Raw genomic sequence first — 115,343 nt, 5'->3', positions numbered from 1 at the left:
TAGAGATCTCATATAAGCAGCAGGAGAAAAATCTTGAGGAACTTAGAAGAATTTCTCATGATTTTAAAAAACATCTGATATGTTTGTCTGGTTTAATCCAATCTGATGCTGAAATTGATGATTATATCTCTAATCTAATACATGAAATTGATCATTCAAAAATCCAAAATCTGAATAGAAGTGATAATAATGCTCTAAACATAATATTATACGAAAAAGAACAACAGTGTCTAAAGTTAAATATAAAATTTGAAATAGAGATGGAATACAATTTATTATCTTTTATCTCTTATAAGGTTACTTGTACTATTTTTGCGAATGCTTTGGATAATGCCATTCATGCATGTATTCTTTCTTTAGACTTTAATCTGGAGGCGTATATCAAACTTCGGATATTCAGAGTGAACTCTATGCTTTTCATTGAGATTTATAACACAAAAGTAAATAGTATAGTTTTTAAAGGTAATCGTATTGGCTCTACAAAAAAGGCACCTGAAACCCATGGTTATGGTTTGATGAATATAAAAGAAGCAGTCAGTAATTATGATGGAACAATGGACTTTTCATTTACCGATAATATTTTTCGGTTAAGTATCTGTATGCCAATAGTAGAAGACTATAACAACAGCCCAGTCTGAGTTTGAAACAATAATATCTGCATTTGCAACGAAGAACTGACTTTAGAATACCATAGATAGTATAATCTTACTTGTTACTGGTAAATTAGTTCGTGCGCCGGGGCGCACAGATTGGAGTTATTATGAGTATTAAAAACAAAGTCTTGACATCAGTAATGAAGATTGTTTCAATTGAGGCGAAGAGTATCGCCAAACTCAATGTCAATTCAGTATGCGCAGGTCCCCTTCATCAACCCAAAGTGCCTGAGTGTGCCAATAAACTTCGTAAGGTTATATAAAGTTTATGAACCGATTGGCTGAGTTTCTATGTAATAAAGCCCTTGCAGTTAAAGCAATCGAGTCAGAAGAAAAAGACCTGTATAGGTATGCATTTAGTCTGTTAATTTCATCTGTCTATACCTGGGGAACATTTATATTGTTAGGTCTTTTTTTCGACTCCTTGCTGGCCGCAATTTGCTTTATGATATTATTTATTCCTCTAAGAATTTTTTGCGGTGGATTTCACAGGGAAAATTACTCAAAGTGTTATACCAGTTCATTATTTCTATTTTTTTCTATATTTATTATATCCAAGGTACCATTCCTGGATATATTAAACCTGGGTTTATTTGTTTCCTTACCTATAGTAATCTGGTGTATTTGGAAATTTGCCCCCATAGAAGATAATAATAAACCCTTGAGCAGCAGCGAGATCATAAAGTATTCAAGAATATCAAAAAATATTTTAGTTCTTGAGGTTACTATTGTATCTTTATTTTTTTTAAATCAGTTAGAGCCGTTAATCATTTATTTTTCATTAACAGCCTTACATATGATTGGTTTTCTTTTAGGGTTAAGAGTAATTCAAAACTTGATAAATAGGAAGCATATCAATTTTAAGTCTAAACCCTAACAGGATTATAACAACCCGAAGGAATGCAATGTCATTTGCAAAGTTTGGTTTCTAGCTATCATCTCTTACTTGATATTCGATCAGGTTCGTGATATACTTAAAGAACGAATAGTTCGTTTTACGAAAGGGATAATAGGAATGAGAGATAATAGATTTCAAAAAATATATGAAGAAGGAAGTAAGCTTTTTATTAATCAAGGTTATTCAAGAACACAGATAAGGGATATTGTGAAAGTTACCGGTATCTCAACCGGTGCCTTGTATTCCTTGTTCGTAAGTAAAAAAGCTGTCTTATCATTTATTTTAAAATGTACAATCGAACCTGATTCAATCGAACATGACTATAAGCTGCCAATTGATGAGAATACCTTTCCAGAACTTGAAAAAGAGATAATAAAGGCATTCGATGACAGTAATATAAAGTTTAGCTTCCATTTGGAGAATAATGCAAAAGATTATTCTTATGAAACAATGCTATCAGATGCCTTTGACATTTTGTCCAGGTATGGTGTGGGTTGTTTATTTATAGAAAATAATCCAAAAGAAAGCGAATTATTATGGAAGCATTATATTGAATACAGACAAAAGTTTTTTGACACTTTTTCAAAATATATTGAGATTTTTATGGAACGTGGTACCGTACGCCAATTAGTAGATCAGAGACACTGCATCCGGTTAATGATTGAAACCCTTTCCTGGTGGGGGATGCATGTTCACTTGAATGCTTTTGAGGTAAAAGAAAAAATATCAGTTGAAGTTGCAAAAAAGGTTAGCATAGATTGCCTAATTCATTCATATAAAAGAGAAGAATAAAGTTTTACGGGGCTTGATAGCTCCGTAAAAAAATAATCCGAAACAGAACGAATGGTTCGTTCTAAAAAATCTAATAATAAGAAAATCTCGTTTTAACTGGCTATGAAATGAAATCGTAATCAAAAAAGTTCAGATTTGGAGTACCAGACATGAAATTCACAGAAAAAAATAGAAGTATCATTACCGTTTTTCTTACCTTCAGTGTTTTTGCAGTATTATTGATACTATCGCTGTTTGTCATGCTTCCCTTTATTGAAAAACTGTCAGAACCCGAAAATCAGATTCGCTTTAAAGAATGGGTAAATGACATTGGTATTAGAGGATGGTTAATTGTATTAGGAATACAAATCTTACAAATCGTTATTGCATTTATACCTGGTGAACCGGTAGAATTGCTGGCAGGTGTTATATATGGAACCTTTGGTGGTTTAATCGTATGCCTGGCGGGAGCATCTATGGCATCAGCAATTACCTTTACTCTATCAAAGAAATATGGGAAACCGTTACTTAACAGGTTTTTCGGAAAGGAAAAAGTGAAAGTGTGGAGATGGATACAGGACAATAGAAAAATAGAAACAGTCACTTTCGTGCTCTTTTTTATACCCGGAACACCAAAGGATATGCTGACTTATGTGGTTGGACTTAGCAATATCAGACTTTCGAGATTCATACTAATATCATCTTTTGCTAGAATTCCCTCTATACTGTCCTCTGCAATGGTAGGTTCTTTTATGAGGAAAGGTAAATGGGAGATATCAATCACTGTATTTGCAATCACTGGTATCATCGGTATTATGGGGATTTTATACAAAGATAAATTTATAGATTTTTGCAGAACGATAGGAAAGCACGATGGTAGGAATACCAAAGGGCAATGTTTGGATTTTATCCAAACCATTAATTTAGAAACGCTTCAGCCTTTTGTATTCTGTCATTTACAACTTGATGGGAAAATAGATCTCAAACGGCTAAAACATGCGGTACAGCAGACTCTTAAAACGTTACCCCAAATCCTATATTCCTATGATTTGAAAAAAGGTAAATGGGTGGAGAAGGGTCATACATTGGAAGAGGTGTTCTTAGAAAGCAGGGTTGATTTTGGCGACAATTGGTGCTGGAACTTAATGACTGAAACACAACTTAAAATCCATGTCTGCCATAAAGAATCAGGAGATGTTCTTACAATCGGCATAAGCCATATCTTATGTGACGGGTCAGGATTCCTGCAATATTTATATCTTTTGGCGAATTGTTATAACGATGATGATACTAAAATAACACTGAGGAATCAACGGGATTTAAAGCCAATTCTAGACATAATTAAAGTCAATGCACCAGTTAGAAAGGTTTTATCTTATGGCGAAATCAGAGAACTGCCATTTGACACCTCGGGTGATATACCTTTTTGTCTCATAAAGACCATAGGAGCACAGGATTTTTTGGAGTTACAGCGAAAAACCAAAGTGCTAAACTGTACAATTAACGATCTGCTTATAACTGCATATGCTCGTACTGTGGTAAATTTTCTTAAAACGGAATTTATTACAATAAATTGTCCGGTTAATTTACGTAGATTTGGAAACCGGAAGCTGCAGGAAGAAACGCTTACGATAGCAAATATGACAGGAATATATAAGCTTCATATAGCCATAAAGCCTGGTGAAAGTTTTGAAACAACTTTGCTTCATATACACAATCAGATCGTACAATTAAAGTCAAATTACAGCTGTTTTAATGGGATACCCCTATTACATTTTCTATATAATAAAGTACCCCTATCCATCTTAAATAAATTCGGTAAAAAATTATATAAGATTTTCCCCATCTCTTATACAAATTTTGGTTTAATTGATGGTGATAAATTAGCGTTTCAGGGTATTACTATAAAGCACTGCTTCTTAACGGGTACCTACAGGACCAGTCCGGATTTTCAGCTTTCTGTAAGTACTTTCCGCAATACCTGTACCTTGAATTGTACACTGATTGGTTCACAAAAGCGAGGGAGTATGGCACTTGAATTGCTGGAAAAGATAAAACTTGAAATGATTGAATGGCTAAAAGGTTAGACAGATAGGAAAACAGGAGGTGAGGATATGTCTATTACAAAGGCAAAGATACGGTGCTATTTGTATAAAGGAATATGGATATTTATTATAGGAGGTATCGTTGGCTATTTTATTGAAGTTCTCTACGGCATTATGAAGAAAGGAGCCCTGGAAAGCCGCCAAGGAATGCTTTATGGACCCTTTAGCCAGATTTATGGATTAGGTGCATTGATAATCGTAATTATTACAATCCCATTAATAAGAAAAAGTAATAAATGGATTTTTAGTATATGCGCTATCTTTGGTGGTCTATTTGAATTTATCTGCAGTTGGATACAAGAATTTTTTTGGGGTGTACAATCATGGGATTACTCGCCTTTTGCCATTTCACTTACTGGAAGGACCTCTCTGATTTATATGGTATTCTGGGGGGTATTAGGTGTGTTCTTTATCAGATATGTTTATCCTAAGATATCATTATTTATTGATAGGATAATAGATAAAGTAGGGGGGATTATAACGTGGATTTTAGTAATATTTCTTATATTTGATGCAGTATTAACTACACTTACGGTTAATCGCTGGGCAGAAAGGCAAAATGGTGTATTAGCCCAAACTTTTTGTGATAAGTTAGTGGATATTTATTATCCAGATGACCTGCTAAGGGATATTTTTCCCCAAATGGAACTTGTGAATAAATGATATAAGGGAGTGGCAATGTATAATATGGATTTCAGACAATTAATATATAAAGCTTTTATAAAAGATAATCATATGTTTGTTAAGGGGGAACATCTTCCCTGCGCAGTATCCCATTTATTCGGTGTGTTTGTTACGGGGCTGGTTACAGCCAAATTAATTACTAATAATGTTTTCGAAGGAGTTAACCCTTGGAAGGTAGTAGCCTATAGTTTGTTTTGTGGATGCGTGTGTATCTATTATATATGCTCCGTATTTGTCCATATCTTCTATAGTTCAGAAAGAGTACACAAAGTGCTTGAAAGAATTGAATTTTGTACGCTGCCTCTGCTAATTACAAGTATCTTTATGCCGGTTTGCTTTATTATTCTGTGGGGACCAGTGGGTTTTACTTTGTTTGGAATCGTATGTGGATATACGTTTTTAAGCATCTTTCTAAAAGTGTTACCATATAATCCGCGCTGGCTCTTGTATAGTTGCCAAGTCTTATTATGCAGTGTAGTGTTATACTCTATTATAGCCCTGACTCACACGATCCATCACAATGGTCTTTTTTGGTTAACTGGAGGCGGTTTACTATATGCAGTTGGCATTATGGTATATCCTTACAAAATATTGGAGATAAAAGATAAACCATTTCAAAATCATGTACTGTCTCATTATTTAATTTTACTGGGCACTGGATGCCATCTTGTTTTCTTAATTACCATGTAAGCAAATGCCGTAGTTTAAAGCTAAAAATACCTGATAAAATAAGTTTACTACATAGATTGAAAATGCACACGGGTTTCGTTCCTAGCAGAGGAACTTGTGCATTTTCAATCTTGTCTTGCCACACGATAAAAATTAGCAAATCAGGACTAATAACTCCTTAACGAGGTATTAGATTACATGGTATTCTTTTAACAGCTTCTCAATATCGGTACCGGCGATCTTTTTAAAACCTTCTAGTAGAGCCAGCTTTTCACTATTTCCCAAATTCAGTTGGGTAAGCTTTTTGCCATCGTTTAATTTAACCGTTGCCTCCAGCAGGTTTCGGATATCAAAAGTGCTGCCCCAAACCTCTGGCACCCCCCGGTCCAGATTCAGGAGAGTATAAACCGCCTCCATACCCGTGCGGACAGAGTATTCTGTTGTGAAGATGGTATCCCGTACCGTTTCAGCAAACTGGCCAAGGAATGCAAAATTTACACTGCCCGCTGGAACAACAGCAGGACGGTCTCCGGCTTTTCGCGGCATAAAGAAGGCAGTGATATAGGGCATCATACATGGTACGGTGGAAGCACTGAACTCCGCCATATCTTCAATTTGGTTTTTTGGTACACCCAGGTGATAAAGCCATTCCATACAGATTTCCTTGCCGGTGCATTCGCGCATAGGTTTATCTATGTAATTGCCTGGCTTGTCACTGAATAACCCATATATCCAGCCTACTAACTGATCTTTTGGCTGACCACGAAACTGGGGCTGGCGGTTAAACGTCCAGCTGAGGAGCCAATTAGAATCCTTAACGGTTACAATACCGCCGGTTACTACTTTTCCACTGAAGGGATCTCGTTTGCAAATCTTTTGGACATAAGGCGGTATCTGGTTATCCAGGGTTGTTACGGTTGCGGACATCCAATTAGTCTGCCGGGGATTATTCAGGAATTTGTCAGGATGTCCAAAAGACTCATCCTGGGCTGCAATTTTACGCCACATATCCCAACCACCGCCTTCCTTAATTTCTGTGTCAAAGGCTGCCGGATGATTTTGGTCTCCAAGGCTTGAGTTTTCAACACAGCCTCCATTGGTGATAAAAATCAGGTCATTTTCGGTAAGTTCCAGGTTTTCTTGCTTATTTTCCTGCATAATCAGTATGCGTTTTGCCATTTTTCTTTCTTTTTGTATGTCGAATTCAACATTTAGTACACGGACACCATAATGAAACTGTACATTATGAGATTCCAGATAGTTAAGAATCGGCAGGATTAAAGACTCATACTGATTATACTTTGTAAATCGGAGTGCTGAAAAATCAGGAAGCCCTCCGATATGGTGGATGAAGCGTTTTAAATAGAGTTTCATTTCTAATGCACTATGCCAGTTCTCAAAAGCGAACATGGTTCTCCAATACATCCAGAAATTTGAATGAAGTACATCCTCTTGAAACACGTCGGTAATGCATTTGTCATACAGTGCTTCGTCAGGTGTGAAAAACAGTTTCAGGATTTCCATGGCACCCTTTTCGGAAAGACCGAATTTACCATTAGTCTGAGCGTCCTCACCGCGGTTTATCGTGGCCCGCAAAAGGGAATAGTTCGGATCTTTTTTATTGAGCCAATAGTATTCGTCAAGAACACTGACGCCTTCGGTCTCTATAGACGGAATGGAGCGCAGTAAATCCCACATACATTCAAAATGGTTATCCATCTCTCTGCCGCCGCGCATAACATATCCAACCGTATCATATTGGTATCCGTCACAGGCTCCGCCAGCCAGGGGTTCTTTTTCAAAGATGTGTATTCTATCCCCTTTCATCTGTCCGTCACGTACAAGAAAACAGGCGGCAGTAAGTGCTGCAAGTCCGGACCCGACAATATAGGCAGATTTTTCATCAATCCCTTCTGGCTTTTCAGGCCGTGCAAATGCTTCATAGTTTCCACTGGAATAATACATAATAAAACCTCCTTTTACTTAGTAATGGTATCAGTCTCCTTTAATCGCCGACATACATAATTTGAAAAGACAATGTCTTAATCATCCTATCACCTTTTGCTTTTAAATTGACGGAGATAGTCTGTAAGGCAAGTTTTTCCGTCCATATGACAATTGGAGGGGACAAGCAGCTCCGTGTCAGGCAAGTGAGGGGGTAAATGGCTACGAAATTGTAATATGGACACATAAACTTGTCTTATAGACTATTCATGAGTGAATCGTTTCTTTCTAGGTGTATAGTCTGTTAATAACCGATCATTACAAATTTTAAGACAAATTAATATATGTTTCATTCACAATAATTATGAAAAGGAGACTGTCATGGATCTGGATTTAAAAAATATGGATTATGCAAACATAAAAACCCTAAAAGATGTAATTTCCTTTGGAGCTGAAACTTATGGTCAAAAGCCAGCGGTTAAATGGCAGAACGGCAGAGCCCTGGAAGAACGGTCATATTTCCAGCTTCGCTCAGATAGTTACAAAGTGGCGGCATATCTGAGGGAGCTGGAATTAAAGAAAGACCATATCGCGATTATAGGAGATATGAGTTATGAATGGCTGGTTTCTTTTTATGGTATCTCATGTTCCAATGCTGTTATCATACCAATTGATAAACAACTCTCAAAGGAAGATATTACGGATTTGTTAAAAAAATCAGAGGCGGCTTGTCTTATCTATGAGGTAGCACCTAAATCGGAAATAGTTGAATATATTCAGAAGAATATAGAAGCATTAAAAATCATTTCCTTACGAGAAAGCAATGAATTTCCCTATATAGCGGATATTATACTGAAAAGTCCAAAGAAGGTAGTTACTCATTTACCGGAGCCAGAGCCGGATTCCTTAGCGGCAATTGTTTTTACCTCCGGCACTACTGGTACCAGTAAAGGGGTTATGCTTACCCATAAGAATATGTGTTCCGGTGTAATTGTTGCCTGCCATTTTGTAGGAAAAGAGGATTTTAAAACAACAATTCCGGTTTTACCAACCTATCATATGTACGAAATTACCACGGGTATTCAATGTGCAATCGTAATAGGATGTACAATCTGCATTGGGAGAGGAATAAAATATCTGACGCAAAGCATGAAACAATATAAGCCTTCAATCTTAATTCTGGTACCAATGATTGTTGAAATGATACATAAACTAATTTGGGCAGAGGCAAAAAAATCAGGGAAAGACAAAAAACTAAAAAGGCTTATGGCAGTGGCAAAAATTTTAACCAGGCTAGGTATTGATATCAGGCGGAAGTTATTTAAGAGTGTTTTAGAGGTATTTGGGGGTGAATTACTTACAATTGTTTGCGGAGGTGCACCCTTAAGTGCTGATTTAATGGAAGAATTTCAGTGTTTTGGGATTCAGGTTAATTATGGTTACGGAATTACCGAGTGTTCTCCCGTAGTAGCAAGCAATATGCCGGGACATAATAAGCCAGGTTCCGTAGGACCAATTGTTCCGTTTCCCTACGGTATGGTCAAAATCTTAAATAATGAGATTCTGGTAAAAGGTCCCATTGTAACGAGCGGATATTACAACGATCCACAAGCTACCGAAGAGTCTTATGTGGATGGCTGGTACCGAACTGGAGATTTGGGATACCTGGATAAGAACAATTATTTATATATTACGGGACGCATCAAGAACCTCATAATTTTAGACAATGGTGAGAATGTGTCGTCAGAGGAATTAGAAACTGTGTTTGGAGAAGTTCCCCTTGTAAAGGAAATTGTAATCCATACCTCAAAAAATAAGGAAAGGCTTTTATTAACAGCTACGGTTTTTCCAGACGAGCTGTACCTTAAGGAAAACGGTATTATGGATGTACAAGGAGAATTAGAGAAGGAATTCTTTCAAATCAATAGCAACCTGCCGCCATACAAACGAGTGCAGTTAATTAAGCTGCGTAGTACGGAGTTTGAAAAAACAGGTTCAGGTAAAATAAAAAGGCATTTAATATGCAGCGAGTAATAAGAGAAAAGAGGTGATTCTATTGGAGGAAAAAATTAAAAGCATACTATGCGAAATGCAAAATATTGAACCAGAAAATATTACATTAAAAACAAATTTAATTCGGGATATTGAAATGTCTTCTGTTGAAGTCATGAATCTATGTGGGGTCCTTGAAGAAGAATATGCAATTGAAATTTTGGATGAGGATCTGATTACCATCCAAACCGTGGAAGACTTAATCAACTATGTTGGTCAAAAGATGGAGGAAAAGGTCTGATAAACTATGCTGTACTTATTTGATCGTATATCTGATTTTACAGAGGAAGAATACAATAGATATATTTCATATCTGCCCTCAGACCGGTTAGCCAGGGCGAAAGGGTATCGGAGTATGACTGACCGGAAAGCGTGTGTTATTGCATATCTTTTATTTCGACTTGGTATCTTATCAGAATATGAGATCCGTGATGCACCTTCACTTATCCTTGGGCGGTATGGAAAACCATATTTACAAGAATATCCCCATATACATATGAACCTGAGTCATTGCGGACAAGGCATCGTCTGTGCCATTTCAGACTGTGAGGTGGGCGTGGATATTCAGGACTGGATTGCACCGGATAACCGATTAGTATCAAGGGTTTGCAGTAGTGAAGAAATAGAGCGGGTAAGAGAATCCCAGGATAAAGATAGACTTTTTACTGCTTACTGGGCTTTAAAAGAAGCTTATATAAAAAATATAGGGATAGGAATGTCTTTATCAATGAAGACCTGTGATTTTTCCTCTGTAAAACAGAATAAATTTGAGTTATTTGGTAAAGTATTTTCACTGCAATTCGACAGAGCTTATTGTCTGGCAGTTTGTGATAACAGCAAATATATAAATATCAGGTATATCTTAAAACAGGAGTTTGAACAGTTACTATAAAGTAAGGATATTGAAAATAGGATAGATTGGAGGGAGAGTATGTTACCTGTAAAACTAATATGTCTTCCATATGCCGGCGGTTCCGTTTCCATGTACCGGGATTGGCCTAGAAGGACCGGACAAAGCATTGAAGTTGAATTGATTGAGTTAGCCGGCAGGGGAAGCCGTTATAAAGAACCAGTTTATAAAACCTTTGACGAAATGATAGAAGATCTCTTTCATAAATGTAAATCGGCAATCGGTGATTCAGAATTCTCATTTTTTGGCTACAGTCTGGGTTCCATCGTAGCCTTTGAATTGTCCCGTCTATTTAAAATCCGTCTTGGTAAAGAACCAAGGCATTTATTTGTTGCTGCAAGTAATGCTCCGCATATTTCATATGAAATATCCCAAAAGCAATTTGGAAATCTCTCAGATGAAGAACTTGATAAGAAAATTATAAAGATGGGTGGAATTCCAGAGGAAATCAAATCGAATCAAAATTATTTTAAGCTTTGTATGTCACTTATCCGGCACGATCTGAAAATAGCCTGTAATTATCATTACCGGAATAAACCAAATCAATTGGGATGCGACGTAACCGTATTGAGTGGAAAAGAAGATCCGCAAATAGATTTAAAAAGAATTACAGAATGGGATAATACGACTTCAGAGAAATGTTCTTACTACTTTTTTGAAGGAAACCATTTTTTCATTCGGGACTTTGATGAGGAGATTATTAAATTAGTAGGGCATCAGCTGAAAGCACTAACGGTTTAATAGACTTAGTTGCCGCTTTTGCGGCGTTAGCATCACAAACTTGGTATGCGCAAAGAGCGTGCGCAAGAATAGAGGTTAATATGGAATTATGTAAAGTTAATACGTTAACGGAGGCTTTGGCTGTCATAAAAGACCAAGAAACTGGAATTCATTTTATATATTCACAAAACCGGGAAGTATATCTGCCATATTCAGAACTTTATCATCAGGCAAAAGTATCTTTGTACCAGTTTTTGAAGCGGGGCTTGGTAAAAGGGGATGAGCTGGTGTTTCAGATTGTAGATAATCAGGATTTTATCCGTACACTCTGGGCATGCCTTTTAGGGGGAATAATCCCCATACCGGTCACGACAGGAAACAGTAAAGAAAATGGCAATAAAGTAGCAAAAATCTGGGTACAGCTAACCAATCCCCATTTAATTATTTCGCCGGAAATACAGGATAGTTTTTTAGCGTTACTGGACGAGGTGGTTGAGAATGAAAAAATCATAACAGATATAAAAGACAGAATTTTTATGCTAGAACAAGTGGGTGATTTAGAAGATGATTTAGAGGGTATTGTAGTAAAAGCCCTGGAAGAGGAAATTGCTTATGTTCAGTTTTCTTCCGGTTCAACCGGGGACCCTAAGGGAGTTACCTTATCCCATAAAAATATTATGACGAATGTAAAGGCCATTCTAAAGGGCTGTCATGCAGAACATACGGATGTTTCAATATCCTGGATGCCCTTAACTCACGATATGGGTTTAATTGGAATGCATTTCACCCCCTTGGTTTTAGGTGCCCATCAATATATTATGACACCTACTATGTTCGTAAAACACCCACAGCTTTTTCTGGAGAAGATTACGGAACACAGAGCTACAATAACATCAATTCCGAATTTTGGCTACGATCATATGCTGCAGAAGATAGAACCTGATAAGGAGTATAAATGGGAGTTGTCTTCCCTGAAAGTTATTTTCAACGGTGCAGAAATGATTTCCTATCATCTTGTAAAAGACTTTATGAGTTGTATGAAACAATACGGTTTAAAAGAGCAGGCTATGTTTCCGGTATATGGAATGGCAGAAGCGAGTCTGGCAATTACTTTTTCGATTCTGTCAGAGGGTATTAAGGGAATCATCGTAGACCGCAGTACCACCTCTGTTGGTCAGCAAGTACTTGAAGTTTCAGAGGAATTGGAAAAAGATACAGTATTTGTTGATTTGGGATACCCGGTTGATAATTGTCAGGTAAGAATTGTTGATGAGAAGGGAACTCTTGCAGCAGATCATATGGTGGGGACTATCCAGATTCGTGGAGATAATGTTACAAAAGGTTACTATCACAGGGAGGATCTAAATGACATTCTTTGGAAGAAAGATGGATGGCTTGATACCGGAGATCTTGGATTCTTTCGTAATAATAGTCTCGTGGTATTAGGAAGAACTAAGGAAGTCATTATTGTAAATGGTCAGAATTACTATGCCACAGATTTAGAACGGATAGCAAAAAGGCTTTCACCTATTAAGTTTTCTGATATTGCAGTTGCAGGTTATTTTGATGGAACTATGGAGCAAATTTTAGTGTTTGTGACTTATAGAGGCGAGTTAAAAGAGTTTGAGCTTGCCGCAGAAGAAATACGATTGGGTATTTTCCATGAGCTATTATTAAGTGTAACTCATGTCCTTCCCATTAAAAAAATGCCTAAAACTACAAGCGGGAAAACTCAGCGCTATAAATTATTAGAGGATTATAGAAACGGAATATTAAGTGAAACCATTCTTATGCTTGATCATATTAGGAAAGACCGATTGTCAAGGACAACAAAGGAAGCTCCGTTAACCCAGACCGAAGAAAAAGTGCTGGAAATAGTAAAAGCTGTTGTTGGTGCGGACAATATTGGTATAACCGAGGATTTATTCTATTATTCTTTGCAATCGGTATCTGCTATGCAGATTTATGACCAGATAGAAACCTTATATCCAGGTATCTTAAAGGTTACGGATATTTATCGCCTTAGGACTATAAAGGAAATTGCAGATGCAATAACTGTAAAAGCAACCCGCCAATTCCCCTCTAACAAATTGCCGGAAAAAAATGACGAGAAAAATATAGAATCCGATGCACATAAAGAGATCGCTGTCATCGGACTGGCAGTTAAATTACCTATGGCAGATACAACAGAGGAGTTTTGGACAAATTTAAAATTTGGCATTGAATCCATTGTAGATCTTCCGGATTCCAGAGTGAATAATATTCAGCCGTATTTGAACCTGAAATATGGCGAATCAAAACAAAAGTTTATGCAGTGCGGTTATATAAATTCCATAGATCAATTTGATTATGATTACTTTGGATTATCTCCTAAGGAAGCAGAATTAACCGATCCCCTGCATCGATTGTTTTTTGAGACTGCAATAACTGCTCTGGATACCGCAGGTTACAATAGTGAGACCATTGAGGGCACCAATACCGGAATTTTTATTGGTGCATTTGGTGATTTGAATATCCATAGTTATAAGGAAATGGTTCGTGATGTAAAACCCTCTGAGCTGCCACTAGCAATTACTGGAACGACCCTTTCGATGATGGGCGGAAGACTTGCCAATTATCTGAATTTTAATGGTCCAGTAGAAATAGTTGATACTGCCTGTTCCTCCTCCCTTGTAGCGGTATATGAAGCATGCCAGGCACTAAAAAATAACAAGTGTGATATGGCACTTGCCTGCGGTGCCAGAATCCAAATAATGCCTTTGGATGATAGCTGCTATAAAATAGGAATTGAATCCTCTGATGGAGCCACCAGAACCTTTGACAGTGCAGCCGATGGCTCTGGTTATGGAGAGGGCTTTGTAGTCCTGTTATTAAAACCTCTTGATAAGGCCCTGAGTGATGGTGATTATATTCATGGAGTCATTAAAGGTGGTGCAGTCAATCATGACGGCAGATCCTTAAGACTAACTGCCCCCAATCCCGAAGCCCAGGAGAAAGTGCTTCTTGCTGCCTGGGCAGATGCAGGTATCAATCCGGAAAAACTCTCCTATATAGAATGCCATGGAACCGGGACAAAAGTGGGGGATCCCATTGAGATTGATTCCCTGGTAAGAGCATTTTCTCATTATACCGATAAAAAGCAGTTCTGCGCAATTGGTTCTGTAAAATCTAATTTGGGACATCTCTTGGATTGTTCGGGAATAACAGGTTTGGCGAAAGTAATCCTATCCCTTAAGCATGCCAAACTTCCACCCACTATCAATTTTTTGCAGCCGAATGCGTTCATTAACTTTATTGATTCACCATTATATGTAAACAATGTGCTAAAAGACTGGGAATTACCGGACAGGAAAAGATACTGCGGTATCAGTTCCTTCGGGATTAGTGGTGTGAATTGTCATATGGTTTTGGAAGAAGCACCGGAACAAACTGCTCTGTATTGTAATAAGAAAGAAACTGGTATTGATCTATTTACGCTTTCAGCGAAATCAGAAACAGCACTCCTTCATACCATGAAGGCATATGTTTTATATCTGGAATCAAGTAATGATCTGGATTTTCACCGTATCTGCTATACAACAAACACAGGAAAACGTGCATATACCTACCGGGTAGCATTGCTTTCTGAGTCTTGTAAGGAATTACAAAGTAAGCTGATAAAACTATGTGAAGGCGGTCTTGAAGCAGTAAATGGTTTAAAGGATGTATGGTATGAAAAGGTAAGTGATGCAAAAAAAGACAATACCGGGTTTCGCTTCAAACCCGTACAAAATGATAAAAGGGATCTTCTAACTGCCATAGGTGAAGCTTATGTGAAAGGGTTACCAATTGACTGGAAAGCATTATATGAGGAAGGGTCAATCACTCGGATCGAAGTACCTGCCTATCAATTTGATCGGAAAACTTGCTGGCTTAAATATCCTGTTACCGTCTTAAAAGAACCATCGGAGGATGTTTTTTATCAAGTGCGTTATGTAGAAGTACAAGTACCCCAGCTTCCTCAGAAACAATTAAATGCAGAGGAAGGTATCTTGGTGATTTTGGAGAATAGTAAAGTAATGACCGAGGTAATAAAGGACTTAGAAGACCGCAAGTATAAGGTAGTAACCCTTACTGCCGGCGGGCATTTTGAGAAAACGGACCCTTATTCCTATACAGGACAGCTTAACAGCACGGATTTTGGCAGGCTCTTTGATGAGATTGACTTGGCAGACTATAAGACAATACTATATGCTCCTGGGGCCCAGATAGAGAAAGAGATAGCTTCCATTGAGGAATTAAACAATGGATTGGAGAAAGGCTTCTTTGGATTATTTGATTTCATACAAGCTTTTTCTGATAGAAAAATAAGCAATAAAATTAATATCCTTGTTATTACGGATTCTGCCTATGAGGTAACGGGAAGAGAAAACCGGATCAATCCCCAAAATGCAGCGTTAGCAGGTTTTGCTAAAACCGTAAATCAGGAATTTTCTGCAATATCCTGCAAGGTAATTGATATTACAGATAAAACACCGGCGGAGAGTATCGTAAAGGAAATTGAATACAAAGATAGTGATTTTTATGTGGCCTTGCGGGAGGATAAAAGATTTGTAGAAGAGTTTGCCCCCATAAAGCCAGTGAGCCTGCCGGATAAGGAGGTTAAAATTAAGGATAAGGGTGTTTATTTAATTACCGGTGGTTTGGGTAATATGGGATTATATTTTGCTGAATATTTGGCTTCTCTGGCAGAGGGGATAAAACTGATACTTGTATCCAGAAGTAGTTTTCCTCCCAAAGACCAATGGGAGAAGTTAGCCCTTGAAGAAAAGGATAAGCTGCTTACGAAACGATTGGACACAATACAGAAATTGACTGCAAGGGGTCATGAGGTTTTAGTTTACCAGGCAGATATTGCTAATGAGCGGGAGGTGGATAATCTTATGAAGCACCTAAAGAAAACCTATGGCAATATAGCCGGGATTATACATTGTGCCGGAGTAACGGGCAATGGACTTATCGTTTTAAGGAAAAAAGAAGATATGAATCCGGTTCTTGCCCCTAAAATCTTTGGAACCTGGCTGCTGGATAAATACACGAAAGATCAGGAGCTTGACTTTTTCGTCCTATGTTCCTCTGGGGTTGGTATATCAGGCGAGATAGGCTTAGCAGATTATGCAGCCGCAAATTCCTTTTTAGATTCCTTTGCACAACACAGAGCCCGGACGAAATCCACCCTGTCAATTGACTGGGTCGTATGGAAAAACGCCAGAATGATGGAAGGATTCTCTAAAAATGTGGATGGTCTCTTTTTACAGTTAACGCCCCAAAAAGCAATTAAGAGCCTGGATATTGTTCTAAAGAAGCAAGTGAGCAGGGTCCTTATCGGTGAGATTAATTATGAAAGTCCCTTCTTAAAGCATACGGAGAGTATTCTGATACGTCTTGCAGAGGAAATCATTAGAAAGCTGCCAGGCAGTCACCCTGAAACCGAAAGTTTATCGATACAAACCCATGGAAATCAGGAGGTAGTATTAGTCGGAAAAGAGGACTATACCGAAGTTGAAAAGAACTTATCTAAAATAGTAGGTGAAGTATTAGGGTATTCGGAAATTAATATTTTTGATAACTTTTTTGAAATGGGCGGCAACTCAATTCTTCTTAATTACATCTGGAAGGAGATTGATCATTTATATCCGAACCGGGTAATGATATCCGATTTGTTTGCTTATCCTACAATCCAGGCATTAGCAGTATTCATTATGAAGGGAGCGCAGCCAATCAGTTCAAGGCAAATGGATGATAAAAATATGGAGGAGGAAATTGATAACCTGCTTTTAAATCTTCAAAATACAAATGATATCGACCGTATTCTCGCTGAGCTGAAATCACTATAGGAGGGATTGGAAATGGATAACATATATAGATATATACTTGAGAAGACAAGTTCAGGAAGTATAGATAAAACTTTGGCAGCGGAATTGATTAAGATGATTAAAAAAAGTTCCACACTCCATAAAGATATGGCCATTATCGGTATAGGGGTTAACCTGCCTTTGGCTGATTCCATGGATGAGTATTGGGATATCCTATCTAACTCAGTGAACTGCATCAGAGAATTTCCAGCCGCCAGGAAAGAAGATATAGACAAGTATTTAAGCTATTCCGGTATGGCCAGAGATGCAATACAGTATGTAAACGGAGCATATCTTGAACATATTGATTATTTTGATTATAAATTTTTTAGAATAACACCTTCAGAAGCAAATTTAATGGCTCCAAGCCAACGAATATTTTTACAGACCGCCTATTCGGCTCTTGAAGATGCCGGGTATGGGGGAGGAGTACTTAAGGGTAGTAATACAGGTGTTTATGCTGGATTTGCAGATACGATGAAGGATTCTTATCAAAAGATGATTTATGATACCGACCCGACCCTGGTATCACAATCCATTGCCTCAAACCTTGGTGCAATAATACCAAGCCGGTTATCTTATTATTTGGATTTAAACGGACCATCAATGGTTGTAGATACGGCTTGTTCCTCGTCCCTGGTTTCCGTACATTTAGCCTGCAAGGCAATCCAGAATGGAGAATGTGACCAGGCCATAGCAGGGGGGATAAAACTACATACAGTACCAATTGATGCAGAATTTGCAAGGCTTGGGATTGAATCTTTAGACGGCTTAACCCGTGCCTTTGATGATACCTCAGATGGTGCTGGAATTGGAGAAGGCGCAGTCGCGATCCTGATTAAACCTTTGGATAAAGCCGTTGCGGCAAGAGACCATATCTACGGGGTAATAAGGGGAAGTGCGGTGAACCAGGATGGAAGTTCAATGGGGATTACTGCGCCAAATCCGGCAGCACAGACAAAGGTAATTCTAAAAGCCTGGAAGGATGCCGGAGTAAATCCAGAAAAAATTCAATATATTGAGACTCATGGGACCGGGACTCCACTTGGAGATCCAATTGAAATAGAAGGCTTGACAAAGGCCTTTCATCAGCACACGAACCGAAAACAATTTTGCGCGATTGGCTCCGTCAAGTCTAATATTGGACATCTCTACGAGTGCTCAGGACTAGCAAGCTTAGTAAAAGTCATATTATCTTTAAACCATCACAAGATGCTTCCCTCTGTTTATTTCGAGAAGCCAAACCGGAAGATAGACTTCTGCAATTCGGCTGTTTTTATCAACAGTATTTTACGATCCTGGGAACCACAAGACGATAAGAGGTTATGCGGCATCAGCTCCTTTGGCTTTAGCGGCACAAACAGTCATATTGTATTAGAAGAAGGACCGGTATACCCTAGTGAGGATAACAATGGGATCTTTCAGGTTTTGACTATTTCGGCGGAAAGTAAAAGTTCATTGTATGCTTTAGTGTTAAAGTATCAGGAATTCTTAGAATTAGAGCCGGATCTACATAATATGTGCTACACCGCCAATACCGGAAGAGGGCATTACTCCTATCGTATAGCGATTCTATTTCGGCAAAAAGAGGAACTAAAGAGCAAAATCAAACAAATACTCCTGGAAGATACTTCAATGGATCTGGAGCTATTTATGGGGGAACATAAAATTGTTAATTCAAATTATGTAGATGTTAACAAAGGGATGATTTCAGAAGAAATAAAACATAAGTTAACCCAAAAAGCCAAGGAAATCACGGAGAAGCAAAGTCAGGAGAAGCAGCTTGGTGCAGAGGAATTAAAACAACTGTGTTCCTTATATATAAAAGGAGCAGTGGTAGAGTGGGACGGGTTATATTCCAATACAAAAAACTATAGAATCAGTATTCCGACGTATCAATTTGATAAACACCGATGCTGGCTGTCAATACCAGAAACCCAGAATAATTTGAACCAGGAGCAGGAAGGTTACTTTAAATTGTATTGGAAACCAGAGGCTCGAACCAGTGTCACTAACAGCAGAGCAGAAGAATGGGAGTTAATACTAATTATAAAGAATAATTTAAATTTACCGGCCAAAAACCTTTTTGAGCTTTTAAAAACCAAGCACCTAAATGTAGAGGTGATGGAAGAAGCAGATTGGTTAAGGGGAGCTGTTTCAAATAATAATGCAGAAGAATTCTTTATTAATTCCTGGCGTACATTTAGCAATTATAACAAAGTGAAGCTTATATATATGATGGATTCCAATGAGGAGGAAAATAATTATGAGAAGGAATATCTGAGGCTGATGAATTTTTATAGTTTTTTGCGTTCTTTAAAAGAATTGAGTGCCGCAGATATTAGTATTGATGTCATTTTAAACCACATGAATGAAGTTACCGACAAGGATTGCTGCATACCCGTAAATGCAGCAATACAAGGGGCATTTAAGGTAGTAAGCCTTGAATTTCCGGAATGGAGCTGCCATGCAATCGATATAGATCGTAGTATAGATGAAAGCAACTTATACAGTGAAATCGTTTCATTAAATAATAAGTTTATGATTGCATACAGGAAGAATCAGAGGTATGAGGCGTATTTGGGACAAATCCAGCTGGACAGGCAAAACCCGTTAGAACCCTTCACCTTTAAAGCAGACGGATGTTATGTAGTGTCGGGTTTAAGTGATATTACCCTTGAAATCCTTAAGAATAATTGTACCAGTAAAGCAAACTTTGCCGTGTTATGCCGAACAGAATTGCCGCCTCGGAACGAATGGACTGATTTTTGTAAAGAGCCTGCACAGCAGGATGAAAAAACGGTCAATCGAATCAAAAGAATCTTAGAAATTGAAGCATATGGTGGAAGCGTTACGCTGATACCTTGTGATATCACCAATTACGGGGAGGTAAAAACTGCAATTGATGCCATCAGAGAAAAATACCAAAAAATAGTCGGCGTTATCCATGGGGCTGGTGTTCCGGGCAATACCTTGTTTGCTGCCGAAAAACATGAGAATTTTACCGCCGTGTTAAAGCCCAAAATCTATGGGACCTGGTATTTAGATGAGTGTACGAAGGAAGATGATTTGGAATTCTTTGTTTTGTTTTCATCCGTTGCTACTCTGTTTCCAGCACCTGGGCAATGCTCTTATGTTGCTGCAAATTCATTTATTGATGCCTTTGCAGCAGCCCGTAATAGAATACGCCAAAACACCTTTTCTATTAATTGGTGCACCTGGCGGGAGGCTGGTATGGCAAAACGGGCGGGTATAAATATTGATACAATCTTTAAAACCCTTACGAATGAACAGGGTATAAGAGGGTTTAGGACAGTGATCGGACACAAGATTTCCAGTGCTCTTATAGGTGTCATTAATGATGACAAGAGATATGTAAGGCTGTGGGATAAAATTGGATTTGATTTAGCGGATAATATCAATCGTATCATAAAAAGTTACCGTGCAAAAGCTGCTTTATCAGATGGTGAGAATAAAAAACTTAATCTGAATTTAACACAAGCATTACAGCTTAAGGGAAGAGAAAATGACCAATATACGGAAACTGAAAAAAGGGTAGGAGATCTGTTGGCTAAATATCTTGGTTATTCCGAATTGTATATCTATGATAATCTGTTTGATTTAGGTGTTGACTCCATTATTATGATAAGGGCCGCACATGAGATACATAAAATATGGGGAGTTAACCTTGAATTATCAAAATTCATAGATGGCTCATCCATTGAGAAAATAGCGGAAGAAATTGATCACATTACCCGTAATAAAAAGCACATTGCTGTTATCAATCAGTAGTAATTGGAGGTATATAGAGATGGAAAATATAGATAAAGTCAAGAAATTCATCAAAAGATTTACTGGAGATAACATATATTCCGATACCGAAGATATCTTTGCGAAGGGTCTGGTTAATTCCTTATTTCTTGCTCAGTTAGCGGTATTTATAGAAATGGAGTTTGATATAGAACTTCAAAAAGCTGATTTGGAAATAAGCAATATCTGCTGTGTGGATGCCATAGTTTCATTGATTGAGTCTAAAAACGCTATTTAAAGGTGCGCTAAAGCGCACAGAGGGGAGAGGAGTATACATGAAAAATTTTGCTGCTTTGTTTCCTGGTCAGGGAAGCCAGTTTGTCGGGATGTATCAATTGCTTTACGAGGAAAGTTCTATTGTACGGGATACCATAGCAGAAGCGGAAGCTGTGACGGGAATTCGTTTAAAGGAACTGTGTTTTTGTGGTTCTCCATCGAAACTGGCAAAGACAGAACATGCCCATATTGCTATTAATGCGTTCTCAGTAGCGGTGTTCAGAGAATTTGTAGAAAGCACCGGATTTATTCCAAAGTTTTGTGCTGGTCACAGTTTAGGCGAGTATGCGGCACTGGTATGTGCCGGAGCTATAAAATTCGCGGATGCGTTAAAGCTGGTGCAGCTAAGGAGCAGCCTAAGTAAAGAGATCCAAAAGACGTGTGATGGCGGTATGACAATTATAGATGGTATTGATATTGAGACGATCGCTTATGCATGTCAAAAGCAGCAGGCACAAGGGAAACAAGTATATGTATCCTGCTATAATTCTGCCCTGCAAGGGGCTATCTCAGGTACAAACAAAGACTTGGAGGATACAGAAAGGCTTTTGCTAAGAAGCGGTAAGGGTACTATGGCTCCTCTTATAGGAAGTGCACCTTTTCATAGTCCCCTTATGGAAACCGCAGTAGAACCATTTCGCCAACTGCTTAAGAATATAGAAACCAGTGAGTTCAGGTATCCGGTATTATCAAACTATACCGGCAGACCATATGAAAATAAGGAAGAGTTAGAAAACAATTTGATTAACCACCTGATAAGACCTGTAAAATGGGTAAATATAATGTCCTACTTAGCTTATAGAAATATCAACCTGATAATTGACTTTAGTGCCAATAAGGTGTTTCAAAATATGGTGGCTGGAAATGCACCGATAGAAACACTGTGTTATGGGAGTCGGAGAGAGAGAAGCACAATTCAGGAATTATTCCAAGGTGATTTATACCTGAAACATAAATCCAGTTTTCTATCAAAATGTATTCTTGCAGCAATCTCTACTCCAAATCATAATTTTGACCAGGAGTCATATCAGCTGAATGTTGTTGCGAATTACCGTGAACTAATCCAGTTGGGTGATAAGGTCAACAACAAAGAAACCAAGGAGACGATTGGGGTAAAAAGTAAAGGCTTGGAGCTGTTAATAAAAATATTGGAGGGAAAGAAAGTATCAGACCAGGAGAAAACCCGGTGGATACGGCAAATCGCAGACGAAACGGCGGCTACCTATGAGGAATTTAAGTTCTTTTCAGCATAGCTTCTCACAGAAAATGGGGTATGGTATGTCAATTGTACTATTTAGCCAAGTGGAAAAAAATATAGATTTCAGAGTATTGTTTCGTCTGGTATCCAAAGAACGTAAGGAACGGTTACTAGGTTATAACGATGAAGTGGCACAGCATGTCGGGCTATTAGCTGAGGTTCTTATAAGGTATTGTTTATTTGCTGCAACTAACTATTGCAATGGGGTACCAATCGAAGGTAAAAACCAATATGGAAAACCCCAATATATCAATTATAAGGAGTTCGAGTTTAATATATCCCATTCAGATAACGCGCTGGTCTGTTGTATTTCAGAGAATAGTAAAGCAGTGGGCATAGATATTGAAACCATCACTGAAATAAAAGAACACTTGGATATAGCAAGACATTTTTTTACGATTAAGGAGCAAAATTATTTAAATCAACAAAGTGAGAATTCAAATTCCAGCTTTTTAGAAATATGGACCAGAAAGGAAGCCTATAGCAAGCAAATAGGAAAAGGCTTATTAATGCCTTATAATTCCTTCGAAGTCTATGGGAATGAATCAGTAAGGATGAACACAGTAAGATTGCCCGGATATATAATCTCGGAATGCGCGGAGCCAAAAGAACCAGATACTAAACTATTTATGCTGTCAAAAGAGTTTACCTGGAACCATATTATACCTTGTATGCAAAAAAACTACTAATACCTTATAGGTATTCTTGTGTGGAAGCAACGGTTAAGAGATAGTTGTTTAGACGTACATAATTGTAAGACCGACAAACAGGACACGCTTTTTCATTTATGTCGTATACAATGATTTTAAGAGTTATCTTGTATGGTGCGCTAAAGCGCACAGAGGGGAGTAAGTTGAAAAAACGGAGACAGTTTTTTTCAACCTCCTGATTAGAAGGTGCGCTAAAGCGCACAGAGGGGAGTAAGTTGAAAAAACGGAGACAGTTTTTTCAACCTCCTGATTAGAAGGTGCGCTAAAGCGCACAGAGGGGAAAAAACGGAGACAGTTTTTTCAACCTCCTGATTAAAAGGTGCGCTAAAGCGCACAGAGGGGAGTTATTATGGACTTTGAATTAACAAGTGATCAGATTCAATTAAAACAAGAGATAATTAATTTTGCCAGAGAAAACTTAAATGAGGAAGAAACCTTAGAGGAATTTTCTTATGAAGTGTGGAAAAAAATATCTGAATTTGGCTTATTCGGACTTACGGTTCCAGAAGAGTATGGAGGATTAAATGAGAGCTTCCTAACAGCTGCGGTAGCAATAGAAGCCTTGGGCTACGCCTGCAAAAATAATGGCTTGGTCTTTGTAATTAACAATCATATCTGGGTGGCACTAAACCTTATAAACTTATATGGTACCAAGGAACTGAAAGAAAAATATCTGGCGGACATGGTTTGCGGGAATCGAATCGGAGCGATCTCTCTTACGGAAGCGGATGCCGGTTCTGACGCCATGAATATGTCAAGCAGTGTTTCGGAGGAAAAGGACTATTATGTGCTAAATGGCAGTAAGATGTTCATTTCTAATGGGCCAATCGCAGATCTGTTTATTGTATTTGCAGTAACTGCTGTAAAACCCTTTAAGCAGATTACCGCTTTTGTTGTAGAGAAACAATTTCCAGGAGTAGTCATTGGAAAAAACATTGAAAAAATGGGCTTAAATGCCTGCCCTACAAGTGAAATTACATTTAACAATGTAAAAATACCAAAAGAAAACATACTTGGCAGAAAGAATATGGGTTCCACACTGATGACAAATGCACTGGAATGGGAGCGCTGCTATGAATTCGCACCTCATGTAGGCGCAATGCAGCGGATCATGGAAACCAGTTTAAAATATGCGGAAGATAGAATGCAATTCGGTCAGCCTATCAGTCGATTTCAGGCAGTATCTCATAAAATTTCAGAAATGAAGATAGCAATTGAGCTGTCAAGACTGATGCTTTATAAGATTGCCTGGCTAAAAGATCAGGGTAAAAGTGCATTTTTAGAGGTGTCGATCTTCAAGACCTATGTAAGTGAACAATACATAAAAACCTGTAAAAATGCTCTGCAGATACATGGTGCTTACGGATATACAAAAGAATATGGTATCGAGCGGGAACTTCGTGATGCGATTGCCTGTGATATCTATTCTGGTACCGCAGAAATGCAGAAGAACACAATTTTCACAATGATACCAAGTGTGGATAATTATTAATCAAGGATAAAAGTTATAACGTAAACTAGTATGTCTATTTGAAAGGAGGGTATATATGAATATCGTAGTCTGTGTGAAAGCAATTGCCGCCAATATTGCATATCCAAATCTTGTCACCGGCGAAAGTCATTGCTTAAACCCATATGATATGTTTGCACTTGAAGAAGTAGTTGCACTGAAAAAAAGTTATCCCGATATTTTTATTACCTGCTTATGTATGGGACCACCGGCTGCGCTTGAAACCTTGACCCGCTGTATTGCTATGGGTGCAGATGAAGCGATTCTCCTGAGTGATACAGCCTTTGCAGGTTCTGACACCTTTGCTACTTCGCTGATAATATCGGCAGCCTTTAGAAAGCTTCCAGAAATCGATTTAATTGTCTGTGGCTCCAGGACTTCTGACGGTGAAACCGGACAGATTGTATATCAGTTGGCAGAACGGCTGTCCTTATCCTGTGTGGCAAATGTAAAAAACATTAATTCTATTGTTAACAACATCATAGAATTGGAAAAAGTGAAGGACAATGCAATTATTACCTATCAGGCAGAGCTTCCAATTGTCATTTCCTACAATGATTTTTGTTCAGCCATACCTTCGGTGGGTCTATTAAAGCTAAAAAGTGCCAGGAAGAAAACGATTCCGGTCTGGAAGAAGGAGGACTTAACCCTTAATAAAGCTGACTGTGGACTTATAGGTTCCAAGACAAAGGTATTAAAAACAACTGCAACTATAAAAGAGAAGGATGCGATTGTATTAACTGGTACAGATCGGGAAAATGCAGATAAAATCAATTCTTTAGTAAGAGAGAGGTTAGGGTGATTATATGGGGAATGGTATTTGGGTTTATTTTGACGATACAGATCTTAATAATACCCAAAATACATATGGGATACTTGGAAAAGCACGGGTATTAAGTGAAAGTTTGGATTCGTCTGTTATAGCATTTGGCATTGGAAACTTCAATGAAGAGGAAATCTCAGCCCTTTACAGGTATGGCGCCGATGAGGTATTTCTCAATGGTTTTTCGGTTACTCCAAGTGGCGAGGAATATGCGTTTATTGCTGATCAGGTGGTTAGTCAGTATAAACCGGATTTAATGATTTTTCCCTCCACCGAAATGGGAAAAGAAGTTTCTGCAAGATTATCCATAACCCAGAGAGCTGGTCTTACGGCAGATTGCATTGATATTACCCGTACCCAGACGGGAAACAGCTTTATTTATTCCCGGGCAGCAATCAATTCCAGTATTATAGCTCAAATTGAGTGTGTTAACTCTAATACCGGATTATGTACGGTAAAGGAAAATATATTTAATTCACTAATTTCAATTTATAAAAGTAAATCAGAAGTTAAGTATTATGAGCGGCCCATGACCTGGAAGCCTGCTTGTAAGGGTAAGGTGGAATTGATTTCAAAACGTGAAGCCCAAGGCATTGAAACCATTGATTTTACTACTTCAAAAGTAATTATGGGGGCAGGACGCGGCTTACAAAAACCGGAAGAATTCGAGCTTTTTATTGAAGTAGCAAAAAAATATAATTGTGAATACGGCGGAACCAGAGCATTGGTAGAGAGCGGAGTTTTGAAAAAGAACCGGCAGATTGGCCAATCCGGTATATCGATTTGTCCGGATATCTATGTTGCATTTGGTATTTCAGGTGCAACCCAGCATATTGCAGGAATGAAAGAGTCCAAACTGGTAATTGCGGTTAATATAAAGCCGGATGCACCGATTTTTCGGTATGCCAATTATGCGATTGTCTCTGACGCAGTAAGTATATTACAGCAAATGGCCGGTAATTATTAGATCTTTACGAAGAAAGATTGTTTTTTTGATAACTTTTAACAGTGATGAAAGAAAGGAAAAAAAAATATGAACGTCGGAGTAATTGGTGCAGGTACCATGGGACGTGGGATTGCCCAAACGGTAGCACAATATAATGAGAAGGTAGTTTTAGTTGACATCAGTACAGATATCCTAGAGAGTGCAAAAAAAGAAATACGTAACTCAGTGAGAATGCAGGCCTTCTATAATAAAGCTCTCAAGGGGATTAAACCGGATGAGGTAATAGAACGTATTATTTTTACAACAGATTATGCCTTACTGGCTGAGTGTGATTTTATTATTGAGAATGTACCTGAGAAATTAGAGATTAAGATAGGGGTTTATGAGCAATTAGAAAAGGTCAGTAATCCGAGTGCATATTATGCAGTGAATACCTCTTGTATACCGGTGACAGAAATTGCTGCTTTAACAAACCGTCCGGATAAAGTTATTGGTATGCATTTTATGAATCCGGTTCCCATGATTGAGGCGGTTGAGATTATGAAGGGATTCCATACTTCAAAGGAGACAATAGAAGCGGCACTTAAACTACTTAAGGCGATTAACAAACATGGTATTATTGTCAATGATTATCCGGGATTTGTGTCTAACCGAATAAGCCATCTTATGATGAATGAAGCTGCATTTATTGTGCAAGAAGGTGAAGCCTCCATTGAGAATGTAGATGATATCTTTAAAAAATGCTATGGACATAAGATGGGACCATTAGAAACCGCAGATCTTATCGGCTTAGATACGGTGGTAGACTCTTTGGATGTATTATTTGGTCAATACAAAGATACAAAATTCCGTTGTTGTCCACTGCTGAGGCGAATGGTAGCAGCAGGACACTGCGGCAGAAAATCAGGACAAGGGTTTTATGGCTATAACGGATGAGTAATATGGTAACTATTATTTTAACCAATATTGAATAGAAAAGGAAGGGTGTTTCATTATGTCAGATTTTAATCAAGAAAGCATTAGAGCGAAAGTTAGAAAGTTTATCCAAAAGTACTCAAAAAAAGATGATATTGAGGATAGTCAGAATTTATTTGAAATGAGCTTTGCCAATTCACTTTTTGCCATGCAGTTAATTTTATTCATTGAAAATGAGTTCGAGCTGGCGGTAGCAAGTGAAGATATCGGAATGGATAATTTTGATACAGTGGATAAAATCTGCAGCTTTATCCAAAGTAAAATGCAGGTTGCATAACCTGACTTCTGGTATAGATGCATGGGTCAGTTATAAAATTATATGCAAATAAGAGGTGATACATATGGAAAGGATTGCGGTTATGTTCCCTGGTCAAGGAACCCAATTTGTTGGTATGGGAGAAAAATTCCATGAGCAGTACAAAATTTGCAGACAAACGTATGAAGAAGCAAGCGATGCTTTTGGAAGAGATGTTTCAAAGCTATGTTTTTCAGGCAGAACAGCAGATTTATGGGATTTTACAAATATGCAGGCAGCAGTTGTAACGACCTCCGTTGCAATATATCGGGCATATATGCACGAAATCGGAATTCTTCCCTCCTTTGGGCTGGGACACAGCATGGGGGAATTTTCTGCATTGACCTGTGCCGGTCCGTTAAAACTGTTTGATGCAATTAAACTATTAATGGTCAGAGGCAATTTAGTGAAACGCATTATTAAGAGTAATATCGGAAATATGACAATTGTAGATAATTTTCCAGAATCCAAACTGCTTGAGGCGGTTAAAAAGTATGAAGGCAAAGTCTATATTTCCTGCTATAATTCACAGCACCAACATGCTTTAAGCGGATATGAGGAACCATTACAGGAGTTAGAAGAGGAACTTAGTAATATGGGGGCGGTAGTTTCGCCTCTCATGTCAAGCCCGCCCATGCATTCCCCATTGCTGCAGGAAATCCGAAGTGAGTTTTTGGAATTCATGGATACAATAAAATTATATTCCTTTCATTATCCTGTAATTATGAATACGACGGGTCAAATGTTAAATAAGGAAGCTCTGCTTCCAAGCATTATGTCCGATCAGCTTGTGTCGCCGGTTTTATGGGAGCAAAGTGTGAAGGTCTTGGATAAATTTGGTTCAACAAGAGTGGTTGAGATGAGCCCCAAGCAATTACTTTCAAATTTCCTGCCTGACATTTTACCAAAGAGTAAAGTTAAGAGTGCAGTATATGGGGTAAAAGAAGAACGTGAACAACTGATGAAAGAACTTAATTCAAATAAAATTACTGATAGCCAAAAAGCAAATTTTGCCGGTATCTGTTTAGGTATCTTAGCAGCTACCCCCAATAATGCAAGGACCTATGAATCCTTTGCTGCGGTAAAACAGAATTATGATAAGATCGAAACATTAAAAAAACAGGATTCAGAAAATGTTTCAAAAGCATTTGAGTATTTATTAACTGCACTTAGAGCAAAGCAAGTTGATTCTATTGATAATATAATCAAAAAACTTATGGATACCACCAATACCATGTATGAAATAGCTGGCTTTTAATTCGTTATCATCGTTTGGTTTATAACGGTAAGATCTTCTGATAAAAGGAGTGTGATTTTATGAAAAATAGGAAAATTAAGTTATTAATATGGGATCTTGATAATACAATATGGAATGGTACATTAACCGAAGATAAGGTTACCGAACTCAATGAAAAGGTAAAGGATACCATTCTTGAGATGGATAGACGTGGGATATTAATGTCTATAGCAAGTAAAAACAATTTCGACCAAGCCCTCCAAAAGCTTGAAGAATTCCAGCTTGCAGAATATTTTATCTATCCGGCAATTAATTGGAATTCTAAATCAGTCAATATAAAGGAGATTATCAAATCAGTAAATATCGGTGTTGATACGGTAGCTTTTGTAGATGACCAGGCTTTTGAGAGGGAGGAAGTAAAATCCGAGCTGCCGGAAATTCTGTGTTTGGACTGGAAGGATATTCCTCTGATTCTTGATATGCCGGAATTTATGCCTAATTTTATTACAGAGGATTCCAAACTCAGAAGGCAGATGTACCAAAGTGATATTAAGAGGAATAAGGAAGAGGATCAGTATATTGGTCCCAAAGAAGAATTCCTGGCTTCCCTTAATATGGAGCTTACTTTAAATCCTGCAAAAGTGACGGATTTACAACGTGCAGAAGAGCTGACAGTTCGAACTCATCAGCTGAATTCAACTGGGTATACCTATAGTTATGAGGAGTTAAAGTCTTTTGTGGGCTCAGATAATCACAAACTGCTGATTGGAGGATTAGTTGATAAATACGGCACCTATGGAAAAATTGCCTTAGCCTTATTAACCTGTACAGAGGAAAGATGGACACTGGATCTTTTATTAACCTCATGTCGGGTAATGAGCAGAGGTATTGGTACAATTATACTAAATTTGATAGTTGAACAAGCAATGATGTCAGGGGTTGATCTTTTCGCTGAGTTTGTTCCTACGGATAAAAATAGGATTATGCTGGTAACGTATAAACTTGCCGGCTTTATGGAAGCCGGTAAGAAGGGTGAAGTAATAATTCTTCAATATGATAAAAAAAGAGAAATACCGAGGAGACCAGAGCATATGAAGCTGACAGTTAAAATCTAAGAAATTAGGGTTAAGGTACAAAAGAAGCTTATTATCAAAAGCTCAGATAACAAGAAGGAGGGTATAAGGCATGAAAGAATTCCAGGGGAAAACGGCGGTAATAACAGGTGCCGGTAATGGTATAGGATTGGAACTTGCCAAAGAAGCTGCAAAACGGAAAATGCAGCTTGTCTTAGTCGATATTGAGAAAAACGATATCGAGAGAACACTTCATATAATAGAAGGTCTAGGTGCAAAAGGAATTGCGTTAGCCCTGGATGTTTCCCTGTATGACAATGCAAAGGAAATGATTAAAACTGCCAAGGAAGTATATAGCTCTATTGATTTATTAGTTAATAATGCAGGAATTGCCGTCGGCGGTCTTATCTGGGAAATGCCGGTCTGTGATTATGAGTGGTCCTTTAGCATCAATGCAATGTCACAGGTTTATGCCATGCACGAAGCAATACCCATTATGTTACAGCAAGGCACAGAATGCCATATCGTCAATGTGGCCTCTGTGGCAGGACTAGCTACTACTTTGAATATGTCTGCCTATCATATGTCCAAACATGCCAGTGTAGCGTTAAGCGAAGGAGTGCATTATGACCTTGCAAAATTAAATTCTTCCATAGGAGTTTCGGTTTACTGTCCCGCATATATGAAAACGGATTTGCATCACTATGAACGCCATAGACCAGACCGCTTTAAAGATACTGATAATCCTTATTATAAAAGCGAATCCTATATAAGAACCCTGCAAAGGGCTGAAAAACTTATCACCAATGGATATCCAGTGGATTATGTTGGTCCTGATGTATTTAAAGCAATTGAGGAAAAACAGTTTTATATCATCCCACATCATGAATTTGACCCGATCATGAAAGCAAGGTTTAAAAATATTATGGATAACCAGGTTCCAGATTTCAAGATTTTACCTGGTTCTGCAGCCGTATAAATAAGACGTGAATTTATGCCAGGTAATTTACTCTATGAATTATGGGGCAGCGCCACACAGGAAAGGAGCATAAAAATAGTGAATGGATTTAAAATCCTGGAAGTCAAACAAAGTGTTTTGGCAGACAATAACAATCAGGCAGATGAACTCAGAAATTTATTAAAACAGCGCAGGGTATTCCTGCTTAACTTAATGTCAAGTCCTGGTGCAGGTAAAACGACCCTCTTGTCCCGGACGATAGAGGCACTTAGAGGAAAGTTAAGACTCGGTGTAATGGAAGCAGACATTGATTCAGATGTAGACGCCTGTATTATTGAAAGTTTGGGTGCCAGGGTGATTCAGTTACATACCGGCGGCATGTGTCACCTTGATGCAGCTATGACCAGGCAGGGCCTCTTCGCACTTGGAACCGAGGATATAGATGCCGCAATTCTTGAAAATGTAGGAAACCTTGTCTGTCCGGCGGAATTTGACACCGGTGCTGTTAAAAATGTTATGATTCTCTCAGTGCCGGAGGGCGATGATAAACCGCTAAAATACCCTCTGATGTTCTCAAAGTGTGAGGTAGTACTAATCAATAAAACCGATGTACTTCCTTACTTTGATTTTAACCTGGAAAAATGTATCTCAAATATCTTGTTACGTAATCCTGACACCAAGATTATTCCAATCTGTGCAAAGAGTGGTGAGGGTGTTGACCAATGGACTGATTGGTTAGCAGGTGAGGTAGCCGCGTGGCAGGAACGGTAAGCTGGCTTTCTAAAAATGATAGGGGAGTGAAGATATGGCGGAATTAAGGTCCAAGATTGTAAAACTTGCAAAGATGGTAGGCGGTATTGCAGGCGCTATGAATAAGATTGATGAGAATGCACCGGAATACTATGCACTTAACCGTATTGTCTCCGATGAAATGGCGGATGTAGCTCTGGCAATTGGATTACGCCAGCCCCGGACGTTAGACTATATTGTACATAAATGTGGTAAATCCCGTGAGGAAACACATAGGATACTTATGAAATTGGCAGAAGCAGGTGTTTGTAAGGTATGGATAGATAAAACGGATGGAGAGGACCGTTTCTTTATAAATATTTTTGCCCCAGGTATGCTTGAGATGATGGTTAACAACCGGGAACAGCTCGCCGCTTATCCTGAACTTGGTAAAGCCTTTGAGGAATATACCCGTCTGCGTCTTGCGCCGATAGCACCGCTTTTCCCGGAAGGGTTAGCTATGATGCGTGTGATTCCGGTAGAAAGTGCAATCAAAGACCTTCCCGGCACAAAACCCTGGGAGCGTCTTTCTTATTATCTGGATAAATATGATACCTTCAGTGTGTCGGATTGTTCCTGCCGTCAGTCCCGACGTGTAATAGAGGAAGGCTGTGGTCATCTGGAAAAGGATATCTGTATACAAATGGGCACTGGCGCAGAGTATTATATACGTACTGGCCGTGGACGGCAAGTCAGCCGTGAGGAAGCAGAAAACATACTAAAATTTGCGGAGGACAATGGTCTGATGCACGAAATGCCTCATACAGATGGTCTCGGAGAATCCGCGGCTATATGCAATTGCTGCGGTTGTTCCTGTTTCTCCATGCGCATAGCCACACTTTTTAAAACTCCCGATGCCATCCGCTCCAATTTTACTGCTGAGGTTGAAACGAATAAGTGCACTGCCTGCGGACAATGTGTCCAAAACTGTCCCACCAATGCTTTAAAGCTTGGTCAGCAGCTATGCGCGAAACAACCCTTACCCAGGGAAGGAGAACCTACAGCCAGAGACCATGTCTGGGGCGAAAAAAACTGGGATAAGAATTACCGTGAAAACCGCAAGGATGTTGCCAGAGAGGGAACCGCCCCTTGCAAGAGTGCCTGTCCGGCACACATCGCTGTTCAAGGATATATAAAACTGGCGGCACAAGGCCGTTATCAAGAAGCACTTGCCCTTATAAAAGCGGAAAATCCATTTCCCGCCGTCTGCGGACGCATCTGCCCTCATGAATGTGAAAGCGAATGTACCCGCGGGGAGATTGACGAACCAATTGCGATTGATGAAATTAAAAAATTTATAGCTGACAAAGAACTCGATGAAGCAACCAGGTATATTCCTCCTATGCGTTACCATCTGGGGAATCGAATTGCTATTATCGGGGCAGGTCCGGCAGGGTTATCCTGTGCTTATTACCTTGCCATTGATGGCTATCGGGTAACTGTTTTTGAAAAGCAGAAGGTATTAGGCGGAATGTTAGCCTCTGGCATCCCAGCTTTTCGGCTTGAGAAAGCGGTACTTCATGCTGAGATAGATGTGCTGCGTAAAATGGGTGTTGAATTTAAAACAGGAATAGAAGTAGGTAAAGATATTACTCTTCCTGCACTGCGCAGCCAAGGATACGAGGCTTTTTACCTTGCTATAGGTGCCCAAGGCGGGCGTGTGCTTAATATGGAAGGAGAAGACGCAAGAGGTGTCGTTACCGGTGTGGATTTTCTGCGGAAGGTCAATTTAGATCCGGAGACAGAGGTTGTTGGTAAGGTTATCGTGATTGGCGGCGGTAATGTTGCGATTGATGCAGCCCGCTCAGCAGTACGAAAAGGTGCTGCGTCTGTCTCACTTTATTGTCTTGAGAGCCAGGAGGAGATGCCAGCCCTGGAGGAGGAGATTAGAGAAGCAAAAATGGATGCCGTCGATTTTGCCAATGGCTGGGGACCAAAACGTATCCTGACAGAGAATGGAAAAGCTGTTGGAGTAGAATTCAAACGTTGTAGTTCGGTTTTTGATGAGGAACATCATTTTGCACCCCAATACGACGAAACGGATACGATAACCATGAAAGCAGACACAGTAATTCTATCAATCGGTCAGTCTATACAGTGGGGAAATCTGCTGGAAGGCAGCCTTATAAAGCTTGGACCTGGTAATACTGTATTGGCGGATAACCTGACTTATCAGACCGGAGAGCCGGATATTTTTGTAGGCGGAGATTGCTATACTGGTCCCAAATTCGCCATTCATGCCATAGCTGCCGGCAAAGAAGGCGCTGATTCCATCCATCGTTTCGTACAACCCGGGCAAACACTTACTTTAGGGAGAAACCGACGGGAGTATCATACGTTTGACAAGGAGAATATCGTTCTTCCAGATATGGGCTTTGACAATGCGAAACGCCAGCATCCTATTTATTCCCAGGAGAAAAAGGACAGCTTTGCAGATGCCAGACAGACTTTTACAGAAGAACAGCTGAAAAAAGAAACCGAGCGTTGTTTAGGCTGCGGAGCGGTTTTCGTTGACAGTTATATGTGTATCGGCTGTGGTATGTGTACAACAAAGTGCAGATTTGATGCAATCCACCTTAAGCGCACCTATAATTCAGTCCCTGATACCTACGAAAAGTTACCGGTTAAGATTGCGGCGAATGCGATACAGCGCAGTGGAAAGATAGCCGCAGCGACGGTAAAAGGATGGCTGGGAAAGGACTGATACCATGCATGAACTAGGTATTCTTAGTGCCCTCGTTAATACGATTGAAGGAATTATAAAAAAAGAGGGGCTGACTGAGGTAGAAAAAATTGTGATAGAAGTAGGCGAACTATCCGGTATTGTCCCAAGGTATGTAGAACAGTGCTATCCGGCTGCGGTCTATCATACCTTTATGGAAAAAACAGTTCTTGAACTAATTGTTGTGGAGGGTATTGTAAAATGCCGCGGCTGTGGATTGGTCTTTCATGCTGTGAAACATGATTTTAGTTGTCCTGACTGTACCGGACAGGATTTAGAGATTCTTATGGGTAATGACATAATCGTAAAAGAACTAGTATGCCGTTAAAGGCAGGATCATTTTGAAAGGAGTAGGGTAGCATGTTCGTATTTTATGAGGGTATACCTAAACTATTGGTATTACTGGTGTGTTTTTGCGTTTTTGCAAGTCTTTTTCTGTTAAATGAGCTGGGACGCCGCTTTAAATGGGTTGGTTTTAGTTTCTTTGTAGTATTACCGGTTATATTGACCATTCTATGGCTGACTATCTTTAAGAAAAGTGCTTATATGGATTGGTTCCATCTTGCAAAGGTTTATTCATCAACTGCAGGCTGCATCGGCTTTTGGTGTATCCGTTATGTAAAGGGGCTTTCCAAAAACAAGATTGCCTTGTGTTTTCCTCCATTTATCCTGGCAATTAATATTTTAGAGGCTGTATTGCGGGATTTTGAAGTTGGAAGTTACACCATACCAGTTATTGAGTATGCAAACAATCAGCTTCAGTATTACATAGGCGGAGTATGGAATTACATGAACGGTATTGCCGGTATCCTTAATATCATTACCATTACCGGATGGTTTGGAATCTGTATCCGAAGGGTAACGAAAAAGGATAGGAGCCAGGATATGCTTTGGCCCGATATGCTCTGGTTTTGGATTATTGCCTATGACCTCTGGAACTTTGCCTATACCTACAATTGCCTGCCTGCACATGCCTGGTATTGCGGAGTAGCGCTGCTGCTGGCACCAACCCTTTGCGCTTTCACCCTGGGAAAGGGAGCATGGCTCCAGCACAGAGCCCAGACATTAGCCATATGGTGTATGTTTGCTCAGACGTTTCCTGCTTTTTTAGACGCCAGTCAGTGGAGGGTTCTCTCGGCTGCAAGCCATGGGATTTTAAAAGCCGCTATAAAACAGGGGCTTATATCAGAAAATGGTTACTCCCTTAATATAGAGCCTGGTATTTACAAGGTAACGTCGGCAGCTCCCGATACGACTGCTTTATTTATTGTTAGTTTTCTGGCACTGCTAGCGAACTTAATGGTCTTTATTTATATGGTTATACATATTAGGAAGACAAAACGCAACCCCTATACCGCTGAACTCTATACAGATCTTGCTGCTTATAGCAGGATTAAAGCCTTGCAGAGCCTTGATGATAATTAATAAGGCATTGATTAGGCAATGTAACATAAGCTTAATTCTTCGTCAGAAATATACGAATGATTTTTATGTGATTGAAAAGATTACACAAACTCCTAACTATGTTCCTGAACAATGTACATGTTCAATCTAGGATGATGGCTGAATTTTTCAAGTTTTTTTAGTTTTAACTGGAAGTTTGAGTTTGTTTAATTAGAGTGTAATCTCATACTCAAATAAAAGCTTTCTGTGATAATCCAGTTCCACAAAATCGGAGGGTTTCACATGTGCAGCATAATTCTCAAAGTAATTTAAACCTGCAAGTTTCAGCATTGTGTATACAAACTGGGAACAAAACATAATATTAGGCCGAAATGAAAACTTCAACACTAAACCCAGAAGATTGTAAGCACTGCCCTCCCGATTGATTTTTTGTATTTCGTCTATAATGATCCTTTTTTGACTGCTGGTTGCAGGAAGCTTATATACCAGGACGGCAGAGCCATTATTGTGGGTAAGCCGTTCTAATAATTCTGGATTCAGACCCGGGGGAAGTAATTTTTCCCCGCCGTTATAACTAATGGCGGTATGTAATTTTGAATCGAATGAAATTGAAACATGATTGTATTGTTTATTGGTGAAAAGACCGATTACCTCACTGGGTGCAGTTTTTGTTTTTGTAATAACCAGGTAAAGGTAACCATCATCTAATGTGGAGTAGGCTTTTTTAAAATATTCCTCGGTAAGAGAGCCGTTGTTAACGTAAGAAAATGAACTATGCCTGGGTAGATTTTGAATCATCGTATCCAGGCTTACTTTTGATAATACCTCACCTGCCTTTTTAAATCTTTCTATGTCAGAAATAATTGTATCCCGGTCATGGAGTAATAAGGAATAGGATAAAACAGATTGGCTGCCTTCCTTGGGAACAGCAGGTTTTTCAATACTATGGTAAATAAAACACCGTTCCACCAAAAAGGGGATAAACACAATAAGCAGCCCCAACAGGCGACATAGGTAATAGAGGAACAGGCTTTCCTCAAAGGGACGGATCAGATAGGTGTTAATTAGAATCTGGGCGGTCATGATAAGGGAATATATGACCACCTTTACTGCTTTTTGCCAGATGGTGGAGGAAGAAAACACTGCATAAAAAAGCAGAAAGATAAAGCAGAAAATATATACAAGATTATAGCTGGCATAACCGCCGCCCAAAAACAGGGCAGCGCAAGCCAGAAGAATTATTGCGAATAAAGTAAAGTGTATAGTACGCAGTTTCATTGGGTTACCTCTATACTTCCGTTGTTTGTCTCTACTTTAACAGTTACGGTGGGATTATTACCTACAATACCGCTGGTCGTGTGGCCATTTACAGTTATGTCTTGCTGGAAGTCAGTAGATACAGAGCCATTTTTTGTTGTAGCCTCAAATTTAAATTCCAAAGCTTTAGGCAGAGTAAGCATAATATTGTCGTTCTTGTTAAAAAAGGAAAGGTCACCGTTTACCTCAGTATAAACCACTTCCAGTTTACCGGAATTGTTAGCCTTATAACTGCCAGAGCCGATGGCAGATTTTATGTCTACATCACCTTTTGTAGAGGTGTAGGTAACCTTGCCGTTTAATTCCTTACAGACTACGCTGCCACTGGTGGTATCCAGTTTGATTTGATTCGCCTTAAGACTTCCTAAATCCAAAGTTCCTCTGGTAGAGGATAAATAGATTTCAGAAGCAGCAGCAAGGTCTAGTGTGACAGTACCGGAGGTGTTATCAACCCGCAGCAGGGATAAGTCCAAATTCATGCCGGAAAAATCAATGTTACCGTTAGTGGAAGTAACCGTAAGGCTTTCATGGTAGGATTTTGGCAGATAAACCTCAATATAGCGGGAAAATCCATTCTTAAAAAAAGGTTTGCCGCCTTCGCTTATATGAATACTGTTACTGCGCTGGTCTACTTTAGCATAATAACTGGGTCTGTTTTTTGTCATGTATTCTTTGACTATGAGATTATCGTCATCAGCATTTTCAAAGAAAGTGATGTTTTCTTCATCATAGGAAATAGTCAGGGATGATATTCCATTAAGGGAGAAGCGAAGTTCATTTGCCATCTGGGTAGATTTGGTGTTAGAGCAGCCGGCAAATGCTAATAAACACAAGATAAGAGCTATGCTCAAGGTAATAGGTTTTTTCATAATAAATGCCCCACTTTCAATATATTGTTCAATTATTTTAATTTAGAAATCAAAGGTACAAACCCCTGTTTATCAAATTTTGTAGGCAGATAAAATATTGTCCAGGCAGATTTTCTTTGCCAGGTCCAACGGCAGGTCGGAGGTTTCAAAAGAAGTATATTGTCGATCCATAGCCCACCAGGTTAAAATTTCAATAATCAGGGTAGTGGATAGTTCCAAATGCTCCATTGACCGTACAGTTCCTTTTTGGATGAAACTAGTTAAGTATTTTGACATTGTATCAAGAAATTTCCTGCGGTGAGTTTTATAATGGTCCGCCAGAAATTTAAACTCAAATTGATTTTTTTCAATAAATAAACAACCCACAGCATATCTGGCAAGAAGATCAAAGGCGTCCGAAATTAAGTCTTCAAAGTCATAGCTGTCGGTATCCTTTATAAGGTGTTTTTCAAAATCTGTAATCGTATCTTCAAGCAGAGCTGCAATTTCATTTTCCACACCTATAAATAAATCATCTGTAACAGGTCGTTCAAAAGTCTGGTTATAGAATTCCGAGTCAATTGTACCTTTTAAAACAAAGTGCATAATTTCTTTTTTTCCTGCAAAGTCATGGTATATAGTTCCAACGGAAACATCAATTGCTTTTGCTATATGACTGATTTGTGTTCTTGCATAACCTTGACGCAGAAATAATAATGTTGCAGCCTCAGTAATTGCTTTCATGCGTGTAGTCAAAATAATCCTCCTTTAATAGAATGAATCGTTCGTTCATATATATGATATGTTTATTTCAAATTTTTGTCAATTCATTTTTTGAATTATTTGTAAAAAACAAAGAGTTACCATTGGTCAATCCTAAGATAAGCTTAATTGGAACATTTTTTATTCTGAAAAATGTTTAAGGTAGAATTATTGAGATGATTGGTGATATCATATGGATGTTTATGACAAAATTATGTATTAAAGGAGGTTCCAAAATGTGTACAAGTTTTGCAGTATATAGTAAAGAAAAAGCTATGTATGGTATGAATTTCGATGCGGAAGATATTGATATAAAACTAAAAGTCAATAGTTATAATAATATGAACTTATTTTACTTTTCAGGCTTAGCAGATAATAAATACAGGAATATCGCCGGTTTTAATAGTGAGGGTCTTTTTATCTGTACTCAAGCAGTAGAATATGGTCCAGGTTTTAAATCAAGTTGTGACGAAAATGATTGGTTTGCTTTTGATATTTTTGAGGAGGTGCTAAAGAAAACAAGAAAAGCATCTGAATTTTTTGAAATTCTTAATAATAGAGTAATCTCGTATCCTAGAAATCCACTATTTCCAGATTTAGGACTACATACTATTATCGCTGATAAAACTGGTGATGCATTTATACTGGAAGAAGGGCATGATACAAATATAGTAAGTCCTATTCATAAGGATTTTATTATTATGACTAATTTTCCTAATGGGGATTTTAAGGAAGCAAACTATAATAAAGTATATGGTTTAGGTGCCGATAGATTTATTTGTGCTCATGAATATATTCATAATAATATTCATAGCTTTGGAATAAATGATGCCTTTGAAGTTTTAAGTAAAACTAGTCGGGAGGATACTCTGTGTTCCATCGTATATGAACCATTACAAAATGAAATTTATATTAGTTTTAAAAAAGATTTAAGCAAAAAATGGAAAATCTCTATTACCGAAAAAACAATTCAATCATTGGATGGATTTTTAAGCAATAATAAAATACAATTTACAAATGAAGAAATACTTGTAAAGGATCTTATTCGCTTATATAAGTGAAAACCATTTAAAGAAAGAAGCAATTGAAACATTAGAAACCGCCAGCCTAAATACGAAAAAATAACGTGGCATATTATGGAATGAGTTGTATTACTTGCAATTCATTATGAGTAATTTAATTAAGTACATAGCGACTTTCTTACAAGGATAGAATAATACTTTTGAGAACATGCTAGTGGTGCCAATTTCGATACTAATCGTAAATTAGTCTTTAAGAAAGCCGCTTATTTCCATAAAAAGAAATAAGCGGTTTTACGTTATTTGTTATAATGCTGCCATTCAGGGTACAGCAATTCCAAACATATCTGTTTACAATCATCTGTATATCTGCGATGAACGCATTCTTTAAACCCAAACTTTTTGACGGTTGCCTGTGATGCTTGATTGTTAGGATGCGTAAGGATATAAATACAATCAACGCCAAGCTGTGTAAAGCAAATATTAAGGAGCATTGGCAATGCCTCTGTCATATAACCCTGTTTCCAATGATTTTTCCAAATATCATAGCCAATTTCAACTTGTTTCAGTTCTGCATCCCAGTAATGGTAACCGCATGTTCCGATAAATGTATGATTCAGTTTATCAAACATGCCATAACGAAGATACGTTTTTCCCTCTGGATTCTGATAATGTTTAATTATTTCTTTCGCTTCCTCCATAGTGCAGGGAGGTTCACTAAAGTATCTGCACATATCCGTATCGGAAAATTGCCTGTAAATCACCTCTATATCTTTTAAATCTAACAAACGAAATTTCATTCGTTTCGTTTCAAAGGGTTCTGATAAATTCATATATAGCACCTCATGCCTGAGCTGGAAAGCAAATCAGTCTTAGGTAAATCGGCCAATATTTTATTAATACTTTCTCACCTCAATAATTTTATTAACCATAGAATCACTCCCTTCTTTATTATTTTACCATTTTCATTCTAACATGCAGGGTACCATATGTCAAAAATCAATACATTTTTCATATTTTGTATAATTACATAGAGACTTTCTTATTAGGTTATAATAATTATGAAAACTTTATATAGAAAGGAGATGATGCCCATGACAACCAATAAAAGAATACCCAATAGATTGATAGACGAAAAAAGTCCTTATCTTTTGCAGCATGCATATAATCCAGTTCATTGGTATGCTTGGGGTGAAGAAGCATTCACCAAAGCCAAAAAAGAAGACAAACCTATTTTTCTATCTATTGGGTATAGCTGACGTGGCTGCTTTAAAGAACATGTCACTGGTGCCACGTAATGGCCCATGAATCCTTTGAGGATCAGGAAGTAGCAGATTATTTGAATAATCATTTTGTAGCGATAAAAGTGGACAAGGAAGAACGTCCCGATGTTGACAGTATCTATATGACAGTGTGTCAGAACCTAACCGGAAGCGGTGGCTGGCCGCTTACTATATTTATGTTTCCAGATCAAAAACCTTTTTTTGCTGGTACTTACTACCCGAAAAGATCCAGATATAATATGCCTGGAATCCTAGACTTACTTGAAGCGGTCCACGAAAAATGGGAAACCGAACGGGAAGAATTACTCCGTACCAGTGAGGGGATTACCAGTTCACTGAAAGAGCATAGAAACAGAGAGGTTTCAGAAGGTCAGATTACGGAAGAGCTATTTGTAAACGGGGCACACAGTCTGATCAGTCATTTTGACAGTCAGTATGGAGGATTTGGGAGAGCACCGAAATTTCCTACGCCCCATAATCTGATGTTCTTATTAAGGAGTTATTATTACAAAAGGGAGGACAAGGCTCTTAAGGTTGTGGAGAAAACCCTTAATTCCATGTACAAAGGTGGAATTTTTGACCATATCGGATATGGCTTTTCCAGATATTCAACAGACTCAAAGTGGCTGGTTCCCCATTTTGAAAAAATGCTCTATGATAACGGTCTTCTGGTGCTAACCTACCTGGAAACATACCAGATTACAAAAAAAGAACATTATAAGCAGATCGCGGAAATGACCATGGAATATGTGTTAAGGGAATTAACTTCAAATGAGGGCGGCTTTTATTGTGCTCAGGACGCTGACAGCGAAGGGGTAGAAGGAAAATACTATGTATTTACACCGGAGGAAATTATTGATTTGCTGGGTAAGGACGATGGAATTTACTTCAATGAGTATTATGGCATCACTTCAAAAGGTAACTTCGAAGGGAAAAGTATTCCGAACAGACTTCATGGGGATATTATAAACAGTACAAGTGCTAAATCAAGGGATAAACTATTTGGAAACCCATTATTTTACCAGTTGGGAATTCCGGTTACACCAGAGCAGAATAATAGGACAAATCTTGAAGAGGAGAGAATTGGGGGACTGAGGATAAAAGTCTTAAATTATCGAGCCCACAGAACCTCCCTCCATAAGGATGATAAGATACTAACCTCCTGGAATGGTATTATGATTGGAGCATTTGCAAAAGCTTATAAGATTTTAAGAGATAAACGGTATTTACAGGCGGCTGTTAAGGCAGAAGAGTTTATAGGTGAACATTTAATCAAGGGGGATGATTTATATGTCCTTTACAGGGAAGGTAGCGCTAAGGGTACCGGACATATTGATGATTATGCGTTTTACTGTTTGGCCCTTATTGAACTGTATGAAGCAACTCTGGATATACAATATTTAAGTAAGGCATTCAGGTTTTCTCAGATCCTGATACGAAAGTTTTTTGATAAAGACAGCGGTGGGTTCTATCTGTATGCAGAGGATGCAGAAACTCTTATTCACCGTCCAAAAGAAATTTATGACGATGCCATTCCCTCAGGCAATTCGGTGGCTGCCTATGTGTTGCTAAAGCTTTCTGCGTATACAGCAAAGGCAGAACTTATACAGGCAGCGGATAAGCAGAATGCTTATATAGCCGGCATTATTGAGGATTATCCCAGTGCTTACTGCTTTGCTTTGATGGCGCTTGGGATGGAGGTATATAAAACCAGGGAACTAATCTGCGTACTACCGGATGCCTCTTTTATAGAGGGAGTTCAGGAGTTACTGTCAAGACATTTTCTGCCGGATGTAACAGTACTTGTAAAGACGAAGGAAAATCAGGAACAATTAAAGGAGTTAGCAGTGTTTACCGAAGACTACAAAATAGATGAGAAAACTCCTGCCTACTATCTATGTGAAAATTATGCCTGCAGGGCTCCTGTTAATAATTTAAAAGAATTGGAAAATTTACTAATAAAAACAGTAGTACTTGTTTAAACTAAAAACAGCCGGCAGTGTTAAGTACAGCTCCTTCATCCTAATTGTTGTGAAGAGAAGTTTTTGATGCTACGGCTCTTTTCATTAAATTGTAAAGTGCCGTAGTATAGTTGCATAATTATATATTTGTTAAATAGCTTATTTTAAGAATTGCCAATAAGCTCTAAAATCACTAATATACTAAAAAGTATCGATACTCCAAATCCACAACTGTGGAATTAACCCCCACAGATGTGGATTTGTCTATATCGGAAAGAGGCTGTTGCAAAACTATAGGATATAGAACTTGGGCATAGAATAGGGATTATATTTTGTGAAAATTTTGTTCTAAGTTTGCGCGAATAAGCGGCTGCATTCTCTTTTTTGCAGCTATTCGCGCATACTTTCCACAAAATTTTTACAAAATATAATCCTTAATCTCTCCCAGGTAAGTTATGTTTTGAATTTTGCGACAACCCTTGGTTTTTTTAACTGTAATAATAAAATTAAGCCATAACAAAAACTTTGTGAACGAATAAGTCTAATTTTTGACATAGCAGCCTTCCTTATATATAATAAAAACTATATAAAAAAACAATATAATAAAACCATGGAAGATTCTATTATTATAATTCGACTTTCTAAAAGGTCTCTATCTAACTTCTCTGAATTCCAGTGTATAGATATTTTATTTTGTGTCGACTACCTGGGGTACTGCTTATTTTGGGTCAAAACCTTAAGATGTCTGTGGTTTGAATAAACCCTGTAATCTGGAAGAAGTAAGATGTGGTAAGAAGTAAGGTAAGGAACTATTTAACAAGGAGTAATACTATGAAAATAACAAGGGAATTTTATGAACGGGATGCCGTAACCGTAGCCAGGGATCTATTAGGACTTACCCTGGTACATAAGACAATGGAAGGTATCACAAAGGGTATCATTGTAGAGACAGAAGCCTACATGGGTACAATAGATGCGGCGGCACATTCCTATAAAAGCAATCCTTCCGGCAGAACTAATGTCCAGTATGGGGAAGGGGGACATGCTTATATCTATCTGATTTACGGTATGTATTACTGTATGAATATTGTTACCAATCAGGTGGAGGTACCGGAAGTAGTGCTTTTGCGTGCCCTGGAACCAGTGGAAGGTATTGAATTAATGAAAAAACGCCGGAATACAGAGAAAATTCTTAACCTGTGCAGCGGACCTGGAAAGCTCTGTGCCGCCATGGGAATTGACAAAGAGAATTACGGAATGGACTTATGCCAGAATCAGTTGTATCTTGAACAGGAGGCTGGATATAAGCAAAGTGAAATGATTGCTTCTAAACGGATTAACATAGATTATGCCGGAGAAGCAAAGGATTACTTGTGGAGGTTTACCATAAAAGATAATAAGTATGTATCAGTTAAAGTGAAATAACAGCCTTATCGTGTTAAAAAGCTCGATCGGAAAGCAGTACGGTAGCCATAAACTGGCATTATAAATTTTAAGAATTTTTTATAAAAACTATAGACTAATTTGTTTTTTTATGAGAGAATAAGTGCGTATGCGATGTTAAAATAATAACATACCGCTGTTAGCAGTATATTTATGTACATTGAAAGGAGTCTAAACATGATTTATTCACATGAAGTAGAAATGATGTGTCCAGTTGCGCAGGGCGTTAACCATGGGGCAGCACCTATCCCGGAAGAAGCAAAATGGGTACAAGCAAAAGAAGTAAAGGATATTTCCGGTTTAACACATGGTGTTGGCTGGTGCGCTCCACAGCAAGGTGCTTGTAAATTAACTTTAAATGTAAAAGATGGTATTATACAGGAAGCCTTAGTTGAAACAATCGGATGTTCCGGTATGACTCACTCTGCAGCTATGGCAGCAGAAATCCTCCCAGGAAGAACCGTTTTAGAAGCTTTAAATACTGACTTAGTTTGTGATGCTATTAATACAGCCATGAGAGAACTGTTCTTACAGATTGCTTATGGTAGAACACAAAGTGCTTTTTCCGAAGAAGGTTTGCCTATCGGTGCAGGTCTTGAAGATTTAGGAAAAGGCTTAAGAAGCCAGGTTGGTACAATGTACGGTACATTAAAGAAAGGTCCTCGTTATCTTGAAATGGCAGAAGGATATGTAACTGGTCTTGCACTTGATGAAGAAGACTTAATCATTGGTTATCAGTATGTTAACTTAGGAAAAATGACTGACTTTATCAAAAAGGGTGATGACCCGACTACTGCTTATGAGAAATCTAAGGGACAATACGGCCGTGTTGCTGATGCTGTTAAGATCATTGACCCTAGAAAAGAATAATAGAGGAGGATACATAAAATGGCTTTATTTGAATCATATGAAAGAAGAATAGATAAAATTAATGCAGTATTAAACAGCTATGGAATCGCTTCCATTGAAGAAGCAGAACAGATTACAAAGTCAGCCGGACTTGATGTATATAATCAAGTTAAAGGCATTCAGAATATTTGTTTTGAAAATGCTTGCTGGGCTTATTTAGTAGGTGCTGCTATCGCAATTAAAAAAGACTGCAGAAAAGCTGCTGATGCCGCTGCTGCAATCGGTGAAGGTCTTCAGGCTTTTTGTATTCCAGGTTCTGTTGCTGACCAGAGAAAAGTTGGTTTAGGACATGGTAACTTAGGAAAGATGTTATTAGAAGAAGAAACCAAATGTTTCGCATTCTTAGCAGGTCACGAATCTTTCGCAGCTGCCGAAGGTGCAATTGGTATCGCATTATCCGCTAATAAAGTAAGAAAAGAACCATTAAGAGTAATCTTAAATGGTCTTGGTAAAGATGCTGCTCAGATCATTTCCAGAATCAACGGATTTACATTCGTTGAAACTCAGATGGATTATTATACAGGAGAAGTTAAGGAAGTATTCAGAAAATCCTACTCCACCGGTGACAGAGCAAAGGTTAACTGCTATGGAGCCAACGATGTAACAGAAGGTGTTGCTATCATGCATAGAGAAGGCGTTGACGTTTCCATTACCGGTAACTCAACGAACCCTACCAGATTCCAGCATCCTGTTGCAGGTACTTACAAAAAAGAATGTGTAGAACAAGGCAAGAAGTATTTCTCCGTAGCCTCCGGTGGCGGTACAGGAAGAACACTTCATCCTGATAACATGGCAGCAGGTCCTGCTTCCTACGGTATGACAGATACTATGGGTAGAATGCACTCCGACGCACAATTCGCCGGATCTTCTTCCGTTCCTGCTCACGTAGAAATGATGGGTCTTATCGGTATGGGTAACAACCCTATGGTTGGTGCTACCGTTGCAGTTGCAGTTGCTATTCAGGAAGCGGCTGACGCAGGTAAATTCTAATAATATGCTTTAATATAGGGGGACTTCTCAAGTCGTAGGACGGTCTGGGAAGTCCTCTTTTTTTTGCTTTGGGTCAAAATCATGAAGTGTATGGGAATGGAGCATCATCCTCAGGAGACATACCTTTATAACAAGGCTAAAAAGTGTAGCTGAATAGTATATTTTGATGTATAATTTAGTAACGGATAATTCGTAATTGATGGCAAGTGCTAACGGGCTTAAGACAAATATTAGTTTATGCTTTTAAGAAAGAGGAGGAATAGATGTGCTATTTATCATTCAGAGTATTATTTTATGTGGGTTATTTTCAATTATAATATTAGTACCACTGGCTAAAAATCCTGTTGGGCAGATAATGTCATTTCCAGTAGAAATTAGAAAAAGAACGGAGTCTTTGCCGCAATATAAAGATAGTATTAAGAAAAAAGAGACAAGACATATTTGGATTAAGATTCTGGGAGCATTTGCATTTGTTCTAATACTTGCAGTAATTGCATATTTTTCAGGGGCAACAACATTTAAAAAAGCCTTTCTTTATGTTTTTTTCCTGTTCTTTGTTGTCAATATTTATGATTTATTTATTATGGATATTGGTATTTTTATGCATTGCAAAAAGCTTTGGATTCCTGGAACTGAAGATATGGTTCAAGAATATCATAATCCACGCCACCATATTATAGGTGCAGGAAAGGGCACTATCATTGGACTGTTAGTAGCATTTCTTTCTGCGGTACTAATTCAATTAATACATATCATACAATTAGGATAACTTTCATCAAAAGTGTTTCTGATTTTAAAGAAGTAAATTTGATTTGAGAGTCAAAAGCCTAATTTAGATTGTAAAATGAATAACCCGGTATATATATTCATTTTGTCTACCTTACCTTCCTGCGGCATGTCCTTAGTAGAGCCTCATAGATGCAAAAAGCATTGTACTGCTTAGCTTTTTGCTGAGTCTCTAGTCGGACATAAACAGCCTTGTCAGTCGGACTACGACAAAATGAATATATATACCGGGTTATTCATTAATTAAGTTTTTTGAGGCTTTTGACTCTCAAATCAAATTTTGGTCATCAAGAATTAAAATAAAAAAAGCAAGGTTTGAGATACCTTGCCCTTATTTTTATTTTAGGTTCTTTTCAGATTTACTTGATAATTTATCATCTTGAAAGGTAATAGTCGCAGAAGAATCATTTTCACCGTACCAGATATAAGTAACTATTTGCTGGCCATTATCAGAAGAAGTGGATACTATGGATCCATTTATACCTATAATGTCAACTGCATTATCGTATGTAATATCGTTATTAAGCTTATCATACGCGGTCTTTGTGATATAAGTATCGGTATCCGGAGAACTAGGATTTTCAGGATTCGTTGGCGTATCTCCAGGCGTATCAGTATAAACTACGATAGCAACAGCCGGTTTTTTAACACTAATATGAAATTTACGAGTTTTTTTTCCATATTTTGCGGTAATTGTTGTTTCCCCTAAAGATATAGCTTTAATATTTCCTCGCTTATCCACAGTTGCAATTTTCTTATTACTGCTTTTCCAGGTAACGGACTTCTGAGTATCGACTGTAATTGTAATAGTCTCCTTAGGCATCAACGAATAACTGGATATCTTTGCTGCATCAGCTGCATTGACATTAGAAAATAATAATAATAAGGATATCATTAATAAAAACATCTTTTTGTATCGTTTCATAATATCACCCCAATGTAAATTTATATATATTATACCATATAATTACAGCTTGTATAGATTAATTTAAAACTAATTAGTTAAAACAATATAGTTCATGTAGGAATTGCTAATTGGCTACTGTTTATAAAACAGGTGTGGAAAACCAATAAAATATGATGTAATATATAGTTAGTTGTAATACATAATCAAAGAATGTGTAGTAAGATTTAAAGAGGGTAGTTATAGAAGATACTAAAATATGGAGGGTGTTTATGAAAGATGATATCTTAATTAGGAATGAAAGCAGTTTGATTGGAAAACATAAATCAGAGCACGAACCTTATGAGTATACAAAATACGAAGTTACGACACAGGGTGAGTTCAGTCAATGTTACGTTGCTGTTTATGAAATACCTCCCATGAAATCAAATTATCCATACCATTATCATACAAACAATACAGAAGTATTTTATATCATAAGCGGGCAGGGAATCTTAAGAACGCCAAATGGGGAAAGAGTTATTAAACCAGGGGATATTATTGTATGCCCTCCCTCAGAATACGGAGCCCATAAAATTATGAATAATTCACAGACAGAGCCTTTAAAATATATAGATTTTGATACAACAAATTCACCGGATATTATTAGATATCCGGATTCGGATAAGACCGGAATTTTTATTCGAAATCAATCTAATACAGTCTTTAGAAATGATGACAAGACCAGCTATTATGATGGAGAGTAAATCAAGATTTGGAATATAGACTAAAAATCAAGATTTGGAATATAGACTAAAAATTTATGTGGAGTAAAAATTATGGATATTGCCATTATGTCAGATATACATAGCAATTATGTTGCTTTAGAGCGTTGCCTGGATTATACACATATACACGGTATCGATACCTTTATTTTCTTGGGGGATTATATTGGTGAATTAGCATATCCGGAAAGAACCATGAAGATATTGTATGAATTAGATGAGAAATACAACTGTTATTTCATCAAGGGTAATAAAGAAGAATACTGGCTTAATAGCCGTGCCGGAGGAGAAAAAGCCTGGAAATACAAAGATTCAACTACAGGTGCCCTGCTCTATGCATACAATCTTTTAAGTGACAAAGATATAAGTTTTTTTGCAAAGCTGCAATCTGCTGCGGAGTTATCAGCCGGTGAGCTGCCAGCAATTACAATGTGTCATGGTTCGCCCTATCAAGTTTCGGAAAAAATGCTGCCAGGGGATGACAGGACAATTAAGATTATGGACCGCGTTAAAACTCCCATTATCTTATGTGGTCACACCCATGTACAAAGCAAGTTTGTATATAACGGGAAATGTGTTCTTAATCCTGGGTCAGTTGGAATGCCTATGCTTAGTAAAGGTATGACACAATTCTTAATTTTACATGGGAAAAACGGGATATGGTCAGAGGAGTTTATCAGTCTCTCTTATGACATAGATAGAGTAATCAAAGAGCTTCATGAGGCTAAGTTAGATGAATATGCGCCTTACTGGAGTATGATATCAGAATATACCCTGCTAAATGGTAATACGTCTCATGGCACAATATTATCAAGGGCTATGGAACTATGCAGAAAAGAAACCGGTGACTGCATATGGCCAGATATCCCTGAAACGTATTGGGCACAGGCGGTTAATGAATGTCTCTTCTGATTTCTTTTCTGTATTTAAGCGGAGAAGTACCAACGATATGTTTGAACACTCTGCCAAAATGGGTGATGCTCTCAAAACCTGCCTTTTCTGATATTTCGGTAATATTTAAAGAGCTTTCTCTAAGCAGCAGCTGTGCTTGTTTGATTCTGATTGTGTTAACATATTCAATATAGGTAAAGCCGGTTACTTCTTTAAATATTCTGCAGAAATAATAAGGGCTGATATGAAACATACCGGCAATCGATTTTAAGGAAAGCTGATTGGTATAATTACTGTTAATATATTGAGCAGCTTCTGATATTTTTTTATGCAGAGGATTTAGACTTTTATTCTTTTTATTTACATTCAGGGTTGTGAGTCTGGTTAAGAAAATGAGGATATCCAATAGCAGAAGCTTTATCCTTGATTCATGCCCTAAAGCCAAAGAAGTAGTTTCTGCAAGTATTTTAAACATCAGATTTTCAAGTTCAGTTCTGTCATTAAAGGAAAGTGATAATACGGTCGGAGCTGTGCTAAAACAAGAAAAAGGAGAAATATCTTTCATACCAGTAAGAAAGCCTTCCAGAAAATTTTCTCTAAAACTGATAGATATCCTGCTGTATATTGCATTTGAAGCATTCGTGGTGCGGTGGATATTATAAGAGTTAATTAGTACTAAATCTCCTTTTTTTATATTATATATCTTATCTTCAATAAAAAAGTTTCTTTCTCCGGAGAGCTGATAGTAGAGCTCTAAGTATTCATGGAAATGCGTTGGGTATGCAACAGGCTTATCACTTTCTTTTAGATATTCAATTATAAAATTTTCATTTTTAGGTAGATTATCATTTAATTTAATATTCAAAAAATCACCCTGTCATATAAAGTTTAGTTGGTTGTCAGTTGCATGCATTGCATTTACGCGACTATATCAGTTTCTACTCTGATATCATATATGCGTCGTGTCTCAATTTATATTACATCTGAATTTATTATATCCCAATTTATATTACATCGAAATATATATTACACCTGAATTTATAACATCCCATTTTTTATTGCATCTTAATTAACTTAATGGTATCCGTGATACTATAAAGTCTGTTAACCATATCTTCCATTTACCATAGATCTATCTATGCCTAAGCTATCCCGACCTATCCCATAACCCTACCTATAAGTTTGTCTATAACTTTGCCTATAACCTATAACTTTGCCTATAACCTTGTCCATAATAATACAGCAATATATGTAGAAAATCAAGATACAAAAGCAAAATCCGTACGGAAATAATCTATATATTGCTTTATAATTCATACTAAGCAGATAAATAAATCTTAAATAAACTTCATACTAAGCAGATAAATAAGCAGATGTATAGATGGTACAGAGGTGCAAACTTAAAGTTAGCACACAAGAGGCAGAGATTACAGATCGTGAGCTGATCATGAGAAGGGGATTAATTTATGGATAAAAAAATTGTAAAACTGGATTCTATTGAAAGGCTGAAAGAGGAACTTGTAAAGAATAACTTATATCTTCCTATTTCTGAAGATATCAAAGTACTGAGAAATCCGGTAAATATAGGTGATAAAACCATACCAAACAGGATTGGGATTCATCCCATGGAGGGCTGTGACGGAACAAAAGATGGAAAACCGGATGAGCTTACCATCAGGAGATATGATCGGTTCGCTAAAAGCGGAGCCGGACTTTTATGGCTGGAGGCTACGGCAGTGGTCAATGAAGGAAGAGCGAATTCCAGACAACTTTTTATAAATGAAGATACGAAGGAAGATTTTAAAAAGCTTGTAACCAGGATTAAGCAAACGGCCAAGGACAACTATGGAGAAGAAAATATACCCTATACGGTAATGCAGCTAACTCATTCTGGTAGGTATAGTAAGCCTAAGGATAAACCGGAACCTATTATAGCGGCAGAAAATGAATACCTGGATCCATTTCTACCTAAGGATTATAAAACAATTACAGATGGAGAATTGGAAGCTCTTGAGGATAGCTATGTAAAAGCAGCTATTTTAGCAAAAGAAACTGGCATCGATGCAGTAGATATAAAAAGCTGTCACAGGTACTTAAATTCAGAGCTGTTATCAGCTCATTTAAGGAGCGGTAAGTATGGCGGCAGCTTTGAAAACAGGACCAGGTTTTTGATTCACATTGTTGATAAAATAAAGAGTGCGGTAGGAGAGGAACTTGACGTAACCCTGAGAATGAATGCTTATGATGCCATACCATACCCATATGGATTTGGAGTAGATAAACAGGATTTTCGTAAGCCGGATCTTTATGAACCTGTCAGGTTAATAAAAATGCTTCGGGACAGAGGGATAAAGCTTATCAATATAAGCTGTGGTAATCCTTATTATAACCCTCACATAGGCAGACCCTATGATTTGGGACCTTATAATCCCTTAACGACTCCCCTGTTTAACACAGTACTTATGTTAAATGTAGTAAAAACACTTCAGGAGAGCGTACCGGAAGTTGCCATAGTAGCAACAGGTCTTAGCTGGCTTAAAGATTTATCACCTTATGTGGCTGCAGGCGGAATCAAGGAAGGCTGGTTTAAAATTGCCGGATTTGGAAGGCAAGCATTTGCTTATCCGGAGTTTGCAAAAGATATCTTAGAAACGGGCAGGTTAGAGAGAAGTAAATGCTGTATATGCTGCAGTAAATGCACTGAAATAATGCGTACCGGGGGTAAAGCCGGGTGTGTAATAAAGGACAGTGAGATATATCTGCCCATATATAAGCAGGGTATCACCGGAGAAGTAAACCTGAATTCGGATAGAATAGCGGAACATATATAAAAGATTTATGGGAGGTATATAACACCCAGATTGGTGGCAGTAAATCATCTGCCGGAAGATCATTTATGCTTTAAGAGATAGATTGACAAATGCATTGCATTTATTATCATTCTATTTAAGCAGTATCGCAAGCAGTATAAATTGAAAGGCTGTCAAGTGAAGCTTCCCAATTCATCAAGATTTGTGATGGAGCGCGCGACAGAATGTTGGTTAGTGTGAAATAGAGATCAATTTCACACTGTGCAAGAGAATTTTATCTAAAAGAAAGGTGCCACGTTGTGATTCCTTCACATTTTTTCTTATGTGGCAGTATTGCAGGCAGACCTGTGATATGAATGGGTGCAGACATGAAGAGTAAAGCCATGGTTTTAACACGTTTTAATACACCTTTGGAACTAAAAGAGTTTGAAATTCCGCCGCTTAAGGATGGTGAGATTTTAGTAAAGGTAGAAGCGGCCGGCGTATGCGGTTCTGATGTTCATATGTGGAGGGGTGAAGATAAAAGAACCCCTCTTCCAATCATACTAGGACACGAAGGCGTAGGAAGGGTAGCGGAACTTAAGGGTCATAGAAATTATGTAGACGGAAGAAGAATAGCTCCAGGAGATTTGATTTTATGGAACAGAGGAATGAGCTGCCACAGTTGTTATGAGTGTGTAATACTAAATGAACCTTCCTTGTGCAGCCATAGAAAAGTGTATGGAATAAACCTATCCTGTGAGGAAGAACCGTATTTGAACGGGTGTTATTCCCAATACATTATATTAAGAGCGAATACGGATATTTTTAAAATAGAGGAAGAGATTGATCCCTCCGTGCTTGTATCGGCAGCCTGCTCAGGAGCAACGATAGCCCACGGCTTTGATATGATAAATGAAGGAGTTGGACAGACGGTTGTGGTTCAAGGACCGGGACCGTTAGGTGCTTATGCAGCAGCTTTTGCGAAAAGCAGGGGAGCGGCAAACATAATTGTAATAGGGGGCTCACAAGCTCGTCTTAAGCTATGCAAAGAATTTGGCGCGACCCATATACTAAACCGCAAAGAGCTTTCTATAGAAGAAAGACGTGATATCATATATGATATGACACAGGGTCGAGGTGCAGACTTGGTAGTTGAAGCAGTGGGTATGCAGGGTGCGGCAGAGGAAGGCCTTAAATTAGTAAGAATGGGTGGAACCTATCTCACAGCCGGATATGCGCAGCAAGTGGGTAGTGATACCATAGATTTCTTTACCGATGTAGTAAGAAAAAATATAAAAATACAGGGAGTATGGGTGAGCAGCAGCCGGCATACTTACCAGGCAATGGATATCGTACATAAGAATAAGACTGCGTTTAGCAAAATGATTACTCATAGATTTAAACTGGAAGAAGCCAATGAAGCCTTACAGGCTATGGAAAGCAAAGAAGCCTTAAAAGCAGTGATACTACCCTAGGCTGGCAGCAGTGTGAATAAAAAGCAGCTCAGCAGGTGTTATAATTCGAAATACTGGAATACTTCTGACACCTTTGTCCTAGATGACCCAGAAGAGGCATCATGAAGGGTAGGCGGACAGAAAAATCTACAGAAAGGATATCAAATAAAAGGTTCTTTCAGCCTTTTATTGTGGATGTATCGTAAGCAGGCTTGCGGTATGCAAAGGGTAAAATGATGAAACTGGATTATTCGGAGTTTATGGGTATTATAATTCGGTGCTATTCTTTAAATACAGTGATTGTTGGATCCGGTGCAGCGGGCTTAAATGCGGCGGACAGACTCTATAATTTTGGACAAAAGGATATAGCTATTGTTACAGAAGGAATGAACAAAGGAACCTCAAGAAATACAGGTTCAGATAAGCAAACCTACTTTAAGAATTCACTTACCGCCAAAAGCAGCGATTCTATCTACGCTACGGCTGAAAGTCTATTTTTAGGCGGAGCCATGGATGGGGATATCGCTTTGGTGGAGGCAGCATTATCAGCACAATGTTTTTACAAACTGGTAGATATCGGCGTGGCTTTTCCTCATACTGTCTACGGGGAATATGTGGGTTATAAGACCGATCATGACCCGAGTAATCGCGGAAGTTCTGTAGGACCATTAACCTCTAAAATGATCACAGAATGTCTGGAACATCAAATAAGAAATAAGGACATCACGGTATTTAACGGGTATCAGGTCATTGCGGTATTTAAAGATACCGTCTCTGATAAAGCAACCGGACTTTTAGCGCTGGATTTAAATAATTTGGAAGATAAACAGAATCGGTATGTAGTTTTTAATTGTACTAATATCGTATACGCAGTAGGAGGACCTGCAGGCATTTATAGTACTTCTGTTTATCCTGATAGTCAATATGGTGCTAGTGGAATTGCTTTTGAAGTCGGTGTAAAGGGGAAGAATCTTACGGAATCCCAATATGGAATAGCTTCAACAAAATTTAAGTGGAATCTTTCCGGTACTTATCAGCAGGTTCTGCCTAGATATGTATCCATGGAACCAGATGGAAGTGATGTCAGGGAATTTTTAACGGAGTATTTTGAACATCCGTCTGAGATGCTGAATGCTGTTTTTTTTAAAGGGTATCAATGGCCCTTTGATTCAAGGAAGATAAAGAATTATGGTTCCTCTATCATTGATATTTTAGTATATAATGAGACAGCAATTAAAAACAGAAAGGTGTATTTAGATTACAGGACCAATCCGTGGAAGGAGAAAGAATTCGACTTCTCAAGTCTGTGTAAGGAAGCATATGGTTATTTAAGCAATTCAGGGGCACTTTTTGGAAATCCCATAGACAGGCTTTTGCATATGAATGCACCAGCCTATGAGTTGTACAAAACCAATGGCATAGATTTAAAAAGTGAGATGTTAGAGATTGCCATATGTGCCCAGCATAATAATGGAGGTCTGGCTGGAGATATCTGGTGGCAGAGTAATGTGACGCACTTTTTCCCGGTAGGGGAAGTAAACGGTTCTCACGGAATATACAGACCAGGAGGCACCGCATTAAATTCAGGTCAGGTAGGCAGTACCAGGGCAGCAGAATATATAGCGGCAGTATACAAAGAAGAACCACCGGCCATAAAGGAGTTTCTATCCATTTGCTGTGACCAATTAGAGGATAAAATTCATTTGGCAGAAAAATGGATAACCAATTCATCCAAAGAGAGCAATGTTATGAAACGAAGGGAGGCATTACAAAGACGGATGTCTCAATATGGTGCACATATTAGATCCAAAGAAGGAATAGCAGGCATAATACATACAGCGAAAGAAGAACTAGATCATATAGACAGTGATATTATAATCAAATCCGTTAAGGAACTGCCGGAGGCCTTTCGGAACCGAGATCTTTTGATAACACAATACGTGTATTGCTGCGCGATCTTAGATTACATGGAAACTTGGGGTGACAGCAGAGGCGCCAGTATTATATATGATGGTCAGGGCGAGCTGCCGTTGCATAAACTCCCGGAGGTTTTCAGATTTCGGTTAAGTGTGGATGAACATAAGGATTTAATACAGGAAACCTGCTACCGTAATGGAAAATGCACATTTAACTGGAGACTGGTTAAGCCGATCCCTAATGAGGAGGAGTGGTTTGAACATGTCTGGAAAAAGTTTAGAAACGGTGAAATTGTAAGGTAAAGGGGGATGGCATATGATATTAACTACGGTAACCGACGAAGTACAAGAACAGATGGCGTTGGAGAATATCTTTGAAACAGCAAAGCAGCAGGGAATCTATAATTTTGAAATAAGAGCAATCGAAGGCAGAAGAGTGCCTGATTTTGATGATGATATGATTCGAAGATTAAAGAATTGCAAAAAGGAACAAGGAGTTACCTTCTCAGCTATATCACCGGGAATCTTTAAAGTTCCATTGGGGTCAGAAGAATTTAACTATCATAAAGATAAGCTTTTAACAGCTTCACTAGATTTTGCAGAAGAATTAGGAATAAATAGAATAATAATATTTGGTATTCAGAGATCGGAGAAAGATCGTTTAGAAGATTATCAGCAGGTGGTAAACGAAATAGGAGAAGCGGCATATAAGGCTAAGAAAAGGGGAATGGAAATACTGATTGAAAATGAGCCGGGCTGGTGGGCTGATACAAGTGAAAATTGCAGTAATATTCTAAAGAGCATTTCTTGCAGGAATCTTAAGCTGAACTGGGATTTGGGTAATCTGTATAACAGTGGAGAAAAAGATTACAAAAAAGGCTACGAACTCCTAAAGGACTATATAGCAAATGTACATGTTAAAGATATGCTTTCTACTGACGGTGGAGTAATCTGCGTACCAGCAGGTGAAGGAGAAATTGATTATGAGTCACAGCTTAAGGATTTAGAACAGGATGGTTATAACGGATGCATTACCATTGAGACTCACATGAGCCCTTTATATCCTAATTTTCTTAAATCATCTGCCTATATAAAAAAAATATTAAATTGGTAATTGCGATACTATTTAGTTTTCTAAATATACGCTACAATTAATACAAATTTCATAGCTTCAGTTGCTCTCTGGGCAAGACTTGGCTCTGAAATTGTATTAATTGCATTGTTTTAGATACAATAGTAGAGTTTCGCAATTACCAAAAAATTAATAAATCGTGAGAGGTGATATATCGTGAAAAGTCTGAGATTTGGCCTAATTGGAATCGGGGGCATTGGGGAAGTACATTTGAAAATGATAAAAGCACTGACAGAACAAGGGAAAGTAGAACTTGTGGCAGTTTGTGATAAATATCTTGCCAGATATAGTGAAAATCTAGATAAACTTGGGTTTCTATCTACCCATAGGTACGAAGAACTGGATGATTTTCTGTATTCAGGAGAGAACATGGATTTAGTTATAATAAGCACTCCCATACCCCTTCATAGGGACATGTGCTGCAAAGTTATGAAGGCAGGATATGATGTGCTGTTGGAAAAACCGCCGGCAGTTACCATTCAGGATCTGGACGAAATGATAAAAGTAAAAAAAGAAACAAAGAGGTTTTGCGCCGTAGGCTTTCAGCATACCTCTGAACAAAGTTTTGTATATTTTAAAGATAAGATAATGCAGGGGGAAATTGGTGAAGTTCAGTTTATCTGTGCTCAAGGGATCTGGACCAGAGACACTGGATATTTTAGCAGAACACCATGGGCTGGTAAGCTTATGCTGCAAGGAAATTATGTATTAGATGGTACTGTAAACAATCCGTTTGCCCATGCTTTGAATAATTGCCTTATCCTCGCTGATATCAAGGAGAACGGAAGCAGCCCGAAGTGGGTTCAGGGGGAGTTATATCATGCTAATCTAATTGAAGCAGAGGATACCTCCTGTGTCCGAATAAAAACGGAAAATGAAGTTGAAATTTTATTTGTAACAACGCTATGTTCAAAAGATACAGAAATTCCTTATATAAGAGTTGAAGGTTCAAAGGGGATAGGCTGCTGGGATTACGATGGTAACGTAACTTTTCGTAATTATGAGGACGAAGAAAACTACGAAAGCGTTCAGATAGAAAGTGATGCCTTTCGTGATATGTATGATAACATTATTGAATTTAAAAATAAAAATATAGATAAAATTAACTGTTCTCTTGAAGATACGAGAAAGTTTGTTTTGACCTCCAATCTAGCTTTTCAATCTTCCTTTGAGATACGTGACATTCATGAGAAGGATAAGGAAGTATATGAGATGGAAGGTGTTCCGTTAGTTACGATTAAAGATATTAACGATATTGTACATAGAGCTGCCGAAGAAAAAAAATTATTCTCTGAATTATCAATCGGATGGTCGAAAAAAACGGAATTAGTATATGCTGAGGGATATAATAAATTTTCATTATATGAAGATGCTTGATTAATTTATAAAGATGAGACTACTAAGGTTCAGCTTTCATAAATTAAAATCAGCTGATAAATTGGTTAAAATTGCAAAATATTATAGAATTTTCCAAAAAATAACTATATAATATCCTCTTGTAGAAAGGGGATAACAAATGAAAAAGAATGTTATGTTAGCAGTAGTTTTACTCGTAGTATCCGTTTCCTTATTAGGCTGCAGCGGAGGCAAAAAAGACAGCCGGACTTTAGATGATTTTATCAAAGCCTACACCGATCAGGATATAGCAGTTGATAAAGAAGAAAGACCATTATTTTCAATGATTGGTGCTTCTGACGGAGTTATCTTTAAGATGGATGATAAGGTTGTCAAGATTTACTCTTACAAATCCGTAAAAGACCTTGAAAAGGCAGAAAAAGATTTTGAAATCATAAAAGACTGGCCTACAAATGGACGTTTTTTACTTGAAACAAGCAGTGAGGATGCAACAAAAATTTTTAACGATATTAAGTAAGAATCGGTAACAATAGGTACAAGTAGGAGAGAATATGGTTTAGCTATAGACAATTAAACCATGTTCTCTCTTAATTGTTATCCGTATATCGCCTTGGCATGCCTGTCTCATCAATCAAATAAATTTCGACAAACAATTCTTTCTTTTCCACATCATCATAAATTACCCGTTCTCCCTTTAGCAGAGAATTCGCCACATTTACCCCAAGGGCTCCCATTTCAAAGGGCTGCTGTGCTATTGTTCCCTGCATCAGACCATTTTTGATTGCATCAATAGCTGCAGGATCACCATCGAAACCGATGACCATGATCTGTCCTTTCTTGCCGGCCTCATCGATAGCCTGAGCCGCGCCTAAAGCCATTCTATCATTTTCTGCAAATACTACTGCCAAATCATCGGCATAGGTGGACAGGATTTCTTTCATGGCTTCATACCCTTGGTATTGATCTGAATTAGCGGTAATTTCTGCAACTATATTGTAACCGCTCTGTGTCAGGATATCCTTAAAACCCTCGCCCCGCCGTCTGGCGTGGACTGCTGTTTCTTCTACTTTTATGATTGCTGCATTTTTGCTGGTGATAGAATGTTTCCGGATTAGTTCCAGGGCATATTCCCCAGCTAAGGAACCGCCGGCAAAGGAATCTGTTATGATAAAAGCGTCAACGTCTGCTCCACCGGTACCGATATCAACTACAACCACCGGAATTCCGGCTTTCTTTGCCATATCGGAAATTACAGGCATGGCATCCGGATTAAAGGGCGATATCATTAATACATCAATACCCTGATTGATCAGACTTGTGACTCCGGTTATCATTTCTACGGTGCTGCTGTTCTGATTATGAGTGATAACGTTTATTCCCAGTTCTGCGGCTCTCTCAAGAACTCCTTCTTGCATGGAGCGGAAGAATTCATAGGAACTGTTATAGACAGACCAGCCAATGGTATATTTCTTTGTGGGAGCAGAGGAGTCCGCTGCCGTTACAGCAGTATCCTGCCATGTGGTCTGAGCTCTCTCTGATGATATATTTTGGCTGTAGACAATAAAACAAAACACCAGGAGAAATACGATTAAGCCTGATATTATTTTCAGGAGCTTGTTCATTTTGACACCTCTGCCTTCCTCCAAAGACCAAACCCTGCCCGTATTCGGTCAGAGCCTAGAATAAAAAAACCCATTTCACACTTTTATATAGATAAAATATGCTTAAAATCAGCCTTGTATGCCAAGATTCCATATATAGGTAGAAGAATAATGCGGTGCAGTAGAAAATGCAGTGCAATAGAGAAAGCAGTGCAATAGAGAAAGCAGTGAAATAGAGAAAGCAGTGAAATAGATAAAGCGGTGAAATAGAGAAAGCGGTGAAATAGAGAAAGCGGTGAAATAGAGAAAGCAGTGAAATAGAGAAAGCAGTGAAATAGAAAAAGCGGTGAAATAGAGAAAGCAGTGAAATAGAGAAAGCAGTGAAATAGAGAAATCAGTGAAATAGAGAAAGCAATGAAATAGAGAAAGCAATGCTATAGAAAATGCAGTGCTATAGAAAACAATACATATAGAAAATACAGTACAATAGAAAAATGCAGTGCAACAAAAATATAATGCAATAGAAAATATAATACATTGGATATGCATGTGACAGATAAGGCAATCTATTAGAAAAATGCAGCAAAACAACGCTATACAGTAGAAAAATTCAAAATGAAAATGATAAACAATAAGATACGATAAAGAATAATAGCTTAAATAAGATGTAAAAAAACAAAATGCGACTAAAACAATAATAAATAATTAACAAATCAATAAATAACAATTGACAACAAGAATGTAATTTGGTAGACTGTATTCAACTTAAAGAAAAGTATTTTTTATTAACGCAAATAAAACAGAGGGCAAACAAACTAATGCACGATGCGAAGACGCTGACGATAAAGAGTACTTTTTTTTGTGCCCAAAAATAAGTATCTTTTACAACTATTTATCAAAAGGAAAAGGAGAAAATTTATGAAAAACATGAAAAAAATCTTGGCACTGTTCCTTGCATTTACAATGGTCCTGGCTCTGGCAGGATGCAGCAAGAGTACTTCTACCCAGGGGAGTTCAGAGGTAAAGACTACGGGAGAGGGAAGTACTGCCACCAAAGAAGCAGCTGGGACACAAGATACAACCGAATTAGTTACCGGAACAAAACAAGGTGTTGCACCGGATAATGACTTAGTGATTGCGGTGGAAACAAGCATCAGTTCCTTAGACCCTCATAACTTAAGTGACACACTGTCTATATCAGCAACCCGTGCCATGTATGAAAACCTGGTTATGTTTGATTCTGATATGAAAATCGTTGGACAGTTAGCAGAGAACTATGAAATTTCTGAAGATTCCCTTACCTATACGTTTCATTTAAGAAAAGGAATCAAATTCCAGGATGGAACAGACTTTAATGCGGCAGCTGTAAAAGCGAACTTTGACCGTATCTTAAATAAGGACAACAATCTTATGATAAGGGGCCGCTTTGTTGTAAAGAATGGTGATCAGGAGACACAACGTATTGAAAGTATTGAAACACCAGATGATAATACCGTAGTATTTAAGCTGGCAGCACCTTATAGTCCCTTTATCAATAAGCTGACCCTGGTTGCCATGATTAGCCCTGCAGCCATTGAAAAATACGGGAATGAAGGTTTAATCACCAATCCAGTTGGAACCGGTCCTTATGTTTTTAAAGAATGGGTAGAAGGGGATCATATGAGTGCAACGGTTAACCCGAATTACTGGGGAACCAAGCCAGGAGTAGATTCTGTAACCATTAAGGAAGTACCGGAAGCCGGTTCCCGTACGGCTATGCTCCAAACCGGTGAAGCAGATTTTATTTATCCTATGCCCTCAGACCAGATATCGGCAGCAGAAGGTACCGGAGATATAACAGTGAATGCTACTACCTCCACCATTATGAGATATGTGACCTTAAATACCAATTTAAAGGAATTAAAGGATGTCAGAGTCCGCCAGGCCATGAATTATGCCATTGACCGCAATGCCTATGTACAGCTTATGTATGCCGGTTACGGTGCACCAGCTACCTCTGTTATGGCTCCTTCCATATCCTATTACAGTGAACAGCCGGCATATGACTATAACCTGGATAAAGCAAAATCTTTATTAGCCGAGGCAGGTTACCCGGATGGATTTAACTTAACCCTGTGGGGGGATAATTCGACTCAGGAAGTAAAAGGTATGACCTTTGTAAAACAACAGTTAGAACAAATCGGTATCAAGGTAGAAGTAGTTCCAATGGAACCTGCAACCGTATCGGATAAAATTTATGTGCCGTTAGAAGACGCTAAAATTAATATGTGGTATGTAAACTGGTCACCATCCACATGTGATGCTGATGGTGCAATGCGTGCTTTATTCTACAGTTCCATGTGTCCTCCTACCAGTGCAAATACAGCTTATTACAACAATGCAGAAGTGGATGATTTACTGGATCAGGGTATTGCATCAGCAGATCCGGCAGAATTAAAGCCTATTTATGCAAAAGTACAAACAATTCTTTGGAATGATGCGCCTTGGTTATTCCTTGGGAACGACCAGAACATCTTTGCCAACAAAACATATCTTTCTGGTGTAAGCGTAGCTCCGGATGGTGCAATTAACTTTGCAGGGGCAGCATTAGCACATTAATTTATATTTTTAAGTAAAAACGAACAGAGGTGTTCACAGAGAAAACTGTCATCTTTAACATCTGTAACAGATGGAATGAGGCAGTTTTCTTCGTAAAAGAAAACACCCGGACTAAGTTGGAGGAACGTTCATGGGACGCTATTTTGTAAAAAGAATACTGGGAGCGATACCGTTGTTGTTTGCCATTTCCTTTTTGATATTCATGTTTATACATTTGATACCGGGAGATCCGGTACGTTTAATTGTTGGTTATGAAGCTACCCAGGATCAGGTGAATGAGGTAAGGGATGCTCTGGGACTTAACAAACCGCTGCTGGCCCAGTATATAGATTATATGAAAGGGATCTTTACCGGAGATCTTGGGAACTCCATTAAAAGCGGCATGTCGGTTACAGACCTGATCGGACCCCGCTTTAAACCAACAATTACCCTTACCCTGTGCGCTATGGTATGGGCAGTAGCTGTCGGTGTATTGATTGGTATCCTTTCGGCGGTAAAGAGAGGAAAGCTTTTGGATTACCTGGGCATGGTTACTGCAATTTCAGGAATCTCTATTCCAAGTTTCTGGCTGGGGCTTGTGTTGATTCAGATATTTTCTGTAAAACTTGGATGGCTGCCTACAGGGGGACTAGACAGCTGGAAAGGTTATATTCTGCCTTCCTTTACCATGGGGGCAGGGATTATGGCAATACTGGCCAGGTTTACCCGTTCTTCTATGTTAGAGTCTCTCCGTGAGGATTATGTAAGGACAGCCAGAGCGAAAGGTCTTAGAGAGATTTTAGTAATCGGAAGGCATGCCTTTAAGAATTCGCTGATTCAGGTGGTAACCGTAGCGGGGCTTCAAATCGGCGGATTATTAGCCGGCTCCGTACTAATTGAAACTGTATTTTCCATACCGGGACTTGGAAGGCTTTTGGTTGATTCCATCGGTTACCGGGATTATAAAGTGGTGCAGGCATTATTGCTGTTCTTTGCGGTGGAATATATCGTTGTAAATCTGGTGGTTGACTTACTCTATGGAGTACTCAATCCGAAAATACGTTATGATTAGGAGGTTTTCTGTGGCTGATAAAATTAGAATAAATACGGGAACTGTCCCTGAGACAGAAGAAGTCCTGCCAAAACCTAAATCCAGAGGGAAAGAATTTATAAAGAAGTTTAAGAGAAGAAAAACAGCAGTAGCCGCCTTAGTTTTTATCCTGTTCCTTGCCATTGCGGCTATATTGGCACCTGTTCTAGTGCCTTATAATCCAGACACACCCGACTACAGTAATCTGTTAAAAGCACCTAATGCAGCGCACTGGTGGGGAACAGATGAATTCGGGCGTGATGTTTTTAGCAGGCTTTTAATGGGAACCAGGCTATCCTTATCAGTAGCCATAAGCGCTGTTGGGATTGGCGCGGCTCTTGGAATTGTGCTGGGACTGTTTGCAGGATTTTATAATGGATGGATTGAAGCGGCGGTTATGCGAAGCTCAGATATTTTATTCTCCTTTCCGGATATTTTACTCGCAATTGCAATTGTAGCTATCATTGGTCCTGGGGTTATTAATGTGGTTATAGCCGTAGCGGTGTTTACCGTCCCCTCTTTTGCCAGAATTATGAGGAGCGCCACCTTAAGTGTAAAAGAAGCTCTATATGTGGAGGTGGCAAGGTCTGTTGGCTGTAAGAACAGCCGGATTCTTTGGGTGCATATTTTCCCGGGAACCATACAGTCCATGATTGTTAATTTTACCATGCGTATCGGAACAGCTATCTTGGCAGCAGCCTCTTTAAGTTTCTTAGGGTTCGGGGCGAATGTAACGGAACCTGACTGGGGTGCTATGCTGTCTCAGGGGCGCAATTACCTGAATACAGCTCCCCATATTGTATTATTTCCGGGTATTCTGATTTTTCTGACCGTACTTGCTTTTAATTTGCTAGGTGATGGTCTGCGGGATACTTTGGATCCGAAGATGTATTAGGAGGAGCTGACATGGCAGAAAAGTTATTGGAAGTTAAAAATCTTAAAACAGAATTCAGACGGGATAAAACTATGGTAACGGCTGTAAAGGATGTCTCTTTTACCATACATAAAGGAGAAGTATTAGGGCTTGTAGGAGAATCCGGCTGTGGTAAATCCGTAACCTCTTTATCCATTATGAGATTATTAATTGATACTCCTGGAAAAGTAACAGCTGGAGAAGTACTTTTAGAGGGCAAAGATTTACTAAAATGTCCTGAAAATGAAATGCGTAAAATAAGGGGCAGTCAAATGGGAATGATATTCCAGGAACCCATGAGTGCATTAAATCCCTGTATGCGGATCGAGACCCAGCTGATCGAAGCCATAAGGCTCCATAGAAGCTTAAGCCGCAGTGAAGCAAGAAAACATAGTCTTACCATGTTAAAGACAGTGGGGATACCTGATCCGGAAACTACCTTAAAAAGCTTTCCACACCAGCTATCCGGAGGCATGAGCCAGCGTGTTGTTATAGCTATGGCAATGTGCTGTGACCCCAAGCTGTTAATCGCAGATGAACCCACCACAGCCCTGGATGTAACAATCCAGGCACAGATACTAGAACTAATGTTACGTATAAAAAATGAAAAAAACACAGGTATTTTACTAATTACCCATGACCTTGGAGTAGTAGCAGAAATGTGTACAAGGGTAATTGTTATGTATGCCGGTCGGATCGTGGAAGAAGCAGCGGTAAGTGAGCTTTTTAAAGCTCCAAAGCATCCTTACACACAGGGATTGATTGCCTCTGTACCCAAGCTGGGTTCAGGAGTTACCACTCTGCCCTCTATTCCTGGTAATGTACCAGACCTTTCTATGATGCCAAAAGGCTGTAAGTTCGCACCCAGGTGTAAGTATGTCATGGATTTATGCAGGAATTTAGAGCCGGAACTAAAAACAGCCGGTCAGGATGGGATGAGAAAATGCAGATGTCATTTACTTAATACAACCAACAAGGAGGTATCAGCCTTATGAGTACTCCCTTAGTTTCCATAAAAAATGTAACAAAAACGTTTCAGGTATCCAAGGGATTTCTGGCAACAAAGAAGTATGTACATGCAGTAAACGAGGTTTCTTTTGATATTAATGCCGGTGAAACGTTTTCCTTAGTAGGGGAATCAGGATGCGGAAAATCAACCACCGGTCGGTTAATCGACCATTTACTCATTCCGGAACAGGGGGAAATCTGGCTGGACGGGAAAGACATTACGAAATTAAATGAAAACCAGATGAGACCCTTACGTAGCGATATCCAGATGATTTTTCAGGACCCCTACGGTTCCTTGAATCCAAGAATGAGAATCGGGGATTTAATTGGGGAACCTTTGCTGATTCATACGAAATTAACTGCCGGGGAACGAATGAAAAAGGTCCAGGAGCTTTTGGAAATCGTAGGGTTAAAAGCCGCATACTATGACAGGTATCCCCATGAATTTTCCGGCGGCCAGCGCCAGCGTATCGGAATAGCAAGGGCATTGACGGTAAAACCTAAATTAGTTATAGCAGACGAACCGGTATCTGCACTGGATGTGTCCATACAGGCCCAGGTCCTGAATCTGTTAAAAGAGCTTCAAAAGGATTTTAACCTGACCTACCTGTTTATCTCCCATGATTTAAGCGTAGTAGAAATGATTTCAGACCGGATTGGTGTCATGTACCTTGGAACCATAGTTGAAACTGCCTCCAAAGAAGAGTTATACCGTGATCCAAGACATCCCTATACCAGAGCATTATTATCCGCTGTTCCCCAGATCGATCCGGCAAGAGAAAAAAAGAGGATTTTACTAAAAGGTGACCTGCCAAGTCCGGTTAATCCTCCCTCTGGTTGTTTGTTCCATACCCGCTGTCCTCACTGCACGGATAAGTGTAAAAGAGAAAAGCCTGTTATGCAGATGGTTTCACAAAACCATGGGGTGAAATGCCATTATACAGAATTTCCAAATGAAATATAAAAGATTAATGGGAATACAATCAGCGGATATAATAAATAAATATTTCTTTGTGTGTAAATAAGTGGTAAAATAACAGTATATGTCGGTCCAGACACATAAGGAAACATTCTTATTAATCTCTGATTATTCTTATCATAATTAAGATTGTATAAAGGAGCCAGGGAATTAGTAACCCGGTGGTACAATTTAAGTTATGGTCGAACTATTATAAACTGGGCCGGTACCTCTCATTATATGAAAACAACATTGGTAATTGCTAAACTATTTAGGTTTCTAAATATACCATACAATAGTAGAGTTTCGCAATTGCCTATATGAAAACAACAGATTAAATATCCATAAATGAACCCAAAATATGGGCGAAGCCTGTTATATTTGTCGACCGTTAATCAAATCGGAACCGGAAATGAATCTGTTTGGGTGTACGATAATAAAGGAAAGAAAGCAGAGGCAGGAACATGTTTACAGAGGAAAGATTAGATGCAATCCTTCAAATTCTTAAGCAGGACGGTAAAGTAAGAGTCAAAAATTTAAGTGAACAATTCCAGGTGACAGAGGATTGTATCCGTAAAGATTTAAAAGTACTGGAGAATTCCGGTAAGTTAAAAAGAACTTATGGCGGTGCTATTTTATCCCAGGATTATCCACTGGAACGGGATGTTATAGACCGAAGGACTTATAACGAGGATAAAAAGCTTATTATTGCGAAAAAAGCCGCGGAGTTAATTAAGGACCATGAGACCATTTTTTTGGATATCTCCACGACGAATATTAAACTGGCTGAAATTCTGGTGGAAAATAGAAAACAACTGGTAGTAGTAAGCAATATGATCGATATATTGCAGACCCTTGCAAGGAGTTCTACCATAACTGCGATTGGTACCGGAGGCACTATGTACCGTACTGTAAATGGCTTTATGGGAGCCGCTACCATAGAAGTGATTAAGCAATACAGCTTCGACCGGGCCTTTATTGGAAGCTGTGGGGTAGATATGGTGGATCAGTCAATCACCACGTTAGGAGTCGAGGACGGTTTGACAAAAAAAGCGGCACTTCTTAGCAGCCGGCACAAGTATGTAGTAATGGAGCGGGATAAGTTTTATTTTAATGATTCCTATAAATTTGCCCACTTTGATGACATTAACGGAATTATTACTGATGAAAGCCCGGACCAGTCGACACAAAATGTGCTTGACTCTGCGGGTATTACACTATATTAGCGGGAGTAGGAATTGCTGCATTCTTGATAACAGGTAAAAGGGGGTAATTGGTATGATTCGAATTGATAATGACAATTCATATGAATACAGTGCAGAGTTTTTTTTCGAAAAGGATGCAGATAGGCAAGAACTGCCGGACACGGTACAAAAGATATTTGACGGGGGGTTCCTTAAGACCCAATTTTTATATTTGGGTAAGGAAGGCAGCCAAAGCAGTATTTTATTGGTTGGTCTTGGCAAGGATATTACGGATAAAATAGAGATAAAAGAAGCAGCAGCCAAAGTTTCTAGTGTAATGAAAAGCTATAAAATAAAACAATTTGGCGTTAATATCTCAAAACTATATCATAGTATAGGTCTAGAATGTGTCAGAGATATAACGGAAGGTCTTATGCTGGGGCTTTATGAAGAAAGAAAGTTTCCGGAAACAGAACGGGATGAATATGATATGATACTGACCGGAATTCCGGAAGGAAAAAGGAAAGAGGCAAAGCTGCTGGTGCAGGAAACCGTACCGGTAATCGAAGGTGTCATATTTGCCAGAGATATGGTTAATCTTCCTGGAAATAAGCTAAGACCCGAAGATTTTGCTGGTGAAATCATTAAGTTTTTAAGGAATACCAAGGTGATGGTTGAAACCCTGGACTTCGGGCAATTAAAGGAAATGGGAATGGGGGGACTGGTTTCAGTTGGTGAAAGCAGCGAATTTCCCCCGGTTTTTGTGATTTTGCGCTACATAAATAATCCGGACTGTAAAGATATTACTGCCCTGGTAGGAAAAGGAGTAACCTGCGATACCGGAGGCTACTGCTTAAAACCGGCGGGTTCTATGCTTGGTATCAAAGGTGATATGGCTGGAGGAGCGGCAGTAGCAGGAGCGATCTATGCCCTGGCCCAAAATCAGGTTAAGACTAATGTTATTGGTTTTATACCAGTCTGTGAAAACAGGATCTCCCCGGGAAGCCTTTTACCCGGTGATGTAATCACTTCCTATTCCGGTAAAACCATAGAAGTCTTAAATACCGATGCGGAAGGCAGGCTTATCTTAGCAGATACCATTGCTTATGCAGCTGCTAAGGAACATGTAACCAAAGTATTAGATATTGCCACCCTGACAGGTGCGGTTGTCAATATGCTGGGCTTTAGTGTAGCCGGAGTGGTCACGGATAGTCAGGAATTTTTTGATGAATTCCGGGCAGCTTACCATATATCCGGAGAGCGCTACTGGAGACTGCCAGTTTATCCAGAACATGAAAAGATGATCCAGAGTAAAATCGCTGATATTAAAAACATGGGCGAAAAATACTGTGGAACCATTACAGCAGGTCTATTCATTAAGGCATTTGCAGAAGGGCTGCCCTGGCTGCATATCGATATTGCTGGAACCGCTTGGGTTGATTCACCCATCTTTGCCTACCAGTCAAAGGGGGCTACCGGGGCAGGCGTAACCTCGATTTACCACCTTTGCAGCAGAGAGGGAGGGGAGTATTAGAGGATGGTTAAAAACCTGGTTAATTATACCCTGGAAGCCTGTGTGGATTCGGTAGAATCAGCGCTTGCTGCCGCAAATGGAGGGGCTAACAGACTGGAACTTTGCAGCAATTTAATTATAGGCGGTACAACACCAAGCCAGTGGCTCCTTAAGGAAATCCGTAACTATACGGATATTAAAATCAACGTATTGATACGTCCTAGATTTGGTGATTTTTGCTATTCAGATTATGAATTTAGTATAATGAAAGAAGAAGTACAGATGTTTCGGGAATTAGGTGTAAGCGGAGCAGTTTTTGGGATTTTAAAGCCGGATGGGACTTTAAATCTTGAGGCGATGGAGGTTTTAATGAACCTTGCCAACGATATGGAAGTGACGTTACACCGGGCTTTTGATGTCTGCAGGGATCCTTATATAGCTCTGGACCAGGCAAAAAGCTTAGGGATCCGATCCATTCTGACTTCCGGTCAGAAGAATACCTGTCTGGCAGGCAGCAGCTTAATCAAAGAGTTAGTGGAATTAAGCCGGGGTGAAATTGAAATCTTAGTCGGCGGAGGTGTGAATGCCGAAGTCATCAAGAAAATCGGACCCCTAACCGGTGCAAGGGCGTATCATATGTCTGGTAAATCTAATAGGGACAGCACCATGGAATTTCGGAAAGCTGATGTCAGCATGGGTCTGCCAGACCTTGATGAGTTTATTATCTGGAAAACCGATGAAGAAAAAATCCGCGAAGCAAGAATCGCTTTAGAAGCTTTATAAAATGGAGTGTATAGTATGTTCTCTGAAAATAACAAAATAAGAATAGAAGATCGGTTCCAAAAACTGATGCTTGAACTGCCGGTCTTAAATCAGGAAATTGACAGGCTGGCTGTACTTAAGGCTGAGACAGCCCTGGCAGTGAAGTATTTATATGTTACAATGCCATATAGTGATATTGGAAATTATTCGTTTGATACTTTTTTAGATTATGCCAATCAAGGTGTTTATCTTCTAGAACATGGTCCTTACCGTGAAAAAATTGCAGAGGATTTATTCCTTAACTATATTTTATATCACCGCATTAATGAAGAAGAAATACGTCCCTGCCGTTCGTTTTTTTATGAACAGTTAAAAGACAGGATAAAAGGTTTGACCATGAAAGAAGCAGCTCTGGAGGTTAACTACTGGTGTGCCCAGGAAGCCTCTTACCGCTCTACCGATGAACGGACGGTGGCACCTATTACCGTGTATAACTGCGGATACGGCAGATGTGGGGAGGAATCCACCTTTACCGTCAGTGCCCTTCGCAGTATCGGAATTCCAGCCAGACAGGTCTATGCTCCAAGATGGTCCCATTGTGAAGATAATCATGCCTGGGTCGAGGTATGGTGTGACGGTGAATGGTATTTTCTTGGTGCTTGCGAGCCGGAGGAAATTTTAAATAAAGGCTGGTTTAACAGTGCCGCTTCCAGGGCTATGCTGGTCCATTCCAGATATTTTGATGTTGCTCTGAAAGGGGTAGAGACGAATCGTTTAGAAGAGAATGAAAACTTAGAAGTGCTTGAAAGTTTAAAAGAGAATGAAAACTTAGAAGGACTTGAAAGCTTAGAAGAGAATGAAAACTTAGATGAGCTTGAAAGCTTAGAAGAGATCCAGAAAATAGGTTCTGGTGAGCTTTTGGTGGATTTTAAGGCTGAGAATATTCTGGGTAAAGAAGGAATGGTAACCATGCTAAACCAATTAGGAAGGTATGCGCGAACAGACCTTATTAAGGTAACCGTAATAGATGATTTGCTAAACCCGGTCATTGGAATAAAAGTGGAATTCCAAATCGTAAACTATTCCGAGTTCTTCACTCTGACAGCCTTAAAAACAGACGAAACCGGAACAGTAACTTTAAAAACAGGTCTTGGAAGTATCAATATACATATCAGTTATAAGGATACTTCTACGGATTTATTAATAGACACCAGAATTCAGAAAACGGCTGTAATAACATTAAAGGGCAGTACTGAGACGGAAAACTGCTGGTTGCCATTTGATATGATTGCTCCGATAGATAGTCCTGTTAATAACGCAGTACCGACACGTTTGCAAAAAACAGAAAGAGAAGTGAAAACCGCAGCAGCCACCAGAAATAGGATGAACAAAATAAAAGGAATCCACAATGAGGAAATAGATGGGTTTTTCGCTTCTGATATACAGCATAGAAGCCTGAAAGAAAAGCTGCTTGGCATCTTAACCGTAAAAGACCATACTGACTGCATGGCAGAAGTGCTGGAAGAACATGTTGTCTATGCCCTGCCCTATAAAGACTCACCGGAGGCTTCTTATACGGAAGAGATTTTTATACATTACCTCTTAAACCCCAGAATATGGAATGAACCTATAAGAAAATACCGGCACTGTATTCAGGAGCATTTTAGTGATAAGGATAAGGAAGACTTTAAAAACGAGCCTAAGCTGATCTGGAAATGGGTAGAAGAAACGATACAAAGCCATGAGGACAGAGAACATCCTAATGTGGTGACTACACCTTTTGGATGTTTAAAGACTGGTACTGGCAGTGAATTATCAAAGAAAATTTTATTTACAGCAATTGCCAGAACCTTTGGTATACCTGCCAGGCTTAAGATGGAAGACGGTTCTATGGAATATTTTCAGGGGGGAGAGTTTATTCCTGTTTTAGAAGAAGGTGCAGGATTTAGCACGCTATTACTTAATGCCGGTGAAGATAATATTACTTGGGCCTATTATCAGAATTATACCATTGGACGTTTTAATAAGGGTACCTATACTACACTAAAGCTTGAGGAAACAATATTTCATAACGGTAGGCATAAGCTTACCCTGAGACCGGGAAGGTACCGTATTATCACTTCAAACCGACTGCCAAATGGCAATATATTTGCCAATCGGTATCTAATGACCCTTAAAAAGGGTGAAACAAAGGAGGTTTTCTTATCCCTTCGGGAGGCTAAGTTATCCGATATGCTTGAGAATATAAAGATGAATGATTTTCTATTAAAAAGAGCAGAGGGAAATCCTGTGTCCGGCAGTGAAATCACAAAAACCGGAAAACGAATACTCTTTTGGCTGGAAGTCGGTAAAGAACCTACGGAACACATATTAAATGAACTCTTAGTCAGAAAGATAGAATTCAGCAAGCACGCAGAACAGCTGATATTTATTATTCTAAACCAGACTTCCCTGATTGATCCGACCCTGTCAGAAGTGGTAGAAAGCTTTCCCGGGGCAGCAATACTGTATGATGATTTTGGAGAAAATATACAGAATCTAGGCAGAAGATTATATGTTGATCCGGATAAGCTTCCGCTTATTATTGTAACCAGTAAAGAACTGAACGGGATTTATGCTACTAGTGGTTATAATGTTGGGACGGGAGATATGCTTTTAAGAATTTTAAGGGAAGAATTTTAAGGGAAGAAATATAAGGGAAGAAAGATAAGAGAAGTAATATAAGCGAAGAAATATAAGGAAAGAAAGATAAGAGAAGAAAGATAAGAGAAGAAAGATAAGGGAAGTAATATAGAGAAGTAATATAAGAGAAGAAAATAAGGGAAGAAAAATAAGAGAAGAAATATAAAGGGAGAATTATAAAGGAAGAGATTTAAGGAAAGAGTTTTAAGAAAAATGTTTAAAAGATGCATTTTAGAAAAGAAAAATATAAAAAATAGTACATATTTATGCCAATTTTACGGAAACTATTTCCGAGGTGAATTAGCATGAGCATATCAAAAAAAGAAAAACAACAGCAGAAACATGAAAATGAAAAATTTAACAGTATAACCAACAAAGTAAAAGTGGAAAACCAGAATCAGACCCACAATGTCGTGGATGAAGGCATCGGTCCAATTAATCAGAAGAGATAATATCAATAGTAAAGCATATCAAAGAAAACTTTATAGTGAATTTCCAAATAGGAGAAGGATTATGTTCTGATTTTAAAATCTCAGTAAAACATAATCCTTATTCTATGCCAGAGTCCAATATTTCATTAAGCTGCTGCAACCTCTCCTTTACCCTCAGGTGCCGATTACATAAGGAAAAAGGTTTTTCTTTCGGCATAGTATATGGTATAATATGTTAATATGCTAAATAAAGTTGGAGGTAAGTTATGAACGATTTTGGAATGAATCCCTTTGGCGGATTCAGTATTATGTTTACCCTGGTACCGCTTATATTTGTTATTATTTTATTGTTAATGGTGGGTTCAATAATATACAACATCAGTCAAAAGGCAAAACAAAATGCACACAATAACAACTCACCGGTATTAACTGTGGAGTCAACCGTTGTTTCAAAAAGAACGGATGTATCCACATACCATAATAGTGGTACAGCCGATAATTCTATGGACCATTATAGTTCTTCAACAAGGTATTATGCTACTTTTCAGGTAGAAAGCGGGGATCGTATCGAGCTTTTAATTACTGGAACGGAGTATGGGCTCCTCGCGGAAGGGGATTTGGGTAAGCTGACTTTTCAGGGCACCAGATATCTGGGATTTGTAAGGCGGTAATTTAACTGGATATATATGTTGAAAGATAACAATTTCTTCTGTGGGATTGTTATCTTTTTTTTGTTTCAGAGATAAGTTCTCTGAACTTCCCTCTGAAATAAAAAGCCCAAAAAAATGTTAATACCAAAGAAAAACAACTGATTGCATAAAATACGACGGACGTAGTTGGTATAGATAAAAAATATGTAAAATTTGCACAAATAAATATGGATAAACAAGCACTGAATATACATTGACAACAAATATTTCCAATGCTATCATAAAAATGAACAACCGACCGCGAAATCGGAAAAGGAGGTTTTAGATGTACACTGGCGATACTTAGCATCAATGGCAAAAGCGGTAAATCGGAGTTAAACGGAGCGGATGAAATTCATAAGACATGGGTAAATTATGAAATTGTACTCAAAAGGTCGACGAAGTAACAAATTGCACTTCTTCATTTTGTCATAATAAACTAAATAATATTTTAGGAGGAGATTTATGAAAAAGCTACTATCTTATGTTCTCGTTCTGGTTATGGCAGCAGCTTTAATATCCTGCAGTACAAATAAAACAAGTACACAAACCGCAGGAAATAACAACTCCACTAAAGATGAAAAAACAGCGGAAACCAAAACCACTACCTCAGATAATAATACACTTACCGTATGGTGCTGGGACCCCGCTTTTAATATTTATGCGATGCAGGAAGCAGAAAAGGTTTACCAAAAAACAAATCCTGATTTTAAACTAAACATAATCGAAACTCCCTGGGATGATGTTCAGACAAAGATAACCACGGCAGCCTCCTCTGGCGATCTTAGTACCCTTCCAGATATATTTCTAATGCAGGACAATGCGTTTCAGAAAAACTTTGCTAACTTTCCGGAAGTGTTTACAGACTTAACGGGAAAGAATATTGCTTTTGATTCTTTTGCGCCGGCAAAGGTGGCATATTCCGTAGTAGACGGTAAAAATTACGGTGTTCCCTTTGATAACGGCACCGGAATCGACTGCCTGAGAACCGATATCCTTACCCAGGCCGGATATACTATAGCGGATTTTACGGATATTACCTGGGATAAATATATTGAACTAGGCAAAGACATACTGGCAAAGACTAAAATGCCATTAGTATCCGCTCAGGCCGGTTCTCCGGATTTAATTATGGAGATGCTCCAGTCCTGTGGTCAAAGTTTATTTAAAGAAGATGGTTCCCCCAATATAGTTGGGAATCAGGCTTTAAAGGATGCAGTTAATGTGTATACCACTCTGGTTAAAGATGGTATCTTAGTTGAAGTGAATGACTGGGATCAGTATATCGGAACCTTTACAAACGGTACCGTAGCCGGAACCATTAACGGCTGCTGGATATTAGCATCTATACAGACAGCCACCGGCCAGTCCGGTAAATGGGCATTAACAAATGTACCCTCCTTAAGCAGTATTCCGGGTGCAACAAACTACACGAACAACGGCGGCTCCAGCTGGGCAATATCATCAAATTGTAAAAATGCCGACTTAGCAGTTGATTTCTTATCCAAGACCTTTGCCGGGAGCGTAGAATTATATGAAACCATTCTGCCAAGCTCCGGTGCCCTTGCAACCTATCTGCCAGCAGGCGACAGTGACGTTTATGCTAAACCTTCCGAATTTTTCGGAGGCCAGAAGATTTATTCCGATATTACCTCTTACGCCGGAAAAGTACCTAGCAATACCACCGGTGTTTATTATTATGAAGCAAGAGACGCGGTAGGAACTGCTATGACTAATGTAGTAGGCGGCGCGGACCTTGACTCTGAGCTTAAGAATGCAGAGGATACCATTAAGTTCCAGATGGGAAAATGATGAATTAGTATCTGATTTACATCTGTAGAGTATACCGCAGTTTATAAGGCAGAATAGTTTGCAGCATTGTGCGGTTATTTTTACAGACTTATTGGAACTGCTGTAATTTTATAGATAGTCGAACCCTTACTAATCTGAGTTATATGATTAAACCTAGAATAAGGGGCTTTAATTTATAAAACTGCAGCAGTTCTTTTTTTGGTAAATCCATTTTAAGCTTAAGGAGGATTCACATATGGGTAATGATAAGAAAAAAATGGGTCTGTCAGGAAGACGGAATCTGGTGGGTTTTAGTTTCTTGCTGCCGGCAGTATTATTAATCTGTTTTATGAGTTTCTATCCAATGATAAGGGCACTGATCTTATCCTTTCGTACCGGTGTCGGCGTACATATGAAGTTTGCAGGACTTTATAATTATACAAGAATGTTTCAGGATAAAGTTTTTATTCAGGCTTTAATCAATAATTTCATTTATCTGATTATTCAGGTACCAATCATGCTGCTCCTGGCATTGGGATTGGCAGCTATGCTAAATGACAGCAAACTTAAGTTCAAAGGATTATTCAGAACTGCGATTTTCCTTCCCTGTGCTACATCCTTAGTATCTTATGCAATTATTTTCCGTGCATTATTTGCCTTGGACGGATTTATTAACACCATGCTATTAAAAACCGGTATCATCGATATGCCCGTTAACTGGCTGGGAAACCCTGTAACTGCCAGGGTTGTAATCATAATTGCCCTGATTTGGCGCTGGACCGGTTATAATATGGTATTTTATCTGGCAGGGCTTCAGAATATAGAATATAATATCTACGAAGCAGCTAAGATTGACGGTGCAAATCCTTTTCAGCAATTTAGCAGAATTACGATCCCGCTGTTAAGACCTATTATATTACTGACGGCTATTATGTCCACCAACGGAACCCTCCAGCTCTTTGATGAATCGGTGAATTTAACTAACGGAGGTCCTGCTAACGCCACCATAACCATGTCCCATTATATCTATAAAATGTCCTTTGAATATTCACCCAATTTCGGATATGCCACGGCTATGTCGTTCCTTGTTCTTGTGCTGGTTGCCGTACTGGCATTTATCCAGATGAAAGTAGGTGATAAGAGATGAGAAAGTTAAAAAGTTTTCTAAAATACTTCGTATTGACAGTGGTATCCCTTCTGTCGGTATTTCCTTTATACTGGATGGCAGTCTCCGCTACCAATAAAAGCGTGGATGTAATAGCAGGCAAACTCCTACCGGGAACCTATCTGATTGAAAACCTGAAAAATCTGTTACAGGCACAGGCAGTAGGAAAAGCTTTCATGAATTCCTTCCGGAATTCAATTATCCTTACCCTTGTCAGCCTCATTATATGTTCCATAGCCGGATATGGTTTTGAAATCTATCACGACAAACTAAAAGATGCAGTCATGTCCATACTTTTGCTGGCCATGATGGTGCCCTTTGTTGCAACACTGATACCATTATTCCAAATGTTTTCAAAAATTGGGCTGCTTAACAGTACTTTAGGTTTTATACTGCCCTCTATTTCCACTCCTTTTTTGATTATGCTGTTTCGTCAAAGCGCCAGGTCCTTTCCTCATGATATTATAGAAGCTGCCAGAATCGACGGTCTGAATGAACTGAATATATTCCTAAAGATGTTCATTCCCACTATGCGTTCCACCTATGCGGCAGCCATGACCATTGTATTCATGAATGCCTGGAATAACTATCTGTGGCCAAAGGTAATTATGCTCTCCAATGATAAAATAACCATGCCGATGATGATAGCCAACCTCCTTACTGGTTATGTAATCGATTATGGAATGGTTATGTTTGGAGTTCTGGTTTGCACCATTCCAACGGTAATTGTATTTTTCTTCCTCCAAAAGAGTTTTGCAGAGGGGATTACTGGGGCGGTGAAATAAAACCTGGCACGAATGATTTCTTTCATGCGGTTAATATTAGCTGATAAACACAAACTCCTCCCGTCCTCGTCGGTCAGTGTGTTTTTTGGCTAAACCGCATAAAAGAAGTTATATGTAAATTAGCAGATTCTAAAAAAAGCGCTTCTGAACGATATCCGAATCCCGTATTACTAAAATCTAGATTAAGAACCGTTATAATTCCAGGCTTTTCTGCCACTAACCAATAAACGAAACCAACAAACGAAACCAATAATATCTACCCGTTCTGATTCAAGCCAGTCCTTTCGAGGTTTATGAAACTTTTCCGGAAAATAACATATTAATGTTGTTAGAAGAACCTTATAAAAAGTAAAAATGTATAAACTGCAGATTTACTTGATTACCTCTTTTCAATTCCTCATTTTCTTGCTATGATATAAAAAAAGAAAATTAATACGTAATTATGAATTAAAACAGAGGTTTCTTGAATAAATATACCTTTATGATAAAAAGTAGATAAGGATGAAAGCCAAAAGGTTTCAGCTAAAAGGAGTATACCATGAGAATACAGGACTACTTAAAACAACATAAATTAATTATGGATGGTGCTATGGGAACGTATTATTCAAGGATTGAGAATAACCAGAATGCAGTTTCGGAATATGCCAATCTGATGGCCCAGGATAAAATACGGGGAATACACCTTAGTTATATAGAAGCAGGTGCAAAGTTGATCCGGACGAACAGCTTTGCTGCAAACCAGCAGGTGTTAAATATTACTCCCGCCGAGCAGGTGGATATTATTAATGCTTCTTATGAATTGGCAGCCCAGGCAGTAAAAGAATCGGGAAAAGAGGTTTATATTGCTTGTGACATCGGTCCCATACCCGAACTGGGAGGAAGAACCGAAGAGGATATCTTGGAGGAATACAGGCTTATTTGTGATACATTTCTAAGGCATAAACCGGAAATCATACTGTTTGAAACCTTTTCTGATATGGTTTATATCAAAAGGCTGGCAGCTTATATTAAGGCGGTGGCTCCGGAAGTTTTCATTATTACCAACTTCTGCTTAAATAAGAATGGCTATACCAGTAAAGGAATCAGTGCCAGAACCTTATTAGAGGAAATAGCAGATACAAAAGAAATCGATGCCGGGGGTTTTAATTGTGGAATCGGCTCCGGACATATGTATCATATCTTAAAAAAGCTTAGTTTTCCCGAGAATAAGTATATTGTAGCAGCTCCAAATGCCGGATATCCGGAACAATTTCAGAACCGGATGATATTTATGGATAATGAGGCTTACTTTGAGGAAAATATGCAGCGGATTACGGCTCTTGGAATCGATATAATAGGTGGCTGCTGTGGTACAACACCGGCTTATATTAAGAAAATAACAGACAAAATCGATTTAAAAGAAGTCCAGAGGGGAATACGGGTTAAGCAGTCCCAGAAAGCAACAGAACAGAAGGAGTTAAGAACCAATGATTTCTTTGAATTATTCGTACCTGGCAGGAAAGTAGTTGCAGTGGAGTTAGATCCGCCTTATGATGCCAAGGATGATACGATTCTTGCCTGTGCCAGTAAATTAAAAGAGTCAGGTGTAGATATTATAACCATGGCTGATTCCCCCATGGGCAGAAGCCGTATTGATTCTATACTTATGAGCATTAAACTTATGCGGGAGTGCGGCATATCCGTAATGCCCCATGTTTGCTGCCGGGATAAGAATATGATTGCCATGCGTTCCGGACTTTTAGGAGCCTATGCCAATGGCATCCGCAATATATTAATAGTAACGGGAGATCCCATACCAAGCGAAAGCAGGCAATCCACTACCGGAGTATTTGACTATAACTCTGTGCAGCTTATGAATTATGTAAAAGAGATGAACCGGGAACACTTTACCGAAGAGCCCATATATTATGGGGGTGCCCTTAATTATGGCAGGGGACCGGTAGAAAAAGTAATCGAACGGATGGAAAAGAAAATCGAAGCAGGAGCCAGATATTTCCTGACACAACCCATATTTACCGACGAAGATATTGACCGGATAATATATATTAAAAGTAAGGTTAACACGAAAATCTTATGCGGCATCATGCCTTTGGTAAGTTACCGGAACGCAAATTTCATTAAAAATGAAATAACAGGAATTAATGTACCTGACTGGGTAATTAACAGATATACACCTGATATGGCCAAAGAAGAAGCAGAGTGGGCAGGAGCTAAGATAGCCAGTGAAATTATTGAAAAATTAAAAGACTGTGCGGATGGTTATTACTTTATGCTTCCCTTTAACCGGGTCAGCTTAATGGATAAAATAAAAATTGTATAGAACTGGAATGGTTTATATGATAATGTAAGTAATAGGGGGAATATACAGTGCTAGCAAAGGTTAAGAGAATTGAGATAGAAGAAAACAGACGGATTATTGCCATAAGTGATATACACGGTAACTTAAACGGACTGAAGGAGCTGTTAAAAAAGATTAATTTCAGTCAGGACGATTATCTCTTTTTCGTGGGTGACATGGTTGAAAAAGGACCTCAGAGCCTTTCAACCTTAAGATATATAATGGAACTGACCAAAACCTGTAAGGCATATGCGGTAAGTGGTAACTGTGATTCCGTTGCCGCTGAACTATATGATGACAGGAATCATAAGGAATTACTGAATTATCTTTTAAGGAGAAAGAAAAGCCTCTTAAACGAAATGTGTGAAGCTTTATCCTTTCAAGTGAATAAAGATACCGATATGAGGAGAATGAAAGAGCTTCTTACCAATCATTATAAAGAAGAACTGGAATGGATTTGTAATTTGCCAGACATAATTGAGACTGCTAAGTTTACTTTTGTCCATGGCGGATTGACCTCTGGGGATTTAGAGGTACAGGAGGCAGAAAAAGTACAGTGTTTGGATGAATTCCTAAAACAGGATATATATCTTGATAAATACTGTATTGTAGGACATTGGCCGGTGGTGTTATATTGTGAAGCATATCCGGAGTGTAATCCAATTATCAATAAGGATAAGAAAATAATCTGCATCGACGGAGGTAATGTATTAAAAAGCAACGGACAGCTTAATGCATTTATGATACCGGATATAAATTCGGAAGCATTTACTTTTGAGTATCAGGACGATTTAAAAACAGGTATTATTAGAGAAGATCAGGAAGAAACAAACAAGTCCCATTATATACCCTGGACCCCGGGACGACACCAGGAGGAAGCAAAACAAAGTAATAATACCAAACTGATTCATTGGATTGATAATAAGATTGAAATATTGGAAAAAGATGACGAATTTTCTTACTGTGAACATAGTTCCACAAAATACCGGATGTGGATTTTAAATAAATATATTTATAAAGAAAAAGACGGATATTATTGCGAAGACTCTACGGACTATCTGATTCCGGTGAAATCAGGTGATCTGGTGTCCCTAGTAGAAACCACGGAAAAAGGATATCTGGTTAAGAAGAACGGAGTAACCGGCTGGTATTTTGGCAAAATAGATTTAGAGAAGTAAAGATATTGCTTGTAGTCATTTGAAAGAAAATACAGAAAGAGAAAGGAATGCCACAATGCGATTCTTTCAAAGGTTGAAAGATTTTAGAAGAAGTGAAAGGATACTTCAAGGGGAATCTCTCAACCTTTTAAATTAGTGGCAGTATTGCAGCTTCAGTTGCGATACACAAGGGGTAAAATTATGACAAAGAAAGAATTTTTAGATTTAATTAACAGTAAAATAGTACTTCTGGACGGAGCAACCGGTAGTAATATGCAAAAAAGCGGTATGACTGCCGGAGTATGCCCGGAAAAATGGATTTTAGAACACAGCCGGGTTTTAGTGGATTTACAAAAAGGGTATATTGAATCCGGCTCCGACATTTTATACGCGCCAACCTTTACCAGCAACCGTATTAAGCTAAAAGAATATGGATTGGAGGGGGAGCTTGGTTCTATTAACCGGGAACTGGTAAGGTTATCAAAGCAGGCAGTGGAAGAAGCTTCCCTTAAAGACGGGCGAAAGGTATATATCGCCGGTGATTTAACCATGACCGGGGAGCAGTTATACCCTATTGGTACCTTAGACTTTGAGGAATTGGTGGATGTTTATAAAGAACAGATTTCCTACCTGTTAATGGAGGGTGTGGATTTATTCGTGATTGAGACTATGATGAGCCTGCAAGAATGCAGAGCAGCTGTGCTGGCAGTGAAAGAAACCTGTGATCTGCCGGTTATGGTGACTTTGACCTTTCATGAGAATGGGCGGACCCTCTATGGCACAGACCCTGTCACAGCAGTGGTAGTGCTTCAGAATATGGGTGCTGATGCGGTGGGGGTTAACTGTTCTACCGGTCCCGAGAAAATGTGTGAAATCGTGACTGCTATGAAAGAATATGCAACGGTTCCTCTTATTGCAAAGCCCAATGCAGGTTTGCCTGCTTTAGTCGATAATGAGACTGTATTTTCCATGGGACCAGAGGATTTCTCTGTACAGGCAAGAAAATTAGCAGAAGCCGGTGCAAGTATAGTCGGTGGCTGCTGTGGTACCACTCCAGATCACATCAGACTGCTAAAGAAGGAAATCTGTTCTTTAAAACCTCACACAATCCCGGTAAAAAAACATAGAGTCCTGTCAACAGAGAGGAATACGCTGGATATTGATTTAGACGGTCGTTTTATGATTATTGGTGAGCGGATTAACCCTACCGGTAAAAAAGACCTCCAGGCAGAGTTAAAGGAAGGAGTTCTTGATATGGTTTTATCCATGGCCGAAGAACAAGCTTCCAACGGAGCTGATATTTTGGACATTAATATGGGTATGAATGGTATTGATGAAAAAGAAATGATGGTTAAGGTGGTTACCGAAGTAAGCAGTATGTCTTCCCTTCCCTTAAGCATTGATTCCAGTCATATAAACGTCATTGAAGCTGCACTTCGTATCTATCCTGGCAGGGCACTCATTAATTCCATTTCATTGGAAAAAGAAAAATTAGAAAAGTTAATCCCGATAGCAAAAAAATACGGTGCCATGTTTATTCTACTGCCCTTATCCGATCAAGGTCTTCCAAAAGACCTTGACGAAAAGAAGGAAATAATAAGGATTATATTAGAAGAAGCCAAACGTAAGGGGTTAACCGAAGAAGATATTATTGTGGACGGACTTGTTAATACCGTTGGAGCCAATAAAGATGCAGCGGTTCAGACTTTGGAAACCATCCGTTACTGCAGGGATGACTTAGGACTGGCCACGGTAGTCGGTTTATCCAACATATCCTTTGGACTTCCGGAAAGACAGTTTATTAACAGTACCTTTTTAGCCTTTGCCATTCAGGCAGGACTTACCATGGCTATTGCGAATCCCTCCCAGGATTTATTAGTCAATACCGCATTTGCAGCAGATCTCTTAAAGGGAAAAGAAGAAGCAGATATCCGTTATATTAACCGAGTTACAAAGAATCCTTCGGTTGTTATCAGTAAAAAGGAATTCGAGCAGTATAATAATATAGATCAAAATCAAAATAAGACAAAAAATCAGAATAAAAAGACTGAATTTGATAAAGCTGGTTTAACAAAATCGCCAGAAGCAGATTTAAACAGACACTCCGAGAAAAATTTGCCAGGCATGGATACCTGCTGCACTCCAAATGAAGAGAACAAACAGACAGAGTTAGAGTCCAGAGGAATTACGAATCAGGCTGTTTATGAAGGTGTTATAAAAGGCAGTAAAAGAAATATGGTACAGCTGGTGACAAAATCCCTGGAAGAAGGAAATGATCCTTCTTATATCCTTAATAACCTTTTGATACCGGCTATTAATGAAGTAGGTGAGCTTTTTGACAAGCAAATCTATTTCCTGCCCCAGCTCATTTCTTCGGCAGAGGCTATGAGGCTTGCCATTGATTACCTGGAACCGATGCTAAAAAAAGACGGGAATCAAAAGAAACTTGGAACTGTCGTAATAGCAACCGTGGCAGGGGACGTACATGATATCGGAAAAAATCTGGTCGTGCTAATGCTTAAAAACTATGGTTTTCAGGTAATCGACCTTGGTAAGGACGTACCTTCTGAGAAGATTATAGAAACAGCCAAAGAAGTTGAGGCAGACATCATTGCCTTATCGGCCTTAATGACCACAACCATGCTTGAAATGAAACAGGTTATTAAACTGAAGCAGGAAGCCGGACTAAAAGCCAAAATAATAATTGGCGGAGCCGTCATAACCCAAAGCTATGCGGAAGAAATCGGAGCAGATGGTTATGCCAAGGATGCAGGAGAAACGGTAGTACTGGTAAAAAGATTACTTGGTATTTAATTTAAAAAACCATTCGTTAAAATGTCTGTCTAAATCGTTTAGACAGACATTTTTTTGTGTACAATTAAACCATTCATAAAATTTATATAAACCAATTATTACAATATGCTTAAATCTTTATTTGCATATTGACTTTCAAAAAATTCTATTTATAATAATGGTTAACCTACTCAACTATTATTGAGGTTAATTATTTTGATCAAGAAGGGAGTTATCACACATTAATAATCGAATTCCCATACCAATGAAACTGCATCGAATACATCCCGATGTGACAAAGGAGGCTATTATGGAAAAAACTATTACTCATGAATTCCTGGTAATTATGAATAAGCTGCGTAGAGTGATGAAAATGAATCATCCTAAGAATGCAGTGCATCAGGGTGAATTTATGATGTTAGGTGCTATTCATAGTTGTATGGAAGAAAAAAGAGAGAACCATATTGAGGAACCCGGTGTTAAGGTAAGTGAATTAAGTGAAATCCTTCATTCCACCAAACCGGCAACATCAAAAATGTTAAGCGCTTTAGAAGAAAAAGACTATATTGAAAGAATATCCGATAAAAAAGACCGAAGAGTGGTTTACATCCGTTTATCTGCGAATGGAGAAAAAAAAATGAAGGAAGCATTTAACCGGATGCACAAATTTGCTGATCGAACGATATCTAGGTTGGGTGAAGAGGATGCAATGGATTTAATCCGTATTTTAAATAAGTTTTATGATGCGGTCTATGAAGAAATGATGGAAAATAATCCTAAACCCTGCGATTCTTCCGATCAGGATAAAACGGATATGGAATAATGACAAAAGAAAGAAGAAATTGAAAGGAGTTAAAGATGCTTAAAATTGTAAAATTACTTAAAACATCAATTGGTCCGCTGATTATAGTTGTTGCATTACTAGGGTTGCAGGCTTTTTGTGATTTATCCCTGCCCTCCTATACATCTGATATTGTAAATGTCGGTATTCAGCAAGGAGGTATTAAGGACCCCCTGCCAAAGGCTGTCCGTGAAAACCAGCTTAATAATCTTTTATTTACAATGGATGAAAGCAGCAAAGCGTTGGTACAAAGTTCTTATAAATTAATCTCTAAGGATAGTGTATCTGGTGATGATTATAAAGATTATCTGAAACAATATCCGGCTTTGGCGGATGAAAATATATATGTGCTGGACTCAGATAAAGACAACCAGGAACAACTGACGGATATCATGGGTAAAGCACTTTTATTAGTAGGTACTTTAAGCAGTGATTCAGATCAGATTAAAGATTTAAAGAAGCAGATAACAGCTAATCTTCCAAAAGAAATGGCAAGCTTAAGTTTAATGGAGATATTAACCAAGATGCCTCCAGAACAGTCAAAAGATATTTTAACCTCCGTAGAAGAGAATTTAACTGAAATGCCGGAAATCGTTACGGGTCAAGTCGGTATCGCTGCGGTGAAAGCAGAATATGAAGCCATCGGCATGGATACCGGTAAACTGCAGACCAACTATATCTTTTTAGCCGGCTTTAAGATGCTGGGGTTAGCTCTGTTAGCAATGATATCAACGATATTGGTAGGCTTTTTAGCTTCCAGAATAGCAGCAGGACTTGGAAGGGATTTAAGAAGCAAGGTATTTAAAAAGGTTGTAAGCTTTTCCAATTCGGAATTTGATAAATTTTCAACAGCTTCCCTGATAACCAGAAGCACCAATGATATACAACAGATACAGATGACTCTGGTATTTTTAATCCGTATTGTTATATATGCACCGATTTTAGCAATCGGCGGTATTGTTAAGGTATTAAACACCAATGTATCCATGACCTGGATTATAGCCCTGGCTGTTTTCTTAATTTTATGCCTGGTTGGTACTTTATTTGGGGTTGCCATGCCGAAGTTTAAATTAATGCAAAAATTAATTGACAGGCTGAACCTGGTTACCCGTGAAATATTAACCGGTTTATCCGTTATCCGTGCTTTTCATAAAGAAAATCAGGAAGAAAAAAGATTTGATAATGCAAATCAGGATTTAACAAAAACCAGTTTATTTGTTAATCGTATTATGACCTTTATGATGCCGATTATGATGTTTATTATGAATGGAGTAGCAGTACTTATTGTGTGGAGCGGTGGTCACAGTATCGATGCAGGAAATATGCAGGTCGGTGATTTGATGGCATTTATCCAGTATACGATGCAGATCATTATGTCCTTCTTAATGCTTTCCATGATCTCCATTATGCTTCCCAGATCTTCTGTATCTGCCGGTCGTATTATGGAAGTAATTGATACGGACTTAACGATACATGATCCGGAGAAAACGGCAGCGTTTTTGAATGACAGAAAAGGTTATGTGGAATTTGATAATGTATCCTTTCGGTATCCAAAAGCAGAGGATGATGTGTTATCCGGTATTACGTTTACAGCAAAACCCGGAGAAACAACAGCTATTATCGGCAGTACCGGCAGTGGTAAATCCACGTTAATTCAATTAATACCAAGATTTTTTGATGTTACCGGCGGAAGCATAAAAGTGGACGGGGTAGATATCAGAGAGGTAAGTCAGCATGATCTAAGAGATAAATTAGGTTATGTCCCTCAAAAAGGTGTTTTATTCTCAGGAACCATAGATTCCAATTTGCGTTACGGCAAGCAGGACGCCACCTCAGAGGAAGTCTGTCGTGCCGCACGGATTGCGCAGGCTGTTGAATTTATTGAAGAAAAACCGGAAAAATACGAAACCTCCATATCCCAGGGCGGCAGTAATGTTTCCGGAGGACAAAAGCAGAGGTTATCAATAGCCAGAGCCATTGCCAAGGACCCGGAAGTCTATATCTTTGATGACAGTTTTTCTGCCCTTGACTATAAAACCGATGTTGCTCTCAGAAAAACATTAAAAGAGGAAATTGGTGAAAGTACAGTTATAATTGTAGCTCAAAGAATCAGTACCATTATTCATGCCGAGCAGATCATTGTATTAGATGAAGGCAGGATTGTAGGAAGAGGAACCCATAAAGAGCTGTTAGATAACTGTGAGGTATATAATCAGATAGCATTATCACAGCTGTCAAAGGAGGAATTGGCACATGAGTAATGAAAATAATAATTCACGTCCCGCCAAAAGATCCATGGGCGGCGGGCCTATGGGTGGCGGACCTATGGGAGTTACCGAGAAGGCTAAGGATTTTAAAGGTTCTATTAAAAAACTTGCAATATATATGAGTAAATATAAATTAAGTTTTGTATTTGTTGTAATTTTTGCAATTGCAAGTACGGTATTTGCAATTGCAGGACCCAAGATACTTGGTAATGTAACCACTGATTTATTCAAAGGATTTGTCGAGAAGATTCAGGGTACTGGTGGTATTAACTTTAATAGTATTGGAAAGACACTGCTTACATTACTGGGATTGTATGTACTGAGTATGATATTTTCCTTTGTTCAGGGCTTTATTATGACCGGCATATCCCAGAAGGTTACCTATCGGTTCAGAAAAGAGATTTCTGAAAAGATTAACCGGATGCCCATGAATTACTTTGAAACCAAAACCCATGGTGAAGTACTCTCAAGGGTAACCAATGATGTGGATACCTTAAGCCAGAGTTTAAACCAGAGTATTACTCAAATAATCACTTCAGTTGCCATGATTATTGGTGTATTGTATATGATGTTAACGATCAGTATACCTATGACTCTGGTGGCCGTACTGACTTTACCCTTATCCGGAGGATTAATCAGCTATATAGTTAAAAAATCTCAGAAATTTTTTAAAGAACAGCAGGAATTTTTAGGTCATGTAAATGGTCAGGTAGAAGAAGTTTACGGCGGTCATAATATCGTTAAAGCATTTAACGGAGAAAAAGAAGTGGTTGAGGAATTTGATAAAGCCAATAATACGCTTTATAATTCTGCCTGGAAGTCACAGTTCTTGTCTGGTATGATGTTCCCTATTATGAATTTTGTTGGAAATATCGGTTATGTTGCGGTGGCCATCCTTGGTGGTTATCTGGTAGTAAAAAAGAGTATCGAAGTTGGTGATATTCAATCCTTTATCCAATATGTAAGAAGCTTTAATCAGCCGATTGGCCAGATCGCACAGGTTTCCAGCCAGTTACAGCAGACGGCAGCCGCTGCGGAAAGAATTTTTGAATTCCTGGAAGAGGAAGAAGAAGACCAGCTGGCAGCAAATCCGGTTTCTACAGAGTCTCTAGACAGTAATGTAGAATTTAAGCATGTAAAATTCGGTTATAATTCAGAGAAGATTATTATCAATGACTTCTCTGCTAAGGTAACGCCCGGTCAAAAAATTGCTATTGTCGGTCCTACCGGTGCCGGTAAAACTACTATGGTTAAACTGTTAATGCGTTTTTATGATGTGAATGAGGGTGAAATCTTAATTGACGGACATAATATCAAAGACTTTAACCGTGGTGAATTAAGACAGTTATTTGGTATGGTATTACAAGATACCTGGCTATTTAATGGTACTATTATGGAGAATATCCGATATGGCAAGAGCGATGCGAGCGATGAAGAAGTTATTGCAGCTGCCAAAGCAGCACATGCCCATCATTTTATTTCTACTCTCCCGGATGGTTATAATATGGTCTTAAATGAAGAGGCCAGTAATGTATCCCAGGGTCAGAAGCAGCTGTTAACTATCGCCAGAGCTATTTTGGCAGATCCTAAAATTTTGATTCTGGATGAGGCCACTAGTTCCGTTGATACCAGAACTGAAGTCAGAATCCAGAAAGCTATGGATAACCTGATGAAGGGCAGAACTAGTTTTGTTATTGCCCACAGGCTTTCTACTATTCGTGATGCGGATTTGATTCTGGTTATGAAAGACGGAGATATTGTTGAACAGGGTAATCATGAAGAGCTTCTTGCACAGAATGGTTTCTATGCAGGACTTTATAATTCTCAGTTTGAACAGACGGCTTAATAATGTTGTCTGACGGGGGGGGAAGCGAGTAAGGTTTTTTCTGTTCCCTGTTAGGTTTATGTAGCAGGAACACAGTGCTGGGGAGATATAGGAAGCGAGTTTTTCGGTGCTCTGACTCTTTCTGCAATCTGTATGTCCATGAAAGACAAGGAATGTCTTTCATGGACATACAGATTGCAGAAAGTGTCATCACAAACGAAAAACTGCTGCTTCCTATATCTCCCCAGCACTGTGTTCCTGTTTTTTTAGTCTTTGAGGGGAACAGAAAAAACCTTACCGCTTCTGGCAGCTCTGTTTCAGCGAAATGGTTTTTGGTGATTGCTTTTTATATGGGCAAAAGGGGTTATTATGGTAGTTAGAGTTTATCATTGTTGGTTTTTTAGTTTTTAGTTATTTATTTTAGTAATTTATTTTTTAGTTTGTTGATTTTTTAGTTTGTTGGTTTGCTGGTTTGTTGGATGTTTTGATAAATAAGATTATTTTTAGATGGAAATTTCCGGAATAGAATTATATAATAAAGTCATAAAAGGTAGGAACAAGTTTTAAATGTTATTTTTAGCACTGATAGGTACTATTTAATAGGGTGGTCAATATGGGAGGTTTAAGAAATGAGATTACAGAGGTAATTGGAATTCATGATCTTATATCATACTTAGTATTGAGTACAGAATGCGGGATTCCACATTGAAAAGTGGATATGCTTATGTGTATTTCATTTAATAAATGATCTGCATAAGGGAGGGTGAATATGGAGTTTTTAAAATTCTTAAAGACGGGTTTCTTGATAGTTATTTATTTTGTCTTGATTGCGGTTCTTATTCTCATTGATAAGATTCCTTCTGAACGTGTTAAGAGTACGGTTACTATTATCGTATGCGTTATGTTTTGTTTCCATTGGTTATGGGAGCTGTATCATGATTTTAAGGATAAAAGGTTTATTACGAATAAGTTTATTCTTATTGCTGATTTTGTGACTATAGCTGCATTCGGTGTTTTGAGCCTAGCTGTATTGATTAGCTATGATAAAACGGATATTGATGTTTTATGGATGCGGTATCGTATTGTTTCAAAGGCTGGCATGATACTGACTCTCATGGAAGGACTTAAATTGTTTTTAAAGAGTAAACGGTTTATTAAGATGAAAGAGCAGGAACAGGAGTAAAGAAGGAGGATTTTTTATGGATAAAAAGAAGAAGGGTTTCGTGTATATAATCTGTTTTTTAACGGGAGTGATTTTTGGTTTTCTTCTTGCACCCATTAAGCAGGGTATCGGTAATAATTGTGGGAACAATAGTTATTATTACAAGGATGTTCCCAAGGAAGAAAAGAAGGCATAAAAGTTATAGTACTCTTTGTACGGCATAGATGATAAGGCCAAGGAGCCCTGAGCCAAACATTACATAAATTGGGTTAGCTTTATATTTTCTTATTACGTAGAGACTTATAGCAAACAGGAATAGGGATATTATATTAAGATCAGACGGCTTCAATGTAATTCCTTTATTGCCCCAGAAGGTAAGGATTAGGATTGAGATTCCAGCCGAGGCGATGAGGGCTGTTACGGCTGGGCGTAATCCGTTAAGGATACCCTGTACAAGCTGCAGATTCCTGAATTTTCTGTATAGATAACCCAGTAATAAGACAATAATACTGGAAGGAAGTACACAGCCGAAGGTGGCTGCTATGGCGCCTGGCATGCCGCCGACTTGCATGCCTACGAAGGTGGACGCATTGATTGCTATGGGACCGGGGCACATTCCGGATATTGTTATCATATCCGTATATTCAGTCATAGTCATCCATTTATTGAGTTCCACCACCTGATTTTGGATGAGGGGCAGAGCGGCGTAACCGCCGCCGATACTAAAGAGACCAATTTGAAAGAAGCTTATGATTAGTTTTAAATAGATCATCTTATTCCTCCTTCCCTTTTATTTTTCTTAAGGTTATGTTGAGTAAAGCGCCGGTCATGCCGCAGGCAAGAATGGTGATTACGACATTTATTTTGATAAAGTAAGTGATTAAGAATGCGGCAATCATTAAAAGAATGGATATAACCTCTTTCTCTTTTACAATAGAACTGCCCATAGATAGTATTACATCAGTCAAAACAGCGGCAATTCCCGCTTGCAGACCTTTTAAGAGTGCATTAATATAGGGATTGTCACAAAATGCACTATAAAAAGAGGAAAGGGCTGATAATATAATAAATGGCGGCAGAACAGTGCCTAAAAGGGAAAATAATACTCCTATCAAACCGGCCATATGATAGCCCATTAGGATAGAAACATTAACTGCAATGGCACCGGGTGAGGACTGGGCAATTGCAATTAGATTTATCATTTCTTCCTCGCTGATCCATTTTAAATCCATAACAAATTTTTTCTTCATTAATGGTACGATGACATATCCCCCTCCAAAGGTAATGGAACTGAGGATAAACGTGGAGGTAAATAACTTTAAGTACAAGTTCCATTTCTCCTTCATGGTGTCTTCCTTTCTGTTCATGACTATAAAACAATAGTTGTCATACGATAGTTGTCATACGATGGTTGTCAAAAGAATCGTATTGTATTGCTGAATCTATAATTATTTTGTTATATAATGTACGTTATAGAAGTTTATAATTAAAATTACCAATCTATTTGATATAGATACCTTACATTTGCTGTTGAAATAATTGCTGCGTGTCTGTTAGGGTTTAATGATAGTATTGATTTTAATTGCGAAAGGAATACCATGACTCTTAAACATATGAAAATTTTTGTGACGGTCTGTCAGTGTAATAGTGTGACGGCCGCAGCGGATAAGCTTTTTATTGCACAGCCATCGGTAAGTCTTGCAATCCGGGAACTGGAAGATTATTATGGCATCAAGCTTTTTGACAGAATATCCAGAAAATTATATATTACGGAGGCCGGTAAAAAGGTTCTGGATTATGCTGTTCATATTGTATCCCTCTTTGATATTATGGAAAAAGAGATGCGAAATTGGGATACCATTGGAATCCTTCGAATTGGGTCCAGCATAACCATCGGGAATTTTCTGCTAACGGATTATATAAAACTTTTTCGTGAAAACCACCCTTTTATGAAGGTTCAGGTTATTATTGAAAATTCTGTAGATATTGAGAAACGGATTATGACAAATGATATTGATTTCGGATTGATTGAAGGTATTACCCATAACTCGCAGATTAAGAGTGAAACGTTTATGGAAGATGAACTGGTGTTAATCTGCGGGCCTGCCCACCCATTATCCATAGCAGGTCAAGCGGATATCACTTCCTTGCCTTCTTATGATTTTATTATGAGGGAAAAAGGAAGCGGGGGGCGGGAACTGTTTGAAAGTTCCATGCTGCTTCATGGTATTGAGATTAAGCCGGTCTGGGAAAGTGTGAGTACCAGAGCTATTGTAAAGGCAGTAAGTGAAGGACTAGGACTGTCGGTTCTGCCTTATCAGCTAATCAAACAGGATTTAGAGGAGGGGAAAGTCATCCATGTTAAAGTGGAAGGACTGACACTAAAGAGGTTTTATTCCTTTATCTATCATAAAAATAAAATGCATACAAAATCCGCTAAGGATTTTATGGAACTGTGTAAAAATTGTAATATAAGATATAAGGGGGAACAATGAATATTAATATTATTTTATTTCAGGATTTTGAAACCCTGGATGTATTTGGACCTGTTGAGATTTTTGGCAAGCTGCCCGAGTATACGTTACACTATTATTCCTTACAAGGCGGCATTATAATAAGCAGGCAGGGGACCCAGGTGGTAACCGAACAGCTTCCTGCAGAAGATATCGATGGAATCGTTTTGATACCGGGAGGACAAGGGACCAGGACATTGGTTTCTGATGAGACATTTATAAACCAATTAAAAATCATAGCTGAAAAATCCCAGTACTGTTTAACTGTTTGTACCGGCTCTGCACTTTTAGCAAAAACCGGGCTGCTAAAAAATAAAAGAGCCACTACCAACAAAAAAGCCTTCAACTGGGTTATGTCCCAGGGCTTGGAGGTGATCTGGCTAAAAAAAGCCAGATGGGTAAGGGACGGCAAGTTTTACACTTCCTCCGGGGTATCGGCCGGGATGGATATGTCACTAGGTTTTATAGCCGATCATTTTGGGCTTGAAAAGGCGAAGGAAATAGCATCAAATATTGAATACATATGGAATTCCGACCAGGAGACAGATCCCTTTGCTTTGGAATAATTAAAAATATTTAAATTAAGGGACTGATGTAAATTAAGACAAATTCTTTGATTCCGGACGAATTCAGTTTATAAAATGTCTCTACTTTGCAAAAGTCCCTTAAATATGACTACGTATACAAATTAATTATATTACTCAAACTTCGGTGCGGCTAAGAAACTTAATAACACTTGATAAATTCAGCCCTAAAGCTAAATTGAAAGCATGAGTATGCTATGTTTCATAAGCGCAATATTCTAAGTCTGATCATTCACTTATGACTTTTTCAGGTGGGTTCAGACTCAAAATGCACACTGTTTGACGAGCATAGTGAGGAACATAGCATAATCAATGCTTTCTTAATCATCTACCTTGCTGATTTTATCAAGTCTATTGTTTTTCATTATAGCTGGTACCAGTATAAATTAGAATGGCATCTCTTAAAAATTTGGCTGTACCGGGTTGTTCCTTATCATAATATGCTGTAAAACGCTCATCGTCCACATACATCTGCGCAATACCTGCATGTGCCTCTTTGGAATAATTGTCCCAGTAATAGCAAAGCCATCTGCGGTGGAGATCGGCAGCTTCTTGTGCCAGTTCTCCTGCCGGGTCACCGGTTTTAAAGGCAGCCTTTAGTTTTTCTGTGACTGCTTCTGCAAGGTTAGTTACTTCCTCATACTGTTCCTGTGTCATATTCTTAAATTTCTGGTTGGAGTTTTCTATTGTATCGTCACCATATTTTTCGCGGATTTCTCTTCCATATTTCTTTTCATTCTCATCCAGCATGGTCTGTTTAAAGCCTTCAAATTTTTCTTTATCGGACATAATTGTTCTCCCTTCGGTTACGGCCAACGTCTTTTCTACGTTAGCAATTAATTGGTTTAGTTGTTCTCTTTTTTCAAGAAGCTTTTCATGGTGTTCCTGTAAGGCTTTTAGCCCGTTAAAGGAAGGAGCGGTCACAATATCCCTTATACTATCCAGACTGACTCCCAGTTCACGAAAGAAAAGGATCTGCTGTAACCGGTCAACTTCTTTCGTGCCATATATCCGGTAGCCGGATGAATTTATTCTGGCAGGCTTTAAAAGTCCTATTTCATCATAATACCGGAGGGTCCTTGTACTAACGCCTGCCAGTTTGCCTAATTTCTGTACTGTATATTCCATAATCACCTCGATCTGCCGCTTAAACGGCTATCCTAAATTAGAATGTGGAAAGCTGTAAATTGTTTTGCATAACCATCCTGCTTTTGATTAAATATTTGATTAAAGTATTACCCTTTTATAGACGCGCGCTTTCTATTTACAGGTTAACTATTTAGTCAACATTTTAATCGGATTGCTTCTTGCAGATTTCATGATAAACGATTACGCTGCGTTAATGTCAATAACTTTTTTGAAATAAATACTAGAAAAATTTTGGGAAAAAATTTTGAGAAAATTTTTCATGTACTTTTAGAAATTAAATTAAATTATTTATACAATATAAAACATTGCCTTGAAAAATTCATTATGTTATGATACAAAACATATACTTAAAATCCATGGGTTAAGCAAGACATAAAACAGGTCATCCAGGAACTAAGGACAACCAAGGAGTAGAGAGCATGTTCACAAATAAACAACTATATAAATTAATTATCCCGCTTATCATCGAGCAGATACTGGCTGTTACCGTCGGAATGGTTGATATCATAATGGTTGCAAAAGCAGGAGAGGTAGCTGTATCCGGAGTATCTTTAGTAGATACCCTTAATATACTATTAATTACAATATTTTCTTCTCTGGCCACAGGCGGAGCTGTTGTGGCGGCACAATACCTTGGTCATAAGGAAAATGAGAATGCCTGTCTGGCAGCCAGACAGTTAATGTTGATATCGACTATTATTGCTCTATTTATTATGACAATTTCCTTGATTGCCAATTATCATATATTAAAATTAATATACGGTAATATTGATGCAGAAGTTATGAAGAATGCTAAGATATACTTTTACTTCACTTCATTATCTTTTCCCTTTTTGGCAATTTATAATTCCTGTGCCGCACTTTTCAGGGTTATGGGTAATTCCAAGATTTCAATGTTTGCATCTTTAATAATGAACATAATCAATATGGTTGGAAGTGCTACTATGGTATCGGTTTTTCATATGGGGGTCATGGGGGTTTCCATAGCAGCTTTGACGGCAAGAATATCAGCGGCCATGATTATGCTTTTCCTGATTCGCAATAAAAACAACCCCATCCATATCGATACAATCTTACGGCTGGGGTTTAATCTGCCAATGGTAAAGCGGATCCTACATATCGGAGTCCCCAATGGTCTGGAAAACAGCATCTTTCAAATCGGCAAGATATTAGTCCAGGGATTAACCGCCAGTTTTGGTACAGTAGCGATAACTGCCAACGCAGTAGCTAACAACATTGCCGGACTTGAAATTATTCCAGGTTCCGCTATCGGTCTTGCCATGATTACAGTAGTCGGACAGTGCGTAGGTGCCCGTGATTATGATCAGGCTAAGAAATATGCTGTGAAATTATTAAAACTTACTTACCTCATTATGATTATTCTAAATATTGTGGTTATCTTATTTCGGTATCCTATTGTGAGTATCTATAATTTGTCTCCGGAAACCACCTCACTCGCTCTGCAGTTAATTATCTATCACAGCATATGCAGCAGCATTATCTGGCCGGGTTCCTTTACACTGCCCAATGCTATAAGAGCGGCTAATGATGTTAAATATACTATGGTTATTTCCATTATATCCATGTGGGTTTGGCGGATTGGCTTTAGCTATATTCTGGCGAAAGTGATAGGGTTAGGAGTTCTGGGAGTTTGGATTGCTATGACCATTGACTGGCTGTTCCGTATGATATGTTTTACTATACGGTTTATCAGCGGCAAATGGAAGCTTCATGCCCTTATTCATTAACTAAAGGGAAAGAGAGCAAACGATACGTTAATAAAAACACCGTTTTGTATATAGAAGCTCTGGCTTCTGCTAAACTGAACGGTGTTTTTTATTCTCCTGAGTTTATTCTCCTGAGTTTTGTTCTCCTTTGTTATATTCTTCTCAGTTAAATGCAACTAGGTTATTTCTTACTATTCTCATTCTTTTCTAAATGAAAGAAAATTATTAGCTGTAAGCCTTATTTTGTTAATTCTAAGAACAAATCAATGGAATCGGATACGGTCTTAAGGCTTTGTCTCCAGAACTCAGGGGTGGTCAGATCAATCTTTGCCATTAAAGCGACATCTTCTACGGAGCAGACGGTCGTAGCCTTTAAAAGTGCGCGGTATTTAGGTACAAAAGCTGCCCCCTCCGACTGATACTGGGCATATAAGCCTCTTGCAAATAAACCGCCGAAGGCATAGGGGAAATTATAAAAATTCAGGGAATCGCGGTAATAGTGACTTTTGCAAACCCACATAAAGGGATGAAGCTGAGAGTGATCAAGTCCATCTCCATAAGCCTGTTTCTGGGTATCTAACATAATCTGTTCCAAATCCGAAGCAAATAAAAAGGAATCTTTTCGCTTTTCAAATACTGCACTCTCAAACAAAAACCTGGAATAGATATCACAGATAATCTGGGTAACATCCTGCAGCTGGCTTTCTAACAGTGCTAATTTTTCCTGGCCGTCGGATTCTTTAATGGCAGCATTCATAATTACTGTTTCATTAAAGGTAGAGGCAGTCTCTGCTACCGGCATAGAATAATCCCAGTTTAAGGGTTGATGTTCCTGAATGTTAAGACCATGATAAGCATGTCCTAATTCATGTGCCAGAGTAACCACATCGCTTAGGGTACCATCGAAATTGGTTAATATACGGCTTTCTTTTACATAGGGAAGATTATCGCAGAAGGCACCGCCTACTTTACCGGGATGTGGATAGAAGTCAATCCATTCCATGTCAAAAGCTTCTTCAATCATATCTGCCAAGTCATCAGCAAAACCGCGAAAGTGCTTTACCAGATATGTTTTTGCTTCCTCGGTGGTAAAGGTTCTGCTGGTTTCACCCATTGGTGCAAACAGATCATACCAGGGGAGTCCGTTTTTATGACCAAGGAGTTCGGCTTTTCTTCTAAGATAAGCATGGAATTTGGGTAAATATTCATCAATTGCCGTAAACATAGCGTCCAGGGTTTCCTGCTTCATTTTGGACTGGATCAGGGTCATTGACAGGGCAGATTTATGACCTCTTAATTCTACTATGGTATTTACCTGGGATTTTAAATTGTTTAAGGAAAAAGCAACGGCATCCTTGATTTTATCGTAAGAAGCCAGTTCTGCTTCATATGCACGTTTCCTCACGTCGGAATCAGTACTGTAAGCTAAATTACGGATGCCGGAGAGGGTGGTTTTTTCGCCGTTATAATCTACTTTAAGGGTGGAGGTTAGGTACTGCTGCATCATTGACCAGCCGGAACCGGCAGACAGATTCAGTTTTGCTATAACTTCTTCTACTTCATCGCTTAAAGCATAATCTGCATCTTTTTTGATTTCTTCAAAGAAATATCTGTAACCTTTTAGCTTTTCATTTGTCTCAAGAAGTTGGTCCAGTTTATCCGCTTTTGCAAAATACTTCTTAATTATAGCCATCTCTTTTGATAATTTACTTTCCAGTTCTTCAATTTTGCCAAGTAGGGCGGTTGTTTCACTGTCGGTAGTATTGGTTGACTGACGTAACAAAACATAGGAACTCAATTTAGCAATTAGTACATTATATTCCTCAAGATAGGTAATGAGAGCAGGTATTGCAGTCTCTTCGTCGTACTCGTCCAGCTTAGCCGTATACCCTTTTATTGTCTGTATTATTTCATTGATTTTCTTTAAGTCAGTTTGAAAGGCTTCATCCTGATAGCTCTTATAAAGTATGTCCAGTGACCATTCTGTATTCATGTTAACCTCTTTCTCAGGGATATGTTTTTTATGGAAGCTTTTTTATATCCCTTCTATTTATTTATGCCTCCGATTTATTTCCTATAATTCTATTATAGCATATTTTCCCAGAATAGAAAGGTTGTTTTTGGGTTTGTCGAAGAGTTAAGGGATAGAGCTTGGGGGGGACGCTTTGCTTTTGAGGTATTGAGAACACTAGGAGGGGGAGTGGTTTCTTTTGTATTTAGAGAAAGAACCACGTTGTTCTAATGTTTTTGCATTTACTTAGGACATCACTGAAAAACAGGAACTCGCCATGTGGTTTGCAGGTTGTTTCAGCAGTTAGTTATGGGCTCATGGCTCAAACAGCCTGTTATTCAGTGATTGGCGTAAATGCAAAAACATAAGAACAAGGGTGGTTCTTTCTAATAAATACAAAAGAAACCACTCCCCCTCCTAGTGTTCCGGAAGTTTGTTAGGCAAAGCTGATATTGGTGGTGAAAGTACTTTGCATCTTTGGTGATTTAAAACAATAAATAAAACTAACAAAACTAATAATTCTTATAATTCTAAAAATATGAAAGAGTAAATTGAACTTGATAAAATCAGCTTCAAAACCTAAATTTGAAAGTATTGCTTGTAATCTCATTCAGAAGCGCTTTATTATGAGTCTGAAAATTCACTTATGACATTTTTATGCGGTTTAGAGTGAAAAGGCACACTGTTTGACGAGCTTTGCTCGGAGTTTGTGCCTTTTCACTCTGCTTTACCGCAGAAAAAAGTCATTAGTGAATTCAGACTCAGAATACTAAGCTTCTGAACGAGATTACAAGCAATACTTTCATCACAACCATAAAAGCTGATTTTATCAAGTTCCCAATACAAATTCCCAATACAAGTCCCCACAATTATATGTACTAGGAAAATACATTAAAACATAATATTATACCATAGTTTGTAAGTGAGGGTATTCATGTTAAAAAGGGTCAATTTAAAATACGCAGTATTGAGTGAACTGATATTATTATTTCTGTTAGGTTCTTATTTCATTTATGGAAATTATAAAGAAAAAATCATAGACGCATTTTTCCCTAATTCGGATACAGCGAATTACATAAAATGGGTGGATTTTGATGTTTGCTCCTCTGCAATGGGGAAGGCATATGAATATGATGTTGCATCACAGACAAAAGAAGTGAAATTAAACTGGATTGAACTTTTGGCTTATCTTGGGACCAGGTATGGAGGGGATTTTTCCAGGTATAAGGAGAAGGACATAAATGAACTGGTACGTAAGCTAGATAGTAAGGAAGCGACAATGAGTTCCCTTACGGAGGGGTTAAAATATTATAATTACTACTATCAGGCTTACAGTGCGGTACTTGGTGGATTTGTTGGGGAATATGAGATTCAGGTACCAAGTGAAGAGAATCCTGAGGAAAAAGTTTGGGTTAAAAAGTATGGGCTTAAGGCTTTTCTGCCTATTGCAAAGTTTTTCCCTTATAGTGATTATGATGATTTTGGTGTATCCAGGAGTTACGGATATAAGAGAAGACATCTGGGGCATGACATGATGGGGCAGGTGGGAACACCGGTGGTAGCTGTGGAATCGGGTTACGTGGAAGCCCTGGGATGGAACCAGTATGGGGGCTGGCGGATTGGAATCAGGAGTTTTGACGGAAAACGGTATTATTACTATGCTCATTTGAGAAAAAATTTCCCTTATAATAAATCTCTTGCAGAAGGCAGCATCGTACAGGCCGGAGATGTGATCGGGTATCTTGGCAGGACTGGTTATAGTGCCAATGAAAATGTCAATAACATTGACACACCTCATTTACATTTTGGTATGCAGCTTATATTTGATGAATCCCAGAAAGAGGGAGTAAATGAAATCTGGATTGACTGTTACGACATTATCAGATTCTTATACCAGAACCGCTCGGAGACGGTTAAGAATGCAGAGACAAAGGAATGGGGACGTATCTACGAAATAAAGGACCCTTCTGTGGAGTTGTATCTCCAGAATAAAGATAAAAATCTAAATAACATTCCAAAGCATAATACTGATGAAACACCTCAGGGCGGAGAATCAGGCGGCGAGAAGGGAAACAACCAAGAAAGTAATAACCCAAATAGTAATAACTCAAATAGTAACCAAGATAATAGTAACCAAGATAATAATAACCAAAATGAAAATAACCAAGATAAAAATAACCAAAATAATAATAACCAAGATAAAAATAAAATCCAGGACTAAAATAAGAATGCCGGAAATAACCAAGACATCAATCGGCCGGAGTATTGAAACAAGTAACCTTAATAATCCCTGGCTAAACATAATAAGGTAGTCAAGATATATACAGGAGAAATATAACAATTGTTAAAAAGTAAAAGTGACATTAATATAGGTCTACTGATAAGTATCAAAATAAGATGGAGGGTAAGCAGATGAGAAAGGAAACCGGAGGCAGAATTCCTCAAGTCGAAATTCCTGTAAATTGGGAAGCAGAAAAAAATGAGCAGAAAAGCGTTGATGCCGGTCATTCGCCCTGGAAGCTGGACCCAATCTTTGTAACGCAGGTATTTGCCAGTTTATTAATTTCGCCAGAAGGAATTGAGGGCGATTATCCGATTGCTTATGAGGATATCATTTTAATAAAGAACAACGGAGAAATAGCTATAGCGGAAATAAAAGATGATAAAACCATAGTAAGCCGTGTTTACTTAAAACGGCTGATAAGGCAGGATTCTACTGGAATCTGGACTGTCATTGGTTATGATCCAATTAAGTAAAAGATAAGTGGGGACTGTCAAAAAATTAATGAATGAGAATTACCTGAGGGAGAAGAAGTCGATAATAGCCAGGTACTATCATTCATAAATTTACGGCAGTCCCATAAAATTTCAATATTATATTTCCATCTCTGGAAGCAGACTTCTCATAGCTTGTATTGTTTTGTCAATTAGTTCCTTAATATCCCAGCCTAACATATCGGCACCATTATTGATTACTTCTCTGGAACATCCGGCGGCAAAATTAGTAGTTTTATATTTTTTCATGACGGATTTAACCTCAAGATCTGATACACTTTTAGAAGGACGCATAATAGCCACCGCACCAATTAAACCTGTTAATTCATCAACAGCATAGAGGATCTTTTCCATAAATAATTCTGGTTTGATATTCACGGTGATTCCATAACCGTGACTTGCGGTTGCTCTTATAATACCTTCCTCCAAATCCAATTCTTTCATTAATGCCTGTCCTTTGATACAATGTTCCTCAGGATAAAGTTCAAAATCCAGATCATGGAGCATACCAACGACTCTCCAGTAGTCTATTTTGGTATTATCATACTCCCTGGCAAAATAACCCATAACTCCGGAGACGATTTTCCCATGTTTTAGGTGGAACTCCTCCTTATTGAACCTTTTTAATAACTCATAAGCTTCTTCAACAGTTGGGACATAACTCATGTGATTCCTCCTTACTATGCTTTTGTTTTATCAAAAACTTGCTATGTTTTGTTCCATATCATATATCCTTCTTACAATATTGTCAACTGCATTGGGAAATAATTGCATATCATCTGCATTGGGAAATAACTGCATATCATTGGAGTAACGCAGAAAGCCAGGTGCGATCGTTCGCTGAGTCTCAAAAAAGTATTGACATAAAAGATGGTATTTACTATAATAAGTAACTATAATAAACGAGGGAGTAGTCATGGGATTACTCCCATTTTTATATAAACCGGCAATGTATTATATAAGATGAAAGAGGTAATACCCGTGAAGGAAACTATTTTAGAACAATTAAAATCATTTGAAGGAGAAGTCAGTTTTTATTACAAAAACCTGATAACAGGAGAGACCTTAGGGTTTCGGCAAAATATTCCGTTAGAGGCAGCAAGCGTGATAAAAATCCCGGTTTTAGTAGAAGCATTTTCCAGAATAGAAGTCGGGACTCTGGATAAAAACGGTATGATATCAATCAAAAAGGAAGATAAACTACCCTCCTGCGGTGCCTTATCGTATATGCATGATGGACTTATGGTAACCTTTGAGGATCTATACACTTTAATGATTATATTAAGCGATAATACCGCAACGAATCTGTTGATTAAATATCTGGGAATGGAACAGATCAATTCCACACTGGGAAAACTTGGCCTTAAAAATACAAAAATAAATCGTTTATTATTTGATTCAAAACAATCGGCCCTGGGGGTCCAAAATTATATATCTGCCTATGATATAGGTTCTTTGTTTGAAAAGATGTATTTCGGTGAATTGATTTCTCCGGAGTCCTCTTTGGAAATGCTCCGAATTTTAAAAAACCAAAGATTAAATGGAAAAATACCGTTTCATATTCATGGCAAAATGGAAGTGGCCCATAAGACCGGCGAGGATGACGGTATTACTCATGATGTAGGAATCGTATATGCACCTCAGCCTTTTGTGGTCTGTTTCTGTGGCAATCAGGTAGAGGTTCCTGCCTTTGAACGGTTGATGCAGGATATCACCGCCTCTCTGGTACAGTTACAGTCATAAGAACAGAAGCTTGTACATAATATGAAGTAATAGTAGGATTCTTTCCTGACCAATAAATGGATTTAGTGTGAAATCAAAAGACATTTCACACCCTGATTTGAGGCAGTGCCACATCTGCGAGCAGATGCGGCATGCAATGGGAGCTAGTATGAGTGAATAAACAGCAAGGATATACAGGATTTGATCTTTTATAAAACAGCAGATTGGCAGACTGGAGTTTAAATTATGATTATAAAAAATATTGAAGTCGGAGAAATCTTCATACCTTTGGCCAGACCATTTAAAACAGCTCTAAGGACAGTTAATAATGTGGAGGATATAATTATTAAGGTCGAAACGGAGACGGGACTCACAGGATTTGGGGAGGCACCTCCTACTGCAGTAATAACCGGTGATACCAAAGGTTCTATTATAACGGCCGTAAAAGATTTTATAACCCCTGCTTTAATGGGTATGGAACTAGATAATCTGGATGGTATTTTCCGCAAGCTAAATTCCTGCATGGTTAAGAATACCTCTGCCAAAGCCGCGGTTGATATGGCTATTTACGACTTGTATGCCAAACAGCATAACACACCTCTTTATAAAATGCTGGGAGGCAATACGAATCAGGTGGAGACTGATCTTACAATCAGTGTCAATTCCATACCGGAAATGGTAGCCGATAGTCTGGATGCAGTAAAAGGAGGCTATCGGATATTAAAAATAAAGGTCGGCAAAGAAGGCATAAAAGACTTGGAACGTATTACAGAAATCCGTAAAGCGATTGGTCCTGATATTAAAATCAGAGTGGATGCCAATCAGGGCTGGACGGCCAAACAATCGGTACAGATTATCCGTGCTATGGAGGATAAGGGACTTGATATCGAACTGGTAGAACAACCGGTACCGGCACATGATTTTAAAGGCATGCAGTTTGTGACCAGTCAGGTGGCAACCCCTATTCTGGCAGACGAAAGTGTATTCTCAGCAGAAGATGCCATTACGCTTATCCAAAACGGAGCTGCGGATCTGATTAATATTAAGCTTATGAAAACCGGTGGCATTTATAATGCCTTAAAGATTTGTGATATTGCTGAAATCTACGGGGTAGAGTGCATGATTGGATGCATGCTTGAAGGTAAGCTATCCGTCAGTGCGGCGGCTCATCTGGCAGCGGCTAAGGGAATAATTACAAGAGCAGATTTAGACGGTCCGTCTCTGTGTAAAACAGACCCTTTTACAGGTGGACCGGTATATGCGGAAAATATGATTTATATGAATGAAACTCCGGGAATTGGAATTGAAAAGACTCCCTGTTTCTTATAATAGTTATCTATTTTCGTCTATAAGACTTGAATCAGTGGGCAGGATAAGGTATACTTAATTATGTTTTATTGCATACAAGTATTCGAATTATATTTTGGGGATACTGTCATGAAATAAAGAAATAAAACAAAAAACAAGATTCATACATTATTTGAGCCGAAAGGAAAAAACGACGTAGGAGGGCATGCGGCATTGGCATGTTTGAAAGATTCGGAGAGAGAAAATAGTTCAATGTCTAATATACCTTTTCACTTTGCTGCGTTAATATTTTATCATACTTAACTAAATGCTTTTTCCAGGGTATCTCAAGCTGGAAGGATTCGAACAAATATCAAATTACACAAAATTTATACAAAAGCGATAGCTTTATTTTATTATAGATAAAAGAGGAGGAAGTTTATGAAGAAAAAACTAATAGCATTAGCAGTAGGACTGACTTTAACCGCATCAATCTTTTCCGGCTGCGGCAAAAAAGGCGGAGCAGATGGTGATTCCGTTTACAGGAAACTTTATTCCAGCGAAGTTACCACAATGAACTATCTGGTAACCGGTAATGAAAATGAATTTACCATTGGTGCCAACGTTGTTGATACCCTGGTGGAATATGACAATTTAGGTCAGATAAAACCATCCCTTGCAGAATCCTGGGAGATGAGTGATGACGGTCTTACCTATACCTTTAAAATACGTCAGGGTCAGAAATGGTATGATTACGAGGGCAATGAAATGGGTGATGTAACTGCCAATGACTTTGTAAGTGCTGCAAAATACATATTAACACCTGCTTATGAAAGTGCGACTGCACAGAATTATTTCGGAATCATTAAAAATGCGGATGAATATTATAACAGCCAGGTTAAAGATGACCCGGAAACCGAAGAAGTAGAAGGCAATAACCTGAATATAGATTTTTCGGAAGTAGGAGTGAAAGCCTTAGATGATTATACCTTACAATACACCTTGGTTAATCCTACTCCCTACTTCTTATCTTCATTAACTTATGTTTGTTATATGCCGGCTTATGGTCCCCTGTTAGAGCAGCTGGGAGCAGATTATGGTACGGATAATACTAAGATGTACTATAACGGAGCATATCTTTTGAGTGAATTTGCTCCCCAGGAAAAACATGTTTATAAAAAGAATACACATTACTGGGATGCGGATAAAGTTTACATAAAAGAAATTGATGAAACCTATAACTCAGAAGCAACCACCCTTGCCCCGATTATGGCAGAGAACAATGAAATTGATTATGCAGAAATCGGTGCAGATATCGCAAATGACTGGTTATCCGACTCCAAACGTTCCTCCATGGTAAGCAAGACCCGTATAAAAACTTCTTATTCCTATTTTTACACCTTCAATTTCGATCCTCAGTTCGATGCCGAATACGAACCGGATAACTGGAAGCTTGCGGTCAATAATGAAAACTTCCGTCAGTCTTTAAAAGCAGGATTAGACCGTGTTAAAGCTCTTACCATCAGTGAACCGCAGGATCCGAAAGCCCGTCTGAATAACACCATTAACCCGTCAAGCTTTGTTGACCTTAACGGTAAGGACTATACGGAATTTGGAGATTTAAAAGCGATTACGGAAAAAGACAGCTTTGACGAAGCAGCAGCAAAATCATATAAAGATAAAGCCATGGAAGAATTAAAGGCAGAAGGCGTAACCTTCCCGGTTAAGGTATTAATGCCTTACAACCCGACTACAACGAACTGGGATAAAGAATGTGTAGTTGTAGAACAGCAGTTAGAAGCATTACTTGGAAAAGATTATATTGATATTATTGTAGAAGCAGGTCCTGGTACCGACTTCTTATCCCAGGTACGCCGAGTTGGTAAATACGCGTTCATGTTATGTAACTGGGGCGCTGACTATGCAGATCCTCAGACCTGGACAGATCCTTTTACTGCAGAAAACTCCTATAACTTTATGGACAAAGCCATGAACAATGGAGATGGTGTTGCTGATACGGTGAAAGAATATTATTCTTTGGTCGATGCAGCGAAAGCAATTCCAATTGATATTAATGCAAGATATGAAGCCTTTGCCAAGGCCGAAGCTTATTTAATACAGCATGCTCTGGTAGTACCGTATGCCATCAGCAGCACATATTATGTGGTGGATAAGAAAAATGTTTTTGAAGGAGAATATGCTCCCTTTGGTGTTTCATTATTACGTTATAAAGGACAGCATCTGTTAGAGAAACCGATGTCTATGGATGACTTTAATAAAGCACAGGCTGACTGGAAAGCCGCCCGTGAGAAACTTGCCACTCAAAAATAATATAGCAGAATAGAGTATTTATCTATTTATTCAATGTTGAGGTTGTCCCATAAGGTGGTTTCAACCACCTTGGGATAGCCTCTTTACTCTGTTAAGCAATGGGATTGACAGTGATAACAGTATTTCAATCATATTGTCTAGCAGAGTAGTAATTTAATAAAGATTCATTAGAGTATATTCAAACAGGATTGAAAAACAGAAGTTGAAAAACAGAAGTTGATAAGTTCACTCCAATATACTAACCGTAAAGTAAAATACTATTTAGATGGAACGAATCAAGAAAATAAAAAGGAGCTGTACAATGATAAAATATCTTGCAAAAAGATTAGCCCGGTCTGTTATAACTTTAATAATTATTATATCTATTGTATTTATATTGCTTCGATTAATGCCCATTGAAGGTTATTTCCAGAACTTTGACAAGCTGACGAAGGAACAGATCCATACAGGCATTGTTAATATGGAATTGGACAAACCTATATTCCTCCAACTGAAAAACTTCTTTGTACAATTATTACACGGAGATTTGGGAGTATCGAGAATTTACCGCGCTAATGTTCCCATAACAAAGATATTAGCCAGTAAAGTACCAATCTCTTTAACCCTTGGCGGGATTTCATTAATATTATCTTTGGGCTTTGGGATACCGCTTGGTACCTTAATGGCAAGGTCTAAGGGAAGGTTCTGGGACAAGTTTGGAACCGCATTTATCGTGTTTATTCAGGCAGTGCCTGCCGCAGTCTACTATTTATTCATTCAAGTATTCGGACACCAATACTTAGGGTTTTCCATCCTCTTTGATAAGGATAATGCAGCGACCTGGATATTGCCGGTTATCTCTTTATCCTTAGGTAATATTGCATATTATTCCATGTGGCTCCGTCGTTATATGGTGGATGAAAGTAATAAAGATTATGTGAAACTGGCTATTGCAAAAGGGGTGTCCAGTAAAGATATTATGATGAAGCATGTCTTTAGAAATGCCTTTGTTCCCATGATTCAATATCTGCCAAGTTCCTTTTTAAATACCATTGTAGGTTCTATCTATGTAGAGTCTTTATACAGTGTTCCCGGTATGGGGGGACTTTTAGTAGATGTAGTTAAACGGCAGGACAACACCATGGTACAAGCCATAGTAGTTTTATTTGCCTGCGTTGGAATATTAGGTTTGATTCTTGGCGATATCTTAATGACTATAATTGATCCCCGAATCAGTTTTAATAAAAAGGGAGGTGCCCGCTAGTGACTATCTTAGGACATAAATCCGTTAAATTAGAAAATAGCATAACCGAATCAGCAAAAGGGGCACAAAATGAACTTTTTGAATTTGCAGAGTATGATGAAAAATTTGCTGAAAAAGCTGGATATTCCAATTATTCCTACTGGAAAAGCACCATTCAGGCCTTTTTACATAATAAGACTGCTGTAATTTTACTGGGAGTAGTTTTCTTTATTTTATTATTTACCTGTATCCAGCCCTTTCTGCCGGGTCAGATTAATCCGAACCTTGTAAATAATGATACAAGCGGCATGCAGATCAGCAACCACAAGCCTGATGGAACCTTCTGGTTTGGTACTAATTCCATCGGACAGGATTTATGGAGCCGTGTCTGGGCAGGAACCAGAACCTCTATTACGATTGGCTTTATTGTTGCTTTAATTGAAGCGGCCGTAGGTATAACCATAGGTGTGTTATGGGGATATGTAAGAAAACTTGACTTTATTTTTACTGAAGTTTATAACGTACTGGATAATATTCCTTCCACCATCGTTTTGATTTTATTTTCCTATGTCATGAAACCAAGTGTAATAAGTTTGATTATCGGTATGAGTTTAACCCGCTGGATTGGTATGGCAAGATTTATCCGTAATCAGATTCTTATGATCCGTGACCGTGACTATAATCTGGCTTCCAGATGTCTTGGCACCCCCACAGGCAGAATCGTATACCGTAATCTATTACCTTACCTGGTATCCGTAATTATGCTTCGGATGGCTTTAGCGATTCCGGAAGCAATCGGAAGCGAAGTATTCATAACTTATATCGGTTTAGGATTGCCGGTAGATATCCCAAGTCTTGGTAACCTGATTACCGCCGGCCGTAACCTCTTGGCAAGTGCTGCTCTGCGTTACCAGTTGATTTTCCCCACGGTAGTATTATCCATTGTAACCATATCATTTTATATTATCGGAAATGCATTTGCAGATGCGGCGGATCCGAAAAATCACGTATAGGAGGCTCAAACGATTATGGAAAAAGAAATAGCATTATCCGTTAAGAATCTGAATGTGAAGTTTAATCTCCGCGGTAAAGTACTTCATGCAATCCGTGATATATCTCTGGAGGTTTATAAAGGAGAAAGTTTAGCCATAGTTGGGGAGTCCGGTTCCGGAAAATCAGTATTTACAAAAACCTTTATGGGATTACTGGACAAAAACGGGTTTATCGAATCCGGTGAAATATTATATAAAGACAAAAATCTGGCAGAATTTAAAACCGAAAAAGACTGGAAAGCCATACGTGGCTGTGAAATAGCCATGGTTTTACAAGATCCTATGACCAGTTTAAATCCTTTAAAGACCATAGGTGCCCAAATCGGGGAGGCTATCGAATTGCATCAGGGGCTAAAGGGGGAGGAATTAAAGAAAGCTGTCCTTGAAATATTAGAAGATGTGGGTATTACAGATACAGAACGCAGGTATAAGCAGTACCCCCATGAGTTTTCCGGTGGTATGAGACAGAGAGTTGTAATTGCAATTGCAATAGCCTGCAGACCGAAAACCTTAATCTGTGACGAGCCGACAACTGCCCTGGATGTTACTATTCAGGCTCAGATTCTGGAACTGCTTAAAAGTTTAAAGGAGAAATATCAGTTAACTACCATATATATAACCCACGACTTAGGAGTGGTAGCCAATGTGGCAGACCGGATCGCAGTAATGTATGCCGGTGATATTGTGGAAATCGGCACCTGTGAAGAAGTATTTTATAATTCCAGACATCCGTATACCTGGGCCTTGCTATCCTCATTGCCCCAGTTAGGAGTTAAGGGAGAAGATTTATATACCATTAAGGGTACTCCCCCCAATCTCTTTCAAACCATAAAAGGGGATGCCTATGCGCCGAGAAATCCCAAAGCCTTAAAGATTGATTTTGAAGAAAGACCTCCGTACTTCGAGGTGAGCCCTACCCATAAGGTACGTTCCTGGTTAATGGATCCTAGAGCTCCCAAAGTAGATCCTCCGGAACATATCAAAAAACTTCGCAGCCAGGGAGGGATTTACAGATGACAGAGAAAACAAATAGAAAAAAGCTGCTGGAAGTCAAAAATTTAAGAGTCAGCTTTGGTGAGCACAAGCATAAAACCGTAGTGGTAAATGATGTAAGCTTTGACATCTATAAAGGAGAAACCTTTGGTCTGGTTGGAGAATCAGGCTCTGGTAAAACCACCATCGGGCGGGCGGTGATCCGTATCAACCCTACCATGAGCGGTGAAATTATCTATGACGGAAAAAAGATTAACGGAACTATTTCAAAAGAGCTTGACAGGGAAGTGACCCAGAAAATCCAGATGATATTCCAGGACCCCATGGCCTCCTTAAATGAAAGAGCCAAGGTTGATTATATCGTATCAGAAGGGCTTTATAATACAAAACAAAAGTACACCAAAGAAGAAAAAAAGAGTATGGTTGAAAAGGCTCTGCAGGATGTTGGGCTTTTGCCGGAATTTGCCAGCCGTTTTCCCCATGAGTTCTCAGGAGGTCAGAGACAGCGTATTGGAATTGCCAGAGCATTAATTATGCAGCCGGAATTTATTATAGCGGATGAACCGATATCAGCCCTGGATGTATCCATACGTGCCCAGGTGTTAAATCTATTATCTGATTTACAGAAGAAAAGGGACCTGACCTATCTTTTTGTTGCCCACGATCTGTCGGTTATGCGGTTTATTGCGGACCGTATTGCTGTTATCCATAAAGGTGTACTTGTGGAATTGGGAGAAACGGAAAAACTCTATAACCATCCGCTTCACCCCTATACCCAGGCATTATTATCCGCAATCCCCATGCCGGACCCTGTTGCAGAAAAAAAGAAAGTACTTAAGGTCTATGATCCGTCTGTTCATGATTATTCTGTACATAAGCCAAGCTGGGTGGAGGTAGAAGAAAATCACTTTGTACTGTGTAATGAGGCAGAACTTCAGAAATATAAAAAACAGATAGAATAGTGATATTATTATCAGAGTGACCCTAAGGTAAATTAAATATCACTTATGCAATGAATGAAACGGACAATATCGGCAGAATTTAACTGACTGCTGATACAGTCCGTTTTGTTGAAATAAGTTAAAAAGCAGAAAAATAATAGAATTGACAATGACGCAGAACATGAAGTAGTAAAATTTTTGACTATTTATTAAGCAAATATAGGGTTGAAAAAGATAAGCGTGTCTTTAGTAATTTTTATGATATACTTGATTAAAAATATTATTGTAGTAATATTTGTCTTAGTATGACGAAGTAAGGAAATAAAAAGTAAGGAAATAAAAAGTAAGGAAATTAAAAGTAAGGGTATTAAAGTAAGAAAATTAAAGTAAAGGAAATTAAAGTAAGAAAATCGAAGTAAGAAAATTAAAGTAAAGGAATTAAAATAAAGGAATTAAGTAAGGAAATTAAAGTTAGATAATAAAATTAGGAAATGTAATAATAATAAAGAAAAAGAGTATTATTACAGTACTAAGAAGCAAAATCAGAAGACTTAAATGCAGTATATTTACATAACAGAGGAGGATAAATGGAGAGAAAGGAATTAGTTGAACGAATAGAAAAGGAAATATCAGAAGCCCAGGCAGATATAGCCCTTCTGGTTGAAGACTTAATTTCTGGCGAAGTCTTAATCTCCTACAAGGAGGAGCTAAAGGTTGTATCAGCCAGTATAATTAAATTGCCTATTATGGTTACTGCCTTGGAGCAAATACAAAAAGGCAGTTTTAACAGAGATTCACTTATTACAGTGTTAGATTCCGGAATTCTAAGGGATACGGAAGTTTTTGAATACGGCGGGGGGCAATACACCTTAGATGAACTCCTGGTCTGGATGATAATTAATAGTGATAATACAGCAACAAATTGCCTGATTGACATATTGACAAAGGAAGAGATTAACCGGACCCTAAAAAGATTATCTCTTCAGAATACGAAACTGGAACGGTATATGCTGGATTTTGAAGCCGTAAAACAAGGCTATAATAATTACACCTCCGCGCAGGATATAGGAATCCTCTATAAAGCCTTATATCATAAGACCATTCTGACACCGGAATTATGTGACTACGCTATAAGTATCTTATTGCGACAACGCGATAAGCAGAATTCCCTGCGTTATATTACAGAGGAGGTGAAAGCTGCCCATAAAACAGGTGGTTTGGATTTCTTAGATCATGATGCGGGTATCTTTTACCTAAAGGGAGCACATTACTATTTTGGAGCTTTTGTCTGGAATGCTCCGGATGACAGATATGGAAAGCAATGGATTGGTAGGGTCTCAAAAGCAGTCTATGAATATTACAGGCAGAGATAGTATTAAATAATACAAGACAGGGTTACCAGGGTGCATTTTAAACAAAATTCAGAATAATATTATATAGATCAAAACACATCAAAGCATCACCAAAATAGTAACAAAGTATTTTATAAAGCCGTTAAATTTTTGGGCAATGAATTTGTTTTAAGATAGCAATAAAAGTATAAGGAATAAATTAATAATTTATTTTATAAATAGGTTTAATTAGAAAGGCGAAGCTTGCAATGAATTATGCACTGATTAATCACACCCTTGGTTTTTTAATGAAAGAACCAGACTGGGACAGCGAACTATCGGATGAAGATTTCTATGGAATGAAAGTCGAAATTATATCCCAACCGTCTGAGGAATGGTTTGAAGTAAAGACACACTATGGATATACGGGATTTGTACATATGTCACAGCTTCTCTTCGATGAGGAAAAGCTGAAAATCTGGGATACGGTTAGTAAAAAAGTGGTATTACAGCCTTTTGCAGATATCTTGTCCTTACCCAAAGTACAGGGTCACCATGTAATCAGCCTGGTAAAAGGCGGTCTTGTCAGTGTACTTGAGGAGGCCGATGAAAATGGCTGGGTAAAGGTTTTGCTATGTGACGGCAGAACGGGTTATATTAAAGAGAAATTTCTTGGTACCTATTACACGGCTTACTCTCTGGAAATGGAAGAGAAGCTTCGAAGTGATATTGTAAATACTGCAATTACCTATCTTGGTACACAGTACCGCTGGGGAGGTAAAAGCCCATTGGGAATTGACTGCTCCGGTTTATGTTCGGTAGCTTATATGCTAAATGGTGTAATCATTTACCGGGATGCTGATATAAAAGAGGAGTTCCCAATTCATGAAATTGAATATGCATGTATGAAACCCGCAGATATGCTGTTCTTTCCAGGTCATGTTGCCATGTATATCGGTGATGGCAAATACATTCATTCTACCGCAAAAAATGGCAGCGATGGCGTAGTTATCAACAGTTTAAATCCGAAGGATGAGGATTATAGAGACGATTTGGTTCAAAAAATGAAAGCAATTGGAAGTCTGTTTTAACAAGTTATATAATTAATTCATGTCCAGGAGCATACAGATGGGATAAGTCCTTCCTTGATTTGGTGGGAGGAATTGAACTTGCAATAGGAAAGGGGTATAAGGTTGAAAGAAAATAAAAGAGTAGAAAGGATGCCACATTATGATTCTTTCAACCAGTTATATTTGTGGCAGTATCGCAAGTAAACTTGCGATATGCAATGGGTGTAAAAATGAAAGTAGCAGATATGCACTGTGACACCATATCAGAGATTTTTTATGGTTTACGGGACGGAAAAGATATGGGTCTGGCGAAGAATGATTTACAGCTTGACCTGGAACGAATGGCAAAGGGAGACTATCTGATCCAGAATTTTGCCATGTTCGTAAGTATAAAAAACTATGCTGATCCATTAGAACATTGTCTTAAGTTAATTGATCTATTTTATCAGGAACTGGATCGAAACAAGGATAAAATTGCCTTGGCCTTAAATTATAATGATATTATAGAAAATCAGAAGTCAAACAGAATGTCCGCTATGTTAACCATCGAAGAAGGCGGTGTTACGAAATGTGATTTGGCCCACTTAAGGAATTTTTACCGTTTGGGAGTCAGAATGTTAACCCTGACCTGGAATTATGAGAATGGTATCGGATATCCGAATTTTAAATTAATAGAAGGAGAAAAACCGGATTTCCATATACCGAATACCAAAGAAGGACTTACGGAGTTTGGTTTCTCTTTTATAGAGGAAATGGAACAGTTAGGAATGATTATCGATGTTTCCCACTTATCCGACGGGGGCTTTTATGATGTGCTTAACCATACTAAAAAACCGTTCGTGGCTAGTCATTCCAATGCAAGAGGAGTATGTAACCATGTCAGGAATTTATCCGATGATATGATTCGCAAGCTGGCTGCACGAGGCGGTGTTATGGGGATGAATTATTGTCCCAGTTTCCTAGAGGATGTAGAAAATGAGAGTGATGCAGTCGGTACAATTAGTAAAATTGTGGAGCATATTAAATATATTACCAAAATAGGCGGGTATGAGTGCGTTGGACTAGGTTCGGATTATGATGGTATTCCCGTTCACAAGGAAATGCCGGACCCGTCTTATTTACCTCAGTTAGCGGAGGCGTTGGAAAAAGAGGGATATAAAAACCATGAAATAGAAGCAATTTTTTATAAGAATGTACTGCGGGTATATAAAGATGTGCTAAAATAAAAGGAAATATATACGCAATAGGAGAAAAAATGAAAGAGATTACATTAGAAGACAGAATCCAGGCAGAATTAGCCAGTTACAACGGCTTGATGGGGATCTATGTGAATGACTTTAAAGGCAATAAAGTTGAAATCAATACATCAGAAAAATTTGAGACGGCTAGCTGTATCAAGACTTTTATTTTAGGTACTCTATATGATGAGGTGGAAAAAGGGAATAAGAACCTGTCGGATATGCTAACTTACACGAAAGATAATGAGATTGATGGCAGTGGAGTATTAAAAAGCCTGGATTTTGGCGTACAATTAACTGCAAAAAACATAGCAACACTAATGATTATTGTCAGTGATAATATTGCTACTAACATGATGATTGACTATTTGGGACTTGACACGATTAATACCTTTATACAATCCCATGGGTTTACGGATACGGTCTTACATAATAAAATTAATTTTTCAGAATACAAACAACTCGGGACAACAACGCCAAAAGAGTATGGGGGTATATTTGAAATGATCTGCAAAGAGGAATTAATAAGTGCCCAGGCATCGAAGCAGATGCTTGAGATCTTTAAAAAACAGCATTATAATTCGACCCTTACAAAAAGTTTACCGCAGTATTTCCTGGACAGTGAGGACACAGGAGAAGAGGAGCTTATTTATATTGCTTCCAAAAGCGGCAGCATGAATGCCTGCAGGAATGACGGAGGAATTGTATCAACACCTTATGGTAAATACGTAATTGTACTGTTTAATAAGAATTTTACAGACCCCATTTATTATCCCGACCATCCTGCTACAGTTTTTGGTTCAAGAATCAGTAGACTGATCTTTGATCAGTATTTGTCTTTGCAGGGAAGGATCAAATAAAAAGAACAAATGTTTTTATTTTTTTATAATATGACATACTGATGTCAATTTTCATCTGATACAATGATTTTATCAAAATCAAAGGAGAGTTAACAGATGAATATGGAGTATGTTTACAAAGAAAAATTTACGGTAATTGGAAAGCTGGGCTCAGGTACAGCAGAGAATCCCTCTGATTGGATATTACCAATCTGGGAAGAGGCCAACAGTAATTTTTCAGAAATTGAACCATTTGCCAAAAAGCTCGATAACGGAAGAGTGGCAATCTGGGGTATTATGAGTGATTTTAATGAAACATTTGCCCGTTGGGATCAAAATGGCGGCAAATATCTGGCTTGTTGTGAAGTGATAGAGAATGCACTCCCTAGTGAGGGCTGGGTAAAATGGGAGGT

At 38.5% G+C, this 115,343-nt stretch carries 97 protein-coding genes (2 of these 97 running past the window's edge); 83 read left to right on the top strand and 14 right to left on the bottom strand.

Going from position 1 to position 115,343, the window contains the following annotated elements; genetic code table 11:
• The 7 genes from QA584_RS20865 to trhA form a co-directional block, all read left to right on the top strand.
• Positions 1 to 638: the 3' portion of a sensor histidine kinase gene (locus tag QA584_RS20865; RefSeq protein ID WP_278271037.1), read on the top strand. Its footprint begins 709 nt before the window's first position; the window shows 638 of its 1,347 coding nt (coding positions 710-1,347); the start codon falls outside the window, past its left edge; the stop codon is at positions 636 to 638.
• A 122-nt stretch (positions 639 to 760) separates the two neighbouring features.
• Positions 761 to 916, top strand: coding sequence for a cyclic lactone autoinducer peptide (locus QA584_RS28900; RefSeq protein WP_442870341.1), 156 nt, complete (start codon positions 761 to 763; stop codon positions 914 to 916).
• A 5-nt stretch (positions 917 to 921) separates the two neighbouring features.
• A complete protein-coding gene (locus tag QA584_RS28895) occupies positions 922 to 1,530 on the top strand; it encodes an accessory gene regulator B family protein (protein WP_442870340.1) in 609 nt (202 codons plus the stop codon).
• Positions 1,531 to 1,668: 138 nt separating this feature from the next.
• Positions 1,669 to 2,343: a helix-turn-helix domain-containing protein gene (locus tag QA584_RS20860; RefSeq protein WP_278271036.1), complete on the top strand. Its 675-nt coding sequence runs from the start codon at positions 1,669 to 1,671 to the stop codon at positions 2,341 to 2,343.
• Positions 2,344 to 2,492: 149 nt separating this feature from the next.
• Positions 2,493 to 4,409, top strand: coding sequence for a VTT domain-containing protein (locus tag QA584_RS20855; protein WP_278271035.1), 1,917 nt, complete (start codon positions 2,493 to 2,495; stop codon positions 4,407 to 4,409).
• A gap of 27 nt (positions 4,410 to 4,436) precedes the next feature.
• Positions 4,437 to 5,090 carry a putative ABC transporter permease gene (locus QA584_RS20850; RefSeq protein WP_278271034.1) on the top strand — a complete coding sequence of 218 codons (654 nt, stop codon included), beginning with the start codon at positions 4,437 to 4,439 and terminating at the stop codon, positions 5,088 to 5,090.
• Positions 5,091 to 5,105: 15 nt separating this feature from the next.
• The gene (gene trhA, locus QA584_RS28890) at positions 5,106 to 5,801 is read left to right on the top strand and encodes a PAQR family membrane homeostasis protein TrhA (RefSeq protein ID WP_442870339.1); all 696 of its coding nucleotides are present in this window, start codon (positions 5,106 to 5,108) and stop codon (positions 5,799 to 5,801) included.
• A 168-nt stretch (positions 5,802 to 5,969) separates the two neighbouring features.
• Here trhA and QA584_RS20845 read toward each other — a convergent pair whose 3' ends face one another.
• The gene (locus QA584_RS20845) at positions 5,970 to 7,745 is read right to left on the bottom strand and encodes an oleate hydratase (RefSeq protein ID WP_278271033.1); all 1,776 of its coding nucleotides are present in this window, start codon (positions 7,743 to 7,745) and stop codon (positions 5,970 to 5,972) included.
• Positions 7,746 to 8,105: 360 nt separating this feature from the next.
• Between QA584_RS20845 and QA584_RS20840 the strand changes: the two genes are divergently transcribed.
• The 21 genes from QA584_RS20840 to QA584_RS20740 all read left to right on the top strand — a co-directional run bounded on the left by QA584_RS20840 (position 8,106) and on the right by QA584_RS20740 (position 36,107).
• On the top strand, positions 8,106 to 9,758 hold the full coding sequence (locus tag QA584_RS20840) for an AMP-binding protein (RefSeq protein WP_278271032.1): 1,653 nt from the start codon (positions 8,106 to 8,108) through the stop codon (positions 9,756 to 9,758).
• Positions 9,759 to 9,780: 22 nt separating this feature from the next.
• On the top strand, positions 9,781 to 10,017 hold the full coding sequence (locus QA584_RS20835) for an acyl carrier protein (RefSeq protein WP_278271031.1): 237 nt from the start codon (positions 9,781 to 9,783) through the stop codon (positions 10,015 to 10,017).
• A gap of 6 nt (positions 10,018 to 10,023) precedes the next feature.
• Complete coding sequence (locus QA584_RS20830; protein ID WP_278271030.1) at positions 10,024 to 10,668, top strand: 4'-phosphopantetheinyl transferase family protein; 645 nt, start codon at positions 10,024 to 10,026, stop codon at positions 10,666 to 10,668.
• A gap of 39 nt (positions 10,669 to 10,707) precedes the next feature.
• Positions 10,708 to 11,427: a thioesterase II family protein gene (locus QA584_RS20825; protein ID WP_278271029.1), complete on the top strand. Its 720-nt coding sequence runs from the start codon at positions 10,708 to 10,710 to the stop codon at positions 11,425 to 11,427.
• 80 nt (positions 11,428 to 11,507) lie between these two features.
• Entirely contained in the window at positions 11,508 to 17,282 is a 5,775-nt protein-coding gene (locus QA584_RS20820) for an SDR family NAD(P)-dependent oxidoreductase (RefSeq protein WP_278271028.1), read from the top strand.
• 12 nt (positions 17,283 to 17,294) lie between these two features.
• On the top strand, positions 17,295 to 21,092 hold the full coding sequence (locus tag QA584_RS20815) for a type I polyketide synthase (RefSeq protein ID WP_278271027.1): 3,798 nt from the start codon (positions 17,295 to 17,297) through the stop codon (positions 21,090 to 21,092).
• 19 nt (positions 21,093 to 21,111) lie between these two features.
• Positions 21,112 to 21,348: an acyl carrier protein gene (locus QA584_RS20810; RefSeq protein WP_278271026.1), complete on the top strand. Its 237-nt coding sequence runs from the start codon at positions 21,112 to 21,114 to the stop codon at positions 21,346 to 21,348.
• A gap of 37 nt (positions 21,349 to 21,385) precedes the next feature.
• On the top strand, positions 21,386 to 22,639 hold the full coding sequence (locus QA584_RS20805; RefSeq protein ID WP_278271025.1) for an ACP S-malonyltransferase: 1,254 nt from the start codon (positions 21,386 to 21,388) through the stop codon (positions 22,637 to 22,639).
• A gap of 25 nt (positions 22,640 to 22,664) precedes the next feature.
• Positions 22,665 to 23,333: a 4'-phosphopantetheinyl transferase family protein gene (locus QA584_RS20800; protein WP_278271024.1), complete on the top strand. Its 669-nt coding sequence runs from the start codon at positions 22,665 to 22,667 to the stop codon at positions 23,331 to 23,333.
• 370 nt (positions 23,334 to 23,703) lie between these two features.
• The gene (locus tag QA584_RS20795; protein ID WP_278271023.1) at positions 23,704 to 24,846 is read left to right on the top strand and encodes an acyl-CoA dehydrogenase family protein; all 1,143 of its coding nucleotides are present in this window, start codon (positions 23,704 to 23,706) and stop codon (positions 24,844 to 24,846) included.
• A gap of 55 nt (positions 24,847 to 24,901) precedes the next feature.
• The gene (locus tag QA584_RS20790; protein WP_278271022.1) at positions 24,902 to 25,666 is read left to right on the top strand and encodes an electron transfer flavoprotein subunit beta/FixA family protein; all 765 of its coding nucleotides are present in this window, start codon (positions 24,902 to 24,904) and stop codon (positions 25,664 to 25,666) included.
• A gap of 4 nt (positions 25,667 to 25,670) precedes the next feature.
• A complete protein-coding gene (locus QA584_RS20785; protein WP_278271021.1) occupies positions 25,671 to 26,654 on the top strand; it encodes an electron transfer flavoprotein subunit alpha/FixB family protein in 984 nt (327 codons plus the stop codon).
• A gap of 66 nt (positions 26,655 to 26,720) precedes the next feature.
• Positions 26,721 to 27,569, top strand: coding sequence for a 3-hydroxyacyl-CoA dehydrogenase family protein (locus QA584_RS20780; RefSeq protein WP_278271020.1), 849 nt, complete (start codon positions 26,721 to 26,723; stop codon positions 27,567 to 27,569).
• Positions 27,570 to 27,627: 58 nt separating this feature from the next.
• On the top strand, positions 27,628 to 27,885 hold the full coding sequence (locus QA584_RS20775) for an acyl carrier protein (RefSeq protein ID WP_278271019.1): 258 nt from the start codon (positions 27,628 to 27,630) through the stop codon (positions 27,883 to 27,885).
• 64 nt (positions 27,886 to 27,949) lie between these two features.
• Positions 27,950 to 29,161, top strand: coding sequence for an ACP S-malonyltransferase (locus tag QA584_RS20770; protein ID WP_278271018.1), 1,212 nt, complete (start codon positions 27,950 to 27,952; stop codon positions 29,159 to 29,161).
• A 59-nt stretch (positions 29,162 to 29,220) separates the two neighbouring features.
• Positions 29,221 to 30,255, top strand: coding sequence for an HAD-IIIC family phosphatase (locus QA584_RS20765; RefSeq protein ID WP_278271017.1), 1,035 nt, complete (start codon positions 29,221 to 29,223; stop codon positions 30,253 to 30,255).
• Positions 30,256 to 30,325: 70 nt separating this feature from the next.
• Complete coding sequence (locus QA584_RS20760; RefSeq protein WP_278271016.1) at positions 30,326 to 31,192, top strand: SDR family NAD(P)-dependent oxidoreductase; 867 nt, start codon at positions 30,326 to 30,328, stop codon at positions 31,190 to 31,192.
• 78 nt (positions 31,193 to 31,270) lie between these two features.
• Positions 31,271 to 31,942, top strand: a complete 672-nt coding sequence (gene hypB / locus QA584_RS20755) for a hydrogenase nickel incorporation protein HypB (RefSeq protein ID WP_278275213.1) — start codon at positions 31,271 to 31,273, stop codon at positions 31,940 to 31,942.
• A 34-nt stretch (positions 31,943 to 31,976) separates the two neighbouring features.
• A complete protein-coding gene (locus QA584_RS20750) occupies positions 31,977 to 34,664 on the top strand; it encodes an FAD-dependent oxidoreductase (RefSeq protein WP_278271015.1) in 2,688 nt (895 codons plus the stop codon).
• A gap of 4 nt (positions 34,665 to 34,668) precedes the next feature.
• Entirely contained in the window at positions 34,669 to 35,010 is a 342-nt protein-coding gene (locus QA584_RS20745; RefSeq protein ID WP_278271014.1) for a hydrogenase maturation nickel metallochaperone HypA/HybF, read from the top strand.
• Between the two features lie 32 nt (positions 35,011 to 35,042).
• Entirely contained in the window at positions 35,043 to 36,107 is a 1,065-nt protein-coding gene (locus tag QA584_RS20740) for a DUF5692 family protein (protein ID WP_278271013.1), read from the top strand.
• A gap of 189 nt (positions 36,108 to 36,296) precedes the next feature.
• Here the strand turns inward: QA584_RS20740 and QA584_RS20735 are convergent, their stop codons facing one another.
• The 3 genes from QA584_RS20735 to QA584_RS20725 all read right to left on the bottom strand — a co-directional run bounded on the left by QA584_RS20735 (position 36,297) and on the right by QA584_RS20725 (position 39,007).
• Positions 36,297 to 37,364, bottom strand: a complete 1,068-nt coding sequence (locus QA584_RS20735) for a hypothetical protein (RefSeq protein WP_278271012.1) — start codon at positions 37,362 to 37,364, stop codon at positions 36,297 to 36,299.
• The gene (locus QA584_RS20730; protein ID WP_278271011.1) at positions 37,361 to 38,272 is read right to left on the bottom strand and encodes a DUF4097 family beta strand repeat-containing protein; all 912 of its coding nucleotides are present in this window, start codon (positions 38,270 to 38,272) and stop codon (positions 37,361 to 37,363) included. Before QA584_RS20730 ends, QA584_RS20735 begins: the two co-directional genes overlap by 4 nt.
• A gap of 72 nt (positions 38,273 to 38,344) precedes the next feature.
• Positions 38,345 to 39,007 (bottom strand): TetR/AcrR family transcriptional regulator, encoded by a 663-nt coding sequence (locus tag QA584_RS20725; protein ID WP_278271010.1) that lies wholly within the window; start codon positions 39,005 to 39,007, stop codon positions 38,345 to 38,347.
• A gap of 242 nt (positions 39,008 to 39,249) precedes the next feature.
• Here QA584_RS20725 and QA584_RS20720 point away from each other — a divergent pair, with 242 nt between their 5' ends.
• A complete protein-coding gene (locus QA584_RS20720) occupies positions 39,250 to 40,074 on the top strand; it encodes a linear amide C-N hydrolase (RefSeq protein WP_278271009.1) in 825 nt (274 codons plus the stop codon).
• 257 nt (positions 40,075 to 40,331) lie between these two features.
• Here the strand turns inward: QA584_RS20720 and QA584_RS20715 are convergent, their stop codons facing one another.
• Complete coding sequence (locus QA584_RS20715) at positions 40,332 to 40,865, bottom strand: GNAT family N-acetyltransferase (protein WP_278271008.1); 534 nt, start codon at positions 40,863 to 40,865, stop codon at positions 40,332 to 40,334.
• A 261-nt stretch (positions 40,866 to 41,126) separates the two neighbouring features.
• Between QA584_RS20715 and QA584_RS28640 the strand changes: the two genes are divergently transcribed.
• From QA584_RS28640 to QA584_RS20690, 6 genes are all read left to right on the top strand, one after another.
• A complete protein-coding gene (locus tag QA584_RS28640; protein WP_331487694.1) occupies positions 41,127 to 41,291 on the top strand; it encodes a DUF255 domain-containing protein in 165 nt (54 codons plus the stop codon).
• A 38-nt stretch (positions 41,292 to 41,329) separates the two neighbouring features.
• A complete protein-coding gene (locus QA584_RS20710; RefSeq protein ID WP_334306015.1) occupies positions 41,330 to 43,297 on the top strand; it encodes a thioredoxin domain-containing protein in 1,968 nt (655 codons plus the stop codon).
• 810 nt (positions 43,298 to 44,107) lie between these two features.
• The gene (locus QA584_RS20705) at positions 44,108 to 44,701 is read left to right on the top strand and encodes a DNA-3-methyladenine glycosylase (RefSeq protein WP_278271007.1); all 594 of its coding nucleotides are present in this window, start codon (positions 44,108 to 44,110) and stop codon (positions 44,699 to 44,701) included.
• A 195-nt stretch (positions 44,702 to 44,896) separates the two neighbouring features.
• Positions 44,897 to 45,589: an iron-sulfur cluster assembly scaffold protein gene (locus QA584_RS20700; protein WP_278271006.1), complete on the top strand. Its 693-nt coding sequence runs from the start codon at positions 44,897 to 44,899 to the stop codon at positions 45,587 to 45,589.
• Positions 45,590 to 45,607: 18 nt separating this feature from the next.
• Complete coding sequence (locus QA584_RS20695) at positions 45,608 to 46,618, top strand: GGGtGRT protein (protein WP_278271005.1); 1,011 nt, start codon at positions 45,608 to 45,610, stop codon at positions 46,616 to 46,618.
• Between the two features lie 265 nt (positions 46,619 to 46,883).
• Positions 46,884 to 47,387, top strand: a complete 504-nt coding sequence (locus tag QA584_RS20690; protein WP_278271004.1) for a hypothetical protein — start codon at positions 46,884 to 46,886, stop codon at positions 47,385 to 47,387.
• 354 nt (positions 47,388 to 47,741) lie between these two features.
• On the opposite strand, the gene QA584_RS20685 is transcribed toward QA584_RS20690, so the two are convergent.
• Positions 47,742 to 48,329, bottom strand: a complete 588-nt coding sequence (locus QA584_RS20685; RefSeq protein WP_278271003.1) for an Ig-like domain-containing protein — start codon at positions 48,327 to 48,329, stop codon at positions 47,742 to 47,744.
• Between the two features lie 251 nt (positions 48,330 to 48,580).
• On the opposite strand from QA584_RS20685, the gene QA584_RS20680 reads away from it, so the two are divergent.
• Both QA584_RS20680 and QA584_RS20675 read left to right on the top strand, forming a co-directional pair.
• A complete protein-coding gene (locus QA584_RS20680) occupies positions 48,581 to 49,054 on the top strand; it encodes a cupin domain-containing protein (protein WP_278271002.1) in 474 nt (157 codons plus the stop codon).
• A gap of 72 nt (positions 49,055 to 49,126) precedes the next feature.
• Positions 49,127 to 49,984, top strand: coding sequence for a metallophosphoesterase family protein (locus QA584_RS20675; RefSeq protein ID WP_278271001.1), 858 nt, complete (start codon positions 49,127 to 49,129; stop codon positions 49,982 to 49,984).
• On the opposite strand, the gene QA584_RS20670 is transcribed toward QA584_RS20675, so the two are convergent.
• Positions 49,965 to 50,828 (bottom strand): AraC family transcriptional regulator, encoded by an 864-nt coding sequence (locus tag QA584_RS20670; protein WP_278271000.1) that lies wholly within the window; start codon positions 50,826 to 50,828, stop codon positions 49,965 to 49,967. The genes QA584_RS20675 and QA584_RS20670 overlap by 20 nt on opposite strands.
• A 601-nt stretch (positions 50,829 to 51,429) precedes the next feature.
• Between QA584_RS20670 and QA584_RS20665 the strand changes: the two genes are divergently transcribed.
• From QA584_RS20665 to QA584_RS20640, 6 genes are all read left to right on the top strand, one after another.
• Positions 51,430 to 52,794 carry an oxidoreductase gene (locus tag QA584_RS20665; protein ID WP_278270999.1) on the top strand — a complete coding sequence of 455 codons (1,365 nt, stop codon included), beginning with the start codon at positions 51,430 to 51,432 and terminating at the stop codon, positions 52,792 to 52,794.
• Positions 52,795 to 53,141: 347 nt separating this feature from the next.
• Entirely contained in the window at positions 53,142 to 54,230 is a 1,089-nt protein-coding gene (locus tag QA584_RS20660) for a zinc-binding dehydrogenase (RefSeq protein ID WP_278270998.1), read from the top strand.
• A gap of 215 nt (positions 54,231 to 54,445) precedes the next feature.
• The gene (locus QA584_RS20655) at positions 54,446 to 56,428 is read left to right on the top strand and encodes an FAD-dependent oxidoreductase (RefSeq protein ID WP_278270997.1); all 1,983 of its coding nucleotides are present in this window, start codon (positions 54,446 to 54,448) and stop codon (positions 56,426 to 56,428) included.
• Positions 56,429 to 56,441: 13 nt separating this feature from the next.
• The gene (locus QA584_RS20650) at positions 56,442 to 57,239 is read left to right on the top strand and encodes a sugar phosphate isomerase/epimerase family protein (RefSeq protein WP_278270996.1); all 798 of its coding nucleotides are present in this window, start codon (positions 56,442 to 56,444) and stop codon (positions 57,237 to 57,239) included.
• Positions 57,240 to 57,413: 174 nt separating this feature from the next.
• A complete protein-coding gene (locus tag QA584_RS20645; protein ID WP_278270995.1) occupies positions 57,414 to 58,634 on the top strand; it encodes a Gfo/Idh/MocA family protein in 1,221 nt (406 codons plus the stop codon).
• A 139-nt stretch (positions 58,635 to 58,773) separates the two neighbouring features.
• On the top strand, positions 58,774 to 59,130 hold the full coding sequence (locus tag QA584_RS20640) for a hypothetical protein (RefSeq protein WP_278270994.1): 357 nt from the start codon (positions 58,774 to 58,776) through the stop codon (positions 59,128 to 59,130).
• Positions 59,131 to 59,200: 70 nt separating this feature from the next.
• Here the strand turns inward: QA584_RS20640 and QA584_RS20635 are convergent, their stop codons facing one another.
• Positions 59,201 to 60,259, bottom strand: a complete 1,059-nt coding sequence (locus QA584_RS20635; protein WP_278270993.1) for a substrate-binding domain-containing protein — start codon at positions 60,257 to 60,259, stop codon at positions 59,201 to 59,203.
• 873 nt (positions 60,260 to 61,132) lie between these two features.
• On the opposite strand from QA584_RS20635, the gene QA584_RS20630 reads away from it, so the two are divergent.
• The 23 genes from QA584_RS20630 to QA584_RS20520 all read left to right on the top strand — a co-directional run bounded on the left by QA584_RS20630 (position 61,133) and on the right by QA584_RS20520 (position 90,341).
• The gene (locus QA584_RS20630) at positions 61,133 to 62,812 is read left to right on the top strand and encodes a glutathione ABC transporter substrate-binding protein (protein ID WP_278270992.1); all 1,680 of its coding nucleotides are present in this window, start codon (positions 61,133 to 61,135) and stop codon (positions 62,810 to 62,812) included.
• Positions 62,813 to 62,942: 130 nt separating this feature from the next.
• Positions 62,943 to 63,863, top strand: a complete 921-nt coding sequence (locus QA584_RS20625) for an ABC transporter permease (RefSeq protein ID WP_278270991.1) — start codon at positions 62,943 to 62,945, stop codon at positions 63,861 to 63,863.
• Between the two features lie 10 nt (positions 63,864 to 63,873).
• A complete protein-coding gene (locus QA584_RS20620; protein WP_331487693.1) occupies positions 63,874 to 64,776 on the top strand; it encodes an ABC transporter permease in 903 nt (300 codons plus the stop codon).
• An 11-nt stretch (positions 64,777 to 64,787) separates the two neighbouring features.
• A complete protein-coding gene (locus QA584_RS20615; RefSeq protein WP_278270990.1) occupies positions 64,788 to 65,789 on the top strand; it encodes an ABC transporter ATP-binding protein in 1,002 nt (333 codons plus the stop codon).
• Entirely contained in the window at positions 65,786 to 66,766 is a 981-nt protein-coding gene (locus QA584_RS20610) for an ABC transporter ATP-binding protein (protein ID WP_278270989.1), read from the top strand. Before QA584_RS20615 ends, QA584_RS20610 begins: the two co-directional genes overlap by 4 nt.
• Positions 66,767 to 67,224: 458 nt before the next feature.
• Positions 67,225 to 67,986: a DeoR/GlpR family DNA-binding transcription regulator gene (locus tag QA584_RS20605; protein ID WP_278270988.1), complete on the top strand. Its 762-nt coding sequence runs from the start codon at positions 67,225 to 67,227 to the stop codon at positions 67,984 to 67,986.
• Positions 67,987 to 68,038: 52 nt separating this feature from the next.
• Positions 68,039 to 69,478, top strand: a complete 1,440-nt coding sequence (locus QA584_RS20600; protein ID WP_278270987.1) for a leucyl aminopeptidase family protein — start codon at positions 68,039 to 68,041, stop codon at positions 69,476 to 69,478.
• 3 nt (positions 69,479 to 69,481) lie between these two features.
• A complete protein-coding gene (locus QA584_RS20595; RefSeq protein WP_278270986.1) occupies positions 69,482 to 70,240 on the top strand; it encodes a copper homeostasis protein CutC in 759 nt (252 codons plus the stop codon).
• Positions 70,241 to 70,255: 15 nt separating this feature from the next.
• A complete protein-coding gene (locus QA584_RS20590) occupies positions 70,256 to 72,901 on the top strand; it encodes a transglutaminase-like domain-containing protein (protein WP_278270985.1) in 2,646 nt (881 codons plus the stop codon).
• Positions 72,902 to 73,206: 305 nt separating this feature from the next.
• Entirely contained in the window at positions 73,207 to 73,353 is a 147-nt protein-coding gene (locus QA584_RS20585; protein ID WP_278270984.1) for a hypothetical protein, read from the top strand.
• Positions 73,354 to 73,598: 245 nt separating this feature from the next.
• A complete protein-coding gene (locus tag QA584_RS20580; protein WP_278270983.1) occupies positions 73,599 to 74,003 on the top strand; it encodes a DUF2500 domain-containing protein in 405 nt (134 codons plus the stop codon).
• A gap of 483 nt (positions 74,004 to 74,486) precedes the next feature.
• Entirely contained in the window at positions 74,487 to 75,833 is a 1,347-nt protein-coding gene (locus QA584_RS20575) for an ABC transporter substrate-binding protein (protein ID WP_278270982.1), read from the top strand.
• Positions 75,834 to 76,068: 235 nt separating this feature from the next.
• Positions 76,069 to 76,959, top strand: a complete 891-nt coding sequence (locus QA584_RS20570) for a carbohydrate ABC transporter permease (RefSeq protein WP_278270981.1) — start codon at positions 76,069 to 76,071, stop codon at positions 76,957 to 76,959.
• Positions 76,956 to 77,762 (top strand): carbohydrate ABC transporter permease, encoded by an 807-nt coding sequence (locus QA584_RS20565; protein ID WP_278270980.1) that lies wholly within the window; start codon positions 76,956 to 76,958, stop codon positions 77,760 to 77,762. The genes QA584_RS20570 and QA584_RS20565 overlap by 4 nt, the downstream gene beginning before the upstream one ends.
• Before the next feature lie 538 nt (positions 77,763 to 78,300).
• Positions 78,301 to 80,082, top strand: coding sequence for a bifunctional homocysteine S-methyltransferase/methylenetetrahydrofolate reductase (locus QA584_RS20560; protein ID WP_278270979.1), 1,782 nt, complete (start codon positions 78,301 to 78,303; stop codon positions 80,080 to 80,082).
• A 47-nt stretch (positions 80,083 to 80,129) separates the two neighbouring features.
• Positions 80,130 to 81,278 (top strand): metallophosphoesterase, encoded by a 1,149-nt coding sequence (locus tag QA584_RS20555; RefSeq protein ID WP_278270978.1) that lies wholly within the window; start codon positions 80,130 to 80,132, stop codon positions 81,276 to 81,278.
• 180 nt (positions 81,279 to 81,458) lie between these two features.
• Entirely contained in the window at positions 81,459 to 84,071 is a 2,613-nt protein-coding gene (locus tag QA584_RS20550) for a homocysteine S-methyltransferase family protein (RefSeq protein ID WP_278270977.1), read from the top strand.
• 289 nt (positions 84,072 to 84,360) lie between these two features.
• Complete coding sequence (locus QA584_RS20545; protein ID WP_278270976.1) at positions 84,361 to 84,873, top strand: MarR family winged helix-turn-helix transcriptional regulator; 513 nt, start codon at positions 84,361 to 84,363, stop codon at positions 84,871 to 84,873.
• Between the two features lie 35 nt (positions 84,874 to 84,908).
• Positions 84,909 to 87,152, top strand: coding sequence for an ABC transporter ATP-binding protein (locus QA584_RS20540; protein WP_278270975.1), 2,244 nt, complete (start codon positions 84,909 to 84,911; stop codon positions 87,150 to 87,152).
• 34 nt (positions 87,153 to 87,186) lie between these two features.
• Entirely contained in the window at positions 87,187 to 89,004 is a 1,818-nt protein-coding gene (locus QA584_RS20535; protein WP_334306030.1) for an ABC transporter ATP-binding protein, read from the top strand.
• 161 nt (positions 89,005 to 89,165) lie between these two features.
• Positions 89,166 to 89,363: a hypothetical protein gene (locus tag QA584_RS20530; protein ID WP_278270973.1), complete on the top strand. Its 198-nt coding sequence runs from the start codon at positions 89,166 to 89,168 to the stop codon at positions 89,361 to 89,363.
• A gap of 389 nt (positions 89,364 to 89,752) precedes the next feature.
• Complete coding sequence (locus QA584_RS20525) at positions 89,753 to 90,166, top strand: hypothetical protein (RefSeq protein WP_278270972.1); 414 nt, start codon at positions 89,753 to 89,755, stop codon at positions 90,164 to 90,166.
• 16 nt (positions 90,167 to 90,182) lie between these two features.
• Positions 90,183 to 90,341 carry a hypothetical protein gene (locus tag QA584_RS20520; RefSeq protein ID WP_278270971.1) on the top strand — a complete coding sequence of 53 codons (159 nt, stop codon included), beginning with the start codon at positions 90,183 to 90,185 and terminating at the stop codon, positions 90,339 to 90,341.
• A gap of 3 nt (positions 90,342 to 90,344) precedes the next feature.
• Here QA584_RS20520 and QA584_RS20515 read toward each other — a convergent pair whose 3' ends face one another.
• Together QA584_RS20515 and QA584_RS20510 are read right to left on the bottom strand one after the other, a co-directional pair.
• Positions 90,345 to 90,917 carry a chromate transporter gene (locus QA584_RS20515; protein WP_278270970.1) on the bottom strand — a complete coding sequence of 191 codons (573 nt, stop codon included), beginning with the start codon at positions 90,915 to 90,917 and terminating at the stop codon, positions 90,345 to 90,347.
• 1 nt (position 90,918) lies between these two features.
• Entirely contained in the window at positions 90,919 to 91,491 is a 573-nt protein-coding gene (locus tag QA584_RS20510; RefSeq protein ID WP_278270969.1) for a chromate transporter, read from the bottom strand.
• Between the two features lie 267 nt (positions 91,492 to 91,758).
• Here QA584_RS20510 and QA584_RS20505 point away from each other — a divergent pair, with 267 nt between their 5' ends.
• Positions 91,759 to 92,640, top strand: a complete 882-nt coding sequence (locus QA584_RS20505; RefSeq protein ID WP_331487692.1) for a LysR family transcriptional regulator — start codon at positions 91,759 to 91,761, stop codon at positions 92,638 to 92,640.
• Positions 92,637 to 93,224: a DJ-1/PfpI family protein gene (locus QA584_RS20500; RefSeq protein ID WP_278270967.1), complete on the top strand. Its 588-nt coding sequence runs from the start codon at positions 92,637 to 92,639 to the stop codon at positions 93,222 to 93,224. The genes QA584_RS20505 and QA584_RS20500 overlap by 4 nt, the downstream gene beginning before the upstream one ends.
• Before the next feature lie 369 nt (positions 93,225 to 93,593).
• On the opposite strand, the gene QA584_RS20495 is transcribed toward QA584_RS20500, so the two are convergent.
• Positions 93,594 to 94,370: a MerR family transcriptional regulator gene (locus QA584_RS20495; RefSeq protein ID WP_278270966.1), complete on the bottom strand. Its 777-nt coding sequence runs from the start codon at positions 94,368 to 94,370 to the stop codon at positions 93,594 to 93,596.
• A 440-nt stretch (positions 94,371 to 94,810) separates the two neighbouring features.
• Between QA584_RS20495 and QA584_RS20490 the strand changes: the two genes are divergently transcribed.
• Positions 94,811 to 96,139, top strand: a complete 1,329-nt coding sequence (locus QA584_RS20490; protein ID WP_278270965.1) for an MATE family efflux transporter — start codon at positions 94,811 to 94,813, stop codon at positions 96,137 to 96,139.
• A gap of 217 nt (positions 96,140 to 96,356) precedes the next feature.
• Here QA584_RS20490 and QA584_RS20485 read toward each other — a convergent pair whose 3' ends face one another.
• The gene (locus QA584_RS20485) at positions 96,357 to 98,111 is read right to left on the bottom strand and encodes a M3 family oligoendopeptidase (protein ID WP_278270964.1); all 1,755 of its coding nucleotides are present in this window, start codon (positions 98,109 to 98,111) and stop codon (positions 96,357 to 96,359) included.
• A 952-nt stretch (positions 98,112 to 99,063) separates the two neighbouring features.
• Between QA584_RS20485 and QA584_RS20480 the strand changes: the two genes are divergently transcribed.
• Both QA584_RS20480 and QA584_RS20475 read left to right on the top strand, forming a co-directional pair.
• On the top strand, positions 99,064 to 100,350 hold the full coding sequence (locus QA584_RS20480) for a M23 family metallopeptidase (RefSeq protein WP_278270963.1): 1,287 nt from the start codon (positions 99,064 to 99,066) through the stop codon (positions 100,348 to 100,350).
• 191 nt (positions 100,351 to 100,541) lie between these two features.
• On the top strand, positions 100,542 to 100,886 hold the full coding sequence (locus QA584_RS20475; protein ID WP_278270962.1) for a hypothetical protein: 345 nt from the start codon (positions 100,542 to 100,544) through the stop codon (positions 100,884 to 100,886).
• Positions 100,887 to 101,003: 117 nt separating this feature from the next.
• Here QA584_RS20475 and QA584_RS20470 read toward each other — a convergent pair whose 3' ends face one another.
• Together QA584_RS20470 and QA584_RS20465 are read right to left on the bottom strand one after the other, a co-directional pair.
• Positions 101,004 to 101,570, bottom strand: a complete 567-nt coding sequence (locus QA584_RS20470) for a hydrolase (protein WP_278270961.1) — start codon at positions 101,568 to 101,570, stop codon at positions 101,004 to 101,006.
• A gap of 30 nt (positions 101,571 to 101,600) precedes the next feature.
• On the bottom strand, positions 101,601 to 101,822 hold the full coding sequence (locus QA584_RS20465; protein WP_278270960.1) for a hypothetical protein: 222 nt from the start codon (positions 101,820 to 101,822) through the stop codon (positions 101,601 to 101,603).
• Positions 101,823 to 101,885: 63 nt separating this feature from the next.
• On the opposite strand from QA584_RS20465, the gene QA584_RS20460 reads away from it, so the two are divergent.
• From QA584_RS20460 to QA584_RS28635, 12 genes are all read left to right on the top strand, one after another.
• Positions 101,886 to 102,647, top strand: coding sequence for a serine hydrolase (locus QA584_RS20460; RefSeq protein ID WP_278270959.1), 762 nt, complete (start codon positions 101,886 to 101,888; stop codon positions 102,645 to 102,647).
• Positions 102,648 to 102,872: 225 nt separating this feature from the next.
• Entirely contained in the window at positions 102,873 to 103,955 is a 1,083-nt protein-coding gene (locus tag QA584_RS20455; protein ID WP_278270958.1) for a dipeptide epimerase, read from the top strand.
• A 399-nt stretch (positions 103,956 to 104,354) separates the two neighbouring features.
• The gene (locus QA584_RS20450) at positions 104,355 to 106,244 is read left to right on the top strand and encodes a peptide ABC transporter substrate-binding protein (RefSeq protein ID WP_278270957.1); all 1,890 of its coding nucleotides are present in this window, start codon (positions 104,355 to 104,357) and stop codon (positions 106,242 to 106,244) included.
• 301 nt (positions 106,245 to 106,545) lie between these two features.
• Complete coding sequence (locus tag QA584_RS20445) at positions 106,546 to 107,487, top strand: ABC transporter permease (RefSeq protein ID WP_278270956.1); 942 nt, start codon at positions 106,546 to 106,548, stop codon at positions 107,485 to 107,487.
• On the top strand, positions 107,487 to 108,479 hold the full coding sequence (locus QA584_RS20440) for an ABC transporter permease (protein WP_331487691.1): 993 nt from the start codon (positions 107,487 to 107,489) through the stop codon (positions 108,477 to 108,479). Before QA584_RS20445 ends, QA584_RS20440 begins: the two co-directional genes overlap by 1 nt.
• Before the next feature lie 15 nt (positions 108,480 to 108,494).
• Positions 108,495 to 109,535 (top strand): ABC transporter ATP-binding protein, encoded by a 1,041-nt coding sequence (locus tag QA584_RS20435; protein WP_278270955.1) that lies wholly within the window; start codon positions 108,495 to 108,497, stop codon positions 109,533 to 109,535.
• A complete protein-coding gene (locus QA584_RS20430) occupies positions 109,532 to 110,473 on the top strand; it encodes an ATP-binding cassette domain-containing protein (protein WP_278270954.1) in 942 nt (313 codons plus the stop codon). Before QA584_RS20435 ends, QA584_RS20430 begins: the two co-directional genes overlap by 4 nt.
• Before the next feature lie 566 nt (positions 110,474 to 111,039).
• A complete protein-coding gene (locus tag QA584_RS20425; RefSeq protein WP_278270953.1) occupies positions 111,040 to 111,825 on the top strand; it encodes a serine hydrolase in 786 nt (261 codons plus the stop codon).
• A 227-nt stretch (positions 111,826 to 112,052) separates the two neighbouring features.
• Positions 112,053 to 112,874 carry a C40 family peptidase gene (locus QA584_RS20420; RefSeq protein ID WP_278270952.1) on the top strand — a complete coding sequence of 274 codons (822 nt, stop codon included), beginning with the start codon at positions 112,053 to 112,055 and terminating at the stop codon, positions 112,872 to 112,874.
• 209 nt (positions 112,875 to 113,083) lie between these two features.
• Positions 113,084 to 114,079 carry a dipeptidase gene (locus QA584_RS20415; RefSeq protein ID WP_278270951.1) on the top strand — a complete coding sequence of 332 codons (996 nt, stop codon included), beginning with the start codon at positions 113,084 to 113,086 and terminating at the stop codon, positions 114,077 to 114,079.
• Positions 114,080 to 114,108: 29 nt separating this feature from the next.
• Positions 114,109 to 114,951 carry a serine hydrolase gene (locus QA584_RS20410; protein ID WP_278270950.1) on the top strand — a complete coding sequence of 281 codons (843 nt, stop codon included), beginning with the start codon at positions 114,109 to 114,111 and terminating at the stop codon, positions 114,949 to 114,951.
• Positions 114,952 to 115,047: 96 nt separating this feature from the next.
• Positions 115,048 to 115,343 carry the start of a zinc ribbon domain-containing protein gene (locus QA584_RS28635; protein WP_331487690.1) on the top strand. It continues 439 nt past the right edge of the window, so 296 of the gene's 735 nt are visible here — the first part of the coding sequence; the start codon lies at positions 115,048 to 115,050; the stop codon falls past the right edge of the window.

It is taken from the genome of Anaerocolumna sp. AGMB13025 (assembly GCF_029689925.1).
In the GTDB taxonomy this organism is placed as follows: Bacteria; Bacillota; Clostridia; order Lachnospirales; family Lachnospiraceae; genus Anaerocolumna.
This window is presented reverse-complemented; position numbering and strand designations above follow the sequence as displayed.

Excerpts from the sequence above, each read along its gene's own strand:
- QA584_RS28900 (WP_442870341.1), top strand. The coding sequence starts at position 761 with ATGAGTATTAAAAACAAAGTCTTGACATCAGTAATGAAGATTGTTTCA.
- QA584_RS28895 (WP_442870340.1), top strand. The coding sequence starts at position 922 with ATGAACCGATTGGCTGAGTTTCTATGTAATAAAGCCCTTGCAGTTAAA.
- QA584_RS20860 (WP_278271036.1), top strand. The coding sequence starts at position 1,669 with ATGAGAGATAATAGATTTCAAAAAATATATGAAGAAGGAAGTAAGCTT.
- QA584_RS20855 (WP_278271035.1), top strand. The coding sequence starts at position 2,493 with ATGAAATTCACAGAAAAAAATAGAAGTATCATTACCGTTTTTCTTACC.
- QA584_RS20850 (WP_278271034.1), top strand. The coding sequence starts at position 4,437 with ATGTCTATTACAAAGGCAAAGATACGGTGCTATTTGTATAAAGGAATA.
- trhA (WP_442870339.1), top strand. The coding sequence starts at position 5,106 with ATGTATAATATGGATTTCAGACAATTAATATATAAAGCTTTTATAAAA.
- QA584_RS20845 (WP_278271033.1), bottom strand. The coding sequence starts at position 7,745 with ATGTATTATTCCAGTGGAAACTATGAAGCATTTGCACGGCCTGAAAAG.
- QA584_RS20840 (WP_278271032.1), top strand. The coding sequence starts at position 8,106 with ATGGATCTGGATTTAAAAAATATGGATTATGCAAACATAAAAACCCTA.
- QA584_RS20830 (WP_278271030.1), top strand. The coding sequence starts at position 10,024 with ATGCTGTACTTATTTGATCGTATATCTGATTTTACAGAGGAAGAATAC.
- QA584_RS20825 (WP_278271029.1), top strand. The coding sequence starts at position 10,708 with ATGTTACCTGTAAAACTAATATGTCTTCCATATGCCGGCGGTTCCGTT.
- QA584_RS20820 (WP_278271028.1), top strand. The coding sequence starts at position 11,508 with ATGGAATTATGTAAAGTTAATACGTTAACGGAGGCTTTGGCTGTCATA.
- QA584_RS20815 (WP_278271027.1), top strand. The coding sequence starts at position 17,295 with ATGGATAACATATATAGATATATACTTGAGAAGACAAGTTCAGGAAGT.
- QA584_RS20810 (WP_278271026.1), top strand. The coding sequence starts at position 21,112 with ATGGAAAATATAGATAAAGTCAAGAAATTCATCAAAAGATTTACTGGA.
- QA584_RS20805 (WP_278271025.1), top strand. The coding sequence starts at position 21,386 with ATGAAAAATTTTGCTGCTTTGTTTCCTGGTCAGGGAAGCCAGTTTGTC.
- QA584_RS20800 (WP_278271024.1), top strand. The coding sequence starts at position 22,665 with ATGTCAATTGTACTATTTAGCCAAGTGGAAAAAAATATAGATTTCAGA.
- QA584_RS20795 (WP_278271023.1), top strand. The coding sequence starts at position 23,704 with ATGGACTTTGAATTAACAAGTGATCAGATTCAATTAAAACAAGAGATA.
- QA584_RS20790 (WP_278271022.1), top strand. The coding sequence starts at position 24,902 with ATGAATATCGTAGTCTGTGTGAAAGCAATTGCCGCCAATATTGCATAT.
- QA584_RS20785 (WP_278271021.1), top strand. The coding sequence starts at position 25,671 with ATGGGGAATGGTATTTGGGTTTATTTTGACGATACAGATCTTAATAAT.
- QA584_RS20780 (WP_278271020.1), top strand. The coding sequence starts at position 26,721 with ATGAACGTCGGAGTAATTGGTGCAGGTACCATGGGACGTGGGATTGCC.
- QA584_RS20775 (WP_278271019.1), top strand. The coding sequence starts at position 27,628 with ATGTCAGATTTTAATCAAGAAAGCATTAGAGCGAAAGTTAGAAAGTTT.
- QA584_RS20770 (WP_278271018.1), top strand. The coding sequence starts at position 27,950 with ATGGAAAGGATTGCGGTTATGTTCCCTGGTCAAGGAACCCAATTTGTT.
- QA584_RS20765 (WP_278271017.1), top strand. The coding sequence starts at position 29,221 with ATGAAAAATAGGAAAATTAAGTTATTAATATGGGATCTTGATAATACA.
- QA584_RS20760 (WP_278271016.1), top strand. The coding sequence starts at position 30,326 with ATGAAAGAATTCCAGGGGAAAACGGCGGTAATAACAGGTGCCGGTAAT.
- QA584_RS20750 (WP_278271015.1), top strand. The coding sequence starts at position 31,977 with ATGGCGGAATTAAGGTCCAAGATTGTAAAACTTGCAAAGATGGTAGGC.
- QA584_RS20745 (WP_278271014.1), top strand. The coding sequence starts at position 34,669 with ATGCATGAACTAGGTATTCTTAGTGCCCTCGTTAATACGATTGAAGGA.
- QA584_RS20740 (WP_278271013.1), top strand. The coding sequence starts at position 35,043 with ATGTTCGTATTTTATGAGGGTATACCTAAACTATTGGTATTACTGGTG.
- QA584_RS20735 (WP_278271012.1), bottom strand. The coding sequence starts at position 37,364 with ATGAAACTGCGTACTATACACTTTACTTTATTCGCAATAATTCTTCTG.
- QA584_RS20730 (WP_278271011.1), bottom strand. The coding sequence starts at position 38,272 with ATGAAAAAACCTATTACCTTGAGCATAGCTCTTATCTTGTGTTTATTA.
- QA584_RS20720 (WP_278271009.1), top strand. The coding sequence starts at position 39,250 with ATGTGTACAAGTTTTGCAGTATATAGTAAAGAAAAAGCTATGTATGGT.
- QA584_RS20715 (WP_278271008.1), bottom strand. The coding sequence starts at position 40,865 with ATGAATTTATCAGAACCCTTTGAAACGAAACGAATGAAATTTCGTTTG.
- QA584_RS28640 (WP_331487694.1), top strand. The coding sequence starts at position 41,127 with ATGACAACCAATAAAAGAATACCCAATAGATTGATAGACGAAAAAAGT.
- QA584_RS20710 (WP_334306015.1), top strand. The coding sequence starts at position 41,330 with ATGGCCCATGAATCCTTTGAGGATCAGGAAGTAGCAGATTATTTGAAT.
- QA584_RS20705 (WP_278271007.1), top strand. The coding sequence starts at position 44,108 with ATGAAAATAACAAGGGAATTTTATGAACGGGATGCCGTAACCGTAGCC.
- QA584_RS20700 (WP_278271006.1), top strand. The coding sequence starts at position 44,897 with ATGATTTATTCACATGAAGTAGAAATGATGTGTCCAGTTGCGCAGGGC.
- QA584_RS20695 (WP_278271005.1), top strand. The coding sequence starts at position 45,608 with ATGGCTTTATTTGAATCATATGAAAGAAGAATAGATAAAATTAATGCA.
- QA584_RS20685 (WP_278271003.1), bottom strand. The coding sequence starts at position 48,329 with ATGAAACGATACAAAAAGATGTTTTTATTAATGATATCCTTATTATTA.
- QA584_RS20680 (WP_278271002.1), top strand. The coding sequence starts at position 48,581 with ATGAAAGATGATATCTTAATTAGGAATGAAAGCAGTTTGATTGGAAAA.
- QA584_RS20675 (WP_278271001.1), top strand. The coding sequence starts at position 49,127 with ATGGATATTGCCATTATGTCAGATATACATAGCAATTATGTTGCTTTA.
- QA584_RS20665 (WP_278270999.1), top strand. The coding sequence starts at position 51,430 with ATGGATAAAAAAATTGTAAAACTGGATTCTATTGAAAGGCTGAAAGAG.
- QA584_RS20660 (WP_278270998.1), top strand. The coding sequence starts at position 53,142 with ATGAAGAGTAAAGCCATGGTTTTAACACGTTTTAATACACCTTTGGAA.
- QA584_RS20655 (WP_278270997.1), top strand. The coding sequence starts at position 54,446 with ATGAAACTGGATTATTCGGAGTTTATGGGTATTATAATTCGGTGCTAT.
- QA584_RS20650 (WP_278270996.1), top strand. The coding sequence starts at position 56,442 with ATGATATTAACTACGGTAACCGACGAAGTACAAGAACAGATGGCGTTG.
- QA584_RS20640 (WP_278270994.1), top strand. The coding sequence starts at position 58,774 with ATGAAAAAGAATGTTATGTTAGCAGTAGTTTTACTCGTAGTATCCGTT.
- QA584_RS20630 (WP_278270992.1), top strand. The coding sequence starts at position 61,133 with ATGAAAAACATGAAAAAAATCTTGGCACTGTTCCTTGCATTTACAATG.
- QA584_RS20625 (WP_278270991.1), top strand. The coding sequence starts at position 62,943 with ATGGGACGCTATTTTGTAAAAAGAATACTGGGAGCGATACCGTTGTTG.
- QA584_RS20615 (WP_278270990.1), top strand. The coding sequence starts at position 64,788 with ATGGCAGAAAAGTTATTGGAAGTTAAAAATCTTAAAACAGAATTCAGA.
- QA584_RS20610 (WP_278270989.1), top strand. The coding sequence starts at position 65,786 with ATGAGTACTCCCTTAGTTTCCATAAAAAATGTAACAAAAACGTTTCAG.
- QA584_RS20605 (WP_278270988.1), top strand. The coding sequence starts at position 67,225 with ATGTTTACAGAGGAAAGATTAGATGCAATCCTTCAAATTCTTAAGCAG.
- QA584_RS20600 (WP_278270987.1), top strand. The coding sequence starts at position 68,039 with ATGATTCGAATTGATAATGACAATTCATATGAATACAGTGCAGAGTTT.
- QA584_RS20595 (WP_278270986.1), top strand. The coding sequence starts at position 69,482 with ATGGTTAAAAACCTGGTTAATTATACCCTGGAAGCCTGTGTGGATTCG.
- QA584_RS20590 (WP_278270985.1), top strand. The coding sequence starts at position 70,256 with ATGTTCTCTGAAAATAACAAAATAAGAATAGAAGATCGGTTCCAAAAA.
- QA584_RS20585 (WP_278270984.1), top strand. The coding sequence starts at position 73,207 with ATGAGCATATCAAAAAAAGAAAAACAACAGCAGAAACATGAAAATGAA.
- QA584_RS20580 (WP_278270983.1), top strand. The coding sequence starts at position 73,599 with ATGAACGATTTTGGAATGAATCCCTTTGGCGGATTCAGTATTATGTTT.
- QA584_RS20575 (WP_278270982.1), top strand. The coding sequence starts at position 74,487 with ATGAAAAAGCTACTATCTTATGTTCTCGTTCTGGTTATGGCAGCAGCT.
- QA584_RS20570 (WP_278270981.1), top strand. The coding sequence starts at position 76,069 with ATGGGTAATGATAAGAAAAAAATGGGTCTGTCAGGAAGACGGAATCTG.
- QA584_RS20565 (WP_278270980.1), top strand. The coding sequence starts at position 76,956 with ATGAGAAAGTTAAAAAGTTTTCTAAAATACTTCGTATTGACAGTGGTA.
- QA584_RS20560 (WP_278270979.1), top strand. The coding sequence starts at position 78,301 with ATGAGAATACAGGACTACTTAAAACAACATAAATTAATTATGGATGGT.
- QA584_RS20550 (WP_278270977.1), top strand. The coding sequence starts at position 81,459 with ATGACAAAGAAAGAATTTTTAGATTTAATTAACAGTAAAATAGTACTT.
- QA584_RS20545 (WP_278270976.1), top strand. The coding sequence starts at position 84,361 with ATGGAAAAAACTATTACTCATGAATTCCTGGTAATTATGAATAAGCTG.
- QA584_RS20540 (WP_278270975.1), top strand. The coding sequence starts at position 84,909 with ATGCTTAAAATTGTAAAATTACTTAAAACATCAATTGGTCCGCTGATT.
- QA584_RS20535 (WP_334306030.1), top strand. The coding sequence starts at position 87,187 with ATGGGCGGCGGGCCTATGGGTGGCGGACCTATGGGAGTTACCGAGAAG.
- QA584_RS20530 (WP_278270973.1), top strand. The coding sequence starts at position 89,166 with ATGGACATACAGATTGCAGAAAGTGTCATCACAAACGAAAAACTGCTG.
- QA584_RS20525 (WP_278270972.1), top strand. The coding sequence starts at position 89,753 with ATGGAGTTTTTAAAATTCTTAAAGACGGGTTTCTTGATAGTTATTTAT.
- QA584_RS20520 (WP_278270971.1), top strand. The coding sequence starts at position 90,183 with ATGGATAAAAAGAAGAAGGGTTTCGTGTATATAATCTGTTTTTTAACG.
- QA584_RS20515 (WP_278270970.1), bottom strand. The coding sequence starts at position 90,917 with ATGATCTATTTAAAACTAATCATAAGCTTCTTTCAAATTGGTCTCTTT.
- QA584_RS20510 (WP_278270969.1), bottom strand. The coding sequence starts at position 91,491 with ATGAAGGAGAAATGGAACTTGTACTTAAAGTTATTTACCTCCACGTTT.
- QA584_RS20505 (WP_331487692.1), top strand. The coding sequence starts at position 91,759 with ATGAAAATTTTTGTGACGGTCTGTCAGTGTAATAGTGTGACGGCCGCA.
- QA584_RS20500 (WP_278270967.1), top strand. The coding sequence starts at position 92,637 with ATGAATATTAATATTATTTTATTTCAGGATTTTGAAACCCTGGATGTA.
- QA584_RS20495 (WP_278270966.1), bottom strand. The coding sequence starts at position 94,370 with ATGGAATATACAGTACAGAAATTAGGCAAACTGGCAGGCGTTAGTACA.
- QA584_RS20490 (WP_278270965.1), top strand. The coding sequence starts at position 94,811 with ATGTTCACAAATAAACAACTATATAAATTAATTATCCCGCTTATCATC.
- QA584_RS20485 (WP_278270964.1), bottom strand. The coding sequence starts at position 98,111 with ATGAATACAGAATGGTCACTGGACATACTTTATAAGAGCTATCAGGAT.
- QA584_RS20480 (WP_278270963.1), top strand. The coding sequence starts at position 99,064 with ATGTTAAAAAGGGTCAATTTAAAATACGCAGTATTGAGTGAACTGATA.
- QA584_RS20475 (WP_278270962.1), top strand. The coding sequence starts at position 100,542 with ATGAGAAAGGAAACCGGAGGCAGAATTCCTCAAGTCGAAATTCCTGTA.
- QA584_RS20470 (WP_278270961.1), bottom strand. The coding sequence starts at position 101,570 with ATGAGTTATGTCCCAACTGTTGAAGAAGCTTATGAGTTATTAAAAAGG.
- QA584_RS20465 (WP_278270960.1), bottom strand. The coding sequence starts at position 101,822 with ATGACTACTCCCTCGTTTATTATAGTTACTTATTATAGTAAATACCAT.
- QA584_RS20455 (WP_278270958.1), top strand. The coding sequence starts at position 102,873 with ATGATTATAAAAAATATTGAAGTCGGAGAAATCTTCATACCTTTGGCC.
- QA584_RS20450 (WP_278270957.1), top strand. The coding sequence starts at position 104,355 with ATGAAGAAAAAACTAATAGCATTAGCAGTAGGACTGACTTTAACCGCA.
- QA584_RS20445 (WP_278270956.1), top strand. The coding sequence starts at position 106,546 with ATGATAAAATATCTTGCAAAAAGATTAGCCCGGTCTGTTATAACTTTA.
- QA584_RS20435 (WP_278270955.1), top strand. The coding sequence starts at position 108,495 with ATGGAAAAAGAAATAGCATTATCCGTTAAGAATCTGAATGTGAAGTTT.
- QA584_RS20430 (WP_278270954.1), top strand. The coding sequence starts at position 109,532 with ATGACAGAGAAAACAAATAGAAAAAAGCTGCTGGAAGTCAAAAATTTA.
- QA584_RS20425 (WP_278270953.1), top strand. The coding sequence starts at position 111,040 with ATGGAGAGAAAGGAATTAGTTGAACGAATAGAAAAGGAAATATCAGAA.
- QA584_RS20420 (WP_278270952.1), top strand. The coding sequence starts at position 112,053 with ATGAATTATGCACTGATTAATCACACCCTTGGTTTTTTAATGAAAGAA.
- QA584_RS20415 (WP_278270951.1), top strand. The coding sequence starts at position 113,084 with ATGAAAGTAGCAGATATGCACTGTGACACCATATCAGAGATTTTTTAT.
- QA584_RS20410 (WP_278270950.1), top strand. The coding sequence starts at position 114,109 with ATGAAAGAGATTACATTAGAAGACAGAATCCAGGCAGAATTAGCCAGT.